This is a genomic window from Clostridium sp. 'White wine YQ' (genome assembly GCF_028728205.1).
Taxonomy (GTDB): Bacteria; Bacillota; Clostridia; order Clostridiales; family Clostridiaceae; genus Clostridium_T.
This window is the reverse complement of sequence record NZ_JAQYUU010000005.1, coordinates 1-115,343: the sequence shown is the minus strand read 5'-3', so window position 1 is coordinate 115,343 and position 115,343 is coordinate 1. Positions and strand designations below refer to the sequence as shown.

Annotated in this window: 106 protein-coding genes, 1 pseudogene and 1 riboswitch (1 of these 108 running past the window's edge); of the genes and pseudogenes, 81 read left to right on the top strand and 26 right to left on the bottom strand. The window is 30.4% G+C overall.

The window, feature by feature from the left end:
* Both PTZ02_RS14740 and PTZ02_RS14735 read left to right on the top strand, forming a co-directional pair.
* Positions 1–387, top strand: partial view of a MerR family transcriptional regulator gene (locus tag PTZ02_RS14740; protein ID WP_274228563.1) — the 3' portion only. Its footprint begins 312 nt before the window's first position; 387 of the gene's 699 nt are visible here — the last part of the coding sequence; its start codon lies beyond the left edge, outside the window; the stop codon is at positions 385–387.
* Positions 388–407: 20 nt separating this feature from the next.
* Entirely contained in the window at positions 408–1,085 is a 678-nt protein-coding gene (locus PTZ02_RS14735; protein ID WP_274228562.1) for a DUF6273 domain-containing protein, read from the top strand.
* Between the two features lie 67 nt (positions 1,086–1,152).
* On the opposite strand, the gene PTZ02_RS14730 is transcribed toward PTZ02_RS14735, so the two are convergent.
* On the bottom strand, positions 1,153–2,004 hold the full coding sequence (locus PTZ02_RS14730; protein ID WP_274228561.1) for a patatin-like phospholipase family protein: 852 nt from the start codon (positions 2,002–2,004) through the stop codon (positions 1,153–1,155).
* 105 nt (positions 2,005–2,109) lie between these two features.
* Here PTZ02_RS14730 and PTZ02_RS14725 point away from each other — a divergent pair, with 105 nt between their 5' ends.
* From PTZ02_RS14725 to PTZ02_RS14715, 3 genes are all read left to right on the top strand, one after another.
* On the top strand, positions 2,110–2,475 hold the full coding sequence (locus tag PTZ02_RS14725) for a MerR family transcriptional regulator (RefSeq protein WP_274228560.1): 366 nt from the start codon (positions 2,110–2,112) through the stop codon (positions 2,473–2,475).
* 117 nt (positions 2,476–2,592) lie between these two features.
* Positions 2,593–3,432 (top strand): hypothetical protein, encoded by an 840-nt coding sequence (locus PTZ02_RS14720; RefSeq protein WP_274228559.1) that lies wholly within the window; start codon positions 2,593–2,595, stop codon positions 3,430–3,432.
* Positions 3,433–3,683: 251 nt separating this feature from the next.
* A riboswitch (purine riboswitch) is annotated at positions 3,684–3,786 on the top strand.
* Between the two features lie 127 nt (positions 3,787–3,913).
* Positions 3,914–5,404, top strand: coding sequence for an NCS2 family permease (locus PTZ02_RS14715; RefSeq protein ID WP_274228558.1), 1,491 nt, complete (start codon positions 3,914–3,916; stop codon positions 5,402–5,404).
* Positions 5,405–5,490: 86 nt separating this feature from the next.
* Here the strand turns inward: PTZ02_RS14715 and PTZ02_RS14710 are convergent, their stop codons facing one another.
* On the bottom strand, positions 5,491–6,900 hold the full coding sequence (locus tag PTZ02_RS14710; protein ID WP_274228557.1) for a PQQ-dependent sugar dehydrogenase: 1,410 nt from the start codon (positions 6,898–6,900) through the stop codon (positions 5,491–5,493).
* Between the two features lie 266 nt (positions 6,901–7,166).
* On the opposite strand from PTZ02_RS14710, the gene PTZ02_RS14705 reads away from it, so the two are divergent.
* The 9 genes from PTZ02_RS14705 to PTZ02_RS14665 all read left to right on the top strand — a co-directional run bounded on the left by PTZ02_RS14705 (position 7,167) and on the right by PTZ02_RS14665 (position 14,175).
* Complete coding sequence (locus tag PTZ02_RS14705; protein ID WP_274228556.1) at positions 7,167–7,361, top strand: hypothetical protein; 195 nt, start codon at positions 7,167–7,169, stop codon at positions 7,359–7,361.
* A gap of 45 nt (positions 7,362–7,406) precedes the next feature.
* Entirely contained in the window at positions 7,407–7,586 is a 180-nt protein-coding gene (locus PTZ02_RS14700) for a hypothetical protein (RefSeq protein ID WP_274228555.1), read from the top strand.
* 454 nt (positions 7,587–8,040) lie between these two features.
* Positions 8,041–9,519 (top strand): Lsa family ABC-F type ribosomal protection protein, encoded by a 1,479-nt coding sequence (locus PTZ02_RS14695; protein WP_274228554.1) that lies wholly within the window; start codon positions 8,041–8,043, stop codon positions 9,517–9,519.
* A gap of 188 nt (positions 9,520–9,707) precedes the next feature.
* The gene (locus PTZ02_RS14690; RefSeq protein ID WP_274228553.1) at positions 9,708–10,571 is read left to right on the top strand and encodes an MSCRAMM family protein; all 864 of its coding nucleotides are present in this window, start codon (positions 9,708–9,710) and stop codon (positions 10,569–10,571) included.
* Position 10,572: 1 nt separating this feature from the next.
* Positions 10,573–11,463: an MSCRAMM family protein gene (locus tag PTZ02_RS14685; protein WP_274228552.1), complete on the top strand. Its 891-nt coding sequence runs from the start codon at positions 10,573–10,575 to the stop codon at positions 11,461–11,463.
* Positions 11,464–11,664: 201 nt separating this feature from the next.
* The gene (locus PTZ02_RS14680; RefSeq protein WP_274228551.1) at positions 11,665–12,588 is read left to right on the top strand and encodes a S66 peptidase family protein; all 924 of its coding nucleotides are present in this window, start codon (positions 11,665–11,667) and stop codon (positions 12,586–12,588) included.
* Positions 12,589–12,698: 110 nt separating this feature from the next.
* On the top strand, positions 12,699–13,184 hold the full coding sequence (locus PTZ02_RS14675) for a GNAT family N-acetyltransferase (RefSeq protein ID WP_274228550.1): 486 nt from the start codon (positions 12,699–12,701) through the stop codon (positions 13,182–13,184).
* A 71-nt stretch (positions 13,185–13,255) separates the two neighbouring features.
* Positions 13,256–13,816 carry a DNA-3-methyladenine glycosylase I gene (locus PTZ02_RS14670; RefSeq protein ID WP_274228549.1) on the top strand — a complete coding sequence of 187 codons (561 nt, stop codon included), beginning with the start codon at positions 13,256–13,258 and terminating at the stop codon, positions 13,814–13,816.
* A 32-nt stretch (positions 13,817–13,848) separates the two neighbouring features.
* A complete protein-coding gene (locus PTZ02_RS14665) occupies positions 13,849–14,175 on the top strand; it encodes a MazG-like protein (protein WP_274228548.1) in 327 nt (108 codons plus the stop codon).
* Positions 14,176–14,244: 69 nt separating this feature from the next.
* On the opposite strand, the gene PTZ02_RS14660 is transcribed toward PTZ02_RS14665, so the two are convergent.
* Positions 14,245–14,703 carry a YdeI/OmpD-associated family protein gene (locus PTZ02_RS14660; RefSeq protein WP_274228547.1) on the bottom strand — a complete coding sequence of 153 codons (459 nt, stop codon included), beginning with the start codon at positions 14,701–14,703 and terminating at the stop codon, positions 14,245–14,247.
* 206 nt (positions 14,704–14,909) lie between these two features.
* Between PTZ02_RS14660 and PTZ02_RS14655 the strand changes: the two genes are divergently transcribed.
* The 5 genes from PTZ02_RS14655 (at position 14,910) to PTZ02_RS14635 (ending at position 18,292) form a co-directional block, all read left to right on the top strand.
* On the top strand, positions 14,910–15,764 hold the full coding sequence (locus PTZ02_RS14655; RefSeq protein ID WP_274228546.1) for an Hsp33 family molecular chaperone HslO: 855 nt from the start codon (positions 14,910–14,912) through the stop codon (positions 15,762–15,764).
* A 28-nt stretch (positions 15,765–15,792) separates the two neighbouring features.
* Positions 15,793–16,521, top strand: a complete 729-nt coding sequence (locus PTZ02_RS14650; RefSeq protein ID WP_274228545.1) for a MerR family transcriptional regulator — start codon at positions 15,793–15,795, stop codon at positions 16,519–16,521.
* 133 nt (positions 16,522–16,654) lie between these two features.
* Positions 16,655–17,308 (top strand): hypothetical protein, encoded by a 654-nt coding sequence (locus PTZ02_RS14645; protein WP_274228544.1) that lies wholly within the window; start codon positions 16,655–16,657, stop codon positions 17,306–17,308.
* A gap of 1 nt (position 17,309) precedes the next feature.
* Positions 17,310–17,612: a winged helix-turn-helix domain-containing protein gene (locus tag PTZ02_RS14640; protein WP_274228543.1), complete on the top strand. Its 303-nt coding sequence runs from the start codon at positions 17,310–17,312 to the stop codon at positions 17,610–17,612.
* A gap of 23 nt (positions 17,613–17,635) precedes the next feature.
* A complete protein-coding gene (locus PTZ02_RS14635; protein ID WP_274228542.1) occupies positions 17,636–18,292 on the top strand; it encodes a hypothetical protein in 657 nt (218 codons plus the stop codon).
* A 62-nt stretch (positions 18,293–18,354) separates the two neighbouring features.
* Here PTZ02_RS14635 and PTZ02_RS14630 read toward each other — a convergent pair.
* A pseudogene (locus PTZ02_RS14630) lies at positions 18,355–19,214 on the bottom strand (sugar ABC transporter substrate-binding protein).
* Between the two features lie 258 nt (positions 19,215–19,472).
* Positions 19,473–20,498 carry a sugar ABC transporter substrate-binding protein gene (locus PTZ02_RS14625; protein ID WP_274228541.1) on the bottom strand — a complete coding sequence of 342 codons (1,026 nt, stop codon included), beginning with the start codon at positions 20,496–20,498 and terminating at the stop codon, positions 19,473–19,475.
* Between the two features lie 250 nt (positions 20,499–20,748).
* Between PTZ02_RS14625 and PTZ02_RS14620 the strand changes: the two genes are divergently transcribed.
* The 7 genes from PTZ02_RS14620 (at position 20,749) to PTZ02_RS14590 (ending at position 33,558) form a co-directional block, all read left to right on the top strand.
* Positions 20,749–23,565: a cation-translocating P-type ATPase gene (locus PTZ02_RS14620; protein ID WP_274228540.1), complete on the top strand. Its 2,817-nt coding sequence runs from the start codon at positions 20,749–20,751 to the stop codon at positions 23,563–23,565.
* A gap of 38 nt (positions 23,566–23,603) precedes the next feature.
* Positions 23,604–24,263 (top strand): potassium channel family protein, encoded by a 660-nt coding sequence (locus tag PTZ02_RS14615; RefSeq protein WP_337992996.1) that lies wholly within the window; start codon positions 23,604–23,606, stop codon positions 24,261–24,263.
* Between the two features lie 15 nt (positions 24,264–24,278).
* A complete protein-coding gene (locus PTZ02_RS14610; RefSeq protein ID WP_274228538.1) occupies positions 24,279–24,938 on the top strand; it encodes a potassium channel family protein in 660 nt (219 codons plus the stop codon).
* 134 nt (positions 24,939–25,072) lie between these two features.
* Positions 25,073–26,347, top strand: a complete 1,275-nt coding sequence (locus PTZ02_RS14605; protein WP_274228537.1) for a cell wall-binding repeat-containing protein — start codon at positions 25,073–25,075, stop codon at positions 26,345–26,347.
* A gap of 51 nt (positions 26,348–26,398) precedes the next feature.
* The gene (locus PTZ02_RS14600) at positions 26,399–26,785 is read left to right on the top strand and encodes an iron chaperone (RefSeq protein ID WP_274228536.1); all 387 of its coding nucleotides are present in this window, start codon (positions 26,399–26,401) and stop codon (positions 26,783–26,785) included.
* Positions 26,786–26,971: 186 nt separating this feature from the next.
* Complete coding sequence (locus tag PTZ02_RS14595; protein ID WP_274228535.1) at positions 26,972–28,738, top strand: PAS domain-containing protein; 1,767 nt, start codon at positions 26,972–26,974, stop codon at positions 28,736–28,738.
* A 173-nt stretch (positions 28,739–28,911) separates the two neighbouring features.
* A complete protein-coding gene (locus tag PTZ02_RS14590) occupies positions 28,912–33,558 on the top strand; it encodes a pullulanase X25 domain-containing protein (RefSeq protein WP_274228534.1) in 4,647 nt (1,548 codons plus the stop codon).
* 70 nt (positions 33,559–33,628) lie between these two features.
* On the opposite strand, the gene PTZ02_RS14585 is transcribed toward PTZ02_RS14590, so the two are convergent.
* Together PTZ02_RS14585 and PTZ02_RS14580 are read right to left on the bottom strand one after the other, a co-directional pair.
* The gene (locus tag PTZ02_RS14585; protein WP_274228533.1) at positions 33,629–34,210 is read right to left on the bottom strand and encodes a TetR-like C-terminal domain-containing protein; all 582 of its coding nucleotides are present in this window, start codon (positions 34,208–34,210) and stop codon (positions 33,629–33,631) included.
* Positions 34,211–34,223: 13 nt separating this feature from the next.
* Entirely contained in the window at positions 34,224–34,931 is a 708-nt protein-coding gene (locus PTZ02_RS14580) for an MBL fold metallo-hydrolase (protein WP_274228532.1), read from the bottom strand.
* A 351-nt stretch (positions 34,932–35,282) separates the two neighbouring features.
* Here PTZ02_RS14580 and PTZ02_RS14575 point away from each other — a divergent pair, with 351 nt between their 5' ends.
* The 9 genes from PTZ02_RS14575 to PTZ02_RS14535 all read left to right on the top strand — a co-directional run bounded on the left by PTZ02_RS14575 (position 35,283) and on the right by PTZ02_RS14535 (position 40,393).
* Positions 35,283–35,621: a methyl-accepting chemotaxis protein gene (locus PTZ02_RS14575; protein WP_274228531.1), complete on the top strand. Its 339-nt coding sequence runs from the start codon at positions 35,283–35,285 to the stop codon at positions 35,619–35,621.
* Between the two features lie 191 nt (positions 35,622–35,812).
* Complete coding sequence (locus PTZ02_RS14570) at positions 35,813–36,724, top strand: chemotaxis protein (RefSeq protein WP_274228530.1); 912 nt, start codon at positions 35,813–35,815, stop codon at positions 36,722–36,724.
* Positions 36,725–37,021: 297 nt separating this feature from the next.
* Positions 37,022–37,201, top strand: coding sequence for a hypothetical protein (locus PTZ02_RS14565; RefSeq protein WP_274228529.1), 180 nt, complete (start codon positions 37,022–37,024; stop codon positions 37,199–37,201).
* Positions 37,202–37,255: 54 nt separating this feature from the next.
* Positions 37,256–37,729, top strand: a complete 474-nt coding sequence (spoVAC, locus tag PTZ02_RS14560) for a stage V sporulation protein AC (protein WP_238882842.1) — start codon at positions 37,256–37,258, stop codon at positions 37,727–37,729.
* A complete protein-coding gene (spoVAD, locus tag PTZ02_RS14555) occupies positions 37,730–38,731 on the top strand; it encodes a stage V sporulation protein AD (protein ID WP_274228528.1) in 1,002 nt (333 codons plus the stop codon).
* A gap of 17 nt (positions 38,732–38,748) precedes the next feature.
* Positions 38,749–39,102 (top strand): stage V sporulation protein AE, encoded by a 354-nt coding sequence (gene spoVAE, locus PTZ02_RS14550; RefSeq protein ID WP_202766082.1) that lies wholly within the window; start codon positions 38,749–38,751, stop codon positions 39,100–39,102.
* Between the two features lie 141 nt (positions 39,103–39,243).
* A complete protein-coding gene (locus PTZ02_RS14545) occupies positions 39,244–39,504 on the top strand; it encodes a spore coat associated protein CotJA (protein WP_274228527.1) in 261 nt (86 codons plus the stop codon).
* Positions 39,494–39,790, top strand: a complete 297-nt coding sequence (locus PTZ02_RS14540) for a spore coat protein CotJB (RefSeq protein WP_274228526.1) — start codon at positions 39,494–39,496, stop codon at positions 39,788–39,790. Before PTZ02_RS14545 ends, PTZ02_RS14540 begins: the two co-directional genes overlap by 11 nt.
* 3 nt (positions 39,791–39,793) lie before the next feature.
* Positions 39,794–40,393, top strand: a complete 600-nt coding sequence (locus tag PTZ02_RS14535) for a manganese catalase family protein (RefSeq protein ID WP_274228525.1) — start codon at positions 39,794–39,796, stop codon at positions 40,391–40,393.
* A 197-nt stretch (positions 40,394–40,590) separates the two neighbouring features.
* Here the strand turns inward: PTZ02_RS14535 and PTZ02_RS14530 are convergent, their stop codons facing one another.
* A complete protein-coding gene (locus tag PTZ02_RS14530) occupies positions 40,591–42,318 on the bottom strand; it encodes a methyl-accepting chemotaxis protein (RefSeq protein WP_274228524.1) in 1,728 nt (575 codons plus the stop codon).
* A 301-nt stretch (positions 42,319–42,619) separates the two neighbouring features.
* Here PTZ02_RS14530 and PTZ02_RS14525 point away from each other — a divergent pair, with 301 nt between their 5' ends.
* The 4 genes from PTZ02_RS14525 (at position 42,620) to PTZ02_RS14510 (ending at position 45,924) form a co-directional block, all read left to right on the top strand.
* Complete coding sequence (locus PTZ02_RS14525; RefSeq protein ID WP_274228523.1) at positions 42,620–43,060, top strand: LytTR family DNA-binding domain-containing protein; 441 nt, start codon at positions 42,620–42,622, stop codon at positions 43,058–43,060.
* Between the two features lie 13 nt (positions 43,061–43,073).
* Positions 43,074–43,511, top strand: coding sequence for a DUF3021 family protein (locus PTZ02_RS14520; protein WP_274228522.1), 438 nt, complete (start codon positions 43,074–43,076; stop codon positions 43,509–43,511).
* Between the two features lie 124 nt (positions 43,512–43,635).
* Entirely contained in the window at positions 43,636–45,687 is a 2,052-nt protein-coding gene (locus PTZ02_RS14515) for a thioredoxin domain-containing protein (protein ID WP_443112626.1), read from the top strand.
* Positions 45,688–45,756: 69 nt separating this feature from the next.
* A complete protein-coding gene (locus PTZ02_RS14510; protein WP_202766087.1) occupies positions 45,757–45,924 on the top strand; it encodes a CDIF630_02480 family spore surface protein in 168 nt (55 codons plus the stop codon).
* Positions 45,925–45,976: 52 nt separating this feature from the next.
* Here the strand turns inward: PTZ02_RS14510 and nifJ are convergent, their stop codons facing one another.
* Complete coding sequence (gene nifJ, locus PTZ02_RS14505) at positions 45,977–49,504, bottom strand: pyruvate:ferredoxin (flavodoxin) oxidoreductase (RefSeq protein ID WP_274228521.1); 3,528 nt, start codon at positions 49,502–49,504, stop codon at positions 45,977–45,979.
* 225 nt (positions 49,505–49,729) lie between these two features.
* On the opposite strand from nifJ, the gene cooS reads away from it, so the two are divergent.
* Positions 49,730–51,643, top strand: a complete 1,914-nt coding sequence (gene cooS, locus PTZ02_RS14500) for an anaerobic carbon-monoxide dehydrogenase catalytic subunit (protein WP_274228520.1) — start codon at positions 49,730–49,732, stop codon at positions 51,641–51,643.
* 62 nt (positions 51,644–51,705) lie between these two features.
* On the opposite strand, the gene PTZ02_RS14495 is transcribed toward cooS, so the two are convergent.
* Together PTZ02_RS14495 and PTZ02_RS14490 are read right to left on the bottom strand one after the other, a co-directional pair.
* Positions 51,706–52,176: a spore coat protein gene (locus PTZ02_RS14495; RefSeq protein ID WP_274228519.1), complete on the bottom strand. Its 471-nt coding sequence runs from the start codon at positions 52,174–52,176 to the stop codon at positions 51,706–51,708.
* A 120-nt stretch (positions 52,177–52,296) separates the two neighbouring features.
* The gene (locus tag PTZ02_RS14490; RefSeq protein WP_274228518.1) at positions 52,297–53,625 is read right to left on the bottom strand and encodes an FAD-dependent oxidoreductase; all 1,329 of its coding nucleotides are present in this window, start codon (positions 53,623–53,625) and stop codon (positions 52,297–52,299) included.
* Positions 53,626–53,967: 342 nt separating this feature from the next.
* On the opposite strand from PTZ02_RS14490, the gene PTZ02_RS14485 reads away from it, so the two are divergent.
* The 5 genes from PTZ02_RS14485 (at position 53,968) to PTZ02_RS14465 (ending at position 57,088) form a co-directional block, all read left to right on the top strand.
* The gene (locus tag PTZ02_RS14485; protein WP_274228517.1) at positions 53,968–54,843 is read left to right on the top strand and encodes a response regulator; all 876 of its coding nucleotides are present in this window, start codon (positions 53,968–53,970) and stop codon (positions 54,841–54,843) included.
* On the top strand, positions 54,825–55,292 hold the full coding sequence (locus tag PTZ02_RS14480) for a chemotaxis protein CheX (RefSeq protein WP_274228516.1): 468 nt from the start codon (positions 54,825–54,827) through the stop codon (positions 55,290–55,292). Before PTZ02_RS14485 ends, PTZ02_RS14480 begins: the two co-directional genes overlap by 19 nt.
* A 182-nt stretch (positions 55,293–55,474) precedes the next feature.
* Positions 55,475–55,915, top strand: coding sequence for a LytTR family DNA-binding domain-containing protein (locus PTZ02_RS14475; protein WP_274228515.1), 441 nt, complete (start codon positions 55,475–55,477; stop codon positions 55,913–55,915).
* 13 nt (positions 55,916–55,928) lie between these two features.
* Positions 55,929–56,357, top strand: a complete 429-nt coding sequence (locus tag PTZ02_RS14470) for a DUF3021 domain-containing protein (RefSeq protein WP_274228514.1) — start codon at positions 55,929–55,931, stop codon at positions 56,355–56,357.
* A gap of 2 nt (positions 56,358–56,359) precedes the next feature.
* On the top strand, positions 56,360–57,088 hold the full coding sequence (locus PTZ02_RS14465) for a 4Fe-4S binding protein (protein ID WP_274228513.1): 729 nt from the start codon (positions 56,360–56,362) through the stop codon (positions 57,086–57,088).
* 53 nt (positions 57,089–57,141) lie between these two features.
* Here the strand turns inward: PTZ02_RS14465 and PTZ02_RS14460 are convergent, their stop codons facing one another.
* Both PTZ02_RS14460 and PTZ02_RS14455 read right to left on the bottom strand, forming a co-directional pair.
* Positions 57,142–59,235 carry a glutamine synthetase III family protein gene (locus PTZ02_RS14460; RefSeq protein ID WP_274228512.1) on the bottom strand — a complete coding sequence of 698 codons (2,094 nt, stop codon included), beginning with the start codon at positions 59,233–59,235 and terminating at the stop codon, positions 57,142–57,144.
* Between the two features lie 487 nt (positions 59,236–59,722).
* Positions 59,723–60,604, bottom strand: a complete 882-nt coding sequence (locus PTZ02_RS14455; RefSeq protein WP_274228511.1) for an AraC family transcriptional regulator — start codon at positions 60,602–60,604, stop codon at positions 59,723–59,725.
* Between the two features lie 229 nt (positions 60,605–60,833).
* On the opposite strand from PTZ02_RS14455, the gene PTZ02_RS14450 reads away from it, so the two are divergent.
* The 10 genes from PTZ02_RS14450 (at position 60,834) to PTZ02_RS14405 (ending at position 74,414) form a co-directional block, all read left to right on the top strand.
* Positions 60,834–62,054 carry an MFS transporter gene (locus PTZ02_RS14450; protein WP_274228510.1) on the top strand — a complete coding sequence of 407 codons (1,221 nt, stop codon included), beginning with the start codon at positions 60,834–60,836 and terminating at the stop codon, positions 62,052–62,054.
* Between the two features lie 178 nt (positions 62,055–62,232).
* The gene (locus PTZ02_RS14445) at positions 62,233–62,916 is read left to right on the top strand and encodes a L,D-transpeptidase family protein (protein ID WP_274228509.1); all 684 of its coding nucleotides are present in this window, start codon (positions 62,233–62,235) and stop codon (positions 62,914–62,916) included.
* A gap of 155 nt (positions 62,917–63,071) precedes the next feature.
* Positions 63,072–64,106, top strand: coding sequence for a Tim44 domain-containing protein (locus tag PTZ02_RS14440; RefSeq protein WP_274228508.1), 1,035 nt, complete (start codon positions 63,072–63,074; stop codon positions 64,104–64,106).
* Positions 64,107–64,141: 35 nt separating this feature from the next.
* Complete coding sequence (locus PTZ02_RS14435; RefSeq protein ID WP_274228507.1) at positions 64,142–65,473, top strand: SPFH domain-containing protein; 1,332 nt, start codon at positions 64,142–64,144, stop codon at positions 65,471–65,473.
* 132 nt (positions 65,474–65,605) lie between these two features.
* Positions 65,606–66,211 (top strand): DUF3793 family protein, encoded by a 606-nt coding sequence (locus PTZ02_RS14430; protein WP_274228506.1) that lies wholly within the window; start codon positions 65,606–65,608, stop codon positions 66,209–66,211.
* 456 nt (positions 66,212–66,667) lie between these two features.
* Positions 66,668–67,705, top strand: a complete 1,038-nt coding sequence (rsgA, locus tag PTZ02_RS14425; protein WP_274228505.1) for a ribosome small subunit-dependent GTPase A — start codon at positions 66,668–66,670, stop codon at positions 67,703–67,705.
* Between the two features lie 129 nt (positions 67,706–67,834).
* Positions 67,835–68,395: a TetR/AcrR family transcriptional regulator gene (locus tag PTZ02_RS14420; RefSeq protein WP_274228504.1), complete on the top strand. Its 561-nt coding sequence runs from the start codon at positions 67,835–67,837 to the stop codon at positions 68,393–68,395.
* Positions 68,396–68,518: 123 nt separating this feature from the next.
* On the top strand, positions 68,519–70,900 hold the full coding sequence (gene lon, locus PTZ02_RS14415) for an endopeptidase La (RefSeq protein WP_274228503.1): 2,382 nt from the start codon (positions 68,519–68,521) through the stop codon (positions 70,898–70,900).
* Positions 70,901–70,931: 31 nt separating this feature from the next.
* Positions 70,932–72,095, top strand: coding sequence for an iron-containing alcohol dehydrogenase (locus PTZ02_RS14410; protein WP_274228502.1), 1,164 nt, complete (start codon positions 70,932–70,934; stop codon positions 72,093–72,095).
* Positions 72,096–72,263: 168 nt separating this feature from the next.
* Complete coding sequence (locus PTZ02_RS14405) at positions 72,264–74,414, top strand: transporter substrate-binding domain-containing diguanylate cyclase (RefSeq protein WP_274228501.1); 2,151 nt, start codon at positions 72,264–72,266, stop codon at positions 74,412–74,414.
* A gap of 69 nt (positions 74,415–74,483) precedes the next feature.
* Here PTZ02_RS14405 and PTZ02_RS14400 read toward each other — a convergent pair whose 3' ends face one another.
* Together PTZ02_RS14400 and PTZ02_RS14395 are read right to left on the bottom strand one after the other, a co-directional pair.
* Positions 74,484–74,861, bottom strand: a complete 378-nt coding sequence (locus PTZ02_RS14400) for a CBS domain-containing protein (protein ID WP_274228500.1) — start codon at positions 74,859–74,861, stop codon at positions 74,484–74,486.
* Positions 74,862–75,045: 184 nt separating this feature from the next.
* Positions 75,046–75,654, bottom strand: a complete 609-nt coding sequence (locus PTZ02_RS14395) for a DedA family protein (protein WP_274228499.1) — start codon at positions 75,652–75,654, stop codon at positions 75,046–75,048.
* A gap of 337 nt (positions 75,655–75,991) precedes the next feature.
* On the opposite strand from PTZ02_RS14395, the gene PTZ02_RS14390 reads away from it, so the two are divergent.
* The 7 genes from PTZ02_RS14390 to PTZ02_RS14360 all read left to right on the top strand — a co-directional run bounded on the left by PTZ02_RS14390 (position 75,992) and on the right by PTZ02_RS14360 (position 85,685).
* Complete coding sequence (locus PTZ02_RS14390; RefSeq protein WP_274228498.1) at positions 75,992–77,056, top strand: HD-GYP domain-containing protein; 1,065 nt, start codon at positions 75,992–75,994, stop codon at positions 77,054–77,056.
* Positions 77,057–77,194: 138 nt separating this feature from the next.
* Positions 77,195–78,073 (top strand): S66 family peptidase, encoded by an 879-nt coding sequence (locus PTZ02_RS14385; RefSeq protein ID WP_274228761.1) that lies wholly within the window; start codon positions 77,195–77,197, stop codon positions 78,071–78,073.
* Positions 78,063–78,860, top strand: a complete 798-nt coding sequence (locus PTZ02_RS14380) for a RelA/SpoT domain-containing protein (RefSeq protein WP_274228497.1) — start codon at positions 78,063–78,065, stop codon at positions 78,858–78,860. The genes PTZ02_RS14385 and PTZ02_RS14380 overlap by 11 nt, the downstream gene beginning before the upstream one ends.
* Positions 78,857–79,312: a hypothetical protein gene (locus PTZ02_RS14375; protein WP_274228496.1), complete on the top strand. Its 456-nt coding sequence runs from the start codon at positions 78,857–78,859 to the stop codon at positions 79,310–79,312. Before PTZ02_RS14380 ends, PTZ02_RS14375 begins: the two co-directional genes overlap by 4 nt.
* Positions 79,313–79,425: 113 nt before the next feature.
* Complete coding sequence (locus tag PTZ02_RS14370) at positions 79,426–82,056, top strand: EAL domain-containing protein (protein ID WP_274228495.1); 2,631 nt, start codon at positions 79,426–79,428, stop codon at positions 82,054–82,056.
* Between the two features lie 103 nt (positions 82,057–82,159).
* Complete coding sequence (locus PTZ02_RS14365; protein WP_274228494.1) at positions 82,160–83,872, top strand: methyl-accepting chemotaxis protein; 1,713 nt, start codon at positions 82,160–82,162, stop codon at positions 83,870–83,872.
* A 499-nt stretch (positions 83,873–84,371) separates the two neighbouring features.
* Positions 84,372–85,685 (top strand): MFS transporter, encoded by a 1,314-nt coding sequence (locus PTZ02_RS14360; protein ID WP_274228493.1) that lies wholly within the window; start codon positions 84,372–84,374, stop codon positions 85,683–85,685.
* Positions 85,686–85,719: 34 nt separating this feature from the next.
* Here the strand turns inward: PTZ02_RS14360 and deoC are convergent, their stop codons facing one another.
* From deoC to gatC, 4 genes are all read right to left on the bottom strand, one after another.
* Positions 85,720–86,373 carry a deoxyribose-phosphate aldolase gene (gene deoC / locus PTZ02_RS14355; protein WP_274228760.1) on the bottom strand — a complete coding sequence of 218 codons (654 nt, stop codon included), beginning with the start codon at positions 86,371–86,373 and terminating at the stop codon, positions 85,720–85,722.
* A gap of 175 nt (positions 86,374–86,548) precedes the next feature.
* The gene (gene gatB, locus PTZ02_RS14350) at positions 86,549–88,003 is read right to left on the bottom strand and encodes an Asp-tRNA(Asn)/Glu-tRNA(Gln) amidotransferase subunit GatB (protein WP_274228492.1); all 1,455 of its coding nucleotides are present in this window, start codon (positions 88,001–88,003) and stop codon (positions 86,549–86,551) included.
* A 25-nt stretch (positions 88,004–88,028) separates the two neighbouring features.
* Positions 88,029–89,489 carry an Asp-tRNA(Asn)/Glu-tRNA(Gln) amidotransferase subunit GatA gene (gatA, locus tag PTZ02_RS14345; protein WP_443112625.1) on the bottom strand — a complete coding sequence of 487 codons (1,461 nt, stop codon included), beginning with the start codon at positions 89,487–89,489 and terminating at the stop codon, positions 88,029–88,031.
* A gap of 12 nt (positions 89,490–89,501) precedes the next feature.
* Entirely contained in the window at positions 89,502–89,789 is a 288-nt protein-coding gene (gene gatC, locus PTZ02_RS14340) for an Asp-tRNA(Asn)/Glu-tRNA(Gln) amidotransferase subunit GatC (RefSeq protein WP_274228491.1), read from the bottom strand.
* Positions 89,790–90,060: 271 nt separating this feature from the next.
* Here gatC and PTZ02_RS14335 point away from each other — a divergent pair, with 271 nt between their 5' ends.
* Complete coding sequence (locus PTZ02_RS14335) at positions 90,061–91,290, top strand: PucR family transcriptional regulator (protein WP_274228490.1); 1,230 nt, start codon at positions 90,061–90,063, stop codon at positions 91,288–91,290.
* An 82-nt stretch (positions 91,291–91,372) separates the two neighbouring features.
* On the opposite strand, the gene PTZ02_RS14330 is transcribed toward PTZ02_RS14335, so the two are convergent.
* Positions 91,373–91,564: a hypothetical protein gene (locus PTZ02_RS14330; protein ID WP_274228489.1), complete on the bottom strand. Its 192-nt coding sequence runs from the start codon at positions 91,562–91,564 to the stop codon at positions 91,373–91,375.
* Positions 91,565–91,952: 388 nt separating this feature from the next.
* Here PTZ02_RS14330 and PTZ02_RS14325 point away from each other — a divergent pair, with 388 nt between their 5' ends.
* The 13 genes from PTZ02_RS14325 to PTZ02_RS14265 all read left to right on the top strand — a co-directional run bounded on the left by PTZ02_RS14325 (position 91,953) and on the right by PTZ02_RS14265 (position 105,572).
* Positions 91,953–93,050, top strand: coding sequence for an MGDG synthase family glycosyltransferase (locus PTZ02_RS14325; RefSeq protein WP_274228488.1), 1,098 nt, complete (start codon positions 91,953–91,955; stop codon positions 93,048–93,050).
* A gap of 145 nt (positions 93,051–93,195) precedes the next feature.
* A complete protein-coding gene (locus PTZ02_RS14320) occupies positions 93,196–93,849 on the top strand; it encodes an HAD family hydrolase (RefSeq protein ID WP_274228487.1) in 654 nt (217 codons plus the stop codon).
* 67 nt (positions 93,850–93,916) lie between these two features.
* Complete coding sequence (locus tag PTZ02_RS14315) at positions 93,917–94,177, top strand: late competence development ComFB family protein (protein WP_274228486.1); 261 nt, start codon at positions 93,917–93,919, stop codon at positions 94,175–94,177.
* Positions 94,178–94,289: 112 nt separating this feature from the next.
* Entirely contained in the window at positions 94,290–95,075 is a 786-nt protein-coding gene (locus PTZ02_RS14310) for a nitroreductase family protein (protein WP_274228485.1), read from the top strand.
* A gap of 377 nt (positions 95,076–95,452) precedes the next feature.
* The gene (gene recQ / locus PTZ02_RS14305) at positions 95,453–97,870 is read left to right on the top strand and encodes a DNA helicase RecQ (protein WP_274228758.1); all 2,418 of its coding nucleotides are present in this window, start codon (positions 95,453–95,455) and stop codon (positions 97,868–97,870) included.
* 60 nt (positions 97,871–97,930) lie between these two features.
* On the top strand, positions 97,931–98,761 hold the full coding sequence (locus PTZ02_RS14300; protein WP_274228484.1) for an aldo/keto reductase: 831 nt from the start codon (positions 97,931–97,933) through the stop codon (positions 98,759–98,761).
* Between the two features lie 26 nt (positions 98,762–98,787).
* Positions 98,788–100,074 carry an ATP-binding protein gene (locus PTZ02_RS14295; protein WP_274228483.1) on the top strand — a complete coding sequence of 429 codons (1,287 nt, stop codon included), beginning with the start codon at positions 98,788–98,790 and terminating at the stop codon, positions 100,072–100,074.
* A 157-nt stretch (positions 100,075–100,231) separates the two neighbouring features.
* A complete protein-coding gene (locus PTZ02_RS14290; RefSeq protein ID WP_274228482.1) occupies positions 100,232–101,182 on the top strand; it encodes a sensor domain-containing diguanylate cyclase in 951 nt (316 codons plus the stop codon).
* A gap of 75 nt (positions 101,183–101,257) precedes the next feature.
* Entirely contained in the window at positions 101,258–101,671 is a 414-nt protein-coding gene (locus PTZ02_RS14285) for a DUF3785 family protein (protein ID WP_274228481.1), read from the top strand.
* 90 nt (positions 101,672–101,761) lie between these two features.
* Complete coding sequence (gene ybaK, locus PTZ02_RS14280; RefSeq protein ID WP_274228480.1) at positions 101,762–102,238, top strand: Cys-tRNA(Pro) deacylase; 477 nt, start codon at positions 101,762–101,764, stop codon at positions 102,236–102,238.
* A 13-nt stretch (positions 102,239–102,251) separates the two neighbouring features.
* Positions 102,252–103,313, top strand: a complete 1,062-nt coding sequence (locus PTZ02_RS14275) for an ADP-ribosylglycohydrolase family protein (RefSeq protein ID WP_274228479.1) — start codon at positions 102,252–102,254, stop codon at positions 103,311–103,313.
* Positions 103,314–103,398: 85 nt separating this feature from the next.
* Positions 103,399–104,664 (top strand): Nramp family divalent metal transporter, encoded by a 1,266-nt coding sequence (locus PTZ02_RS14270; RefSeq protein WP_274228478.1) that lies wholly within the window; start codon positions 103,399–103,401, stop codon positions 104,662–104,664.
* 116 nt (positions 104,665–104,780) lie between these two features.
* Entirely contained in the window at positions 104,781–105,572 is a 792-nt protein-coding gene (locus tag PTZ02_RS14265; RefSeq protein WP_274228477.1) for a Cof-type HAD-IIB family hydrolase, read from the top strand.
* Between the two features lie 42 nt (positions 105,573–105,614).
* On the opposite strand, the gene PTZ02_RS14260 is transcribed toward PTZ02_RS14265, so the two are convergent.
* Entirely contained in the window at positions 105,615–106,601 is a 987-nt protein-coding gene (locus PTZ02_RS14260) for a Gfo/Idh/MocA family protein (protein WP_443112624.1), read from the bottom strand.
* Between the two features lie 152 nt (positions 106,602–106,753).
* On the opposite strand from PTZ02_RS14260, the gene PTZ02_RS14255 reads away from it, so the two are divergent.
* Positions 106,754–107,194: a hypothetical protein gene (locus PTZ02_RS14255; protein ID WP_274228475.1), complete on the top strand. Its 441-nt coding sequence runs from the start codon at positions 106,754–106,756 to the stop codon at positions 107,192–107,194.
* A 22-nt stretch (positions 107,195–107,216) separates the two neighbouring features.
* Here the strand turns inward: PTZ02_RS14255 and PTZ02_RS14250 are convergent, their stop codons facing one another.
* Positions 107,217–107,804, bottom strand: a complete 588-nt coding sequence (locus PTZ02_RS14250; RefSeq protein WP_274228474.1) for a flavin reductase family protein — start codon at positions 107,802–107,804, stop codon at positions 107,217–107,219.
* 270 nt (positions 107,805–108,074) lie between these two features.
* On the opposite strand from PTZ02_RS14250, the gene PTZ02_RS14245 reads away from it, so the two are divergent.
* The gene (locus PTZ02_RS14245) at positions 108,075–108,560 is read left to right on the top strand and encodes a hypothetical protein (protein WP_274228473.1); all 486 of its coding nucleotides are present in this window, start codon (positions 108,075–108,077) and stop codon (positions 108,558–108,560) included.
* Between the two features lie 45 nt (positions 108,561–108,605).
* Here PTZ02_RS14245 and ispF read toward each other — a convergent pair whose 3' ends face one another.
* Positions 108,606–109,073: a 2-C-methyl-D-erythritol 2,4-cyclodiphosphate synthase gene (gene ispF, locus PTZ02_RS14240; protein WP_238886018.1), complete on the bottom strand. Its 468-nt coding sequence runs from the start codon at positions 109,071–109,073 to the stop codon at positions 108,606–108,608.
* A gap of 403 nt (positions 109,074–109,476) precedes the next feature.
* Here ispF and PTZ02_RS14235 point away from each other — a divergent pair, with 403 nt between their 5' ends.
* Genes PTZ02_RS14235 through rluF form a run of 3 tightly spaced genes read left to right on the top strand, consistent with a single transcriptional unit; the run spans position 109,477 to position 111,907 of the window.
* A complete protein-coding gene (locus PTZ02_RS14235) occupies positions 109,477–110,058 on the top strand; it encodes a class D sortase (RefSeq protein ID WP_274228472.1) in 582 nt (193 codons plus the stop codon).
* Positions 110,059–110,094: 36 nt separating this feature from the next.
* Positions 110,095–111,147 (top strand): anti-sigma factor domain-containing protein, encoded by a 1,053-nt coding sequence (locus PTZ02_RS14230; protein ID WP_274228471.1) that lies wholly within the window; start codon positions 110,095–110,097, stop codon positions 111,145–111,147.
* A complete protein-coding gene (gene rluF / locus PTZ02_RS14225; protein WP_274228470.1) occupies positions 111,092–111,907 on the top strand; it encodes a 23S rRNA pseudouridine(2604) synthase RluF in 816 nt (271 codons plus the stop codon). The genes PTZ02_RS14230 and rluF overlap by 56 nt, the downstream gene beginning before the upstream one ends.
* 47 nt (positions 111,908–111,954) lie before the next feature.
* Here rluF and PTZ02_RS14220 read toward each other — a convergent pair whose 3' ends face one another.
* The 3 genes from PTZ02_RS14220 to PTZ02_RS14210 all read right to left on the bottom strand — a co-directional run bounded on the left by PTZ02_RS14220 (position 111,955) and on the right by PTZ02_RS14210 (position 115,006).
* Complete coding sequence (locus PTZ02_RS14220) at positions 111,955–113,232, bottom strand: alkaline phosphatase family protein (RefSeq protein ID WP_274228469.1); 1,278 nt, start codon at positions 113,230–113,232, stop codon at positions 111,955–111,957.
* 143 nt (positions 113,233–113,375) lie between these two features.
* A complete protein-coding gene (locus tag PTZ02_RS14215; protein ID WP_274228468.1) occupies positions 113,376–114,302 on the bottom strand; it encodes a DUF4097 family beta strand repeat-containing protein in 927 nt (308 codons plus the stop codon).
* 11 nt (positions 114,303–114,313) lie between these two features.
* Positions 114,314–115,006: a DUF1700 domain-containing protein gene (locus PTZ02_RS14210; protein ID WP_274228467.1), complete on the bottom strand. Its 693-nt coding sequence runs from the start codon at positions 115,004–115,006 to the stop codon at positions 114,314–114,316.
* Positions 115,007–115,343 lie beyond the last annotated feature (337 nt).

The window sequence follows — 115,343 nt, the reverse complement described above, 5'->3', positions numbered from 1 at the left end:
AAAGTTATGAAAGTAATTCAGGGAATACTGAAAAATGATTCACTGGAAGAAAAAAATATTAAATTAAATAGAAATGGTGCTGCAAAACTTATTGGAGTTTCAATAAATGTCATTATAAACTGGGAGAGAAATGGACTCATTGAAGTACCAAGGAACAAAAATAGATATCGTGTTTATGGAGAAAATGAAATAAAACTACTTAGAATCATCAAAGTCTTAAGGCAGGAGAACTACAGAACCCAGTGCATATGCGACATGCTTAAAAATTTGAAAACTAAAAGTAAGGAAAATGATTTGATAACATCCTTAATGCCTGAGGCTGAAAGTAATGCTAAGGAATTAATTAGTTATATAGAAGAGTTAATAAGTAAAGAGCAGAATATTTAATTAAGGAGGAGGACTGGAACATGAGGATAATGGATAGCATTCGAAATGCAGAACCTGGAGAAATTATTACCTTTGGAACTTATCCCCAAACTGCAGATGGAACTGATCCAACACCTATAAGGTGGATAGTGTTACAAAATTCAGGAAGTGAGTTGTTCCTTTTAAGTGAAGATATTTTGGATTGCAAGAGGTATCATGGCAAGTCCAAGGATATTAAGTGGCGCGATTGTGTTGATATAACTTGGAAAGATTGCGATTTACGTGAATGGTTAAATTATGAATTCTATAACATAGCGTTTAATGAGGAAGAAAAGGAATTTATAAAAAATACTTATTGCACTGATAATGGAGAAGGTACCCCAGATACTGAGGACAAGATTTTTTTACTTAGCGTTAATGAGATGCAGTATTTATCTGAAATACATGGTAAGGATTTAAGACGCGCTGTTGGAACGGACTTTGCTAAAAAAGAAAAAGTTGATGGATGCAATTTATATGTATATGATAAAACAAATAAAAATAACTATATTATAAGAAATGGAGAAGAAGTTGGCTGTTCCTGGTGGTGGCTAAGAACACAAGGTAACAAACCATCTAGAGCATTTTTTATTGGAACAAATTGCAGTATTCGTAGCTATGCAAATAACAGCTCAGCCCGTGATGGTGTACGTCCGGCACTAAAAGTTAATATTTCTTAGTATATTTTATATTCCCTCAAATTTATAGTTTGAGGGAATATTGTAATTGCAATAACTAATGAAAAAATTATAGCCATGTTTTATAAATATCAGCTGCTTCTTTTATTCCTTGGTTAAATCCAGCCTTAGCAGATGAGGCTGCATGATTTGGATCATAAGGATTTTTCCCTATTGCTAAAATACTATCTTCATTAGGTATAATAAGAGAAACCTTTGAGTTCTTTTGCATTTCAGAAGCATCTTCTTTAACGCTTGGAACTAAACCATACTTTTGAGGCATTGGTGATAAGATTACAATTTTATCATAACCATCAGCTAAACGGGCATTGGTACTTGAAACCATTCCTCCATCAATCCAATATTTTTCATTAAAACTTACAAGTGGCCAGATTCCTGGGACAGCACCGCTTGCATTTACTGCATCTAAAAGTGTAGTTCCTGAATATCCATCAAATACATGAAGTTCTCCAGTATCAGCATCAACTGCTGTTACTTTCAATTTTTGAGGCCAACGAGTTGAAGTAAGTCTAGATTCTACAACTCTCTGACGTGTCTCTTTTGAAATATAGGGAGGGTATTTTTTCGCAATGTCCCCAAATAGCTTCCCAATCTTTTTCGTATCATCTTTACCAGAACGAAATGCTTCAGCCCATAATCCCATAATCTCAGGGCTCACTGATGTATTCACCTCTGATATATTTTGGGCAAATTGTGAATCATAAAGTTTTCTCATATCATAACCGCTAGCTAGTGAAGAACCAACAAATGATCCAGCTGAAGTTCCAATAATAACATCAGCCTCTGATAAATCAATATCTTTTTCTAATAAGGCTGTAATTATACCGATCTCCCAAGCCATCCCAGTTACTCCTCCACCTCCTAATACTACTGCTCGAGTTTCTTTCTTAGTATTTTCCATCATAATCCCTCCATTTACTTTATTATGTTGACTAGTTTAAATGATTAGATATAGTATAAACTATGAAGTAAGGTTTATAGTCAAGTGAATTTAAAGAGGTGTTTTATGAAAATAAATGAAGTGTCAAAAAAGACAGGATTAGCTATTTCTACTATTAGATTTTACGAAAAGCAAGGGTTAATTTCTGAAAAATATGTTAGTAGAGAGACAAATAATTATCGTAATTATTCTGAAGATATAATTGAATATTTACTAATGATAAAAACAGTTCATTCCGTTGGTTTCTCTTTAACAGAAATTAAAGATATACAAAAAGACAATGATAATTCAGTTTCTGTTGATACAAAGATTGAACTTTTACAAAAGAAGATATTAGAAGTGGAAAAGCAGAAAGAAAACCTAATTAAAACTGAGGTTATGTTAAAGAAAATGTTGAAAAACAAATTAAATTCAAAGCTTCACGTTGATTGAGATATTTATCAATAAAGGTTAAGTTGTTCATAATTTTATTGAGCATTTAATGTTACCCAAAATATATATTAGTTCAACAAAATGGTATGATATGTACTGAATGGAGGATGAAGGTAAATGGTAAGAAGAATTATAATATTATTGTTTTGTTCACTACTTGCATTAAGTTTAAGTGCATGTAGTGGTAAAGAAGCAAAGGATAATGCAGGGTCTAAGACGGCTACGACAGATGCTTCAGTTCAAAACAATGAAAGTACTAGTAATGGAAATACTGAGCAGAAAACAGAAACTAAAAATAATGTTGATTATAAAGTAAATAAGTTAAGCTCATCGAAAAATGATAATAAAATAAAATACAATATAAAATATCCAGAAGTTTCAGGATTAAATGATATAGATAAGCAGAAAAAGATTAATACAATTTTGAAAGATGAGGCTTTGAAAGTACTAAATTACTATAAAGATGCCTTAGGTTCATTGGAATTAAATATTGATTATAATATTACGTTGAAAAGTCCATATATTTTAAGTGTTCAATATACTGGATCTGGTTTTGTTAGCAATGCAGCACATCCAAATAGTTTGTTTTATACTACAAACATCAATATGAATACTGGAGATAGACTAAGGTTAAAAAATGTGATAAATATTGATAAGAACTTTGCTGATAAGGTTTTGAGAGGAGATATTAAGCCGTTACATGTATATCATAGTGACGTGTTAAATCATTATACTAGTGAAGAAATTCAACAATACTTTATGAACGCAGATTCTTTAGACAATATTGGTACAGAGCAGCAGTCTGATACATTTATGTATTTTACAAATGACTCCTTGGGAATCTCAATAAGCACTGGTCATGCGCTAGGAGATCATGCAGAATTTGAAACTAAGTATCAGAACATAAAAGGCAATATAAAAACAGACAATGAAATATGGAAGTATTTAATAAAGTGATTATTGTAAAAAGCTAGGTAGTAATATACCTAGCTTTTTATATTATGTAATCATTACTTATATAGAATAATTTGGTATGAATTTACTTTGTAGTAACAGGGGAGACTATAATATTATGAATTAAACAAACTTAAATATTTTGGGAACTGACCTATTACTAAGTTTATAAATAATTATAAAAATTACGAATAAAAATTAAAATTCCACTTGTAAAGTTCGACAAATTAAACTATAATTTAAGAGGAAAATTTATTAATTAATTGAATAGGTTCGATATATCGCTAACATATATGGGTTGGCAGTTTCTACCGGGTGACCGTAAATTACCCGACTATCGTGAAATTGATTTAGAGTTTGGATTTATAATTTTTATTTATAGTTTGTAATTCAGTTTTGTCGATAGGTTGGAATAGTGTTTCAGCCTATTTTGTTTTTTAATAACGAAATTTCCCAATAAATTATATTTTTAGGAGTTGTAGAAATGGAAAATTTATTTAAGTTAAAGCATTACGGGACTAACGTGAGAACTGAGATCTTCGCAGGTCTTACAACATTCTTTACTATGGCGTACATCATTTTCGTTAATCCAAGTATATTGCAATTGGCAGGAACTCCTGACAATCCGTTTAATCCACAAGCTATATTCGTTGCAACAATTATATCAGCAGCAGTTGGAACATTTGTTATGGGCTTTTTCGCTAACGTACCTTATGCACTAGCTCCTGGTATGGGATTAAATGCATTTTTCACCTTTACTGTATGTGGTACTATGGGCTTTAGATGGCAAGAAGCTTTGGCAATGGTATTTATCTGTGGTGTTGTAAATATAATTATCACAGTTACAGGACTTCGTAAGATAATTATCCGTTCTCTTCCAGCAGTTTTACAAAAGGCTATAGGTGGAGGAATCGGTCTATTCATAGCATATATTGGTGTTAAAGACAGTGGTCTTTTAAAATTTACTTCTGACCCTGGAACATACCTTTTCTTCGGTAAGACTCCAGCAGATGCAACTGTTGTTGCTAATTCATCAGCAGTTCCAGCACTTGTTAACTTCTCTAATCCAGCAGTACAGTTAGCACTATTCGGAATTGCTTTAATACTTATATTGATGGTATTAAGAGTAAAAGGGGCAATTTTAATTGGTATTGTTTCAGTAACAGCTCTTACATTTATCGAAATTTCTTTTGGTGTAAACCCAGGAACTTTCGGCTTCCATGCTAAAGATTCACATGAATTCTTCTCATCAGCTAATATATCATTAAGTGGTATAGGAAGTTCTATTGCAGCAGTTAAAGATACATCATTTAAAATGGACTTTGCAGGACTATTTGCTAATAGTGGTAAGTTCTTCTTAGCACTTACTGCAATGATCGCATTTATACTTACAGATATTTTTGATGCACTAGGAACATTTATTGGTACTGGCCGTCGTGCAGGTATCTTTGATGCAGAAGATGAAAAACTTATGCTTGAAGGTAAGGGAATTAAGTCACGTTTAGATAAGGCATTATTTGCAGACCTTAGTGCAACAATTGTAGGTTCATTCTTTGGAACATCTAATACAACTACTTATGTTGAAAGCTCAGCAGGTATTGCTGCTGGTGGTAGAACAGGGTTAACATCAGTAGTAACTGCAATTATGTTTGTTGTATGCTTAATATTTGCACCTGTAATTGGAATGATTCCTTCAGTTGCAACAGCACCTGCACTTGTAATTGTTGGTATTCTAATGATGTCATCAATTGGAGAAATTGACTGGAAAGATTTCAGTGTAGCAGCAGTTGCATTCCTAACAATTGCACTTATGCCATTTACTTATAGTATAACAACTGGTATTGCATTTGGATTTATAAGCTTTGTTATCATAAGTATTATTAAGAAAGAAACAAAGAATATACACCCTGTTATTTATATATTTACAGGTTTGTTTATATTAAATTTCGTGTTATTAGCAGTTAGAAATCTATAGATTATAATTAAAGAATTTAAAATAAAGAAGATTTTAGAGTAGTAACTTATATTCTAAAATCTTCTTTTTTGTATTTATCTCAGGAATTAGCGAACAATTTCAAAAACGGTACCTCGATTAAAATCAGCAACTTTCATGGAGCCATAAACCCCTAAATAGAGCTTGGTTTGATTGAGATTTGTACCCAAACTAACATAATAAGCTGATTGAGATCCAAAGTTATAATTGGTCTCAATAATATTAAAATCATTTAGTTTACAATCTGATCTTACCCTGGTACAAGCCAAAACCCCTCTAACTTTAGCTAGAGATTTTTCATTTCGAGCCAGATCAGTAAACACAACGCTTCCAGTTAAATCAGGAATTTCACTTCCCATATATGATTGAACTCCTGTAAGTGCAGTAGCTCCAAACTTATCTGAGCGTGGATCTTCATGAAAATAACTAGTTAGAGGTTGAAGACGGCTAACAGAGGTTTCTAATGCTTCATTATAATAGGCTATTGTCTTCTCATCTAAAGTGGGATCTGTAGAACAACCATTTATTATCGAAGTAGGAAAAGCACCTTCCCATCCCCGCCAACCAAAGTTAATAAATCCTTCTAGGTCAAGTTTAGATTTCATTAAAGAAGCACTAATAAGCTGAGGAACTGGTATTGGTTTATAATAAACGAACGAAAAAATGGACTCTACTAAATCTTGTCCGACATTCCCCACGTATTTTATATACTGATTATAAAACTTTTGGAATGAAATGCCTGGTATATTACGAACACCTTTAGCTATTACAGAAAAAGTTTCCTGAATAGGAATAGGAAGTTCATTAAATCGTGTAACAACGGGAGGATTATCAATAAAAATATTTTTAAATACATCAATTTCAATTATTTTACCAGCGATTTCCATGTCATTTTGGCTTAAATTAAAAGGATCATAGCCTGAACCCCCGTCTCCAGTTGTTAAAATGAGTTTTCCTGTTTCAGGTGAAAAGTTTAAGCTATTTACACCATTATGATTTAAAAAGGGCCTTCTTATATTAAGTAATGTCCGTCGCTTTTGAGGATGACCAGTAGGTTGTAAAGTCCATTCCTCCACTGTGTCAATATGATCATATTGAGTTTCTCTATTTAGCCATTTTAAGTTTAAAGTGTTAGAGTCACATGGATTAGGCTTAAAAGATTCAGAAAGAGCGCCTGGACCTTGTGTTCCAGCAACTGAATAATGAATATAAAACAGACCGTTATAATGAAATTCTGGATGAAATGCAAGTCCAAGTAATCCACGTTCATCATATCCACCACTAGAAGCTCCCAATTTTATGATTCTAGGGCGAATATCTAAAAAAGTACTTATAATTCCGTTTCCTATGTAAAATATTTCTCCTATCTGGGTTGCAATAAATAATCTTTCAGTTGATTCACCCGGAAGTATGGCTGTCTTCAAAACAGTGGGTAAGTTTATATTGCTAACAATGGGCCGTAAGCTAACTTTTATCAACTTATCAAGTCTCCTACTAATTGATTTTTTATAATAATATGATTAGAACTGTCCTATTAGTACAAATCAGTACAGTATAGAATGATTATAGATTATACAATCTTCTGTACCAGTTTTGGATGAATCCAAGGATGGAAATTTGGGCGTACCTAAATCTTCTTTTTTATGTATTCCAAATTAAATTATGTAACTCCTCTATAAATTGGATTACTACCCCATTAATTATAGAATACCTTACGTATTTATAATATTGAGGAAGTGATAACATGAGAATTAATGCAATTGTGGGGGCTGCAAAATATAACGAACAGAGAAAATTTAATGATACTAGCCAATATAATACAAAACAAAATAGCAATAATGGGAAGGTATCATTTTCAGATATGCTTAGTCAGGCAATGGGAAGTTTATATTTGCAAAACAACGTGAGAAAAGTAGGTAAGTCGGCAAAAAAACGATAGACGAGCTGCTTCTCAAAACAATTAACTATACAGGGAGATATTTGAATGAAAACAAAAGATGAAGTTTATGTAAAATTAGAAGAATTAAAGACAAGATTTCAATATGAAATAGAAATAGCAGGTAATTCAATTAATGAAAATGTAATTACCATTGGGAAAAAAATAGATGAAATTATAAATCAATATTATAATATTAGAAAAAATGCAAGTGCTAATAGAGAATAATACTGATATCATTAGTAGTTGTTGATTTCTTTATCATATAATGTTAGAATATAAAAAAATGAAATTTGAGGTGAAAAGATGATTAATTTTTCTTGCTAATTTATTAAAGTACAATATTATTAAAAGATAAACAGAGCTATTCTGTTAATTTTGTTGTACTTATTTATGCAAGAAAAGTGTTATTTTTTCTCTTAATATATACTCTAGTGTTATTTTATAATACTAGCTTAATTAAGTATATTTATGAGCTGTAAGAATAATAGTTTCTTGCAGCTCTTATTTTTTTATGAATTAAAGGAGGGATAATATGATGATTGATAAAGATACTATGTTGGCACATGATAATCTCCATATAAGCCGGATGCTATAGGTGACATTTATATGGAGTAATACTAGTCGCCTATTGTGCCGACTTTGTCATTTGTATAATTAGATTACAAAGGAGGACAAAAAGATGTCTTTAATAAATGTAACAAATCTGACCTTCGCATACGAAGGCAGTTATGATAATATTTTTGAAAATGTAAGTTTTCAAATTGATACAGATTGGAAATTAGGTTTTACAGGTAGAAATGGAAGAGGAAAAACAACTTTCATGAATCTTTTGCTTGGAAATTATGAATACTCTGGAAATATTTCAGCTAGTGTAACATTTGAATATTTTCCTTATGAAGTTAAGGACCAAGAAAATTTCACTATAGATATAATTAGGGAAATTAGCTCTAATTCAATGGATTGGGAAATAATGAAAGAACTATCCTTGCTAGATATAGAGGATGATGTTCTTTACAGACAGTTCTATACTCTATCAAAAGGAGAGCAGACAAAGGTATTACTTGCTGCTATGTTTTTAAAGGAAAACTCATTTCTTCTTATTGATGAGCCTACAAATCATTTAGATACTGAAGCTAGAAAAAAACTTAGTGGCTATTTGAATAAAAAGAAAGGATTTATTTTAGTATCCCATGATAGAGCCTTCTTAGACAATTGTGTTGATCATATTTTGGCTATAAATAAGACAAATATTGAAATACAAAAAGGAAATTTCTCTTCGTGGTGGGAGAACAAAGAGTTACAAGATAATTTTGAACTAGCAGAAAATGAAAAATTAAAAAAGGATATTAATAGACTTTCTGCGGCCGCGAAACGTACATCATCATGGTCAGATAATGTTGAAAGCACCAAATATGGAACTACAAATTCAGGAAGTAAGATAGATAGAGGGTATGTAGGACATAAAGCAGCAAAAATGATGAAGCGTTCTAAAAATATAGAAACCAGGCAACAAAATATGATTGAGGAGAAATCAAAGCTTCTTAAAAATATTGAAAGCAATGAAAGTTTAAAGATATCATCACTTAAATTTCATGATAGTAAGCTAGTGGAACTAAGAGATATCTCTATTTGTTATGGTGATAGAGTTGTATGCGAAGGAATAAGTTTTAGCGTAGAGCAAGGTGAAAGAGTCGCTATTCAAGGAAAGAATGGCAGCGGAAAATCAAGTATATTGAAATTGATTTTAGGTGAAGATATTCCTTGTAATGGAGTGTTAGTTAAAAATAATCAGTTAATTATTTCATATGTTTCTCAGGATACATCTTATTTAAGTGGAAACTTATCTGAGTACGCATATAAATATGGCATTGACGAAAGTCTATTTAAATCTATTCTTATAAAGCTTGATTTTTCAAGAGAACAGTTTGAAAAGGATATTGAAGATTTTAGTGGAGGACAAAAGAAAAAAGTATTGATTGCAAGAAGCCTATGTGAAAGGGCTCATTTGTATATATGGGATGAACCATTAAACTTTATTGATGTCATTTCTCGTATGCAGATTGAAAAATTACTAATTGAATATAGACCTACAATCCTTTTTGTTGAACATGATAGTGCATTTTGCGAAAATGTTGCAACAAAGACTATAAAATTGTAAAGATAGAAATAATATTTTATAATCCCTCAGACAAATAATCTGGGGGATTTACTTTTAAATAAAACTATTTTAAAGGTATTTAGATATTATGTCTCATTTACATGAGTAGAAAGTAACAAATACCTTTAAATTCTTATATTATATAGTATGATTCGACAACAAAATATACAAATAAGGAGAAGAGAAAAATGTCTTCAAAAGATGAATATGTACTTGGTTATAGTCAGCAATTTGATATAACAGGAAGAGAGGAAAAAACAGAAGACTTAAATTTAGTTATAAATCCTCTTGCAAATAGCGGAAATTTAACAGGAGCAGTAACCTCAGGTGGAAACCCAGTAGCAGGAGCTACTGTTAAGGTATATGATACAAGTAATAATCCAATTGAGCATACAACAACTGGAGGAAATGGTCAATTTACAATTACGAATCTTGCTGCTGGGGCCTATCAGGTACTTGCAATTAAAGATGGATATATTTTACCAACATCTACACCTGTTACGATACAAGCCAATAAATCTTCAACAGTAAGTCTAGTTATTCAACCAGATCCAAATGCAAACCTAGGTGCAGTATTTGGAATCATAAGAGATAATAATACGTTATTACCAATAGCAAATGCAATTGTAGATTTATATAGTACCGTTCAAGGGCAGCCACCTACTTTCATTGGTATAGCGCCAACAAATGCTAATGGGCAATATTTATTTACAGAATTAGCATCAGGCAATTATTATGTCTCAGCATCTAAATTAGGTTATCAGCCTAAGGATTCAGCTCCAATAAGTGTTGGAGCCAAAGATTATGTGCTTACTGATGTAAATTTAACAGCTGATCCTCAATCTAATACAGGAACAGTAAGTGGATTTATAAAGAATCAAACCACAGGGCAACCTATTCCCAATGCGGTAGTAGCATTATATTCAATCTCTGGAGGAGTTGAAACAGTTGTAGCCCTTACTAAAACTAGTAGCTCAGGAAGATATTTGTTTGGAAGTTTAAATCAAGGAACCTATAGAGTTAAAGCAACCTTACAGGATCAAGTGGTATAAGATGATAATAAAAGATGTTTATATTCTTACAGACAGTGATTCAGTTGTAATAAATGAAAATGAAGAGGTTACTGTTAACTTAGATTTATTAGAGTTACCTCCCTGCTATGATACTCTCTTAATAGGAAAAGTGGTAGACAGAGGTGCGCCAATAGCTAATGCAACCGTTAAAGTTTTTGATGAAAATTTTAATCCATTATTTCATACTAACACTGATGAAAATGGAATTTTCAAATTTAAGAATTTATTATATCCTGGAGAATATGAAGTTATTGCCTCAGCAAATTACTATATGACATCCATGAGTAGAAAAGTTAGAATAAGAAAAGATGAAGTTACTAAAATAGCCCTTACGCTTAAGAAACATCCATCACTGGCAAACGGAATAGTCTATGGAAAAGTATTAGAAGAGGTAACCCTTAAACCTATATCAAATGCTATGATATCTATGAAACCATTGGAAGAGGGTTGTAGAGTAATTTATAAGACAACTTCTAATAGCAGAGGACAATATTTGATTTATAATGTATCTCCTAATAAATATACCATTGAAGTTGAGAGAAATGGATATAATTCGCAAGAGCCTATAGAGATAAGTGTTGAAAAATATGAATATGCCCTATTGAACCTATATCTATTAAAAAACTACAATGATTATAAAGGTACTATAAGTGGAATAATAACATCAAAAAACTCTGTGGTTTCAGACGCCGAAGTATTTTTATATGAAATAGATAATAATGGTGATGAAAGGATAGTTCAAGTGCAAGTTACTAATGAAGATGGGGTCTATTTATTTTCCAATATAGAAGGGGGAGACTATATAGTGAAGGCTAAACTGCAAAATGGAGAATATTTTGAAAAAAATATTGAAATTCCTGATAGTCTTTAGACAAGAGTGCTAATTTGTGATCTGAAAAGAGCAAATATTTTGTCTAAGAAGATAAAAGTGGATTTTTATAATCCCTCAGAAAAATAATCTGAGGGATTTTTCATATAACCTATAATCATATACAAATCTTCTAAGGCCAATGTCAAATTGGATATAGTTAATATATTATATACTATTAAATTATTTAGAAGGTGAATTATAATGGCAACGAGACCAGAAATTTTACGTCCGGGAGATACAATTGGAATAGTTACTTTAGGAAGTCCTTTGTTTGAAAATGTCATTAATGAGCGCATAAAGACTCTTGAGAATATGGGCTTTAGTGTGGTTTTGGGTAAATATGTATATTCTTATAGTGGGTATCTTGCAGCATCAGAGCAAGAAAGAGCCTCAGACTTAATGGAGATGTTTAGAAATCCCAATGTTAAGGCGATTATGCCTTCAAGAGGTGGAGTAGGGGTGGAAGGTATAGTACCATATCTTGATTATCCCTTTATCGCACAGAATCCTAAAATTGTTACTGGGTATAGTGATATAACAATTTTACTAAATGCCTTATATAGATGGGCTAATTTGATTACATTTCATAGTCTTATGTTAATTGATTTTAGACCTACAACTCCTGCATATAACTTCAACCAATTCTTTACAGCAACATCAACTGTAACCTCACCAAGAAAACTTGAGAATCCTCCAGGAAGACAATTAGTAAGCAGGGTTCCTGGAAATGTAACAGGTCCAATAATAGGAGGTAATCTTGCATCCTTTGTAGGAAATCTTGGAACTCCATTTGAACTTGATACAAGTGGTAAGATACTTTTACTTGAAGAGGTTCATGAACCAATTAATACAGTTTATAGGTATATAAATCATTTAAGACTAGCAGGTAAGTTTAGAGATTGTGCAGGTATAATCATGGGTCAATGTTCATTATGTGAGCCTGCATATGATAAGAATTATGAAGATTTAATTAATGAAGTTATGATACCACTTAATAAGCCTCTTATGACCAATTTAGCAACAGGTCATGGTAGATTTAAGATGGCTATACCTATAGGTGCTCAAGCTAATCTTAATACTTATGATAATACACTTACAATACTTGAACCAACAGTACATGAATAGAAAATAAGTGATTATAGAATGCCGTAAAGTTTAGAATTGAATTTTACGGTTTCTTTGCGCTTAATTTATAAAAAAAGATATATAATTAATAGTATGGAGGAAATATTTATATGGAAATTGTTAAGGTAACTCAAAATAATATTGACATATTTTCTAAAGTTCTAAGTGAATCAGCAAGGTGGTTGGATTTAACAAATAAATCAATGTGGAAGTTGGATGATTTAACTCCTAATGCACTGCTGAAGAAATATGATATTGATGAAATGAAGTTATGTTATGATAATGAAATTTTGATTGGAGTCTATATTTTACAATGGTATGACCCTCTTTTTTGGAGTGAATTAAATAAGATGGAATCAGGAATTCTACATAAGCTATCGGTATGTAGAGAATATAGTAAAATGGGTTATGGTAAAAAAATAATTGAATCTGCTGAGTTATTATGCAAAAAACAAGGTGTAAGTTCTTTAAGACTTAATTGTGGTACTTCAAGACCAAAGCTTCGTAAGTTTTATGAAAGTGTGGGTTTTGAAATGGTTGATAGGGTGTTTATAGATAATAGAGATCAGATTAGATATTTGAAATTAATTAGATAACATGACATGCAGTCGTCAGGTTTAAATAAATATAATAGAAATATATCATAAATAATTAGGAGGAATTAACTTTGGGTGAATGTTCATGGCCAGGAAATAGTGAAATGATGAGAAGATATCATGACAATGAGTGGTGTATACCAAGTCATGATGATTCATACATATTTGAAATGCTTACATTAGAAGGAGCACAGTCAGGCCTTTCTTGGAATATAGTACTTTCTAAAAGAGAGGAGTATAGAAAAGCATTTAAGAATTTTGATATTGAGTATTGTTCAAGGTTAAGCGACGATGATTTAGAAAAAATAAGAGAAGAATATAATGTGGTTAAAAACTTACTAAAGCTTAAATCTGTAAGAAATAATGCACTGGAGATTATTAAGATACAGTCAGAATTCGGCAGCTTTTCTAATTACCTATGGAAGTATGTTGATTTTAAACCTGTAATAAATAACTGGGAATCAGAAGCTAGTGTTCCAGCTCAAGATAGTATTTCTGAACAAATAAGTAAGGACTTAAAGAAGCGTAATTTCAAGTTTGTAGGCCCAGTAACCATGTATTCATTTATGCAAGCAATTGGAATGGTAGATGATCACAAAAGAACATGTCCATTTCATTCTCTGAATAGATAGTATATAAATTTTCATAGAAAGAGAGATATAAAATGAAAGACATAAATTTTAGTGAAGTTGTAGAACGTTCCATGCAAATAAGAAAAATGTATCATAAGTTAGAAAAGAATTATCATGAAAAAGAGTGGACAGTAGAGGAAGATGCTTTGGCTTTTCTTACTGATGCTGGATTAGTAGGTCGCCTTACTATGGCGAATCAAGGACGTTGGCCAATAAATGGAGATAATGTATCGGAACTAGAACACAAGCTAGGAGAGTGCATATGGTGGTTAATAATTTTAGCTGAACGCATGAATATAGATATAAATGAAGCAGTAGAAAAATTTATATTAAAGACAGAGAAACACTTAAATATCTAAATAAGCCATATTAGAGAAACGTCGGTAATTAGAAATAAAATTCCGACGTTTCTCTATACTTAAAAATATTTATCTTAGTTTCTTACCTTCAGATAACAGAGTGATAGCCTTTGCTATACGATCTAATCTAGTTTCTTCACGTTTAGCTGAAGTAATCCAAGTTATGTATTCTTTCTGTGCGGTATATGAAAGTGTTTTAAAGGTTGATACAGCAGCATCATTTTTACTCATTGCTGTATTAAAGTCTTCAGGAATCTCAACTGAACGTTCTTCTTCATCTTTTTCTAAAGTTACAAATATTTCGTCCCCAAATCCTTTTCCGATTTTATTTCTAATCTCTTGAGTAATTCCAAGCATGTAACATCCGCCCATACTTACAACAGATCCTCGATATTCAACCCCATCAAAAGTTGCTTTAACCTTAACACGTTTAGAACCGAATACTTCCTTAACATCAAATGGTGGTTCAATATAGGAGGCATTTTTTTCTCCATGTTGTTTTATAACTGCTTTAAATTCTTTCTTCAATTAATTCACCCCTGCTTTTGTTTTTTAGTTTTACTTAAAATTATTATAACATGTATTTTTAGGACTAAAATCACTAGATAAGAAGTTATCTTTTTATTTTATAATAAAGTTGAAAAATAATTCTTGCACCTCACCTTACGTTAGGTTATATAGTATATTTAGAACCTAACGTAAGGTATTAAATTTTAAAAGGAGCTAGAATTAAAATGAATAATTACATTATAAAAACTTTAGCATATAACAAACAGGTACGTATTTTATGGATAGATAATACTGATATGATAAAAGAAATTTGTGATAATAAAAATATGAATAAGCTTTTAAAAAATATACTTGGAAAGACTGTATCAATTGCTGGTTTAATATCAGGAACCTTAAAGGGAAATCAGAGAGTAAGCATAAAAATAAGTGCAAGTGAGAGAAAATATAAAATTTTTACTGATGTTGACTCTATGGGGAATGTACGTGGATATATTAATGATGAATTGCTAAATGTCCCATTGAATGAAATAAATAAATTGTCTATTGAAGAGATCATAGGGGATAAAGGATGTATTCAAGTGTTAAAGGATTTAGGTATGAACAGTATATTTACAGGTATAACTGGAATGCCCTATGGAAATATTGTGGATGATTTTTCATATTATTTTAATCAAAGTGAACAAATTCCGTCTTTTTTTCATGTAAACATGATATATAATGAAAATAATGAAATTGAACTAAGTAGAGGTATAATGGTGCAATTACTGCCAGGTGCCCCTAGTAACATCATTGATGATATAAAGAAAGTTATAGTTGAAAATCAACACATTATATCAAGAAATGATAAGGAACTAGATGAAATTTCATGCTTATTATTTGAGGACATTGAGATTTTAGAAAAGAGTACAATAAATTTCTTTTGCGGATGCTCAAAGGATGTTTTTTATCCAATGTTACATTCTTTAAATAGAGAAGAACTTGTAGATGCATACGAAAATAATAAGTCTATTGAAATGGTATGTAATATATGCGGAGAAAAATATGTCTTTGAAAAAGATGATATAGGAAAACTTATATAACTTCGCATGAAAGAGGAGAGTGATAGTAGTGCAAAGCAAAACTTGGAAGGTAGGAGATTTATCTAAGCTAACAGGGCTTACAATAAGAACCCTTCACCACTATGATGAAATAGGATTACTACATCCAACATTTCATACTGAGGCTGGGCATCGCTTATATTCTGAAGAGGACATAATAAAACTTCAGCAAATAATGTCCCTTAAACAATTGGATTTTTCGCTAGATGAGATTAAAGAGTTTTTTGGTAATCCTAAATATAATCCTAAAGAAGTTATTGAGATGCAACTTAAACGATTAGATGAAGAAATAAAATTAAAGAATGAGCTTAAAGGTGAATTAAAAGAACTTTTAGATGTTTTTAATTCTTGGAATAAGCCATCTTTTGAACAGCTTATTCATTCAATTCAACTAATTAGAAATCAAAAGAAATATTTCACCAGAGAGCAACGTATGAAGTTAAAAAAGCAATACCATAAACTAGATGATTCAGAAATGAATGTTCAAGCTGTTAAATGGACTAAATTAATTACTTCATTTCAAGATGAGCTAGATAAAGGTACTCCAGTTGATGACCCAAAAGTAATTGAATTAGCAAAGGCATGGCAAGAAGGCATGAATTTCTTTACTGGTGGAGATAAAGGGATTATACATTCTGCTGAACGCTATTACATTGAGAATCCTAGCGCGGCAAAAGGAAGTGGAATGAGTGGAGAACTTTATAAATATATTCAAGAAATATTATTAAATATAAAATAAATATTTAAAAACCTAAAACAAATAGTTTTAGGTTTTTTTCAATAAAATTACATATATGGTATTGACAAAATATTCCTAGAAGAATACACTTTATATTATAAAGTACTTTATTAAAATATAAGGAGTGGTTTTGATGGACGAAAAAGTTTTGCAAGAGGCAGTTGAGAACATATCTCTTATAAAAGGGGTAATTGACAGAACAAGTAAGTCATTAACGGCATTTAGTAGAATATTTATTTATTGGGGAATTCTTTTTCTTGTAAACAGTATAGTGAGTTTTGTGATTTTAGGAAATAGAGAGAATACATTTGATTTTATGATAAAGTTTCCTGTACTTAGTTATATTTTACCTATAGGTATAATTGTAATATTGGCAGCATTAGTTTATAGGCACATATCTAAAAAAATCCCACTTGTAGGTCTAGAAAAACATTTAATGAAGGTGTGGATGCTAATAGTAATTATGAATGTTATACCAAATAAAGTTAGAATAAGCTCTACTAGTTCTTCATCTGTTGATATGACAAAACTAGTAATTGAAACAAATCATTTTTCAGTGATGATTTTTAGTTTGGCGATTGCATTAATTGTAACAGCACTATTTACTGGTTATAATCATCTAATGAAATTGGGAATAGTCTATATAGGCATCAGCTTAGTATATGCTTATGTAAGACTTCCAATGGTTGATGAAGGATTGCTCCAAGGTGTATTTTCTTTAATGCTTCCATTTACATTCTTATATACAGGTTTTTTCTTAAAGACTAAGCAATCAGGGGGGAATTAATTTGGATATTAATTCTATACCTGACATATTTCAATCAAAGCTTAGGATATCAATAATAGCATGTCTAATGACTGGAGAAAAAACATTCAAAGAGGTAAAGGAAATTACAAAAGCTACAGATGGAAACTTAAGTGTGCAGATGTCAAAGATGGAAGATGGGGGATATATAGAAGTTTATAAAGACTTCCATGATAATAAACCAAGAACAAGATACAATTTGACAGAAGAAGGAAGATCAGAGTTCATTGATTATGTAAATACCTTAGAAAGTGTGATAAAGCAATATAGTAATAAAGATAAATAAATTGAAGCTTTATGGAGGGGGAAATGAGGATTTTAATAGGTCAACCTTTGCATGAAGAAGGCATTATTCAACTTCAAAATGAAATAAATAAGAATGAAGAAATCGATGCTGTACTTTATCCTGAAGGTTATATCTCAAATGAAGTAGCATTAATAGACGCATGTACTTTAGCAAAAAAGAAGGATGTTTTAATAATTACATCTTATAGAAAAGAGAATAAAGATAGAGCTGTAATTATAAGTAATAGTGGCGAAATAATTTTGGAAAGAGCAAAAACTCCACCAGATGAAAATATAGAGTTATATACTCCATTGATGACTAGCTATAATGAAACCACTATTGGATATTTGTTATGTATGGAGATATTAAAGGGAATTAGAGATTTCAAAAATATAGGAGAAAAGATAAGTTTTATTGCACACCCAATTGGGGTAGGAATGTTTAGCAATGAACAATTTGAAGAATGGATAAATGAAGCTAAGAAAATAGCAAAAATGTACAATACAATTATAGTTGGAACAAGTCACGCAGATGGTTCATATAGAAATTGTGGAGTATCTATTCCTATATCATATTTTATAGATAGTGATGGAAATCCTATATATGTATCAAAATCAGATACAAGAACGAGAATAATAGATTTAAGAACTAAAGAAGTTTTAACAATAAATAATGTATAGTAAAAAGGCTTACCTTATAAGGGTAAGCTTTTTACTTTCTATTGCCTTTATAATTTTTTATGTTATCCGTAAATTTCCTCACTCTTTAGAAAGCCACTATTTATAATTGCCGTACTAATATTATTCCTAGTAACGAGTTCAGGTGAAATAATAATAGAAGGAACATCAAATTTACCATTATACACTGAGGTATTAGATTCTATAGGTATTTCATTAGCTAATTTAATAGCTGAATCTATAGCTATTCTTCCTAGTTTTCTAGTGTCTTTAAGTACAGTCATAGATTGCGTTCCATCTATTATTCTTTTAATAGCATCCACTGTTCCGTCTTGTCCGGTTACTACAACTTTACCACCCAAACTTGTTCTTCTAAGGCTTTAATTGCACCTTCAGCTATATCATCTGTTGGAGATAATATAGCATCTACTTTATTATTATTTTGAATTAATGAATCTTTCACGATTTTATAAGCATTGTCTGAATACCAATTAATTACTGGTTTATCAGTAATGATATTTATTTCACCTCTATTAACTAAAGGCTGGATATACTCCATTGCGCCATCTTTATAGAGCTTAGAAGTGGAGTCATTAGGATCTCCTGACAAGATAATATAATTACCGCGGGGAACTAATTGAGTGAGATATTTGCCTTGAAGTTCACCAACTTTTGTACCATCAAAAGATATAAATAAATCTAAATCTGCCTCTTTTATAAGTCCGTCATAAGATATTACCTTAATCCCTTCATCTTTGGCTTTTCTAACATATTCGGCAGCAGCTACTGAATCCAAGGGGGCTATTATTAATACATCTATATTCTGAGATATTAATTCTTCTACCTGCTTTTTTTGTAAATCTACATCATAATTAGCATTTGCTATTTTAGTAATTGCTCTCTTCTGCTCAGCATATTGTTCCATAAATTCTTTATCTCTAATCCATCTGGGAATTCTTTGATTGGGTAAAGATATGCCTATAACTACTGGTTTTCGTTCTGAAGATGTATTTATCTCTATAATTTCACTATTAACATAAATAATTGGAACTGCAAAAGAGTGTGGTATTAATTGATACATAGTTACTTCCCATTTATTAATCTCATATTAAAATATTCAAGGTGTATACTTTATGCGCTTATTAATTTAGAAATAATTAAAGTTAAACCTTATTTTATCTTTTTAAAATTTATAAATTTCTTCACTTTTCCAATATCCACTATTTATTATAGTTTGTGTTATATTATTTCGAGTTACTAATGTAGGGGGAATAATTATGGTTGGAACATTCTCTTTACCATTGTTTAAAAGTATATTATGTTCTACAAATTGGTTATTTGCTAGTTTAATTGCAGAATCTATAGCAACCTTGGCAAGTTCTCTTGAATCATTAAAAACAGTCATTGATTGAGTTCCACTTATAATTCTTTTTATAGCATCTATTGTTGCATCTTGTCCTGTAACTGCCACTTTACCAGCTAATCCTTGTTCTTCTAAAGCACGTATTGCGCCACCAGCTGTATCATCATTAGGAGCTAATATAGCATTGATTTTGTTGTTATTTGTAAGCAGCGAATCTTTTACTATTTTATAAGCATTTTCTGGATACCAATTGATTACTTCTTTATCTGTAACTATATTTATTGAGCCTATATTGACTAGAGGTTTAATATATTCCATTGCACCATCTTTATAGAGTTTAGAATTTGGATCATTATGATCTCCAGACATAATAATATAATTGCCTCTAGGAACAACTTGTGTAAGATATTTTCCTTGTAACTCGCCAACTTGAGTACTATCAAAAGTTACAAATAAATCTAAATCAGCATTTGCTACGAGTCCATCATAAGAGATTACTTTAACCCCCTCATCCTTCGCTGCCTTAACAGAATCAGCACAAGCTATTGAATCTAAAGGAGCTATAATTAATACATCTATATTCTCTGATATTAATTCCTCTACCTGCTTTCCTTGTAAATCAATATTATAATTAGCATTTTCAATTTTCATGATGACATTTCTTTGATAGCCGTATTTTTCCATAAATTCTTTATCTTTTACCCATCTAGGTATTCCTTGATTGGGAAAAGAAACACCTATTACTATTTGTTTTCTATTGTATATTGTACAAATTTTCATCTCCAAAATTTCACAATTTACATAAGTAATTGGAACTGCAAAAGAATTTGGCATTGATTGATACATATTTATTTCCTATTAATTATTAGTCACATAATTAAAATATTCAAAATATAGACTTTGTGCTCTAATAAGTTTTAAAATAGAAAAAAGGACATATTTATTTGTAAACTTTTATTTTGGAAAGATACTATTTTAAACATCCTATACATATATTGATAGAAAAATTAATTGCAAATAATAATAATGCAGATTTTAAGAGAGCATTTATGCTTGTATTTTTGCATATTATTTACCAGAAGGAGAGGCGAAAGAAATGAACACTGATGAAGCAAAAGTAGATGTTAAGAAAAGTATTTACAAACTTCCAGCTGATAAGGTATATGAAGTGTTTGGATCAAGCTACATGGGATTAACTATGGAGCAAGCAGTAGAATATCAGAAAGAACAAGGGAAAAATGTCATCGATGAGAAAAAGAAAAAGTCAGTACTGCTTATCTTCCTTGGAAATTTTACTCACTTAATGGCTGTTCTATTGTGGGTTGGAGGTATAGTTGCCTTTTTTGCAGGGATGCCAGAACTAGCAGTTGCTATTTGGTTGGTTAATGTTATAAATGGAATTTTTAGTTTTTGGCAGGAACATCGTGCAAGCAAAGCAACAGATGCGTTAAGAAATATGCTACCTTCTTATGCACGTGTTATTCGTAATGGAGAGGAGCAAAAAATATTATCTGAGGATTTAGTAATTGGAGATATCGTTTTATTAGAAGAAGGCGATAAAATATCAGCAGATGCACGATTAATTGAGTGCAGTGATTTACAGGTCAATCAATCAACTCTTACGGGGGAGTCTAATCCAGTTCGTAAGGTAAAGGATGCAGTATTAAAAGATGACCTTACATTAGCTGAAATACCTAATTTGATTTTTGCAGGGACAAGCGTTTCAGAGGGAAATGGAAAGGCTATTGTAATTGAAATAGGAATGAAAACTGAATTTGGCAAAATTGCAGGGCTTACCCAGAACATGGAGAAAGAGGATAGCCCTTTACAAAAAGAAATGAATAGATTAACAAAGCAAATATCAATAATAGCTATAGCATTTGGTGTTTTCTTTTTTATTGCAGCATTATTCTTAGTAAATGAGCCTATTGCATCATCATTTATTTTTTCATTAGGAATGATTGTTGCATTTATTCCTGAGGGGTTACTCCCAACAGTTACTTTGTCACTTGCCATGGCAGTACAAAGAATGTCAAAAAGAAATGCTTTAGTAAAGACACTATCTTCAGTTGAAACCTTAGGAAGTACTACAGTTATCTGTACAGATAAAACAGGTACACTAACTCAAAATGAAATGACAGTAAGTAATCTATGGTTAATTAATAAAGAGTTTAAAGTTACTGGTGTGGGGTATGGGCCAGAGGGAGATATTTTTGAAGGAAATAAAAAAGTTAAGGCAGAGGATGATAAAGATCTAAAATTATTGCTAACAGGAGCAGCACTATGTAGTAATGCAAGGCTATTACCTCCAAGCGAAGAATCAAGTAGATATACTGTTTTAGGAGATCCAACAGAAGCTTGTTTGGGAGTTGTTGCTGAAAAAGCAGGTATTAATATGCACGAACAAGCAGAATTGACACCTAGATTAAGAGAGTTGCCATTCGAGTCACGTAGAAAAAGGATGACAACTATTCATGAATTGCAAGAAGAGATAGAGGGTACTAAGCGCATAGCTTATATAAAGGGTGCTCCAAAAGAGATAATGAAGTTAAGTGAAACTATTCGAATAAATGGCGAAGTAAAGGCAATTACAGATAAGATGCGAGATGAAATAATGAAAGCTAATGATGGATATGCTCGAGAAGGGTTGCGTGTTTTAGCTGTGGCATATCGGTTGCTTCATAAGGATGATAATATACCGGTTGCTATGAGTGCCTACACACCAGAAAATATTGAAAAAGACTTAGTATTTGTAGGGTTGATTGTTATGGCAGATCCACCTAGGCCAGAGGTATCGGATGCAGTTGAAGAATGTCGTAGAGCGGGTATCAGAATTGTAATGATTACTGGAGATTATGGATTAACAGCAGAAAGCATTGCAAAACGTATTGGTATTGTAAAAGGAAATAATCCAAGAGTAGTATCAGGTCTAGAATTAGAAGAACTTTCTGATGAAAAGTTAAAAGAATACTTAAAGGATGAAATTATCTTTGCAAGGGTAGCACCAGAACAAAAACTAAGGGTAGTAACAAATTTGCAGCAAATGGGAGAAATAGTAGCAGTTACAGGAGATGGGGTAAATGATGCACCAGCACTTAAGAAAGCTGATATAGGTGTTGCAATGGGGATTGCAGGTACTGATGTAGCTAAGGAAGCTGCTGATATGATTCTTACTGATGATAACTTTGCATCGATCGTTCATGCAATAGAGGAAGGCCGTGCTGTTTATAGTAATATCCGAAAGTTTATGCTTTATATTTTGAATTCAAATGTACCTGAGGCAGTCCCTTCAGCTATGTTCCTATTTTCACGCGGGGCTATTCCATTACCACTTACAGTTATGCAAATCCTAACAATTGATTTAGGTACAGATATGTTACCTGCATTAGGACTTGGAACTGAAAAACCAGAAAAAGGAGTTATGAATGAGCCTCCACGTAATCAAAAAGAGCCTTTATTAAATAAAAAGTTAGTCATTAAGGCCTTTTTGTGGTATGGAATGTTAGGTTCAATAACTTCAGCTATTTCGTATTTCTTTATTAATTTTCAAAATGGATGGCCAAAGGTTCCACTTGCAGGAGGGGATAATCCAATATATATAAAGGCAACTGCAATGACCCTTGCAGCAATTGTATTTAGCCAAGTTGGAGCAGTATTTAATTGCCGTACAGAAAAACAATCTGTATTTAAAGTTGGGATATTTAGTAATAAGCAAGTAAACTTTGGAGTCATTTTTGAGATTTTCCTAATCTCAGCATTGGTATATTTACCATTATTCCAATCAATTTTCCATACAGCAGCATTAGATTTATCTGACTGCTTGCTATTATTTATTTGGCCACCACTAATATTACTAGTGGAAGAAGTAAGAAAAGCTATATTTCGTAGAAAAAAGTTTAAAAAAAATAGTTAGTCTAATACACTTATAAAATTATAAAAATAAATAAAGAGGTGATAGACATGAAGGTTATTGTAGTAGGTTTAGGAAGAATGGGAACAGGTTTATCGCTTAATCTTGTAAAAAAAGGGCACCAGGTAACAGTTATAGATTCTAATCCAGAAGCATTTAATGGCTTAGGTAAAGACTTTAAAGGAACAAAAATTGTTGGTTTTGGGTTTGACAGAGATGTACTAAGTAAGGCTCAAATTGACAAAGTCGATGCTGTGGTATCTTGCACTACAAGTGATGAAATTAATGCAGTTATAGCTAGGATAGCAAGAAATATTTATAGAGTACCACGCGTAGTTGCAAGGCTTTATGATTCTAGAAGTGCAGATATTTATCACAGATTAGGAATACAAGCTGTTTCAACAACAACTTGGGGTATTGAAAGAGCAACTGAAATGCTAACTTACAATCAATTAGATAGCGTTTATGAAATGGGAAATGGACATGTTAATTTAGTACGTATAGAGATACCTTCTTTATTGGTTGGACATACCGTAAATGAATTAATTGTTATTGGAGAAATACAAATTGTTTCTATTAGCCGTAATAATAAAACCTTTATACCAACTAGAGGAACTGTATTTGAAGCAGAAGATGTTATATATATATCAGTAATTGCTTCTGCAATAAATAAGTTAAAGTCAATGTTGGGTATAGGGTAAAAAGGGGGAAAAAATATGAGAGTTATCATTATAGGTGGCGGACAAGTCGGAGCCTATCTTGCATCCTTATTATTAGCAAGTGGTAATGAAATACGGTTAATTGAACAATGCGAAAAAACATATAATAAGATACAAAAAGAGTTACCACAAGAAGTGTTGATTTTAGGTAGTGGGTCAAGTCCTCAAGTACTTGAAAAAGCAGGAATAGCTTCAGCTGATGTAGTGGCAGCAGTTACAGGTGCAGATGAAACCAATTTAGTAGTATCAACACTTGCTAAAATGGAATTTGGAGTTCCAAGAGTAGTGGCTAGGGTCAATAATCCAAAAAATGCATGGCTATTTAATATTGGAATGGGTGTAGATATTAGAGTTAATCAAGCAGATTTGATGGCGCATTTCGTTGCTGAAGAAATGGACTTAAAAGATATGTTTACTATTTTAAAGCTCAATAGAGGAAAATTCTCCATTGTTCAACTCAAAGTAAAACAAAATGCTAAAGCTTCAAATCGATTATTAAGGGATCTATCTATACCTCAGGATTCAGTACTTATTGCTATTACAAGAGAAAAATCTCTATTGATACCAAAGGGAGATACAAAAATTTTAGTAAATGATGATATATTGGCGTTAACTGGTGAAACTAGTAGAAAAGAATTAAAAGAAATATTTGGATAATAGGTTAAAAAAACATCCCAGATTTATATAGTTTGAGATGTTTTTTTTATTTAGTTCCCTTGATAAGGGTTACAATTGTTTATTAAGTAAAATATTGGTACAATATAATTACTATGAAATAAGGGGGAAATAATATGAAAAAGAAAAAATCGTTTATATTAATGCTTGTCTTCTTGCTAATTACATCCGCTAGCTTGTCATTTGGAACCTATAAAGTTAAGGCTGTAACGCAATTTAATGTTACTAATAGTTATCCAGTTAATAATGGTAGTAAAGCGCCTATTATTGGATTTATTGCGTTTCAGTTTAATAGCGCTGTAAATATAGATTCTACAAAAGATATTTTAGGAGATTGTACAATCAAAAATTATATTGTAAAACAAGAAACTACGGATAATGTATTAATGCTTTATTATAATAATCTTAATTATAATACCAATTATACTGTTAAATTAAATGCAGCTGCACTAAAGGATAGTAATGGAGTACAGTTATCAGGAGATTATAACTTAACTTTTACAACTGGAGCAGAATATGAGAGGTTATCAGGTCCTTCTAGATATGAAACCAGTGTAGAGATTGCAAAATTTGGAGGGAATCATGCAGACTATGTTGTGCTTGCTACTGGTGAAGATTTTCCAGATGCATTGTGTGCAGTACCTCTAGCTACAAAATATGGAGCTCCAATTTTATTGACTAATAAAAATGAGCTTCCTTCAGCAGTTCAAAGTGAAATTACTAGTCTTAATCCAAAAGAGATATTTATAGTAGGAGGAATTGGAGTAATATCTGACAATGTAAAGAATGTACTTCAAAGCCAAGGAATTAAAGTTACAAGAATTTCAGGAAATGATCGTTATGAAACATCTCTTGCAATAGCTCAAAATGTTAATGGCCCTACTAATTCAGAAGCGTTTATAGTAACTGGCAATGATTATCCAGATGCCCTATCAATTGCTTCATATGCAGGTAATAAACATATACCAATATTACTTACGGATAAGAATCAACTTCCTACTAGTGTGAAGAATTATATAAGTAGTGAAGGGATAACAAAAACTTATGTTATTGGAGGGCCAGGCGTTGTAAGTGATAATGTACTTAGTACATTACCTAATGCTGATAGAGTTGCAGGTAATAATAGATATGAAACTAATATGGAGGTACTTTCAAATTTTCCATTCTTCTATGGGGAAACTTATTTTGCAACTGGACAATCATTTGCTGATGCATTGTCTGGAGCTGCCTTAGCTGGAACATTAAATAATCCTATAATCCTAGTTGATAGCTCAATGCCAGATGATGTAGCTAGTGCAATAAGAAATAATAAAGATATTATGAAGATGAAAAGAATTCTTGGTGGAACAGGTGCAGTACCAGATTCAATAATTAATAGAATCCTCAAATAAGAATATATTATTACTAGAACAAATGAATAAATTTGATTGAGAGGAGAAATTATGGCTGAGAAAGGTATTAGCATTGATCCTATAAGTGAATATATTCTAAAGTTTCCAGCAGAGGTTCAAGATATACTAAATACATTAAGAAAGGTTATTAGAGAAGCAGCACCAGAGGCAAAGGAAAAGATAAGTTATCAAATGCCTACTTTCGTTTTAAATGGGAATTTAGTACATTTTGCTGCCTATAAAAATCATATTGGATTTTATCCAACGCCTAGTGGCATAAGTGCTTTTAAAGAGGAATTAGCTGAATATAAAGGAGCAAAAGGGTCAGTACAATTTCCTATAGAAAAGCCACTTCCCTACGAACTAATAAGTAGAATTGTTAAGTTTAGGGTAGATGAAAATATAAAAAAGTCAGAAAATAAATCAACAAAGAAATGATAATTAAGAGTGTGTCATATTGCATTGTGCTTTATGGCACACTTTTCTATTTTCTATATTTAATAAAAGTATAAATGTGTGATTTAAGTTACAGTTTTTATAACTGATAAGTATTATCATATAAATATCAATATACATAATTTAATTAAGTAATAAATGTAAATTTTGCAAAGGTGAGGTAAGTAAATGAAAAAAGATATTAGTTATATAACGATAGATGGTCGAGGAGAACATGAATCTTTTAGAGATTGTATTACTCAGACAGTGAAAGACTTAAATCCTAATACTGGAATACATATAATTAAGGATTTTGAACCATTTCCAGTATATAAAATGATGGAAGAAAAGGGTTTTGAAAAATATGTGGAAAAAATAAGCGATGAGGAATTTCACGTTTATTTTTCACTAAAAACGAAACTTGAAAATATTAAGATGAGTGAATATTTAGAAGTTAATGAAGATAAAATTCAAAAGATAATGGATATAAAATTAGGCTATCTTAATGGAAATATAACTTTAGAACAAGCGAAAGCTAGGATGAAGGAAGCAGTTAGTAGTGTTACACCTCAAGAATTTGCAGTATGTGAACAATATTTACAGAGATATGGTATATCCGATGATATGTTAGCTCAGAGGATGAATGAAATATTAGAAATATTTGAGGGCCTACTTACAAGTGATAAATTGGATTTACCATCAGGGCACCCTATCAGAACATATATAAACGAAATTCATGCAATCAGAGAAGTTCTTAATAAAATGAGAGTTATGCTTGAGAAAAAATTTATCAAAAATCAATGGGCTGAGCTTTATGATAGGTTGAGCGAGATAAACATTCATTTTTCTAGAAAACAAAATCAACTTTTTGCAGCCTTAGAGAATAAAGGGTTTGATAAACCTTCAAAAGTCATGTGGACATTAGATAACAAAATAAAGGAAATTATCAAAACTGCAAAATTGTATTTGGATAATAATCAAGATGAAGAGTTTTTAAAACTTCAAACGGAAGTGATTGAAATGGTAGAAGATATGATGGTGAAGGAAGAAGAAATACTTTGTCCTACAGCAGTGGATATTCTTTCTCAGGAAGATTTTATACAGATGAGAAAAGGCGATGATGAGATTGGTTACTGTTTAATTGAACCACCAGTACCTTATGGAAATGAAGGAGGAGAAATTATGAACGATACCTCAAATAGTGAATTAATAAAGGACTTGGCTAGTGTGCTTCAGAAACATGGAATGCTCACATCTTCATCAAGCAATGAGGCTTTAGATGTAAGTCAAGGAAAGCTAACACTTGAACAAATAAACTTGATATTTAAGCATCTTCAAGTAGATTTGTCTTATGTAGATGAAAATGAAATAGTAAAGTTTTATAGTGATACAAAACACAGAGTATTTCCTAGAAGTGCTGGAGTTATAGGAAGGCAGGTTCAAAATTGTCATCCAAGAGAAAGTGTAGCAACTGTTGAAGAAATAATTAGAGCTTTTAGATCTGGAGAGCAAGATCAGGCAGAATTCTGGTTAGAAATCGGAGGAAAGTTTATATATATTATTTATAATGCAGTAAGAGATGATAAAGGGAATTTTAGAGGGGTCTTGGAGATGATGCAAGATGTTACTAGAATCAGAGGATTATCAGGAAGCCAGAGGTTATTATCATGGAGTAATACCAAGAAAGATACAGAAGAGATAGAGAAAAAAGAGAATATAAATGAAAATGAATATGGAATTACAAATGAAACTATTATTGGAGATTTAGTTAAGGAGTATCCTTTTATAAAAGATTTTCTAATAAATCTTTCACCTAAGTTCAATAAATTAAAGAACCCTTTGTTGTTTAAGACGATGTCATCCATGGCAACAGTAGAGATGATAAGTAATAGAGGCGGATTTGAGGTAGGTGATTTAATAGATAAATTAATAAATGAAATCCAAAAATCTAAATAAGATAATTGTGTGTATACGAAAGTACTAGAGAAAACCTCTAGTACTTTTTTTATGCATGTGAAATTACACAAAAAGCAGTAAACAAATTCATGAAAACCCACAAGAGGAAGAAAATGTAAAACATAGAATACTACAAATGTATAAACATTTAAGTTTAATAAAGGAGGAATGAAATGAAAAAAAGAAAAACTTTTAACAAACTACTTTCTTGGTTAGTGACTTGTATTTTTACTTTCACGCTTATTAATTTTCCTTCAATCAAGACTAAGGCAGAAGAATCTACAACTATAGCAGCTGATTCAATGGCAATACTTACTGGAGATTTTCTCAATATCCAGGGACTTGGAAGCGATTGGGCACCAGATAAACACGAAATTGTAATGAGGGAATTTAGCAATGGAGTTTATTATGTAGATATTGATTTTAAAACAACAGGAAGCTTTAATTACAAGATTGCTATGAATAGCTCTTGGGACGAGAGCTATGGAAAAGATGGAGTAAGAAATGGCGAAAATATTCCAATAAAGGTTGATAAGGCAGAAAAAATAAGTTTCCTATTCGACTACAAGAATAAAAAGATATATGATTCCGTAAATAACTCAGATTATTTTAAAAAATCCTCAACGCTTGTTGGAAGCTTTGCTCAGAATGGAGGAAGTGATTGGAATCCTGCTGATTCCAACTATGACTTAGAATATGTAGGAGATGGATTCTATAAAAAAGAATTTGATTTAAAAGCAGGAAGTTATGAGTATAAAGTAGCTTATAACCATGCTTGGAGTAATGGAGAAATAGGTTCTAATATTGCATTTAAATTAGATAAAGACTCAAAAGTTACAGTACTTGCAAATCCGTATTTGAATTTATGTCTTGATTCAATAAATAATCCGGAAATATTAAATATATACTCAATACTAGGGGATGTAAGAGATAAAGATAGTTGGGATGCCGCAGCTAAAGGTTATGAATTCCAAAATATTGGAGGAAGTAAGCTAGTATATTCAAAATTTTTAGTAGCTAAAGAATATAACTATAAAGCTTGCATGAATTATAGCTTAGATAATTGGGCTTTGCCTCAAGGTAGTAATACTTCATTAAAACTAGATACGGATAAGTATGTAGTTTTTGTAATTGATTTATCACAAAATAAAATATTTGATTCAGTAAATAATCCTGATGAAGTAGCGGAAGCATTGGGGTTAAAGAAAGTACCTATAATTACTAGTAGTCCAGTAATTAATGCTAATGGTACGGTAACCTTTAATTATAAAGATACTTTAGCTGAAAATGTTTACCTAGCAGGCTCAATGACTGATTGGGGAAATGGAAAGAAATTAATGACAAAAGACAGTCAGGGAGTTTGGTCAATCACCCTAAGATTGGGAGATGAAGAAAAAGATTATGAATATAAATTCATAGTAGGAGATAAGTGGGTTACAGATCCGTTGAACAACAATGTGTCAAATGGAAACTCAATTTTTCATTTTAATCAATATAGTGGACGAAAAGTGGTTGTTGCAGGAAGTATTCAGTCAGTAGTTGGTGAAACGAATTGGACACCAAGTTCTGAGAAAACAAGAATGAATTATAAAGGAAATGGACTTTATGAATTAATAATAAAAAATGTTCCTGCTGGTAAATATGAATATAAGATTGCTATGGGAGCTTGGGATCCAGAAAACTATGGTTTAAACGGAAAGTCTTATGGAGAGAACATTCCATTAGTAGTTGATAAAGCACAAGATGTAACAATTCTTTATAACGATGATAGTCATATTGCAGTGGATTCAATAAGTTATAAGTCTATTGATGCTACATTAAAGGGAACAGGCATAGAAGAAACTAAGCTAACAGATAGTGGACTTACAGGAATTTATTCTGCAAAGATTAGCTTTAAAAAAGGCATTTATGGAGATTTGGTATTAGAAATAAGAGACGAAAATGGAGCCTTAACAAAGACTGTTAAAGTTCCTATGCTAGAGATTAAGGATGATATTAAAGTTGTAACAATGAGTTATGACCCAGTGTCAGAAATGGTATTTAATGATGCATCTTCTGAAAAGATAAATACCAATGGGATATATTTTAATTCTAAGGAATTAGAATATAAAAAGCCATTTGGAGCTATAAAGGCAGGAGAAGAGGTCACTTTTAACTTGAAATCCACCAAAGATGAAATAAAGCAAGCAAAGATGGTAATAAGTTCTTCTAGTGCTACTAAGGTTTATGATATGAATAAAACTGAAGGCTTTGATGATAAGAGTGATAAATGGACATTAAAACAGACGTTTAATGAAATAGGGACTTACAAATATTATTTTATAGTTAGCAATGGATCAGATATAAAGGCTTATGGAGATGATGATGGATTTTTTGGAGCAGGTAAAGGTGATGAATTAGGCAAGGTAAAGTCATATGAATTTAATATATATAAGCCTGATTTTAAAACTCCTGATTGGATGAAGAATGCGGTAGTATATCAAATATTCCCTGATAGATTCTTTAATGGAGATAAGAATAATGATTATTTACAAAAGTATGCTAGAGGAACAGCTCCCTATGAGTTCTATAATAATTGGTATTCAATACCCGAAAATCCTAACTTAGAATATGAAAAAGATGATAATGGAAACTTTGTATTAGACAAGGATGGAAAACCAATAATTAAAGCTGGGTATACAGGAACCGTAGGTGATGCATATAAGGATATATGGTGCAATGAAATGTATGGAGGAGATCTTTCAGGTATAAAACAGAAATTAAATTACATTCAGTCATTGGGGGTAACTGTACTATATATTAATCCCGTATCTAAATCCATATCTAACCACAGATATGATACAACTGATTATAGTGAAGTAGATCCTTTGTTAGGATATATGGATGACTTTGTTAGCCTTTCAAAAGAAGCAAAAAGCAGAGGTATGCATATTATTTTAGATGGTGTTTATAATCATGTTTCAGATGATTCCGTATATTTTGATAGATATGGCAAATATATGGCTAAAAACAAACCGTTAGGTGCTTATCAGTATTGGTCAAAAGTGTATGATCTTATGAATATTAAAGGCTTAAGCCAACAAGAAGCAGAAAAAGAAGTAACAGCTGACTTAGCAGCTCAAGGAATAACAGATCTACATTATAAAGACTGGTTTAAAATTGATAATGTAAAAGTCAATCAAGGAAAAAGTTCAGAACATTATCAGTATGAAGGCTGGTGGGGATATGATTCAATGCCAGTTATACAAGCCTTAAATGGATCTGAATATAATGTGAAATCTTGGGCAAATGAAATAATTGATGGCAAAGATTCCAATACCCGATATTGGCTAAGAGAAGGCTCTAGTGGATGGAGATTAGATGTTGCTAATGAGGTTTCAGATGAGACCTGGAGAAATTTTAGAACAGCAGTTAAACAAGAAGGGGATAATGCAATAATCGGAGAAATATGGACAGATGCATCTAAGTATTTGCTTGGTGATATGTATGATTCAGTAATGAATTATAGATTTAGAGAGGCTGTTTTAGGTTATTTAAGAGACAATAAACCAGCATCAGAAGTAATGAATCAGCTTGAATTAATAAGAGAACAGTATCCAGAAGAAGCTTTTTATGCAATGTTAAATCTTGTAGATTCCCATGACACTGAAAGAATATTGACTTCTTTAGATGGGATTGTAAAGGATAAAAATGATGCCATTATAGCAGGAGATCCTACAGAAAAAGCAAGAAAGCTTCAACAATTGGTAGCACTTATTCAGATGACTTATGCAGGTGCACCATGCATTTATTATGGAGATGAAGCTGGTATGGTTGGAGCTAAGGATCCAGATAATAGAAGAGCTATGATTTGGGGTAAAGGTGACAAACAGACAGTTCAAAATTATGCAAAGCTAACTAGTGTAAGAAATAATTATCCAGTGTTAAGAACTGGCGAAGTATCTCCTGCAAAGGTAGTTGGAAGTGAAGATGTATTGTCATATGAAAGATATTTAAATAGTTCTAAGGCTTTGGTAGCTATAAATAGAAGTGAAAAAGCTACTACTACAGATATATACGTTAGTAATATTAAAAATGGAACAGTATTAAAAGATGCCTTAACTGGAAAGTGCTATACTGTAGAACAAGGAAAAATATCATTAAAATTAGAGGCTACAAGTGGAGTTGTGCTAGTAAATAATTATAAGAAGCTTAATGTAAATCTTAATGGAGTTAAGGATGCGTATGATCCTAACTATATAGTTAAGAATACTACTGCACCAAAAACTGATGAGCAAGTAGTTAATGAAATTAAAGAAGCTGCTAAAAAAGGTCAAAAAGAAGTAGTGGTATCAGATATTCTTGAAGAAATAAGTACAGTAGTAATAAATGCCTGCAAGGAAAATAATATTAAGCCAGTGATAAATAGAGGAGATACTACACTTATCATGCAAGATTCAGGAAAATTACTTCAGGCAGTTAAAGATTCAGGAACCACTGGACTAACTCTAGATGTAAATGATGATATTTTAAATAGTAACGCTGCTAAAAAGCTAAAGTATAAATATTGGCCTAAATTATTTAAAGGCCTAACTATAAATAGTAATATTATTAATGGTAATTTTAACTCACAAGTTAAGGTTAATGTTAAGATTGATTCAAGATATGATAATGAAAAGCTCTATATTTACAATATAGATAATAAGGAAAAAGTAAGTCTTGTACAAGCAAGTTTATGCAATAATGGAAGTATAAGATTTGTGATTAACCACGATGGCAATTATATAATAACTAACAAAGACCTTACCAAAAAACATTGGTGGGACTGGTTTCATTGGTAGGTCATAATATATATTAATTAAGATAAAAATCACCTTCAAAAAATATTTTGAAGGTGATTTTTTTATTTAATTATTTGTTAGTATTATCTTTTATAACATAAAATCCAGCTATTAATGCATCAATTGTTAAATGCAAACTTTCATTTACACTTTGAGAAAGCCCAAACCCGTTGTTTTGTTCCAAGGAAGTAAATCCATGTAGAATACTTCTTAATCCTCTTGTAGCGTGGATTGCACCCTCTCCTTTTAAACCATAAGCAGCTAATACTTTTAATACCACTTCGATAAGTGCAGTTTCTTCATCTATAAGATCATTATCATTAAAGTCTGACACATTATTGATAGAGGAATATAACCCAGGATGTTTTTTTGAAAAGTTTGTATATGCATCAGCTAATGCGTGAACAGCATCATCACCAGATTTTCCTATAGCAGCACTTGCCATATCTTCACGAAGTTTTCGTATGCTGTAAATACTTAGTTTCTTTCTTAAATCTTGAATTCCATTAATATGATTATATAGAGAAGGTGTTTTAATATTCAAAAATTTAGATAAGGAAGCCAGAGTAACTTCTTCTAAACCATTAGCATCAGCTAATTCTGATGTAGCTAGTAAAATTGTATTCATATCTAATCCAATTCTAGGTGACATATTTTTTTCTCCTTTAGTTTATTTTAATTTCAGTATCTTTAATTATTTTGTCCATAGCGGCTTGAGGGTTAATAAGCATATTTCCATGTCCTGTAGCTAAGATATTTGGATTTAGTCTTCTTAGTTTTTTAGCACTTTCTAAAGAAACTTTATTATTCCAGGTGGCTAAGGCCGGGAAAGGAAATAAAAACTTCTTTTGTCCAGCAATAGCAAATCCACCTCTCACTTGAAAAGCATCTCCAGCAATCAGAATATTATTTCTAGTGTCTAAATATGCCATAGATCCAGGGGTGTGACCAGGAGCAGATACAGCTAGTAATGAGCCAACCATATCTCCATCACTCAAGAGAATATCAGCTCTAGTTTTAAGATTCTTTGGTACAGATCCCTTTATAGGTAGATTTTCTTCATCAACATCTAAAGAAATATCTCCAGACATTAAACGTGAGTCCCTTTTAGACACATATACTGGAACATCTTTCAAGGTGTTTTTTAAAGCATCTAATGCACCTACGTGATCTCCGTGAACATGTGTTAATAGAATTTTAGTTATAGGTTTACCTATTTTTTCAGAAGCTCTAATTATATCTTTATATCCAAAAGCAAGTGCTGCATCTATTAATGTTAGGCCAGTTTCTTCTTCAACAAAATAACAATTTACAGGGAAGAGAATGGGCATAAAAGTCAATTGATATACTGTCTTTTCATGAATAAGTCTCATAATAACAACTCCTTTCACAGTAAAACTAATATAGTTAGTTTTACTTATATTATATTCTTAATTATAACTAATGACATTAGTTTTTGCAATAACTTAATTAGTTTAATGTAATAAGATATAAAAAAATTATAAAAGTTATAAAATAAAAATGAAAAATTACTTAAAATGTACGATAAATATAAGGATAGGGTTTTAAACTATTAAAGTAAAATATAATGCAAAAATCATATTACATCTCACGGTCTAACTCTAAGTTGAAGCGTATAAGAGCTAGACAGCGACATGTAAATTCTTTAATGCATTATATATATAAGGATATTGAAAATAAAATTTAAAAGTGGGGGTTAAATAATGGAATTTAACAATGAACAAATTAGTGAAATGGATGATATGAGTAGTTTTATATCAACTTTTGAAGAATTGGTGAAACATATAAAATTCATTGAAGAGATATCTGGTGATATTAATGATGTTGCATCTAAAACAAATTTACTAGCACTTAATGCTTCAATAGAAGCAGCAAGAGCAGGAGAAGCAGGAAGAGGATTTTCAGTTGTTGCAGAAGAGGTTAAAAAACTTTCTGTTAGTACAAAAGAATTAGTTTTAAGTATGAATGACGCAGTAAAAAAGATATATTCTCTTACTGAAGAAGCAAATGATAAAATTGATAAATTTAAAAGTAAGAAGTAGTATATAGTAGTTCAGCAGATTTTTATCTTTCAATTGATAAAAATCTGTTGCTTTTTTTTTGCAATATTACTATAGTTAAGTAGAATAAATTAACAATTAAAGTTTATAAAACAGTAGAATCTTCAACATAAAGTAAACTATATTATACTCGATAAAATAAGTATAAAATGATTATGAGAAGGGGTTTTAATATGGAATCAAAAATACTACTTGAATCTGGAACTGGAGAGTTAGAAATACTTGAGTTTTCCATAAGTAATAGACATTATGCTATTAATATTATAAAAATTAAAGAAATATTAGAAGTAAAATCAGAAAACTTAACTAAATTACCTGAATCACACCCTGCTATTGCTGGATTAATTCTTAACAGAACTGAAATATTAACAGTAATTGATTTGAAGTATGTTATTGAAGGTACAAAGTGTCGTGATTTTAATAAATTGATTATATGTGAATTCAATAAACTAAAAGTAGCATTTATAATTGATGATGTTATTAAGGTTCAAAGAATTAAATGGCAAGAGATATTAAAACCTGATGATGTATCTACAAACTCACTAGTTGTAGGTAATATAATTATGAATGATACAATTGTATTAATGCTGGATTTTGAAAAAATAGTTACAGATATTAATCCAAGTACAGGAATAAGTGAAGATAGAATACTTGAAGTTGACTATAAAGATAGATCAAATATTAAACTTATGATTGCAGATGATTCAGCAATGATAAGAAAATTACTTGAGAATACTCTTACTAAAGCAGGCTTTAAGAATATAAAATCATTTAACGATGGAAAGCAAGCATTAGATTATTTGCTAAAGCTAGCAGATGAAAAAGGTGGGAACTTCACAGACGATGTTCAACTTTTAATAACAGATATCGAAATGCCTCAAATGGATGGACATGCACTTACAAGAAATATAAAAGAAAATCCAATTTTAAGAAAATTACCTGTTGTAATATTTTCATCACTTATTACAAGTGACTTGAAGCATAAAGGTGTATCTGTTGGTGCAGATGGACAGTTAAGCAAACCAGAGGTTGGTGAACTAGTTGAAATGGTAGATAGTCTAATATCGAAAAAACTAGGTAAATAGTTCACATAAAAAATACACAATCATCACATTGAAAGAACATAATAGAGGAGTAGTATTATATACAAGATAAGTTTTCTTTTTATAAATTTCTCCCCTTCAAAGCAGTTGGCAATTAATTTATTGTCAGCTGTTTTTTTATTTAAATGAATATTAGTAATATCAATATCGCTACCTTCTTTAAGTATAAATAAATTTTTATATTTAATACTAATAGAGTGACAGAAATTTATAAATCAAAGTTATAATTTTACAAGGCTTTGATAATAATAACTGTAATTAAATTTGGAGGTGAAAATATTGATAATAGAGTCCAAGGGTAAGCAAGTATTAGCTGGAATTAAAGGAATTGAAAGTGCTTTAAGAAACAACTCAAATCAATATAAAAGTGATAATGAGAGAATTGCATATAAGGAAGAATTAGATAAGGTGAGGGCAGTTATTAAAGGGATAGAAGACAATTGGGGAATAAAATCATAAAAAATATATAAGCTAATTAGGAATACACATATTCTAAGAGGAGGAGTTAAGAAGATGGCAGGTAAGAAGGAGTTGACTCCAGTTCAACAACAATATCAAGACTTTGCTAAAGATAGAGAGCCTAAACGTCCAGTTGTTAAGAACTGTATAAAGGCTTTTTTTGTAGGGGGAGCAATTTGTACCTTTGGTCAATTTTTGCAGTGGATATTTATTACATACTTTAATTTTAAGGAAGAAACAGCTGGTGGTCCTACATCTGCAGTTTTAATCATTATATCTATTTTACTCACAGGATTTGGCGTATATGACCACATTGCCCAATGGGCAGGGGCAGGAACAGCAGTACCTGTAACTGGTTTTGCAAATACAATGGCTTCTGCAGCTATAGAACATAGAACGGAAGGATATGTATTAGGAGTAGGTGGAAATATGTTTAAACTCTCAGGATCTGTAATTGTCTTTGGAGTTTTTTCAGCTTTTGTAGTATCTATAATAAAATTGATATTAAAGTGGATAGGTGTGATGTAAATGTTAAAAGGAAATCAAACATGGCTATTTGAAACAAAACCAGTGATAATATCCTCAGCTGCAGTAGGTGGACCTTTTGAAGCTAAAGGGGCATTATCTGAAGATTTTGATTTGCTTCACGATGATGTATGGTTAGGTGAAGATAGTGTAGAAAAAGCAGAGAAGAAACTACTTGAGGAAGCATGTGAAACAGCTATAAATAAAGCAAATATGAAAAAAACAGATATTCAATTTCTTTTATGCGGAGATCTAATGAACCAGATTATCTCTAGTAGTTTTGCAGCTCGCTCATTAGGAATCCCTTTTTTAGGTATATATGGGGCATGTTCAAGTGCAATGGAAGGCTTGGCGTTAGCATCTCTGCTAATTGATAGTAAGTCAGCGAAATATGTAGTTGCAGGCGCATCTAGTCATAACATAGCTGCAGAGAAGCAATATAGGTACCCAACTGAATATGGAGCTCAGAAACCACCAACAGCACAATGGACTGTTACAGGGGCAGGGGCAGGACTTATTGCAGAAAAAGGGGATGGACCAAGAGTAACTTCAGCAACAATTGGAAAAGTGGTTGATATGGGAATTTCAGATCCATATAATATGGGTTCAGCTATGGCACCAGCAGCAGTGGATACCATAGAAGCTCATTTTAGAGATTTGAATATAGATCCATCACACTATGATTTAATTGCAACTGGAGATTTAGGAAAGATTGGACATAAAATAGCTACAGATTTATTAAAAAAAGATAATTTTAATATGGCAGATACAAATTTCACTGATTGTGGAATGTTAATTTATAAGGAAGATCAGCCAGTAATGGCAGGAGCAAGCGGATGTGGTTGTTCTGCTACAGTTACATATGGTCACTTATTAAATAGAATGAAAAAGGGTGAATTGAAAAAAATACTAGTTATTGCAACTGGAGCATTGTTATCGCCTTTATCATACCAGCAAAAGGAAAGTATTCCCTGTATTGCTCATGCAGTATCTATAGAGATGTAAAGAGAGGTGTTGATTAAGTGGGAATTTTTATATGGGCATTTATAATTGGAGGAGTAATATGCGTTATTGGACAAATAATGATGGATGTATTTAAACTTACACCTGCGCATACAATGAGCACTTTAGTTGTTGCTGGAGCAATATTAGGAGGCTTAGGATTATACGATTCATTAGTAAAGTTTGCAGGTGCAGGTGCATCAGTTCCAATAAGTAGCTTTGGCAATTCCTTAGTGAAGGGAGCCTTAATGGAAGCCGAGCAAACAGGAATTATAGGAGTATTAACAGGAATATTTGAGATTACCAGTTCAGGAATATCAGCTGCAATAATTTTTGCATTCATTGCGTCGCTTATTTTTAAACCAAAGGGTTAATTAAATAAGTAAGTATCCTATTAGTAAGGGAAGAAAATTTCTTCTCTTATATTTTTTTGAAAAAATGATTGTTAAATTTTGTCAATTTATCCTTTGATTGAATACTATATCATGTACTTAATATTCTATGGAGGATTAAAATTGAAAAAGGTAGAAACAACTAAGAAGATGGGGCAATTTCCTAAAATGAGTAATTGTGTACCACAAGAAACAGTCATAAAAGATGTAAGATTAGCTGCCGCATATGTTCCTTATGAAAATCTATGTGCTCTTTTTACACCTGTAGAAGCATTAAAGAGAGGGACAGCTTTTCCTGAACTTTATAGTCCCTATGAAGGTAAAGAAAAGGAAGCATATTTAATGAAATTGGATGGAAAGGAGAGAGAAACCTATGAAGAATGAAATGCATGATATGAATGAAAAAGAATTATTAAATAAACTTCGAGCAGCTCACTTTATGAAGGTAGATTTAGGTTTATTTCTCAACACTCATCCAATGGATGGAGATGCATTAAAGGAATTTAATTTTTATGTAATGGAATGTAGAAGATTAAAAGAAGCTTATGAGATGCATTGTGGTATGCTAACTGATCATGACTCATTAAGTCCATATCCATGGCAATGGATATGTGAACCTTGGCCATGGGAAGAAGAAGCTAATTTTAAGCTTGAAAGGGAGGAGAAATAATTTATGTGGACATATGATAAGTTCTTAGAATATCCGGTTAAAATTAAAAATCCTAATCCAAAGATGGCAAAAATAATTATTACTCAGTATGGGGGACCAGATGGAGAACTAGCTGCATCACTAAGATATCTAAGCCAAAGATTTGGTATGATCACTCCTCAAGCTATAGCAACTTGTAATGATATTGGAACTGAAGAATTAGCTCATCTAGAAATGGTAGGATCAATTGTTCGTCAATTAACTAAAGGAGCTACTCCAGAAGAAATTCAAAAAGCAGGAATGAGTGGATATTATGCAGATCATGGTAAAGGGATATATCCTGTAAATGGAGATGGAGTACCATTCACAGCAGCTTATATTCAATCTAAAGGAGATCCTATAGTAGATTTAACAGAAGATTTGGCAGCAGAACAAAAAGCAAGGGCTACCTATGAATACCTAATTAATATGGCTGATGATCCAGATGTAATAGAACCATTAAAATTCTTAAGAGAAAGAGAAGTTGTTCACTATCAAAGATTTGGTGAAGCTCTTAGAATAGTTCAAGATTACCTTCAAGAACCACATTTATTTGTGATGCCAAAACCAGAATCAATGAAATAAACTATTTAATTAAAAGCAGTATAATTATTTCACATTAGGAATGTGGAAATAGAGGAAAGTGTACCACTTTAGTAAGGGTACACTTTCCTATTTTAATATATTTTCATAAAAGGTCATTTATGAATTAATTAAGTTCTTTTACATTAGTAATTTTGAAAATTACAAAGCTTGATTATATTGTTTAGTAAAACTTAAATTTAGTCTAGTTTAAACTTATTAACGACATTCCCCAAGGAAGACATCATTTGTCTAATATTATCTAGATTCTTATTTAATTGGTTCACAATTGCTGATTGTTCTTCAGTTGATGCAGCAGCTTGTTGGCTACCTGCGCTTAATTTATTTGAAATATCTGCTAATTCATACACGTCTTCTACAGCACTTCTACAATTACTTTCAATTAGGTTAATAGAAGCTATAATATCTTTTGCTTTTTTATTAGCATCATTACTTGAATTCATTAATTCTAATAAATATGTATCTACTGCAGTTACAGAATTGACTCCATCATTTGCTTGTATAACTCCATCTTGAATAGTTTTAATAGCGATATCAATTTCAGACTGCATAGTGCTTGCTATTTCACTTATTTGAGAGCTAGCTTTATTGGATTGTTCAGCTAGCATTTTAATTTCATTTGCTACCACAGCAAAGCCTTTTCCTTGCTCACCAGCTCGTGCTGCTTCTATACTTGCGTTTAAGGAGAGAAGATTTGTCTGTTTAGTTATCTGTGAAATTGTTTCACTAAATGAGTTTATTTCCTTTGATTTATATCCTAGTTCTTCTATAATATTAGCTGTATTTTCAATAGTTCTATTTACAGTTATAACTTTTTCGATAGAAGTTTTAAATATATCTAAAGCTTTCGTTGTATGAAGCATTGCTTCATTTGATGAATCGGAAACTAAGTTAGCATAATCAACAGATTTTTGAACTTGTTTAAAGACATCATTCATAGACTGCGAAACTTTATCTACATTATTAGTTTGCTCAAACGTACCTGTTGCAATTCTACTAATTACGTCAGTTATTTCTTCAGTAGCCTTACTTGTTTCAGTAAAACTTTTATACATAGTATCAATCTCATAAGTTACATTTTTAGTATTGATTTTGATCTCGTTAGTTATATTTAATAAGTTACTTACCATGTTGCTAAATGATTGAGTTAATTCACCAACTTCATCTGTACTAAATTTATCAAATTTAACTGATAAATCGCCTTCTTTTACTAAATCAGCATTGTTTTTTAACTTGTTCAACGATCTTACTAGAAGAGATGAAATAGCTTGACCAGCTAGTATCCCAATAACTATAACTATAAAAATTATTATTATCATATTTCTACTTAACTTATCAAGTTGATTAACAATGCCGTCAGCAGTAAAATCAGCACCTAACATACCTATTACATTTCCAGACTTATCTTTTATGGGAATGAATGCAGACATTAAGTGACCCCACTCATTAGTGTTTAATTCATAGCCTGGAGTTCCATCAAAGCTTTTAGCCATAGATTTGGACATATCCTCTTCTACATCTCCCAATGAAGAAAAGTTTTTGTCATCAATTGGAAGTCCATCAACTACATAAATGTATTTACCATCGGAAGTTTTACGCATTGTGTAAAGAAACTTTAAACCAGTTGTGGATCTTATATCACTTAAGTGAGTCTGGAGCTCCTTATAGTATTCAGAATTCATATCATCCTTAGAAGTGAGATTGTTAAACTTTTCTGTATCAATTGTATTTACAATAGAATTAACAACTGATAACTCTGTATTACCTACAGCACTTTCTATGTTTGCTTTAGCTTTATAATAGGTATAGAAACCTATAAGAAGTGAAGAAAATAGTACAAGTATTATAAAGCTGCCAACGATTTTGTGTTTTAATGAAAAACCTCTTCTAATAGTGTTTTTTCTCAATTTTTATCCCCCTTTATTATGTAAAAATTCTAATTTCAGCAATGGTGTGTATAGTATATCATAAAATAATGAACTTTTTGAGAAGTCTAACAATTTTTTACTAATTTTTAAAATATAATTGTTAAAATTAATTAATCAAGTATTTCTGTTACGTTAAATTGAGATAGTTTTTAATTGTTAGGATGCAACATATTTCGCTTACAATGCAACTTATATACTCAATAATGCATCATACACCCTAGCTGGTTGAAGGAGATAAATTACTAACATATAATTAAATCATAGTAAGAGGGAGGGGTTTATGATGAAAATAACAATTGAAAATATCCCTGAAGGAAGTGAACCAGAGATAATAGTAAGATGCAATGAATTAGATGAATCTTTGTTGCAGCTTATTTATTCAATTAAATCATCGTCAAAGAAACTGATTGGTCTCACAGGCTTACAAATGAATATTATCAATCCGAAGGATGTTTTTTATTTTGAAGCAGTAGATAACAAAGTATTTATCTATTGTAAAGAAAAGGTCTACGAGTCAAGACTAAGGTTATATGAACTTGAAACGGAATATGAGAAATTAGGATTCTTTAGAGCTTCAAAATCAACTATTCTTAATATTTCAAAAATAAAATCTTTAAATCCAATTTTTTATGGAAAGTTTGAGGCATTGCTACTAAATGGCGAAAAAGTGTATATATCTAGACAATATGTTCCTATCTTAAAAAAGAAATTAAATTTATAAAGGAGAGGTTATTATGGAAATTAGAGAATATTTAGGATCTATGGTTAAGGATTTTATTACCGCTTGTGGATTCTTAATGGTATTGATGGCAGCATATTTAGGGCTATATTCTATAACAGAAATTAACGTTTCATTTTTATTTCAAATTATAATAATAGCTTTATCATTTACATTTTATAAGTTTGCTTTTATCAATAAGTTTGAATTAAAAGAAAAGGCTAATATCATTAATTTCTCCATTTGCACTACCTTGGCAGATATAATAACAATAGTGTGGCTTTGGTTATTTAGCCCAAGAAATATTATAGATAATGAAAATATAGTGGTTTATATCATAATAATTTTTGTTGTAAAAGCAGTAGTCTTTGCAATGATGTATATTAATGGACGTGAGGAAGCAAAAGAACTAAATGAAAAGCTAAATGAATATAAGAAGAGTACGTCTAAATAAAATTGAAAAGAGCAATTTTTAAAATTCAAAAGCAGAATTTATAATACCCCAAGCAGTTGTAGGTTATAGGCTATAGTTGTTTGGGGTATAGTAATATAAACAAAATATGAAAGGAGTCTAAAAAATGCCCAAAACAATGGAAAGAACAGCAAATAGATTAATTAATGAAAAGTCACCATATCTCTTACAACATGCTCATAATCCTGTAGATTGGTATAGCTGGTCTGATGAAGCATTTGAAAAGGCGAAGAAAGAAGATAAGCCTGTATTCTTATCAATAGGCTATAGTACCTGCCACTGGTGTCATGTAATGGAACGTGAATCATTTGAAGATAAGGAAGTAGCAGAGGTTTTAAATAAAAGTTTTATTTCAATTAAGGTTGATAGAGAAGAAAGGGCAGATATAGATAGCATATATATGACATTCTGTCAGCTTTATACAGGTAGTGGAGGTTGGCCATTAACAGTTATACTTACTCCGGATAAAAAACCATTTTTCGCAGGAACATATTTCCCAAAGAAGAGTAGACATGGTTCAATAGGCCTTATAGAATTACTAAACAAAATAAACGATATTTGGGAAAATGATAGAGAAAAATTTGACACAACTTGCGAAGAGATGCTTAAAGAAATACAAGATTTTGATAGAAATAGCAATGTTGAAGAACTGGATGAAAAGATAATAAATAATACTGCGTTGCAGTTAAAACAATATTTTCAAAGAGATTATGGTGGATTTAGCCGAGCACCTAAGTTTCCAGTACCACATAATTTATATTTCTTATTAAGATATTATTATCAAAATAAAGATCATGAAGTTTTAAAAATCATAGAGAAGAATCTCCAGTGTATGTATAAAGGAGGTATTTTTGATCACATAGGATTTGGGTTTTCAAGATATTCTACAGATAGTAAATGGTTAGTTCCACATTTTGAAAAAATGCTATATGATAATGCATTATTATCATTGGTATATGCAGAAACCTATAGCTTAACAGGTAATAAGCTATATGAGGAAGTAGCTGAAAAGGTTTATACTTATTTACTTAGAGATATGATTTCACCTGAAGGCGCATTTTATTCCGCGGAGGATGCAGATTCAGAAGGGATAGAAGGAAAATTTTATGTATGGACATTAGATGAATTAATGAGAGTGTTAGGTGATGAGGAAGGAAAAACTTATGCTGACACTTATGATATAACTATTAAAGGAAACTTTGAAGGGAAAAGCATACCTAATTTAATAGATGTGGATTTAGGCAAAATAGAAGAAGATGAAAAATTACAAAGAAGTTTAGAAAATAGTAGGAAAAAGTTATTTGAATATAGAGAGAAAAGAGTTCATCCATTTAAAGATGATAAGATTTTGACTTCTTGGAATGGTTTAGCAATCGCATCATTTAGTAATGGAGGGAAGATATTTAAAAAGCCTGAGTATATTAAAGTGGCAAAGAAATCAGCAGATTTTATATTAAGTAAATTAGTAAATAAAGAAGGACGGCTTCTTGCAAGGTATAGAGATGGAGAAGCAGCAAGACTAGCAGTTTTAGAAGATTATGCATTTCTAGTATGGGGGATTATAGAACTTTATGAAGCATGTTTTGATATTAAATATTTAGAAAAGTCCATTGAGTTAAATGATCAGATGATAGAACTTTTCTGGGATAAAGAAGAAGGGGGATTTTATCTCTATGGCAAGGATAGTGAGGAATTAATATTACGACCTAAGGAAATATATGATGGAGCACTTCCTTCAGGAAATTCAGTTGCTTTATTAAATCAAATAAAACTTAATAGTTTAACAGGAAGTTTAAAATATGAAGAATTTATTGAAAAACAAATAAACTTTTTCAGTGGAACTGTAAAGGAAAACCCTATAGGATACGTGAATTTTATTACAGCCTACATGTATAATATAAGTTCTATGAGAGAGATAGTTATAGCAGGAGACTTAGAGGAAGCGTTTGTAGAGAAATCTTTATCAATAATAAATGATAAATATAATCCATTCCAATCAATAATATTAAATAATGGCGATTCGAGACTTTATGAAATTAATAGCATAGTAGAAATTCAAGGGAAAGCAGAAGGGAAAAATAAGATGTTTATATGTGAAAACTTTACCTGCGGAAATACAATGGATAGCGTAGCGCAGGTAGAGAAGTTTTTCAATTAATCTTATTATAATTTATATAATACATTTCACCAAATTGCAGATACTATTTAAAAGAGAGGAGGAATTATTATGGCAGATGAAAAAGTAAAAGATAGATTTATGGAAGTACCAATAGAACAACATGTAACTGCTGCTTGGGCCAATGAAGATAAAACAAAGCCAGTTTCTAAAGTAGTTATTCCTAGTGAAATGGATGTAAGGAATGCTAAAGAATATGTAGACTCAAATGAAAAATAATTGAAGTTAATTAAAAGAGCTATCTTTTATAAGATAGCTCTTTTAATATTTATTAGTATTCCATTTCAGCTAGTCTTCTATAGAAATCATATCTATCACGAGCATGTTCTTCAGAAAGTTTAAACATTTCTTCAACCCTATCAGGGAATACATTCTTTAATGAAGAGTAGCGAATTTCTCCATTAATAAAATCTTGGTAAGAAGCTTTTGGTTCCTTAGAATCAAGTATAAATGGATTCTTACCTTGAATCTTTAATAGAGGGTTATATCTATATAGTTGCCAATAACCTGATTCAACAGCTTTCTTTTCTTCAGCCATACTAGTTCCCATACCAGTTTTAATACCGTGGCTAATACAAGGTGCATAAGCTATAATTAATGAAGTCCCATGATAAGCTTCTGCTTCACTAATAGCCCTTACGGTTTGATTCATGTTTGCACCCATAGCTATTTGTGTTACATAAACATGACCATAGCTCATAGCCATTAAACCAAGATCTTTCTTTCTCATATTTTTACCGCCAGCTGCAAATTTTGCAATTGCACCTGTAGGTGTTGATTTAGATGACTGACCTCCTGTATTTGAATATATCTCAGTATCCATAACAAATATATTTACATCGTCACCTAAGGATAATACATGGTCAAGTCCTCCATAACCAATATCATATGCCCAGCCATCTCCACCAAGTAACCAATGAGATTTTTTGATTAGGTAATCTTTTCTGTCCATTATATCTTTTAGTATTTTATTTTCATTAAGATTTTCTTTGCCTAATAAGTCTAATATTTTTGATGTAGCAGATTTTGAGGTATCAGGATCATCAATGCCACTTAACCATTCATTAAAGGCATCCTTGAGTCCAGAATTTATATTCATATTTACAGCTTCCCTCATTAAGTCAGCTAATTTTTCTCTCATTTGCTTAACTGCTAAGAACATTCCATATCCATATTCAGCATTATCCTCAAAAAGTGAATTACCCCAAGAAGGACCTTTACCAAAATCATTAGTAGAATAAGCTATAGCTGGTGCACTACCACCCCAAATTGAAGAACATCCAGTAGCATTTGCAATCATCATTCTATCGCCATAAAGTTGAGTCAACAGTTTAATATATGGTGTTTCTCCGCAACCAGGGCAAGCTCCATTGAATTCTAATAGTGGTCTTGCAAATTGACTGCCCTTTAAGGAATGAAGATCCATTAATCCTTCTTTAGGAACTACTTTAATAGCATATTCAAAGTTTTCAGCTTGTTCTTTAATTTGCTCTTCAGCAGATCTCATTATTAAAGCTTTGCCAGGAGCTGGACAGATATCTGCACAGTTTCCACAACCAGTACAATCTAGTGGACTTATTTGAATACGATAGTGTAATTTTTCTAATTCGCCCTTGCCCATTGGAGTTTTTGTATAGAATGTCTCCGGTGCTTTTTCTTTCTCTTCATCAGTTAATAAGCAAGCTCTAATAACTGCGTGAGGACAAACTAATGAGCATTGATTACATTGAATACACTTATCAATTTGCCACTCTGGGATTCTTACAGCAATACCTCTTTTTTCGTATGCAGTTATACCTAGAGGGAAAGTACCATCTTCCATTCCGTTAAAAGCACTTACAGGGAGTTCATCTCCTTCATGTCTTGCCATAGGTCTTTCAATTCTTGTAATAAAGTCAGGTACCTGTTTCTTTTCAGGAAGATTATCTTCAGCATTTGCCCATCCAGATGGAATGGTAACCTTATGTGCTGCAGTTGCACCTCTATCTATAGCAGCTTTATTAGCTTCAACAATATTTTGACCTTTCTTACCATAAGTTTTCTCAACAGAATTTTTTAAATATTCCATTGCTTGCTCTATAGGAATGATATTAGCTAATTTAAAGAATGCAGATTGCATTACCATGTTAATTCTAGTACCCAATCCCACTTCTTGAGAAATTGATATAGCATCTACTGTGTAGAATTGAATATCATTCTGAGCGATATATCTCTTTACTGATGCAGGAAGTTTATCCTCAAGTTCTTCATCTGACCAAGGACAATTCAAAACAAATGTTCCACTTTTCTTTAAACCTCTTAATACATCTAGATTATATAAGAATGATTTATTATGACAAGCTATATAATCTGCTTCAAAAACTAGATAAGGAGATTTTATTGGATTCTTACCGAATCTTAAATGTGATACAGTACTTCCACCAGATTTTTTACTATCGTAGGAGAAGTAAGCCTGTGAATAAAGATCAGTATTATCACCTATAATTTTTATTGCAGTTTTATTAGCACCAACTGTTCCATCAGAACCTAAACCATAGAATTTACATCTTATAGTTCCTTCTGGAGTAGTTTCAATTGGTTCAGCTTCAGGAAGAGATGTATGTGTAACATCATCTACAATACCTATTGTGAACTTATCTTTTGGCTGAGACTCTTTTAAATTATTAAATACAGCTAAAATTTGAGATGGTCTTGTGTCTTTAGAAGCTAATCCATATCTTCCTCCAACTACTAGTGGTTTATTTGGTTCATTATAAAGTACTTTTAAAATATCAAGATATAAAGGTTCACCTACTGAACCTGGTTCTTTAGTTCTATCAAGTACAGCTATCTTTTTTACTGATTTAGGAAGAACGTTAAAGAAATAATTGCATGCAAAAGGTCTATATAGATGTACTTTAAGCACACCAACTTTTTCGCCTTTTTTCATCAAGTAATCAACAGTCTCTTCGATAGTATCACATACTGATCCCATAGCTATAATTATGTTTTCTGCATTTGGATCCCCGTAATAATCGAAAGGATGGTATGATCTTCCAGTTATTTTTTCAATTTCTCTCATATAATTTTCCACGATATCTGGTGTTGCATCATAGAATTTATTTGAAGCTTCTCTTTGTTGAAAATAGATATCTGGATTTTGAGCAGTTCCTTTGAGGGTAGGATGCTCAGGGTTTAGAGCTCTATTCCTAAATTCTTGTAATGCATTATAATCTATTAATTTTGCAACATCATCATAATCTATAACTTCTATTTTTTGAATTTCATGAGAAGTTCTAAATCCATCAAAGAAATGTACAAAAGGTACTCTTGATTTAATGGAAGATAGGTGAGCAACATTAGCTAAATCCATAACTTCTTGAACATTCGAAGAAGCTAGTAAAGCGACTCCAGTTTGTCTTACTGCCATAACATCTTGATGATCTCCAAAAATAGATAGAGCATGAGTAGCAATAGCACGCGCACTAACATGAAGAACTCCAGGTAATAGTTCTCCGGCAAGTCTATATAGATTAGGAATCATTAATAATAATCCTTGTGAAGCTGTATATGTAGTTGTTAGTGCACCTGCAACTAAAGAGCCATGAACAGCACCAGCAGCCCCTGCTTCAGATTGCATTTCTACGATTTTCACTGGCTGTCCAAATATATTTTTTTTACCATGGGCAGACCATTCATCAACACCTTCTGCCATAGGAGTTGATGGGGTTATTGGATAGATAGCTGCTACTTCAGTAAAAGCATACGAAGCCTCAGCAGCTGCTTGGTTTCCATCCATGGTTTTCATTTTCTTGGGCATATCAATTCCTCCTTAATAAATAATGTATAATCTATTAAAGTTAATTCATTAATTTATACTAAATGAACTAGTTTATTAGATTACATAAGTTAAATAATTCATATTCCCCACTAGTATTTGCTAATCTTAGATAATGAATTCATAAAGAAGATAATTTTATTGAATATTTTTATTTTATTTAGAGAAAACTTATGCTGAAAATGTAAATGTTGGAGGAATGAATAAATGAGTGAAACTATTTTAGAGAAAACGGAAGGTCGCATAAGTTATCATGATTCCGTAGAAGAGATGGTAAAAAGAATCAGAGAAGACGGCATGTCAAATGTATTTGATAGATGGGCGCTACAAGAAAAAATAAGATGTAAATTTTGTCTTCAAGGATTAAGTTGCCAATTATGTTCACAAGGACCTTGTAGAATTAGTGAAAAAGGAGGCCAAGATAAAGGGGTATGCGGAATAGGTCCAGATGCAATGGCTATGAGAAACCTACTTTTACGTAATATTATGGGAGCAGGTACATATAGTCATCATGCATATGAGGCATTTAGAACATTGAAGGCTACTGGTGAGGGAAAAACTCCATTTAAGATTAAAGATGAAAATAAATTGAGATGGATGTGTGAGCAGTTAAATATCAATACAAATCAGGACATAAATAAAATGGCCATTCAGTTAGCTGATTTACTAGAAGAGCAAATGAAAATAGATTCAGAAGATAAGAATCTAATGGTTGAAGTCTTTGCTCCAAGGAAAAGAAAACAAGTATGGAGAGATTTAAATATATATCCAGCAGGAGTACAACACGAGGAACAAAATTGTGTAGCAAGTTGTTTAACAAATGTGGATGGAAATTATGTTTCTCTTGCTTCAAAAGCACTAAAACTAGGCTTGGCAACTATATATAATGCACAAATAGGTTTAGAAATGACACAGGATATTTTATTTGGAACTCCAATGCCTCATGAGGTAAATGTTGATTTAGGAATTATGGATCCAGATTATGTAAATATAGTATTTAATGGGCATCAACCCTGGGCAGGAGCACGAACAATTGAAAAAGCTAGAATGGCAGAAATACAAGAAAAAGCAAAGGCAGTAGGAGCAAAAGGTCTTCATGTAGTAGGTTCAATAGAAACTGGTCAAGAATTGCTTCAAAGATTTGATGTTGATGATGTTTTCGTAGGATTAATGGGAAATTGGCTAGCAATTGAACCATTACTTGCGACAGGAACTGTTGATGTGTTAGCAATGGAAGAAAATTGTTCTCCACCAGCTATTGATCATTATGCAGAAAAGTACCAAGCAACCTTAGTAGCAATAAGTACCATTATAGACATACCAGGACTTCAACATAAAATACCATATCATCCAGATAAGGTAGAAGAGATGACAGATGCATTGATTGATCTTGCTATTGAAAACTTTAAAAAACGTAAGGATAATGTTAAACCAATGGTTCCAAAGATAATACAAAAGGCAATAGCAGGTTTTTCAACAGAAGCTGTGCTTGGAGCTCTTGGAAATAAATTAGATCCATTAGTAGATGTGATTTCAGCAGGAAAAATTAAAGGAGTAGTAGCTCTTGCTAATTGTTCTACATTAAGAAATGGTCCTCAAGACTGGAATACAGTAAACCTAACAAAAGAATTAATTAAGAAAAATATTCTTGTGGTAAGTGGAGGATGTGGAAATCATGCTCTTGAGGTTGCAGGATTATGTAGCTTAGAAGCAGCAAATATGGCTGGTGAAGGATTAAAAGAAATATGTAATATGTTAAAGATTCCACCAGTATTAAGCTTTGGAACTTGCACTGATACAGGAAGAATATCAATGCTTGTTACAGCTCTTGCAAATCATTTAGATGTAGACATTCCACAATTACCTATAGCTGTAACTGCACCAGAGTGGATGGAACAAAAAGCAACCATAGATGGAGTGTTTGCAGTAGCATATGGTGCATATACACATTTATCACCAACACCTTTTGTAACTGGGGCCCCAGATTTAGTTAAATTGCTTACTCAAGATGTTGAAGGACTTACTGGAGGAAAAATTGCCTTAGGTGATGATCCTGTAGAAGTTGCAAATAATATAGAAGCTCATATAAATGAAAAGAGAAAAGGTTTAGGATTAAGTTAAAAAATAGCCGGTTGAAGTAAAAATTAATTTTATCTTCACCGGCATCATTGTTATATAAACAACTATTGAGTTGTATAATAACCTTTTTCACTCATGTAATTGAAAATTTGTTCACCATGTTCTTGTTCTTCCTTTTGTATATGATTTAAAGTTTGCCTAATATTGTGATCTTTAAATTCAAAAATTGATGTATTGTAGGTTGAAGAAACATACTTTTCTGTTGTCAATGCATCTTGACAAAGATCACAGTCTTTTTGGCTAAATCCTGTTGTTGATTTGACATTCTGTTGCTGATTTTGCTGACTTTGTTGGCCTTGCTGTCCTTGTTGATTAACATTTGGAACTTGACCATTAAGTATACTATTTATAGTATTTAAATGTTGATTTTCATGCTGAAGAATAGAAGAGAATAGTTGTTTTAATTTTGGATCTTCTGCCTCATTAGAATACTTAGTATATTTCTTTATACATAAGTCTTCATGAGATTTCTCATCCTTAAGAAGCATAGTCTCTTTTTGTGTTAATGTTGCCATAAATTCCACCTCTTTAATTTTGATATATTAAAAAAATATAAGTAATATTCAGAACTATTGTTTGAAAAATAAATAAAAAATATACACATTCTAGTTATTAAATAGAAGTATTAGTTTTATCTATTTTGCATTTAAAGCAGCTAAGTTTAGTAAATTCCATGGCTTATTGAAGTGTGGTTGGAAAAAGAAATCTACAAAAGCAAGTTCGTCAATAGTCATTTCATTTTGTATTACTACAGACATGGTATTTATGAGTTGAGTTAAATCAGTTTTTGAAATAATCTGAGCACCAAGGATGATTTCTGTGCTAGTTTCATAAATGATTTTTATCGTAGCAGCGTCAAATGATGGCATGAATTCTGGCCTATAGTTATCAGTTACTGATGTTATTTTAATATCATAACCAGCCTTTTTCGCAGCTTCTTCAGTTAGTCCTGTTGAAGCAATATTATACTCATAAATCTTTATTCCTGAAGTTCCTTGAGTGCCGAGATATTTAGTAGTTGGAATAACTAAGTTTCTTCCTATTAGAGTACCCATCCTAACAGCATTGGTAGCAAGGGGGATATATTCTCTTTCACCTGTCGGATTATAAGTCACAGCACAACAATCTCCAGCAGCAAAAATACCTTCCTTATTTGTTCGCATGTATTCATCAACAATAATCGCACCGTTTGGAAGCATATCTAACTTTCCCTTGAATAAATCTGTACTTGGTCTAAAACCGATACATAGAATCACAAGATCAGCTTCATAATCTCCTTTATTTGTTATGACCTTGTTAACCTTACCATCAATGCCTTCAAATTTTGTTACAGTTTCTCCTAAAGCAAGCGTAACTCCACGATTCCTAAAGGCCATTTCTGCCAAGCTAGTAAATTCTTTATCAAGATATTTATTTAAAATTCTATCAAAGCTATCTATTAAAGTGACCTTCTTGCCATTAAGTTCAAAGGCTTCTGCAAGTTCAACACCTATGTATCCAGCACCAATAACTATTATTTTGTTGGAATTTTTAACTTTTTCTATAATAGTATTAGAGTGATTGTAATTTTTAGAAAGTAATATATTATCTAAATCAATTCCTTCTATGGAGGGAATTATTGGCCAAGAACCTGTAGTTATAATTAGTTTATCAAATGTATCCTCAAATTCTTCATTGGATTTTAAGTTTTTTACTTTAAGTATCCTACTATCAGTATCAATATCTAATACATCATGAGACATTTTTGTTTTTACCCCAAGCTCAGCTAAGGCCTCTGGAGAACTATAAAATAAACCTTTAGGATCTGAAACAATTCCACCCACATATAATGCAATTCCACAAGACAAGAAGGAGATATTATCATTTCTTTCATAGACTGTTATGCTAGCATCTGGATACCTTTTTGCAACATTTATTATTGCAGCTGTGCCAGCATGAGTACATCCGATAACTGCTATCCTCATTTTACTGCTCCTTTCAATTAAAAAACATAATATTATTTTCTCAATAGAAGATAATTATATTCTATGTTTTATTTAGAAAGTTGAATTAAGATGAGTAAAGGAGAATTGTGTAATAAGTTGTGGTGATTGGAAACCCTAAATAGCTCTGGAAATCGAAAAGGGTAGATGTATAGCTGAATAAATATTTAATATAAGATTAACGATAATTATATGTGTTTTAACTTCAAATTTGGGAAAATGCTATTGAGTATTATCAAAATTTACAATATAATTGTATCATGATAATTATTATGTAGTTTTCTAGGGAAAATAGATTGGGTTAATGAAAGGGTAGGTGGAAGTATGAGTAGTGTAAACGTTGTAATAGTTGATGATTCTCCTTTCCAAATTTCAATCCTTACGGATTTGTTGACAGAAAGTGGATTCAATGTTATCGGAAGTGCTAGTTCGTTAGAAGAGGTAATTGAGGTTACTAAGACTTTGAAGCCAAACTTAGTAACAATGGATATGACTATTCCAGGAACTGATGGACTTGAATGTACAAGAGCAATACATAAAATTGATCCTAACGTAAAAGTAATAGTTGTTAGTTCAATGATGGACGAAGAAATTGTAAGAAAAGCTAGAAAGAATCGTGTTTCTGGATATGTTCAGAAGCCAGTTGATAGTGAGGAAATAACATTATTAATAAATAGAGTTATGGCAAATGAGGAATTGTTCTTAGAATTAGAAGGGTTATATTCTAAAGTATTTAAGGAAGCTTTATTAGATTTATTTAATAAACTTACAAAGACAGTACCTGAAGTAACTGAGGAAAATAATATAGATGTAGAGAAAAGCAGTAGAGGAATTTCTGTAGTACTAGGTATTATAGGAAAATGTTCTGGAAGAATGATTTTTGATATGTCATTTGAAACAGCTGAAAATATCTCTAAAATATTATTAAAGAGAGATCCTAAGAATAGTGAAGAAATTTTAAATGTAATGGGCGAGATATCTAATATGGCAGCAGGAAATGCATGTTCAATGATGAATAAAAAGAATAAGATATTTGGACTTAGAGTTGCACCGCCAACTATATTTCATGGAGAATCAATTAATATATCAAAAGCAGAATTAGAAACTACATATACAGCAGAAGTTAAAACAGCATTTGGAGACATGTCCATAAATGTAGGTTTTGGAAGAGGTGATGATGAATGGATGTCAAGCATATAAATCCTTTTTTAGATTCATTTTTAAATGTTATGCCTCAAGTAGGTTTGACAGATGTTCAAAAGAAAGGAATCAGCTTAAAGGGTAGATTTATAGAAAGTCCTGGGGTAATGATTATTCTAGGAATAATGGGAGATATTAAGGGCAATGTTATTTACGGAACTAGTATGGAAAGCGCTAAAAAAATAGCATCTTCTATGATGATGGGAATGCCAGTAAATGAACTTGATGAATTAGCTCAGAGCGCTATCTCAGAATTAACAAATATGTTAACAGCAAATGCAGCAATTAATTTTTCTAAAGAAAACATTGAAATTAACATTTCAACGCCTACATTAGTACATGGAGAATTTACAGCAAATTCTAGTTCAGATAAAGTTGTTTGTGTTGAAATGCAAGTAAATGACATGATATTTGAAGTTAATATAGCACTTGAAAAAAATACTATTTAATAATGAACTGACATCGTACATCGGTGTCAGTTTTTTTTACTCTTTAGGAATTTATAATATTTTATGGTTGAGACCATTTATATAGAGAAAACTACCATTTATATAAGAACTGTAGTTAAGCTGCAAAATATATTTTATACTTTAAGTAACAAAGAGAGATGTTAAGAATAGAGGTGAATTGTTTGAAGGTAGAAGTAAAGATAGAGGAAAATATAAAGGAATGTAAAGTAGTTATCTTCACAAATGAAATTACAGAGCAAGTTCAAGAAGTGATTAATAAACTTAAGAATAATCAAAATAAAGTTTTTAATGGAACCATGAATCAGAAAATATATTTATTAAATCCAAAGGATATATATTATTTTTATGCTGAAAACCAAAAGGTACTAGCTAAAACAGAAAAAGATATATTGCAAATAAAACTGAAGCTATATGAGATTGAAGAACAGGTTAGTGGAACAAATTTTATAAGAATTTCAAATTCAGTAATAGCAAATGTGGATAAAATAAAAAATTTAGAGATGTCCCTAAATGGAACAATGTGTATTAAGTTTATTAATGGTGATATTGAATATTCGTCACGAAGATATGTAAGTAAGATAAAAAGTTATCTAGGATTATAGAGGAGGTACTGTTATGAATTTAAAAGATGTTATAAGAAGAGGTCTCAAAGGAATAGTGATTGGAGTATTTTTGATTCAAACTATTGGAGTATTAATGATGTTATTCTCAAAGGAATCTGCAACATTTAGTAAAGAATTTTTAATTAATCAATATGTTGCTGCTGCAATTATTGGATTTGCATTTGGTGCTTTAAATATATTATTTCAATCTGAGAAATTAGGCTTAATAGGAGCAACCATAGTACATTTTATCGGTGTTTCACTAGTTTACATCCCTTGTGCAAAAATGGCAGGATGGCTTATTAATGATTCAGAAGTAATAATTTCAACAATAACAATATTTGTTGCAACTTATTTTATAGTTTGGTTAATATGTTACTTGCAATGGAAAAAGTATGTTAAGGAAATAAATATGGAATTGAATATTAGGAGGAAGGAATAATTATGAAAAGACAAAGAATAAGAAGTACATTACTAATAATATCATTTTTATTGTTCCCATTAGTCCTATATTATCTTTCCCCGTATCTTATAGTTATGGGAGCCTCTGAAGGGGTAGTTACTGGAAGCTTTATAGTTTTTGGGATAATGTTTTTAGCTTCATTATTTCTTGGAAGAGGGTTTTGTGGATGGATATGTCCTGCAGGTGGACTTCAAGAATGTTGCTCTATGGCGGTAGATAAAAAGGTTAAAGGTGGTAAACTTAATTGGATAAAGTATCTAATTTGGGCCCCATGGGTTATCCTAATTATCATAATGTTTATCTCTGCAGGGGGAATTAATAAAGTTGACTTTTTCTATCAAACTTATCATGGTATATCTGTAATTAGCGTACAAGCTTATATAATTTATTATTTTGTTGTTGGAGGAATTGCATTATTAAATTTATTAGTAGGGAAAAGAGCATTTTGTCATTATGGCTGTTGGATGGCACCTTTTATGATAATAGGCAGCAAGATTAAAGATAAGTTTAATTATCCTTCACTACATTTAAAATCAGATAAGGAGAAGTGTATTGATTGTAAGCTATGCAATAAAAAATGTCCTATGAGCTTAGAAGTTAGTTCTATGGTTCAAAAAGGAAATATGAAAAATTCTGAATGTATCTTATGTGGACAATGTATTGATACATGTCCTAAGAAAGTAATTAGGTATAGCCTTATGAAAAAATAGCAAATAAAGAAAAACAGAAACCTTAAAAGGCTTCTGTTTTTAGTACTTATAAGTTAAATGTTAAATAACATATCTCCATAAGTTGGTAGTGGCCAGAATTCACTGTCAACTATTGTTTCAAGCTTATCAGCATCTTCTCTTAATTCATTCATTTTTTCGAATACTTCGAATCTATAAATCATACCTAATTCGTATGCATCGCCTTCAAAATTATCTGCTTTAGCTACAGCTTCTTCTAAAACAGCTACCTTTTTCTTTAATGAAGAAGTTAAAGTAGATACTTCAGTTAATAATTCAGTTTGAGCAGATAAATCTACACTGATACCAGTAGCATTAATAGTATTTATTGAACCAGCAAGACTAGTTGCAAACTTAATAACTGAAGGTAAGATTTGACGTTTTGCAATTTCAAGTGTAGTTAAAGCTTCAATATTAATAGTCTTGTTATAATTTTCAAGCATTATTTCATAACGAGATTCCATTTCAACTCTGCTTAAAACCCCATGCTTTTCTAATACAGCTAAGTTCTTCTCAGCAATTAATGATTTAGTAGCTTCTACAGTTGATTTTATATTTGGTAGACCTCTCTTTTCAGCTTCAGCTACCCATTCATCTGAATATCCATTACCGTTGAATATAATTCTCTTATGAGATTTAACAATTTCAGTAAGAATAGTTTGCACTTCAGCATCTATATCAGAAACTTTTTCAAGTCTATCAGCAATTTCTGATAAAATCTCAGCAACTATTGTATTTAAAGTAAAGTTACAAGCTGCAATTGAAGCAGAAGATGGAACCATTCTGAATTCAAATTTATTTCCAGTGAAAGCAAATGGAGAAGTTCTGTTTCTATCAGTTGCATCCTTTGGAAGTGCAGGAAGTGTATTTACCCCTATTGTTAATTTGCTTGAAGATTTTGAACTTGTAGCAGGTCCATTTTCAATTTGTTCTAATATATCAGTTAATTGATCTCCTAAGAATATTGATATTATAGCTGGAGGAGCTTCATTAGCACCTAGACGATGGTCATTTCCAGCATTAGCAGCAGACATTCTTAATAAATCAGCATATTCATCAACAGCTTTTATAACTGCACAAAGGAATAATAAGAATTGTTGATTTTCGTGTGGAGATTTACCTGGTTCAAGCAAGTTTACTCCATCATCAGTTCCCATTGACCAGTTGTTATGCTTACCGGATCCATTTACACCTGCAAATGGTTTTTCATGCAATAAGCAATAAAGATCATGTCTTAATGCAACTTTTTTCATAACTTCCATTGTAAGTTGATTGTGATCAGTTGCGATGTTTGTTGTAGTGAATATTGGAGCTAATTCATGTTGAGCAGGTGCAACTTCGTTATGCTTAGTTTTAGCTGAAATTCCAAGCTTCCAAAGTTCTTCATCAACTTCTTTCATGAATTCAGAAACTCTTTCTTTTATTGTTCCAAAGTAATGATCTTCAAGTTCTTGACCTTTTGAAGGTTTTGCACCGAATAGTGTTCTTCCAGTAAGAATAAGGTCTTTACGAGCATCATACATTTTTTTGTCGATTAAGAAGTATTCTTGTTCAGGTCCTACAGTTGTGATAACTCTTTGTGTAGTAGTGTTTCCAAGAACTCTTAGTACACGTAAAGCTTGTTTTGATAGAGCTTCCATAGAACGTAGTAATGGAGTTTTCTTATCTAAAGCTTCTCCATTATAAGAACAGAATGCAGTTGGTATGCATAGAGAACCATCTTTTAAAAATGCTGGTGAAGTGCAATCCCAAGCAGTATATCCTCTAGCTTCAAAAGTAGCTCTTAATCCACCTGATGGGAAAGAAGAAGCATCTGGTTCCCCCTTGATTAATTCTTTTCCTGAGAATTCTAATATTACCTTTCCATCAGAGGTTGGACTAATAAAAGAATCGTGTTTTTCAGCAGTAATACCAGTTAGTGGTTGGAACCAGTGAGTAAAATGAGTTGCACCATTCTCAACTGCCCAATCTTTCATAGCAGAAGCAACTACATCAGCTACTTCAGGTGAAAGAGAAGTTCCTTCTTGAATTGTCTTTTTTAAAGCTTTATAAGTAGCCTTTGGAAGACGATCTTTCATTACGGAATCATTAAATACATATGATCCAAAAATTTCAGTGACTTTACTCATTAATAAATTCTCCTTTCAATATAGACAAGATTATATAAAATGTTATTAATTAACTTGTGAAAATAATAATTATAAAAAAATTCTAGAATATAACTGATAAATTGTCAACGAAAAATATATTAATTCTGACAAATTGTTTTTAAGTTAGTTATATTTTTAAAATTATAATAATAATATTGCGGACATCTATATATATGAATAAATGGGATAATATTACATTAAAAAAAGATAGAGCTAGAGAAAGTTCTCTAGCTCCGTTGCTAAAAATTTACATATTAATTTTAATACAATAAAAAACTCATTAACTACATATTATATAAACTGCCTTAGCTTGTATAATATTATAAATTAATTATACTCGTCCAATAACATTAATTCAATATGAAAAATGAAATTTTAATATTAAATTAGCCATAAAATCAAAAATTAACTATGAACTTCTCATGAAGTATAGGGTGCTTTTCAATAGTTTTTTATAAAGGAGTAGTTATTTGTTTCTAATCTTATTCGGTGAAATATTTTTGTATCTCTTAAATATTCTACTAAAATAATTGCTATCGTTAAACCCAACACTTAGTGCTACTTCATTTATATTTAAGTCCTTATCTTTTAAGAGTGAAACGGCTTTATTTATACGTAAAAGGTTGATATAATCTGTAAAAGTTTTACCAGTAAATCTTTTAAATAGTCTGCAAAAATGGTGTTTACTTAGATTAGACATAGTGGCTAGTTTTGTAAGAGTTATCTTTTCATTATAATGGGAATCAATATATTCTAATACTTCTTTCAAGCTATTCATACTATATAAGTTTTTTCTATTATTTGTTGATATAGATATAGACTCTAAATTATTTCTAAGTAACATAACTATTATTCGAAAAATTGAAGATTTAACAATCAATTCATATCCTAAGTTCTTATTTTGAGATTCATTTACTAATATGTTTATTTCGCTTAATAGTTCTTTATTCTTCGAGATCTCATTAGAAAATCTAACGTTATTTTTTATTAAGGCTTCAATATAATCAGTTTTATCTAAATCTTTTTGGTTTCCTAATAGGAAGGCAAAATCAATTTTTATTATATAGTAGACGAGATTAGTACATAAACATTCTATATAATGGGCATCGTTATTGTTTATTACTATTAAGTCATCTTTATTTGCAGCAATATGTTTAGTATTACAGTGGACTATGCATTCACCATTTACTATGTAACATAACATAAAGTGGTCATGAAAGTGACTTTCTACAATTGGGCCAGGCTCAGTATGTTCATGACATCTAATTTTTATAGGAAATTCAATGTTAATATCGTAATCAATTTTCATTTTAGGATAATCAAAATTTGGTGAAGATAAAGAATTCATAACGATTCCTTTCTTAAAGTAAAAATCAATATAATGCTATTTTGTAGCAAATTTATTAATGAAATTACTTAGATTAGTGTTTATAATGATAAATAAAAATACTAAATTTAAAGCTTTTATGTTGAAATAATTAGGAATATAGAAATTAGATGTTTTTAAAAACTAATTCTATAATATCAATTTTATACTAATAATTAGCTAATAAACAAGTAGAAAGGTTTTGAGTTTTATGACGTCAGTAAATACATCACAATTACTAGAAAATAGATCTTTAGCTTTTTTGTTATTTGCACGTATAATAGGAGCATTTTCAGTTCAAATGGTTACTATTGCAGTTGGTTGGCAGATATATTCAATTACTGATAGTGCTTTTTATCTAGGTTTAGTTGGATTAGTGGAGTTTGTTCCCATGTTTCTTCTTACCATTGTTGTTGGATATGTGGCAGATAGATTTAATAGAAAGATTATAATTTGCTTGTGCAAATCATTAGAAGGTATCGCAGTTCTCTTCTTAGCTTTTGCTAGTTATAAAGGGATAATTACTAAAGAAATAATTCTTGTAACAGTCTCTATATTAGGAATAGTAAATGCATTTCAGGGTCCTCCAATGCAATCCATGTTACCTAATATCGTTAGTAAAGAGAGCTTTCCTAGAGCAGCTGCATTACTGGCATCAGCTTTCCAATTTGCAACAATAATGGGACCAGCTGTTGGGGGAGTACTATATTCATTTGGGGCAAATGTTGTATATACTATTGCAGGAGTATTATCTCTTTGTACAAGCTTTCTTATTTCACTAATAACATTAAGAAAGCAACAAGAGAAAGCAAATGCAGCAACCATTAAAACATTATTTGCTGGAATTACATTCATAAAGAGTAAACCTATAATTCTTGGTGCAATATCCTTAGATCTTTTTGCGGTGCTATTTGGGGGAGCTACAGCAGTATTACCGGTATTTGCAAGTAAGATTTTGATGGTAGGGCCAATAGGATTAGGTGTTATGCGTTCAGCACCTGCAGTAGGTGCGTTACTTATGTCAATTGTATTGGCAAGAAGACCATTGAAAAGAAGAGTAGGACATATTATGTTTACTGCAGTAATATTTTTTGGAATAGCTACAATACTATTCTCGCTATCAAAATCCTTTGTTTTATCTTTAGCATTTCTTTTTGTTCTAGGAGCATCAGATGTAATTAGCGTAGTTATAAGATCTACATTGGTACAGTTAGAAACTCCGGATAATATGAGAGGAAGAGTGAGTTCTGTTAATCAAATGTTTATAGGAACATCAAATCAGCTAGGAGAATTTGAATCGGGGCTAACAACGGCATGGTTTGGACCTGTAAATGCAGTTTTAATTGGGGGAATAGGTACAATAATAGTGGTATTTTTGTGGATAAAACTATTTCCTAAGCTTTGGAGTGTTGATAAATTAGAAAATAGCTAATAAATTAGTACATATAAGGGGTAAAATTCAATGATACAAATGGTGTGGAGTCCTAAGGACTTCACATCTTTTTTTTATAAAATAATATAAAAATCAAAAGTAAGAAAAAAATACCTCTAATTATGTTAACTACTTAGGACAAAATAAAATTATTATTGACGAATTTGAGGTGTTGTACTTGAAAAAAACATTTTTTAGTAAAGCCATATGTTTTTTATGTGTTTTTATTATTATTTCAAATATAACTGTTATTAGAAGTAGTGCTAGTGATAAAAAGAATAATAGTGCAATTTTAATAGATTTAAGTGAAGAAAGACTTTATCTGATAAACAAGGATAGAAATACAATCATTAAAAGTTATATTGTAGCAAGTGGAAAGCCAAATACTCCTTCACCTATAGGAACTTGGAAAGTTATTAGAATGGGAGCTTGGAGTGGGGGATTTGGAACAAGGTGGATAGGACTAAATGTTCCTTGGGGGAAATACGGAATTCATGGAACAAATAATCCAAGTTCAATTGGGTCAGAAGCATCTCATGGATGTATAAGAATGTTTAATAAAGATATAGAAGAATTATATGAAAAAGTTACAGTAGGAATGATTGTAACAATATATGCTGGTCCTTATGGACCATTTGGAAAAGGACTGAAGACATTGAAACCGGGTGATAGAGGGGCAGATGTTCTTGAGATACAAAGAATATTGAAAGAAAAAGGATATTACTTTGGAAAAGTTGATGGAGTTTATGGGGAAAGCATGAAGAAAAGTATAATGGAATATAGAGTAGAAAATAATTTATCTATTAATCATTTTATAGATAAAGAACTATATAAAAGTCTAGGAATAAGACTAATTGATTAGGTAGCTTCAGATGAGTGAAGCTACCTTGTTAATTATAGTTATAGGGACTAACTGAATAGAGAGATATATATAATAATTAACATATATAAAAATTGTTATATTTATATAAGTTATAAACTATATATTAATATATTGGTAGTAGTGGGGGAGTAAAAATGAAAAAATACATTAGAATTTTATTGATTATTGTAGTGGTCTTCATTACCTTCGGACAAGCTAATAACATTGAAAAATCAACTGGAAGGTTTTTGAATCAGGTAGGTATTCAATATACAGTTTATGATTATGACAATGTAAAGGCGGATGTTGGTAACAATAATAATCAAAAGAAGACGCCTAGTAGTAAGGCTAAGTCAAGTAGTTCCAAAAGTACAACTAGTAGTAAGTCAAAAAAATCATTCATCGGAGGAGGGCTATCAATAGGAGCAATAGTTCTAATTGGTATAGTACTACTGATAGTTTTTGTACTAAAAAGAAAGGGAGCAATTAAGCAAGAAGACATAGATAATTTTAAAGATTTTCTTAATGATGAGAATAGAGAGAGAGAGATTTCACCAAGTGTTAGACAGGAAGTAGTAGATAATACAGTAGCAATTAGAAATGAGATTATAAAGATGGATCCATTATTCTCGCCTGATAAGTTTATAGGCTGGAGTCAGGAGGTATTTGTATCATTACAAGAAGCTTGGACCTCAAGAGATTGGGCTAAGATAAGACCATTTGAAAAAGAAGAATTATTTAGAATGCATGAATTACAATTACAAGAATATAAGAGGATGCATAGAATTAATGTTGTTGAACGTATTTCAGTAAATCAATCATATCTATTTAAGTATGTAAGGGATGTAGAATATGAATATTTAACTGTATACTTACATGCATCAATGAATGATTATATCATAGATGAAGATACGCGAAAGATAGTTAAAGGGGACGATGAAACAAGATTCACTAATAAATATCTTTTGACTTTTATGAGAAATGTTGGAGTAAAAACTGACCCAGCTACAAGTAATATGAGTACAAAACAATGTCCACATTGTGGAGCACCAATACAGGTTACAAGTGCTGGTAAATGTGAGTACTGTGATTTTATTGTAACAACAGGAGAGCATGATTGGGTATTAAGCGATTTAGACTGTATAAATGAAGATACCCAGGTAGGAAATGGCGGAGTATTTATAAATTAATTATCAAATATAAATAAAATGGAGGATTTAAAAAAATGGGGATAATAGCTGCAGCGGCAAATGCACTTAAGGGTACTTTAAGGGATCAATATAAAGAGTTTATGTACTGTGATTCAATGCCTATGGATGTACTTGTGAGAAAAGGACAAAATAAAAGATTAGATGGAAGTACAAATAGGGGAAATGACAATATCATAACAGATGGTTCTAGATTAGTAGTTTCAGATTCACAGTGTATGATAATAGTAGAAGATGGAAAGATAATTGATTTCTGCGCTGAACCAGGCGAATATATTTACAATACAGGAACATCACCATCAATGTTAACAGGCGGAATGAAGGAATTAAAGGATGGCTTCATGAAAAGCATAGGAACTGCTATGGATAGGTTCAAAGCAGGTGGGCAGCAAGACCATGATCAAAGGGTTTACTACGTAAATATGAAGGAACTAATGGGGAATAAAATAGGAGCAGGAGATATTCCGTTTAGGGATAGTGAGTTTAATTTTACTATTAAACTAAGATGCTTTGGAGAATATTCCTATAAGATTACAAATCCAATAATGTTTTATACTAATGTTTGTGGAAATATAGGCTACGAATTTACCAGGGATCAGATAGATTCTCAATTTAAGTCAGAGATACAAAATAATTTACAATACGCTTTAGGAAAAATAGGATTAAAAGGAATCCCATATGATCAACTTACATTATTTACAAAAGAACTAGCTCAAGCTTTAAATGCTGAAATGACTTCTGAATGGGTAGAGAAAAGAGGTATATCAGTAGTATCTTTTGCACTAGCATCAGTAACACCTGATGCAGATAGTGCAAAGAAGATAGAAGAATTCCAAAGCACAAGAGTTTATACAGATCCAAGAATGCTTGCAGCAAGCTATATACAATCAAAGGGTGCTGCACTTGAAAAAGCAGCTTCAAATAAAGCAGGGGCTATGACCGGTTTTATGGGAATGGGATTTGCTCAACAAGCAGGCGGTAATGGAGGCTTTGATGAGGCACAGCTATTTAATTCATTAACCCAAAATCCACAGCAAGAACAAAAGGTAAAAGAAGAAAGTGCCCAAGTTCAAAGTAAACCTCAAACATCTCAACCTTCTCAAACTTGGACATGCGAATGTGGAACAGAAAACACAGGAAAATTCTGTATGGAATGTGGGAAAACTGCCCCTGTACCAGTAAAGGCATCGAGTACATGGATATGTCAATGTGGAGCTGAGAATACGGGGAAGTTCTGCGGAGAGTGTGGAAATAAAAAGCCACTTGATGGTAAATGTGAAACCTGCGGTTATGAAGCAGATAAACCATTTAAATTCTGTCCAGAATGCGGAGCAGAAAATAAAATATGATTTATAAACAAGAAGATAGAGCTGGAGCTTTATCTTTTTTTATTTATAAAAATGATGTGAAATTCGAGTGAATAAGAATAGGCTGAAAAATTAAAAATAAGGAGTAAGAATATAAAGCAAAGGAAGAAAAATATGAGCACAGATGAATTGAGTAATTACTTAAAAATTATAAATACATATAATAATATTGAATATCTATTTTCAACAATAATGTATAGTGCTGGTCCAACATTAACTAAAGAAAAAGCGGCATCCCTGCTTATATTTAGTAATGATAGACGTAATCTACAAAAAGATTGGGAGAGGTTTAAAGATGAAGTTAAAGATAAGTTAAGAGTCAAATTTTTAGAACTTAAAAAAGATCAAAAGAGCACAGTTGTGCTGTTCTATAATGAAGAGATTCTAAAAAAAGTTTTAAGAGAAGAAGGAAATGTTGAATTTCTTGAGAACTTTGGATATAAGAAGGGAATGACATTAAAAGAAAGTCTATCATTATTAAAAGACCGATATAAAGAATCTTGCCCCCATGAAATAGGGATTTTTTTAGGATATCCTTTAGATGATGTTGCTCATTTTATGGAGGATACAAAAGAGAATTGTAAGTTAGTTGGATACTGGAAGGTATATAGTAATATAGAAGAAGCAAAAAATATCTTTGAAAAATATGATAGTATTAGAAATGATTTTGTTAGGATTATGGTATCAGGAGTTAAACCAACAGAAATATTTAGGAGATGAATATATACAGTGGTTGACAGTTTAGACTATAAATAGTATTATTTGTGGTAGTAAGATATATTTTGTTAATAGATATATCTTTATGAAAGGAGATGGTATTAATGAGTAACAGATTAAAGGTGGTTATGATTTAAAACTGAATATGGGCGAAAATGTAGTTATTAAAATGTGATTTTATGAACATACATTTCCGCAGAGTATAGTAACCTTTCATAAAAACTTATTTGGATAAGTAACGCCGTGAAAAGGGCGTATTTTTTTTACCTTTTTAGGGTTCTACAATATTTTAAATCAATATATTTATCCGCAGAAAGTAATAATAATTTTTTTATGGTTACTTCTGCGGAATTTTTATGCCCATTTTTAGAAGATTGTTTATTTTTTGAAAGGAGTGATGTTATATGAAAAATTTATTTTATATTATGAAAAAAATAAATAAGCATTTGGAGGAATTAGATGAATAATAGTATTATTGAAAAGTATGGTTATACAGATTTTTATGAAAAGCAATTATTAGAGTTAGATAGTTTAGATAATGAATTGATTCCAGGAAGAATTGTAGAGGTGCATAAGGAGCAGTATAAAATTATTACGGAGTATGGCGAGGTTCCAGGAAAACTAAAAGGATCTATTTTTTATAGCGATAAAGTAGAAAATATATACCCTACAGTTGGTGATTTTGTGCTTTTAAAGTACAATCCTTATGGAGAGAGTACTATTTATAAGGTACTTGAGAGAAGAACTAAATTCTCAAGGTTAGATTCATGGAATAGAATAGAGCAAGTTGTTGCAGTGAATTTTGATTATGTATTTATTATGGTATCACTTAATCAAGATTTTAATATTAAGAGAATAGAAAGATATTTAAGTACAGCTTGGCAGAGTGGAGGAATTCCTGTAATTATACTAACTAAAGCTGATCTATGTGATGACTATCAAACTGAAAAGAACGAAATTGAAAATATAGCGGTTGGAGTAGACGTGATTCCAGTAAGTTCGTATACAGGTAAAGGCATTGATTTATTAGATAAATATATTAAGCCCAAAAAAACAATTGTATTTTTAGGATCTTCCGGAGTTGGAAAGTCATCGCTTGTGAACAGAGTTTCAGGTAAAGAGGTTATGAAGGTAAATTCAATTAGAGAAGATGATAGTAAAGGAAAGCATACAACAACTCATAGACAATTAATCATGCTAGACAATGGAACTATGGTAATTGATACCCCTGGAATGAGAGAGTTGGAAATGTGGAATGTAACAGATGGGTTAGATATTACGTTCTCCGAAATTGAGGAACTAGCTGTTAAATGTAAATTTAGAGATTGTAGTCATCAAAGTGAACCTGGATGTGCAGTTAAAGATGCATTAGAAACTGGGGAATTATCAAAAGATCGTTGGAATAATTACTTGAAGTTAAAAAAAGAAGCGGAATTTGCTAAGAGAAAGGAAGAATCTAATCTTAGACAACAGCAAAAGAAATTAAGAAAGAAGTAGAATAATTAAAAGCTGCCTTATAGTGAAGAGGCAGCTTTAATAATATAAAAAAGTATAATTTTTAATTGATAATTACTATTGACAATAAATGAATGAACATTTATTATAGAATAAAATAGAGGTGAGTTAATGAGAAAGAAAGATGATGAAAAACAAAAGAAAATAAAGGAAGCAGTTATTAAGTTAACCCTTCATGAAGGTTTTCATGGTGCATCAATTTCTAAAATTGCAAAAGAAGCTGGAGTTTCACCTGCAACAGTGTATATCTATTATGATAATAAAGAAGTAATGCTTAGGGATATTTATAGAGAATATTCAGAAGAAGTATTTGAATATTTATTAAGTAAACTTAAAAATGAAATGGATGGAAAGAAAATAATAGAACAGCTTATTAGAAATTATTATTCATATATAAATGAAAATGAAGAAGTTTTTCATTTCGTTGATCAATTCTCAAGTTGTCCAGCACTGTCTAATAATTGTAAAGGGAAATCTGGAATATGTATTCTTTATAAGTTGTTAGATGAAATGAAGGATAAGAAAATCATTAAAAATTATAAAAATGAAAATATAGTTGCAATATTATTTTCACCACTAAAAGCAATTACTATTAACAAAAATGATAATGATAAGGAAAAAGAGTTAATTGAAGAAATGATACAAATAATTCAATATGCTCTATTAGTATAAGTAAATGATTCATTTATTTTGCGAGGCTATTTTTATAATATTATAATAAATAATCTCGTTAAAAAAATAGAATATAATAAATGAACATTCACTTAAGAATATTTATTAAAAGGAGTGAGTAATATGGAAAAATATAATTTAAAGAATAATGAAGCAATAGTAATACCTGTAGCAAACTTAGTTTTATTAACAGGTATGACCTATACATTAAAGATAAACAGATTAACAAAAGAGGAATTAGAGATTTTATCTACTGAAGATAATAATGCTATTGCTCTACCCTTAAGGCAAAACTTTAATAGAGATGACATGAAAGAAGAAGACTTACATAATGTAGGTGTATTATTTAAGATAATTGATATAGTTAACAAGGATGATTCACATCAAGCAAAAATTAAGGTTATTGATAGGGTTGAAATAAAAACATCAAGTTTTAAAGAAAATGCTATAATAGCTGAATATGAATTAGCATCGGATATAAATGATATTGATGGAAAAAATAAAGAAGATATGCTTAAGTATATTAAGAAAACAACTGAAGAAATTGGTGAAAACTTTAAAGGGGCAGAAGCTTTCGTTAAGATTATCGAGGGTATGAATGATTTAAATGCTCTAATCGGATACTTAACTCAATACATGCAAATATCTAGTGAAGAAAAATATGACTTGATGAAGACTCAAAGCGTAAAAGAGAGAAGCTTAAAGTTTATAGATTATCTTTTAAAACAAAGAGAAAGTATTCAATTGCAATTCGAAATGGCTGAAAGATTTAATAAAAAAGCCAATAAGAGTTATAGAGAAGCTGTTTTAAGGGAGCAACTTAAAGCAATACAAGAGGAATTAAGTATAGGAAAAGATGGAAGTAAAAAGAAGGACGCCGATTATAGAGAAAGAATAAAAGAAGCAAGAATGCCATCAGAAGTGGAAGAAGTTGCATTAGAGGAAGCAACTAAACTTGAAAGTCAAAACCCTAGTAGTTCAGAATATAATGTTATACGTAACTATTTAGAACTTTTATTAAAACTTCCTTGGAACGTTGATGAGCAAAAAGATATAAATGTTGTTAGAGCAAGAAAAATTCTTAATGATGATCATTATGGATTAGAAAAAGTTAAGGAAAGAATATTGCAATATCTAGCAGTAATGAAGCTTAAGAAGAATAAGAAAGGTTCAATTTTATTATTAGTAGGGCCTCCGGGAACAGGTAAAACAAGCTTAGGTAAGAGTATTTCAGAAGCTCTTAATAGAGAATATATACGTTTAAGTTTAGGTGGAGTTAGAGATGAAGCCGAAATACGAGGACATAGAAGGACATATGTAGGAGCAATGCCTGGAAGAATAATTCAAGGAATTAAAAATGCAGGAGTTAAAAATCCAGTAATGATACTTGATGAAATTGATAAGTTAATGACTGGTTACAACGGAGATCCTGCAAGCGCATTATTAGAAGTTCTTGATCCAGAACAAAATAGTACATTTACTGATCATTATTTAGATGTACCTTATGATTTATCACAAGTATTCTTTATAGCAACAGCAAATTCTACTCAAGGAATACCTGCACCATTATTAGATAGAATGGAAGTCATTCAAATATCAAGCTATACAATTAATGAGAAGTTCCATATAGCTAAAAATCATCTAATTCCTTCAGTAATTGAGGAACATGGATTAACATCCAAGAAATTAATTATAGAGGATGATGCACTGCAAGCAATTATCAGTGATTATACTATGGAAGCAGGGGTTAGAGGACTTAAAAAGCAATTAGCAACTATAGCTAGAGTAGCTACTGAAAAAATGGTGTCAAGTAAGAAAAAGACTCCGTTTGTAGTAAATGAAGACCAATTAGAGGAACTACTAGGTAGAAAGGTATCAAGACATGATAAAGCTCAAGATAGTAATCCAGCTGGAGTAGTAACAGGCCTTGCTTGGACACCTGTAGGAGGAGAGATTCTCTTTATAGAAGCTACAGATATGCCTGGTAATGGACAAGTTATTTTAACTGGTAAACTTGGAGATGTAATGAAAGAATCAGCAAGAATATCATTAAGTCTATTAAAATCAAGATTTGCAGTGAATACATTTAAAGAAAAAGATTTACACATACATGTACCTTCAGGAGCAGTTCCAAAGGATGGTCCATCAGCAGGAATAACCCTATTTACAGCACTAGCATCTTTAGTTACTGGAGTGAGAGTAAATCCAAAGTTAGCAATGACAGGTGAGATTACCTTAAGAGGTGCTGTATTACCAATTGGTGGATTAAAAGAAAAACTTATAGGGGCTCAAAGAGCTGGGATAAAAAAAGTATTAATTCCAAAAGATAATGTTGTTGACTTAAAGGATGTTCCAGAAGAAATAAAGGAAGAATTAGAGATAATAGCTGTCGAGACAATAGAAGAAGTAATAAAAGAAGCTTTAGGAATATCATTACCATCAGTACAACGTGTATTAAACCCAGAATTATCACTTGAAGGACATTTTGGCATTTCAGAAGTGTAAGTAAATCAAAAATTTAAGGAGAATAAATCAAATGCTTAATTTTAATTATTCAATACCTACTAATATATTTTTTGGTAAGGAGCAAGTTAATGTTTTACCAAATGAAATAAAAAAATATGCATCTAAGGTTTTAGTTGTTTACGGGGGAGGTAGCATTAAGAGAAGTGGACTATACGACAAGGTTATTGAACTTTTAAAGGGCAATAATATTGAATATTGGGAACTATCTGGTGTTGAACCTAACCCTAGAATAACTAGTGTACGTGAGGGTGTTAAGATATGTAAGGATAATAATATAGAATTAGTTCTTGCAGTCGGTGGGGGAAGTTCAATAGACTGTGCTAAAGTAATTGCAGCTGGCTACTACTATGAAGGAGATTCATGGGATATAGTAAAGGATCCAAGAAAAATAACAAATGTACTTCCTTTAGCTAGCATACTAACATTGTCTGCTACAGGGTCAGAAATGGATGCGGGAGCTGTTATCAGTAATTTAGATACAAATGAAAAACTTGGAACAGGACATCCATTAATGGCACCAAAGTTTTCAATATTAGATCCAACATATACATTTACAGTACCTGCTTCTCAAACTGCAGCAGGTACTGCAGATATAATGAGTCATATATTTGAAGTATATTTTAGCAGGACAAAAGAGGCATATTTACAGAATAGAATGGCAGAAGCATTGCTTAAGACTTGCATAAAATATGGACCAATTGCAATGGAAGAACCAGAAAATTATGAAGCCAGAGCTAACTTAATGTGGGCATCAAGCTTAGCGATAAATGGATTATTAAGCTATGGTAAGCGAACTGAGTGGAGTGTTCACGCTATGGAGCATGAATTGAGTGCTTTTTATGATATTACACATGGTGTTGGTCTTGCAATCTTAACTCCTCATTGGATGAAATATATATTAAATGAAGATACTTTAGATAACTTTGTTCAATATGGAGTAAATGTTTGGGGAATAGATGAGAAGGAAGATAAAGTTTCTATAGCAAATAAAGCAATAGAAAAAACTAGAGAATATTTCAATGAACTAGGAATTCCATCAAGATTATCTCAAGTGGGCATTGATTCTGAAAAGTTAGAAATAATGGCAAATCAAGCTACAAGAAGAGGGGATTTAGGAAATCTAAGACCTCTTAATTCACAAGATGTATTAAATATATATAAATTAGCACTATAGTAAATAGAAAATGATATTTATCTCTAATGTCATCCTGTAATAATGGATTAGGCATTAGAGATATTTTTTATAGAAAAAATATTGGTAAAAAAGCTTAAAGAATTAGCTTGGATATACTATAATGATTCTAAGTTATAAAGATAATAGTTTGATTGGATGTGCATTATAATGAAGCAAACCAAAAAAATAATAATTTTTGCCATTGTTTTGTTTATGGGAACCATTATTCTTAATAATAAAGGAATAGTTAAGGCAAAGATGAATAATAAACTAAGTCTTACTGAAGATGAGAAGAATTGGCTTGAAGAAAATAAGGATAAAACTCTTACTTTAGGAGTAGACCCTAACTTAGGTTCAGAGTATTTCAAATATAATAATGAAATACAAGGCTATCTTACCCCACTTATGAAGAATATAAGTGATGATCTAGGAATAAAAGTTAAGATAAAAACTGATAACTGGGGAAAAATTTTTTCTGACTTAGAAAATAATAAGATAGACTTACTTTATGGCGCAAATGAAACTCAAGAGAGAGACAAGTTTATGGTATTTACAGATCCAATTATTAAAATACCTTATGTGATAATTTCAAGAAAGAATAATTCAATCAAAACAATTGGAGATATAGATAAAAAAACAGTTGGGTTTATGGAAAAAGACTATATAATTGATAACTTGCCTAACGTGTATAAAAATATTAGTTATAATAAAAAAACATATGTAAATCAGCAACAAGAAATTAATGCACTATTACATAATGAAGTGGATGCAGTTATTATGTCTGGAGGTTCAGTAATTTACGATTACTTATATAAATATCCTGATATAGATTATGTATCTAAAATAAGTAATATCAATTCTGATATGACTTTTTCAGCGAAAAAAGAAAATAATATATTAATAGAAATATTAAATAAAGAAATAGAATATTTAAAAAACAATAATTTATCAGAAATTATAAATAGCGCACAAATAAAATACAACCTGAAAGTAATGAACTTGACTGAGGAAGAAGAAAAGTGGCTTTTAGAAGATGGAAAAGCTAATGTAGGTGTAACAGAAGATTACCTTCCTTTCGACTATTATGATGAAGGTGAATTTAAAGGAATCGATGGAGAACTAATAAAAGAAATATCAAGAATGACTGGTATAAAATTCAGCTATACGTTTAGTGATTTTGATAGCTTGTCAGATAGTCTTAGGGCTGGCAAAATAGATGTATTAAATATTGCAAAAACGGATGAAAGAATGAATTATGTATTATATCCTCAATCTTTTAGTAAGGAAAGAGATATTATAGTTGGAAGAAAAGATGAAAAAGAAGCCAGAGATATATATGGTTTAGAAGGAAAAACTGTTGCAGTCATAAATGGTTTTTGGCAGGATGAAGTTTTAGTTAAAAGTCTTTCAAATGTAAATATAATAAGAACTAACGATATTCAAGAATCCATGCAACTTGTCCATGAGGGAAAAGCAGATTATCTTATCGAAAATCCAACTGTTGTTAGATACTATACTGAGGAGCTTCAGTACTATGATTTAGTTCAAAGAGGAAATACTAGCAATGATTCATTCTTGTATTTAGGAGTTTCAAAGAGTAAGCCTGAGCTAGCAGGGATAATAAATAAAGTATTACCTATGATAGATATGGATGAAATATATCAGAAGGGTTATGAGGAAGTACCTCATATGAATTACAATAAAAGCAATGAAAAACTTTTTATACTAGTAATAGTTTTATTAATGATTATTATAATAATAATACTATTTATTGTTAAGTTGATAGGAGCATTAATACGTGCAAAAACGGAAAAAGAGCTATTGCAGCAGAGAGAATATTATCTTTCAATAGATCCTCTGACGGAATTTTACAATAGGAGTTACTTCAATACTAAGTTTTTAAACAATATTGATGAATCAAGTTATCCTCAAGTACTAATTGTAGCAGATATAAATAATTTAAAGGTTGTGAATGACACATATGGACATTATTATGGAGATACATATATAAAATTATTTTCAGATGCCTTAAGAGAATCGTGCCCCAACGATAGTGTTATATTTAGGATTGGTGGGGATGAATTTTTTATAGTAATCAATAATTCAAATGAGGAAACTGCAGTTGAGGTAATAAATAGAATACATGAAAGGTCTAAGGAAAAGAAAATATCATTTGATGGAAAGGATATATTTGTTCCGACTGGAGCTATAGGATATTCTATTAGATATTCATCAGAAATATTATTTGAAGACTTATATAAAGCAGCAGATGAGAATATGTATATGAATAAACGAATGTTTAAAAAGAATATTGAATAGAAATAAAAAAGGAGTTAAGCATGGGTGCGTCTTTGAACGCTAATGCCACAACCCCTTTTTATTTTGAAGTTAATCTTTATTAATGAAATAGTCTAGTAAATCCTCTATGCTAACAATACCAACCACCTTATCATTTTCAACTACAGGCATAGCAATAATATTGTTATCACGTAGTCGTTTTGCTACAACAAGTATATCTTCATCTGATTTAGCAGTTATTACTGATTTTGACATAACCCAGTCTACAGGACAACTATCATAATGACCAGGATGAATCATGAATCTATATATATCAGCTTTTACAACCATACCTACCAAGGTATTGGTATCATCTACTACAGGCATACCGTTTAGGTTAAGATTTTGTAAGGTGTCTAAGGCCTTATCTACGGTGTCATTTACATTAATGGTATGTAAATCATTTTTAATAAATTCAGTTATTTTCATAATATCATCCCCTTTAAAAATATAATATTAGCCAAATTAGCAAGATGTAAACGTTTGATGATTATATTAGTATTTTACTATAAAAAGTAACAATTTAAAATATAAAATTAAACTAATCTTATTAAGGATTAATTTAATTTTAAAAAAAGGAGCATTAATTTCAATGCTCCTTTTTATGAATATATTATTTTTTTCTTTTTTTAACAAATACATAAACAATAAATGCTAATACAGCAGCTATTACTATATAGTCAGCTATATGAAGCCAAGAACGAATTACTTCCCAATTTTCCCCCATTATATATCCAGCATAACCAAGTATTATGCTCCAAATTAATGAGCCTAAGAATGTATATATAACAAATTTGTTGAAATTCATTTTGCTAATTCCAGCAGGAAGCGAGATAAATGTTCTAATAATAGGTAGTAACCTAGAAAAAAAGGCTATTTTCTCTCCATATTTATTAAAATAATTGTCACTCATTTCTAGGTGTGATTTCGATAACCTCAATTTAGTTGCATACTTTTCAACTAAAGGTCTACCACCTTTGGCACCAAGGTAATAGGCGAATATAGAACCAGCAGTTCCACCCAATGTACCAATGATAATAACAAGTGGAAGACTAAGACGTGTGCCCTCATATGCTGAAGAAGCTAAATATCCTCCAAAAGGTAAAATTGCTTCACTTGGAATAGGAATACACGCACTTTCTAATCCCATTAATAAAAACACACCAAAGTATCCTAATTTCCCCAAGACAAAGATTGCCCAATTAACAATAAATTCAATCATTTAAAATCTCCTTAATTAAAAGTTAATATATTATGTAGACATAATTATAACATATGAATGTTTAATAAACAAAAAATATGTGAATAAGATGGCATAACTAAATGGTATATATTTAAAATGCCTAATGCTAAATTTGCATAAAAAACCTCTGAAACAATTCATAAATTTATGAAATTATTTTTTTAAATGATTAATTTAGATAAAATTGAAAAATTTTGTCTTACATATAAACTAATGTAAGCAATTATCCGAAATATTGTATATCAAGAATATATTTATTAAGTGTGTAAGTATATGTTAAAATTAAGTTATATTATCAAAAGTGGAGGTACATCATATGGAGGCTGCAAAAAAATCATTTTTAGTTGAAGATTTAAAACCGGGCATGATTGCTGCAAAGGAAATAAGAGCTGAGGGTAAGGTGCTTATTGCAAAAGGATTTCCAATTACCGAGTCAGTATTACATAGGTTAAAAGAAAAATATATTTTAACAAAAATTGAAGTATATTCTGAAGATGATGCAGTTTTGATGAATACCACCCTTGAAAAACAGAAAACGGTAAAACAGATTGATGAAGAATTTAATAGATTTTCAGAGAATATAAAATACATTTTTAAAAATGTATTTAATGTTAAAATATCTGGAATAGATGAAGTAAGAAAGTTTGCTAAAGAGATTCAAGATGAACTTGACTCAACTAGTGCAATTATTAAAAACATTGTACTATATGGTAGTGGAGATGATGCTATATATAGACATTGTGTTAATGTAGCAGCATTAAGTTGTATCCTAGGAAAGTGGTTAGAGCTTGGTGAAAAGGATAACAACTTACTTACATATTCAGCCATACTGCATGACTTTGGGAAAACTAAATTAAAAGAAGATATTTTATATAAGGTGGACCCATTAACAACTAAGGAATTTAGTGAAATTAAGAACCATACTGTACTAGCATACAATTCTGTAAGAGGTGTTCCATACTTAGATAGTTCAGTTAGTCTAGGTATATTAATGCATCATGAAAGAATGGATGGTTCAGGATATCCATTTGGGATAAGAGATGAGCAAATACATGATTTTGCAAAGATAATAGCCATTGCAGATGTTTTTGACGCAATTAATTCAGACAGAGTTCATAAAAAGAAGAGAAGACCTTTTGAAGCCTTAGAAATAATAAAAGAAGAAAGTAAAGGGAAATTACATTATGAATTCTGTAATGTGTTCCTAAGCAATATAGTAAATTATTATACTGGGGAAAAAGTACTTTTAAGTAATGGAGAAGAATGCAAAATAATTCAGATTGATATTAATGATATAGCTAGACCATTATTATTTAGCAAAGATGGATTCTTAGATTTAAAGAAAGAAAAAGATATATACATAGAGCAATTGCTTGTTTAAAATAAAAAATAAATTTAATGACTAAAAGGATATTATTAAGTAAACTAATAATATCCTTTTACGTTTGTGTATATATTAGTTTTAGCTAATTATGGATATAATTAAGGAAGATATTTATTGGATGGTGGAATTTATATGATGAGGAGTTTAAAAGCTGGAGATTTCATTGGAATAGTAGCATGCTCTAATAAATTGCAATTAATGAATAGAGAAAAGATTCATGAACTAGAAAAATTCATTAGTTGTTTAGGCTTAAAGGTTAAATATGGTAACAACATATATGAAGAAGAGTGTTGTTATGAAGATCCAAGAGAGAAAGCGCAAGGGCTTATGAATCTATTTATGGATAAAGAAGTTAAAGTAATATTTGATATTTCAGGTGGAGATTTAGCTAATGGAGTATTAGATTTCTTAGATTTCAATTTGATAAAAGATAATCCAAAAGTATTCTGTGGGTATAGTGATTTAACTGTTATTATAAATCCACTAAACACCATGGCTAATATAGAAACATATTACTATCAAATTAGAAACTTAGTGGGAGAATATAAAGAACAACAACAGAAGGAATTTATTAAAACATTTTTCCAAGGATATAATGATTTAATAAATTTTAAATATAATTGGATTCAAGGGGATAAAATTCAAGGTGAAGTAGTTGGTGGAAATTTAAGGTGTTTTTTAAAGTTATCAGGAACAAAATATATGCCAAGCTTTGATAATAAAGTTCTTTTTTTAGAAAGCTTAGGCGGAGATGATAAGAAGATAGCTACATATTTAACACAATACAAGCAAATAGGAGCTTTTGAGAAGATAAGTGGTATTATTTTAGGTTCTTTTTCGGAGATGGAGGATAGAAATTATTATCCAAAGGTTGAAGAAATACTTTTAAATATAATAGAAGATAAAAAGATCCCTGTTATTAAGACTGCTTATTTAGGGCATAGACAAAATAGTAAGGCTATTTCCATAGGCAATAATATTAATTTATTTAAGGAGACATTTTATGAAAAATAAATTTAACGTAGAGAAATTTATAAAAAAGTATCCTTATGTAGAGGATGAAATTGAGAATAATTATGTTGATTTAGTAGAATTGAATAATATATATGATGATTACATGAATTTTAAAGACAACTATGAATCTCAAGCAGATTTTATTTCAAATATATTAAGAACTCATAATCAAATTCATTCAGTTAAATCAAGAGTTAAGGACCCAGAAAGATTGATAGAAAAAATCATTAGAAAGACCTCGAGCAGGAAGGAAAAGTATGGGGAAGGTTTTAAGTTTACAACAGAAAATTATAAAAATGAAATAAATGATTTAATTGGAATAAGAGCAATACATATATTTAAGCAGGATTGGGAAAGTATACATGAATTTATACAAGCTACATGGAAGGTAATAGAAATTACTGCTAATGTAAGAGCAGGAGATGACACAAAGAGATTTGAAGAATTAGGGATTGAAATTAAGTCTAGGCAATCTGGATATAGATCAGTCCACTATCTCATAGAATTTTATCCTACTAATCAAAAGGTTATAGCAGAAATCCAAGTTAGAACTATATTTGAAGAAGGGTATGGAGAGATAGATCATCAACTTAGGTATTCTCATAAAGAAATACCAAGTATACTTGAATCAAATTTATTACTATTCAATAGAATTGCAGGAAGTGCTGATGAGATGGCATCACTAATTAACTTATTAAGTAAGGACCTGAGTGAAATAGAGCAAAAGTATGCTCAAACAATAATTGAAAAAGATGAAGAAATAAAGAGATTAAAGGAGAAGAAATGAGAGTAGATTTAGAAGAAATTATATATGCAATGGATTTTATGGATGAGGGAGCAGGGGCATATTATCACAAGAAAAGTGAAATGGTTTTATCTATATCACAAAGAGAATATTTAGCAGCTAAAACAGGAGTTGAGATAGATAATTATCCTGAGTGGCAGCAAGAAGCTGTAAAATGGGCTTATGATATAGTTGAAAATAAAGAAGATTATATAAAATTACCTGATAAATTACAATTTGATGATAATACAATATTAAAATTTTTCATAAAAGAGATTGATGAAAATGTAAGGGGAAAAATTGAAACTGATTTGTCTAGAGGGAAAGATATTAGATATATAAGAGAAAATTATAGTGAAATTTTTGATGGCGAAGCATGGTATGAATATAAGGATAATTTTTTCATAAATTTAGCAAAAGACTGGTGTAAGGCTAATAATATTACATTTAATTAAATTAAGAAAAAGTTAAAATATACGATAAAGTTGTTATGTAGTAAAAGTGTTTAATTTGAGGATAAAAGAGAAGTTTTATATCAAAACTTTATTCTAGAAAGTAGGTATATTTGATGGTATATTCAGTGCAATTCATTAGAGCTGTAATTGAAAATATGATAAATGCTTTTTCGTATAATAAAATAATAACAGATGAACTAGGTAATGTTATAGATTATGAAATTATTGAAGTTAATAAGGCATTTGAAAGTGCTTCAGAGATGAGACGTGAAAATATATTAGGAAAGCGTATAAAAGAAGAGCAGAAAAATAGCAATAAGGAAAAGGCTCACTGGTTTGAATTTTATAATGATGTTTCTATTTGTGGGAAATGTAACATTATAGAACGATATAGTCAAGTTACTAATAAGTGGTATCTAATAAATACATATTCAATAGAGAAAGGGTATTTTGTTTTAATATTTATTGATGTAACGGCAATAAAGGAAAGACAATTAGAATTAGAAGAAAAGAATTCAATATTAAATAAGCAAGTTGAAGAACTCGAACGTAAAATTTCTGTGGCCTTAGAGAAAGAAAAAAGACAAAAAAGAGCACAAGAAATAGGAAATCTAGGTAGTTGGGAACTGGATTTAACAACAGGAAATTTTAATGCATCGGAAGAAGCTTTTAAATTATATGGACTAAAAGAAAACCGGGATATAATAAAATTTGAAGATTTAAATTCCAATGTTCACGTGGATGATAAAGAGAGAAAAGATAAGGCCTTTGAAGATTTGATTTGTGGAAAAGGGAAATATGATATTGAATATAGAATAATAAGGGAAGATACTAATGAAATTAGATATATTCATTCAATAGCAGATGTTGAAAAAGACGTTAATGGAAATTCAATACGGGTAATTGGTGTAGTTAATGATATTACTGATAAGATAAATTATGAGATTGGGTTAAGCAATAAAAATCAAGAACTAGAAGCACTTTACGAACAAATTGCAGCATCAGAAGAAGAATTAACTAGACAGTTACAAGAAATTCAGGAAAGTAATAAATTGTTAGAATTAAGTGAAGAAAGATATAAAACTTTAGTCAATTCATCTCAAGATATGATATATAGTTGTGATGTAAATGGAGTTTTCACCACTGTAAATCAGAGATTTTGTGAGATGATGAAACTTAAATTAAAAGATATAATCGGAAAGACAATGGGTGAAATAGTAAATAAACAAGAAAACTCAAAGAAATGGGATAGAGTTATTCAAAAAGTAATAAGTTCAGGGGAAACTATAATTACGGAAAATAAATACGTAGCTCAGAATGGTAGAACACGATATTTTAATGTCACTTTATGCCCAATATTTGATGGGAAAGATAATGTTATAGGTGTTACAGGAACCAATCATGATATAACAACACTAAAAGAACATGAACTAACCATTACCCATATGGCATATCATGACAACTTAACAAGTTTGCCTAATAGAAATCTCTTTTTAGACAAGTTAAAAGAGGCAATTGCGAATTCAAATGTCAATAATACTAAAGTTGCAGTATTATTCTTAGATGTTGATAATTTTAAAAAAGTTAATGATACGCTAGGACATTCAGTTGGAGATGAATTACTATTACTTACAACTCAAAGATTAAGTGAATGTGTAAATGAGAAGAATTTAATTGCTAGACTTGGAGGAGATGAATTTTCAATTCTTTTTGAAAATATTAATAAGGTTACGGATATTATTGATGTAGTGGAAGATATAAATAAATTATTTACTGATGATTTTAATATTAATGAGAATTTCATAAACTTAAGTGCAAGCATCGGAATCTCAGTTTATCCAGATGATGGACAAACAGCGGAAGACTTAATGAAAAATTCTGAAACTGCTATGTATAGGGCTAAAGAATTAGGCAAGAATACTTACCAGATTTTCAATGTAAATATGAAAGAGGAATTAATTAAGAAAATAAGTATTGAAGGTATGATAAGAACTGGATTAAAGAAAAAAGAATTTCTTTTATACTATCAACCACAATATCAAGCAAAGACAAGAAAATTAAGAGGATTTGAAGCCCTAATAAGATGGAACAATCCTGTGGTAGGCTTTTTAAGCCCATTAGAATTTATACCAATTGCTGAGGAAACTGGATTAATTGTTCAACTTGGTGAATGGGTACTGAATACAGCTGCAGAAATGTATAAAAATATAAAAGACAAGTATGGAATAGAAGTAATAATGAGTGTAAATATTTCTCCTATTCAGCTAAGACAAAAGAATTTTGTTAATTTAGTTTTAGGTGTAATTGATAGACTTAAAATAAAACCAGAGAATTTAGAATTAGAAATTACAGAAAGCGTATTTATTGATAATTTTGATAATAGCATTGAAACCTTAAAGAGACTAAGGAATTATGGAATAAGAATAGCACTTGATGATTTTGGAACAGGATATTCTTCACTAAGCTACTTAAAAAAGTTGCCTATTAGTATTTTAAAAATAGACAAATCTTTTGTAGACGAGATTGATGAAAATAATAAAGAAGCAATACTAACTGATTCAATAATTTCTCTAGTTCACAAGCTTAATATAGAAACCATTGCAGAGGGTGTAGAGGATGAATATCAGCTTGAATATTTAGAAAAGGCAGAATGTGATAATTTTCAAGGATACTATTTAGGTAAGCCTATGCCTGCTGAAATGATAGAAAAAGTGATAAAATTTAAAGAAATTGATAAAAAATAGACATATATGCTATAATTAGATTTATTGAATTATACTATAGATTTAAAAAGAGAAAAGCTTAAGTTTAAGATTTCTTAATTGGGGTACTTAGGAGGTAAGAGAAGTGAAGGTTATCAAGAATTTGTCAATTAGGTTAAAACTAATAATTACATTTGTTGTTATAGTTTTAATGATGTTAGCAGTAGGAATTATAGGAAATTATGGGGTTAGTACTATATCTAATAATGCAGATAATATGTACAATAAGAATTTAAGAAGTGTAGATACAATTCATTCGATCAAAGAAGATGTAACAGGTATTAATGTATATCTTCAAAATATAATTGTTTATAAAGATGCAGCACAGACTGAAGAAGCAGCAAAAGCAATTGGCGACTTAGATACAAATCTTAGAAAATCTATGGATCTTTACGGTAAAGAATTGTTAGTAAATGAAGATAAAGAATTATGGAAATCAATAAATCAAGATTACTTAAAATATGCTAATGCTAGGGAACAAGTATTAAATTTAACAAAAGATGGAGATTATGATACTGCAACTAGCAGATTAAAAGATGTAAGTGATATAAGGAAGCAGCTTTCAGATAACTTAGGAAAAATAATCGCAAAAAATCAAAACGCTGCAAAGGTACAAGCTTCTGAAAATTCAACAACTAAGAGTGGCGTAATTGTAAAAATGTACGTCATAATAGGAGCTGGATTTATAATATCTTTAGTACTTGCAACAGTATTATCTATATACATTCTAAAAGTAATAAGACAGGGTGTGAATTTTGCTAAAGCACTATCAGAAGGAGATTTAACATATTCATTAGAAATAGATTCAAATGATGAATTTGGCAAATTAATCGGAGCCTTAAACGAGGCAAAAGAAAGAATTAAGTTTATAATAAAAAAGATATCAGAACAAACTCAGGAGGTTTCAGCTTCTAGTGAAGAATTATCAGCAACCCTTGAGGAGATGTCAAGTACATTTGTAAATATCGAAGAGAATACAGGTAACATTGTTCAAAATATTCAAGATATAAATGCAGTAACAGAGGAATTATCGGCGACAGTGGAAGAAGTAAACAAAGGTATAACACAATTAGCGAATAATTCAACAGAAGCCAGTGAACAATCAGTTGAAATAAAAGATAGATCAGAAAACATTAAGGAAAGAGGAGTAACTTCCGTTAATGTAGCAGATAATCTATATGAAGAAAAAGAAAAAAACATCATAAAATCTATAGAGGATGGAAAAGTTGTTAGTGAGATATCAGTAATTGCTAATTCAATAGCATCAATAGCGGAACAAACTAATCTATTAGCTTTAAATGCAGCAATTGAAGCTGCTAGAGCTGGAGAACAAGGAAAAGGATTTGCTGTTGTTGCAGAAGAAGTTAGAAAGCTAGCAGAAGAATCAGCAGGTTACGTAGAAAATATTCAAAAGGTAATTAAGAATGTTCAAGGATCCTTTGATAATTTATCTGCAAACTCAAGAGATATTCTTGGATTTATAGATAATAAAGTTAAAGAAGACTACAATCTTCTTGTTGAAACTGGAGAATTATATGGTAAAGATGCTACATATGTAAGTAATCTTTCACAAAATATTGCATCAATGTCTCAACAACTAAATGCATCAACTGATGAAATAGCAAGGGTTGTACAGAACATGGCAGAAAATATGCAAAATACAACAAATAGATCAGAAGATATTTTAACAGGTATTGATGAAACTTCAAAAGCTATAGAACAAGTTTCTATTGCAGCTCAACATCAAGCTGAAATTGCAGAAGTTCTAAATGCATTAGTTAGTGATTTTAAATTTTAAGATGTAACAAAGGACTATATCAAATTTTGATATAGTCCTTTTTAACTAAAAAGAACAGATTAGATAACTAACACTATTATAAATAACTTATTATCTATATTTAATCTATAGACTAAATATAAACAAATCACTACTTGTAATAATGCTTCGTTCCACCATATAAGATATTTACATAACTTTAGAAAACCTTATGGCTTAGTAAAATCACTACAACACCAAATATGATGTGAGCTAGACTCTATAGAATAAGTTGGAATATCATAGTGATAGAAAGACTTCAACCACTATAACACTTTTCCTAACTCTATAAAATCCATAACTTCTTACAAATCATAATAAGAAATGTAAGGTGGCTTATCTAATCTGTTCTCTGATATTATGTTACCCAAAATAAGCTGAAGTATACTAAGGCAAATATTTCAATAAAATAAAATTATAACTGTACAACAGATGAAACATAAAGCATAATTATTACAGAACATTTTTTAGGGGGACTAAAATGAAAAGATCATATGATTTTTATAAGTGGAGAATATGGATAATTCTTTCGCTAACTTTTGTTATGTCATTGTTTCATAGAAGCGCATTAGGAGTAGTGTCAGATGATATAGCAAGGACATTAAATTTATCAGCTATTCAGTTAGGAAACTTAGCTTCAATAACTTTTTATAGCTACGCTATTATGCAAATACCTGCAGGAATATTACTAGATGTTTATGGATATAAAAAAGTAAGTATGTTTGGTGTAGTTTTTACTGGAATGGGTTCAATTTTACTTGGGCTTTCGGATAAAATATGGATGGCTTATGGAGGAAGACTTTTAGTTGGGATAGGAACTTCAGTAATATTTATTTCAGTGTTAAAAGCTCAATCTATTTGGTTTAGTAAGGAACAGTTTTCTAAAGCTTCATCAAAGTTATCTTTTATAGGGAATTTAGGAGGAGTAGTAGCAACATTTCCACTAGCTGCAATGGCAATAATGCTAGGTTGGAGGAATTCTTTTTATATAATGGGATTAGCTTGTTTCTTTGTCGGATTTATGGTTTACAAATATGTATATTCATCTCCAAAAGATGTTGGATACAATGCTCTGGGAGATGAAAATCAAATTAAAAAAATTAAATTAGGATATGCCTTAAAAAGGGTTATTAGAAATAGGGCAACTTGGAGAAACTTTTTTATATTATTTTCATTAGTAGGATGCACAACAGCATTGACTGGATTGTGGGGAGTTTCATATTTTACTTCAATCTATGGGGTGAATAAGACTACTTCAGCCTTTTACATATCATTTATAATTTATGGATTAGTTGGAGGGTCAATTTTAGTAGGAAATGTTGAAAAATTTCTATCTGATCCTATAAAAACTTTTCCAAGAATAAGTTTAATTATAAATACAAGTATATGGATATATATTTTAATAATCGAAGGTGGAAAGCCACCAATAAAAATAGTTCCATATTTGTTCTTCATAATGGGAGTGTTTGCTATGTCTCTTATTCTGTGTTTTACTGATATTAAAGAAAAGGTTGATAGTTTATATATAGGAATAGCTACAAGTATTGTTAATTCTGGAGAATTTGTTGGTAGTTCCATAATAAGTATTTTAATTGGTTATTTTTTAGACTTTAATTGGAGTGGTGAAGTAAGTAATGGTATAAAGGTTTATGGGTTAGTAGAATATAAGATAGCATTTTTAATTTTTTTAGTTATTTCAATACTAGGCATAATTATGACTTTTATTAAAGATAAAGAAGTAGGAATAGAGGAAAATATAGAAAACTGTAAAACTGCTTCATATGATTCTATATAATTAAGGCAAGAGAATATATCTCTTGCCTTAAATTTTAATGATTAAATTTAGTCTTAAATTCCTCTATAATTTCGATTCCAGCACTAGTTCCTAATCTTTCAGCTCCAGCTTCTATAAACTGTAATGCTGTTTCTAGATTTCTTATACCTCCAGCAGCTTTTACTTTAACATTATCCTTAACTATAGATTTCATAAGCTTAACATCTTCTAATGTAGCTCCAGATGTACCAAAGCCTGTAGAAGTCTTAATAAAATCAGGTTTTACTTTTAGAGCTATTTCACAAAGTTTTATTATTTCGTCTTTTGAAAGATAACAATTTTCAAAAATAACTTTTGATATTACATTACTTTCTCTACAAATTGAAACGATATTTTTCATTTCAGTAGTTATATAGTCGTAGTTTCCATTTTTCAGTTCAACAATATTTATTACATAATCTATCTCATCGGCGCCTTTTTTAATAGCATCCTCTGTTTCAAAGATTTTGCATTCAAGGGTAGTTTGTCCAAGTGGAAATCCAATAGCAGCACCTACATGTACAGGTGAGTTTTCTAAGTACTTGCAACATAATTCTGTAGCAGAAGAATTTATGGCTACCATTTTAAAGTTGTATTTTTTACTATCCTCACAAAGTTTTTTAAAATCATTATTAGTTACATAAGGTTTTAAAAGAGTTTGATCAATCATATTAGCTAAATCGTTTACTGATAAATTTACATTCAATTCAAGTACCTCCCATAATTGCTAAAGTATTATATATATTGTATCACATTTTATATATAATAATTTTAAATTAGTGTATAACTTTTATTAAATAAAAAGCAGAAGACATAATATATAATAGTCTTCTGCAAATATGATGCTATTTATATCTTTCTTCTAATTTTATATAAAGCATTTCTTTAGCTAGTTTTGGATTTGCTTTTCCTTTAGAAAGTTTCATTACTTGCCCCATTAAAAAAACAGCAGACTGAGTTTTACCAGAAGTAAAGTCAGATATTGATTGAGGATTAGTATCTAGAACTTGAGCAATTATCTGTTCTAATTCATTAGTATTACTAATTTGAGCCAAGTCTTTAGCATTAACTATTTCATTTGCTGACATACCTGTTTTAAATATTTCACCTAATACCTCTTTTCCAGTAGTAGAACTTATCTTTCCAGATTCTATAAGCATTATTAATTCATATAAAGCTTTAGGAGTAACTTTTATTGAAGCAAATAAATTAGCTTCGCCATTTACTTCTTTTAATAATCTTAATATATCACCAAGAATCCAATTAGCAGCAGTCTTTGAATTAGTGCCAAGAGCAACAGTTTCCTCATAAAAAGAAGCTAACTCTTTATTGTCCAGAATTATATCAATTTCTCTTTCTGTTAAGCCATATGTATTAATAAATCTTACCTTTTTTTCTCTAGGCATTTCAGGTATAGAGCATTTAATTGAATTAATTTGTTCTTGAGTAACTATTATAGGGAGTAAATCTGGTTCAGGGAAAAATCTATAATCATGAGCATCTTCCTTACTTCTCATAAGTATAGTTTCGCCTTTAGTATTATCCCACCTTCTAGTTTCTTGTTTTATTTTAAGCTGCTCACCTAAAGAATATAAATCCTTCTGACGTTTTTCTTCTTTTTCAAGAGCTTTTTGAAGTTCCTTAAAAGAGTTGATATTTTTAATTTCCACTTTTGTATTTAACGTAGTTTCTCCAAGTTTTCTTATGGAAATGTTAGCATCACATCTTATAGATCCTTGTTCCATTCTGCAGTCAGATATTTCACCATATTGAAGTATACTTCTAAGAGACCTTAAGAATGTGACAGCTTCTTCTGGAGAACGAAGATCAGGTTCAGTTACTATTTCAATTAAAGGAACACCTGCACGATTGTAATCTATTAATGATATTCCATCAGATTCCAAATGAACTAGTTTTCCAGCATCTTCTTCAATATGAATTCTATTTAATCGTATTTTTTTAGTTTTTCCACTTATCCCTATCTCGACATATCCACCAGAGCAAATAGGTATATCAAATTGTGATATTTGATAAGCTTTAGGTAAATCAGGGTAGAAGTAATTCTTTCTATCCATTTTGCTTAATTTATTAATTTCACAGTTTAATGAGGTTCCAGCCTTAATTGCTAAATTTACAACTTCTTCATTAAGAACAGGAAGAGTGCCTGGAATACCAAGACATATCGGGCAGGTATTATGGTTGGGTTCTGCACCAAACTTAGTAGAGCAAGAGCAGAAGATTTTAGATTTGGTTTTTAATTCAGCATGTATTTCAAGGCCGATGATTGTTTCTAAACTCATAAATGATTCTTCCTTTCTTCATAACCTAAATTGGTGCAAGGGTAGAAATTTTTAATTCTTGCTCTAAAGCATAAGCTATCTTAAACATTTTTTCCTCACTATAATGAGGACCAATTATTTGCATACCAATTGGTAACCCATCATTACTTATTCCAGAAGGGATTGAAATTGCAGGTAAGCCAGCAATATTAATGTTAACATTATATATATCACTTAAATACATTGATAATGGATCTTGAATCTTATCACCGAGCTTAAATGCCAAAGTTGGAGATACAGGACTTATAATTACATCATATTTTTCAAAAACCTTCTTAAATTCTTCTTGAATTTTCTTTTTAAGTTTTTGAGCTCTTTTGTAATAAGTATCATAGTAACCAGAAGAAAGTGCATATGTTCCAAGCATTATTCTTCTTTTTACTTCAGAACCAAAAGCTTCAGTTCTGCTTCTTTCAATTAAATCGTGAGAGTTAGTAAATTCTTTTGGTCTATAGCCATATCTAATACCATCAAATCTAGCAAGGTTTGAACTTGCTTCAGCTGAAGAAATAATATAATATGCTGATAAACCTTCTTCGGTAATAGGGAGCGAAATCTCTTCAACTACTGCTCCTAAATTTTTTAATTTCTCAATTGCATTAAAAATTGAATCCTTTATTTCTTTATTAAGTCCATTTCTGAAAAATTCCTTCGGAATTCCTACTTTCATTTTTTTAATACCAGATTCAATTGAAGACAAATAGTCTTTTTGAATTTCTCCATTACAAGTAGTGGAGTCTAATGGATCATTTCCTTGAATTACTTCTAAAGTTAATGCGGCATCTTTAACTGATTTTGCTAACGGCCCTATTTGATCAAGGGAAGAGCTAAAAGCAATAAGTCCATATCTAGAAACTAATCCGTAAGTAGGTTTAAATCCAACTACACCGCAAAATGAAGCAGGCTGCCTAATAGAACCACCAGTATCTGAACCAATTGAGAGAGTAGCTAAACCAGCAGCAACAGCTGCAGCTGAACCACCAGAAGAACCGCCAGGGACTCTCAAAAGATTCCAAGGATTTTTAGTTACTTTAAAAGCAGAATTTTCAGTGGAAGAACCCATAGCAAATTCGTCCATATTTGTTTTACCAATTAGTATTGCATCTTCACTCAATAGTCTTTTGACTATGGTAGCGTCATAAGGCGGGATAAAATCTTCTAGCATTCTTGAGGCACAAGTGGTAGTTATTCCATCTGTACAGATATTATCTTTTATTGCAATCGGGATACCTGCAAGTTTCCCAGTAGGTATGCCAGTTCTAATCTTTTCATCAATAGTTCTTGCTTGAACAATTGCACTCTCTTCACATAGTTTTAGATATGCTTGCACTTTCGGTTCAAAAGTTTTAATTCTTTCAAAAAGGGAAGTAATAACTTCTTCACAAGAAAAAAGTTTTTCTTTAATCCCTTTAATTATTTCAGTTGCTTCCATTGTTTCAATATTCATACTTTCAACCACCTATTCAATAATCTTAGGAACAATAATTGTAGAGTTTCTAAGAGATTTCACATTAGCAAAAAGTTTTTCTTTTTCTTCAAAATAGCTATCTTCATCTTTTCTGAGCACTGGTTTTAAGTTTTTAGAAAAAACATTTAATTCTATATCACATAAATCTAATTTATCAATAGTTTCAAAATGAGTTAATATGCTTTCAAGCTCTTTGGCCATTTTTATTTCCTCTTCTTTGGAAAATCTAAGCTTTGCTAATTTTGAAATATAATTAACCGTCTGTGCAGTAATTTTCATTATTAAATCCTCCTATGTAAGTCTTTAGTACACTAAAAATGTTGATATTAATATATTAGCACATTACTGGAAAATCAATACTAATTAAAAAAGTTTTTGTAAGGCCATTATTAACTTTACATTGAACTGAAATAAGTTTAAAATTAAAATAATTAAATACAAATTTGCTTAGGATAATGGCGTCCAATTTTTTTTGGACGCCATTTTTTTATTTACAAAAATAATATTATAAATTAATCAATAAATAAGAAATTTTTGGGGGGAAGCCAGAATGTATATTACCTATGATGATTTATTAAGTTTGCCACAAATGAAAAAGGCTAAAGTTGTTTCAGGAGAAAAAGGGCTAGATAAATTTATTGAATGGAGCCATGTAGTTGAACTGCCAGATGCATTTAGCTGGATTAATTCTGGAGAGCTAATATTTACTACAGGAATAGGACTTGAAAACCATGAAAAAGATTTACTTCGAATAGTAGAAGAATTGTATAAAAAAAGTGCTGCTGGATTAGTTCTAGTGATGGGCCCGTATATAAAGGAAATTCCAAGTTCAGTTAAAGCATTATCAAATAAATGCTTGATTCCGATTTTAGAAATCCCATATGAAATTAGAGCAATTGATATAACATACAGCATGAGCAGAATATTGTTTGATAATTATATTAAAGATAAATCAATGAATGACTTGATGCGTGAACTTATTTACCAAGAATTTAATGAAGAATTTTATGAGAGAGCTGTATACTATGGATATAATCCACAAAATAAGTATGTTGCTTCAACAATTCAAGTGGACAACTTACTTGATGATCTGCTAAGTAATAAATCAATAGTAGATAGTAAAAATTTAGATATTGGGGCAGCTATATTAAATATAGTTAGATGTATCGCTAATAAGTATAAGAAGAGTATATTTTATATTTTGCAAGGAACTAATTTGATATACTTTTTGCCAATAAGTAATGAAGATCAATGGGATATTGAGATAAATAAAATTAATAATGAGATAAGAGATACTGTTTCTAAAAAACTGAAAGGGTTAACAGTAAGTATAGGTATAGGGGAACCCTGTAATGACTTAAAGTATTTCAAAAGAAGTGTAGGGGAAGCACAAAAGGCACTTAAAATATTAAAAGCTTGTGAAAGAAGTAATGATTTAAGAAGCTATAAGGAACTGGGGATATATAGAATATTTTTTAGGGCGAGAGATAATGAGGAGTTAATGAGTATATATAATGGAGTTCTCAAAAATTTAATTGAATATGACAAAAAAAATAATAGTGATTTAGTACACACATTAGATATATTCTTAGCAGAAGATTGTAATATAGGTAAAACAGCAGAGGAATTGTTTATACACAGAAACACATTAAAATATAGAATTACAAGGATACAGGAAGTTTTATCATGTGATTTTGAGAATGTTAACGAATGTTTTACTTTAAGACTAGCTTATAAAATAAAGAAATTTATTGGATATGTGGAACCTAGTTTATTATAAAAAATTCTATAAAATATAAGAACAGGTATGTTAAATAAACATACCTGTTCTCTATTACAAAAATGTTATATCGCTATACTGGTTAAATCATTCCATAAGACTTTAATTTTTTTACAAAAGCCAGTTTGTCTGGAATTTCATAAACAGTTTTTGTCTTTTTTCCTGTTGAGCTAAATGAAGCTTTGCAGTTTGTACAACTATAGGTCTTTTCACCTGTGCTCATGTTGAATCTCTCGATTACTCTATCAGAATTACAATGGGTACAGTATTTCATAAAGGCCCTCCTTAAATAGTATTAAATATCTTGTTACAAGTTAATTATAACACCTAATGAGGTGATAAACAACCCTGTAAAGGTATAAATATGATTTTCTTATTCCCTACATGACCATTTTATGGAGAATATCTAAAAAGGTTCATTGATAAAATATATACAAGGAGTACAGATATGATTTAGATGAGTAAAAGTGGTAAATAATGTATAATAGAATTAATTTATAAATTGTTCAGAATTTGTTTAGATTTTTTTAAGTTTTTATTAAGTAGCTAGGTTTATACTTTTATTTAGGTAATATATAGATAAGAAGAATTTATATAAGTAATTTGAATATAGACTCAATGAAAGTTGGATACTCAAGAAATAATAAGGAGTAGTGGGAGTAATGAATAAAAGAATTCTAATTTTGACAGCAGCCACAGGTCAAGGACATAATTCCGTTGCATATTCGTTAAAAAGGGAATTAGAGTTACAAGGAAATGATGTTAACTGTATTGAATCATTTAGAATAACTGGAGATAAATTAGACAAGTTTATGACTGGAGGATATGAGATTTTAGCTACAAGAACTCCAAGTTTATTTGGATTATTATATAAAGTTTCAAATCATAAACTAACTAGTCAAGGTTTAAATAAATTGATTGAAAAATGTACTAAGGAAGATATATTAAAGACAATTGAAGAATATCAGCCTAATCTAATAATTTCAACTCACCCATTATTAGTTAGTGTAGTGGCATCATTAAAAAATGATGGATCTATAAAAGTACCATTTATATCAGTTGTTACAGATTATAAGGCCCATAGAGCATATGTGGAAGAAAATGTTGATGCATATGTAGTTGGCAGCGAATACACTAAAGAAAGCTTAGTTTATAATGGAGTAGAAGAGAAAAAGGTACATACCTTTGGAATTCCAGTAAAAAGGGACTTTTTAAAAGCAACTACAAATCATAAAAATGATGATTTATTTACAATACTTCTAATGGGGGGAAGCATGGGATTAAAATCCATGAAGAAAGCATTGAAAAGGTTGATGTTGGCATCAGTACCTCTAAGAGTAATAGCTGTATGCGGAAATAATGAAGTTTTAAAAAATCAGTTAGAAAATATATATTCTAGTGTACCATTAGATAAAGAATTAGTTGTATTAGGATATACAAATAATATTCCAGATTTAATGGATATTTCAGATGTCATAATCACTAAGCCAGGAGGAATAACAGTTACAGAAGCTTTAACTAAAAAATTACCAATTATAATACCTTACTATATACCAGGGCAGGAAGAGGAAAATGCAAGATATTTATTAAGTGAAAATATAGCCATTTGTCCGGATATTGATGAAATAGATGAGATAATTGCGAGCTTGGTAAGAGATAAGGAAAAGCTTGATGGAATGAGAATGAATATAGAAAAGTTGAGCAAAAATTTATCTTTAGAAAATACACTGGATTTGGTTGAAACTTTATCTGTAGGATAGAAATAAATAAATTATAATTAGTGAATCAATTTCTTTGATTCACTAATTTTTTTAAGATTACTTTTCAAAAAAAGAAAAAATTAAATAACAAACAATGATATAATGTAGTAGCGCAAGAGATTACAGAAAAAGTGAGAGTGATAGAATGAATAATACCGAATTGGTAATATTTGATATGGATGGTTTAATGTTTGATACAGAGGTAATATCAGCGAGAGCTTGGTATGAAGCTGGACAATCATTTGGATATGAATTGGACAAAGACTTCTTATTTGGATTTATTGGAATGAATGTAAATTCTATTGGAAATGCGTTTAGAAAGGCTTATGGCGACGAGTTCCCATTTGTGGAAGTTAATAAATTTCAAAAAGAAAAATTGGAAGATATATTAGATACTGAGGGATTTGAAATTAAAAAAGGGCTTTTAGAAATATTAGACTATTTAGATGAGAAAAACATTAAAAAGGCTGTAGCTACTTCAAGCGGTAGAGTGAAAGCGACAAAATTAATATCAAAAGCTGGAGTTTTAGATAGATTTGATACTATTGTTTGTGGAGATGAAGTTACAAAAGGAAAACCAGATCCTGAAATATTTTTAAAGGCTTGTAGCAAGCTTAATGTTGCACCTGAAAATGCACTAGTATTAGAGGATTCTGAAAGAGGACTTTTAGCTGCTAATGCTGGAAATATTAAGTGTTTAGTAATTCCTGATTTAATAGAGATTTCAAATGAAAATAAACATCTTGCTTCTTCAATTATAGAGAGTTTAGTAGATATTATAGAATTGGAATTGATATAAAAAACAATAAGTAATAAAAATGTGATATAATGACATTATTTAAATTGCTTCAAGAGAGGGATAAGTAATGATTAAAAATTGCATGGAAGACATAGTTAATAATGTAATAACAACAGTTTTAGATGATTATAAAGATATATGTAAATGTGGAAAGTGTGTTGATGATATTAAGGCAATTGCACTTAATAACCTAAAGCCATTGTACGCAGTTACCAGTGAAGGAATGGTATATTCTAAAATGAAAGAATTAGAAAATCAGTTTAGGATAGATGTTATAAATCAATTGATTAATGCGACTGAAATGGTACTTAAAAATCCAAAGCATTAAATACCATAGATATTAATACTTTGATAATTTTTTTATAATACATACATTAGTATAGATTATTCAAGATAATAGGTATAGAATATAACTGATACTTATATTTTGGAGTGATATTATGAATATTATTGAAGCTATTTATAAAAGAAAATCAATAAGAAAATACGTACCTTATAACATTTCTCAAAGTGACTTTGGAGAAGTAGAAAATTTAGTAAAGAATCTTCAAAGCTTATATTCAGAAATACAGATGAAAATCACACTAATTAAAGAAGGTATAAAGATACAAGAAATAAGTAAGGGTATAATTGGGAGCTATGGAAAGATTGAAGCCCCACATTATATGGTAATTACTTCAGAAGAGAAAGAGGGCTATCTTGAGAATATAGGATATACACTAGAACAATTAGTTTTAGAATTGGCAGATAGAGGTATAGGGACATGCTATATAGGAGGATCCATTAAAAAAGAGTTGTTAAAAGATATAATGGAAATTCCAAGTAACCAAAAACCAATTATAGTAGTGGCTTTTGGATATCCAGCAAATGAGCCTGAGTTAGAAGTAAAAGAAATTGAAAATTATAAGAGAAAAGCTTTAGAGGATATAATTATTGGAAACTATGAAGAGAAATTTAGAGAAATATTTAATTTAGTTAGAGTAGCTCCTTCAGCTATAAATTTGCAGCCTTGGAGGCTATATGTAAATGAAAATAGTATAGATTTATATGCTAACAAAGGAAATATATTAACTAAAGGATTGAGTCATTTTAGTGAGTTAGATTCAGGAATTGCATTAAAGCATTTAGAACTAGGATGCAAAGAGAAAAATATAACTTTTGAGATTAAAAATCAAAAACTTGAAGACAAAAAGAATTTGAAATACATAACTTCGGTTATGTTATAAGAATAAGTATAGAAAATCATATGATTTTGTCATATGATTTTTTACTTTTTAGGAATTTATAATATTTTAGGCTCAGGATAACATTATAAGTTTGAATTATAATCTAAGGAATTACTATAGGGTTTAAAGTTCAACTAATAACTTATGAAACTAGAATAAATTAAGCTTCCTATAAAAACCCTATAGACTCCCCTAAAAAGTAAAAAAAAGAATTAGTCGCCTGCCAAATTTTCCTCACATGCGTTTGGAAAGGCAGATGCGAGAAAAAAATCGACGGCTCATAATCGCCTTGACGATTTTTTTACTTTTCAGGATAATTATTTTATCAATCTAGTCTATAATTATTTAATAGAGTAATTAAGTTTGAGGTGAAGCGTATTTTGGTAAAAGCATTAGATGTATTAGAAAAGTATTTTGGTTATAAAAGTTTTAGAAAAGGACAGCTTGAAATAGTAAACACAATAGTAGAAGGAAATGATGTAGTTTCTATAATGCCTACAGGTGGAGGAAAATCAATATGCTATCAAGTTCCGGCGCTTTTGCTTGAGGGAATTACAATTGTTATATCCCCATTAATTTCACTAATGAAGGATCAGGTAGATGCATTAAAGGAAAATGGAATTAACGCCTTATATATAAATAGTTCCTTAGGTGCAAAAGAGTTTAATAAAGCAATTGAAGAAGTGAAAAATGATGAATACAAAATAATTTATGTGGCGCCAGAAAGACTTGAATCATATGAGTTTATTTCAGTAATTTCACAAAAAAACATTTCTCAAATTGCAATTGATGAGGCTCACTGTGTATCCCAATGGGGACATGACTTTAGAAGCAGCTATAGAAAAATATCTTCATTTATAGAGATGTTACAAAGAAGACCTATAGTAACTGCATTTACAGCCACTGCCACTGAAGAAGTAAGAGGAGATATAATAAAATTATTAAAGCTAGAAAATCCTGAAATATTTATCTCTGGGTTTGATAGAGAAAACCTAAAGATAGATATAGTAAAAGCTGCTCCAAAAAACAAATATTTGCTTGAATACTTAAAAGCTAACCAGGAGGTCTCCGGTATTATATATGCTGCAACAAGAAAAGAAGTGGATTCAATATTTGAATTATTATTAGTGAATGGCTTTAATGCAGGTAGATATCATGCTGGTATGAGTGATATAGAGAGAGCAGAAAATCAAGAAAAATTTATTTATGACAGGATAGATATAATGGTGGCAACTAATGCTTTTGGGATGGGAATAGATAAGCCTAATATTAGATATGTAATTCACTATAATATGCCTAAAAATATAGAAGGATATTATCAAGAAATCGGAAGAGCAGGAAGAGATGGACTTGAAAGTGAATGTATAATGCTATTTACTCCAGGAGATGTACATACACAAAAGTATTTAATAGAGATGAGTACCGAAAACCCAGAAAGAAAGTTATTACAATATAAAATGCTTCAAAACATTGTTGATTTAGTGCATAGCAATGGTTGTTATAGGAAATATATTTTAAATTACTTTGGTGAGGACTATTTAAGTGACTGTGGTAAGTGTAGTAATTGCAATAACTTAGGAGAGTTAATAGATAAAACACTTGATGCGCAGAAAGTATTATCTTGTATATATAGAATGAGAAGAAGTTTTGGAGCAACTGTAATAATTGATGTACTAAGAGGCTCTAATAATAAAAAGATTTTAGATTTAGAATTTAATAACCTATCTACATATGGAATTATGAAAAACTATTCTAAAGATGAATTGAAGAACTTTATTAACACACTTATCTCCCATGGATTTATTGATTCTGTTGAGGGCACATACCCAGTTATAAAGTTAAATGATAAATCATTTAGAGTGCTAAAGGGAACTGAAAAAGTAACATTTAAAGAAGCAAAAGTTAAAGCCAAAACTATGGTTAATGATAATTTACTTGATAAGCTAAAATTATTAAGACGATTAATAGCACAAGAAAATAAAATACCCCCATATTTAGTTTTTGGTGATGAAACTTTAAAAGAAATGACAGCCAAAATTCCAAAGACAAAAGAGGAAATGCTTAATATTTCAGGAGTGGGAGAAGTTAAATATGATAGATATGGAGATAAGTTTATAAATGAAATTTCGAATCATATAAAAGAAACGGCTAAGAAGACAGAAAGCAATGATAAAGAAAACAAATTTTTAAAAGTGTCAACTGACGAAGAGTTATATTTGGAATTAGCGAAGCTTAGAAGTAGTTTATCAGAAAAGGAAGGGCAATTACCTCAATATATCTTATCAAAAAATACTCTTAAAGAAATAAGCGGTAGATATCCTAATACATTAGAAAAATTAAAAGATATAGGTGGAATTGGAAGTAAAAAGTTAGAATTATATGGTGAGAAAATAATTGATTTGATTAACAATTATGTTGAAGAGAAGAAATTGCAAGTGAAATGGTATGATAAAGGTAATAAAAAGATAATAATAGATGGAGAAGAAAGAAAAATAGATGAAATAGCCTTAGATCTTCTTAAGGAAGGAAGAGAAGTAGAGGATATTTCTAAGGAATTAGAAGTCTCAATTTCAACATTACTTGGATACGTTACTGATTTTATTTTGGCAGGTAATAAATTTGAGGGGGATTTAAAGTTAGATAGGTTCATAAGGGAAGAAGAAGAAAAGTTAATTATAGATGCCTGCGATAAGCTAGGATATGAGTCTATAATTCTATTAAAAAAGCAATTGCCTAATGAAATAAAATATGAAGCAATAAGAGCTGTAATACTAAAAAAGTATATAGTGGTATAATTATATAAAGATTGCATTTAATAGTTATTTTTAGTTGTGAGAATTATGGAGGTGTTAGATATGTCATTAGAAGATAATAGAGTAAAACTAAACAATGGCGTAATTATTCCACAGATAGGATTCGGAACATTTAAAATTCCAGATGGGACTCAAACATTGGAGGCAGTAAGAGAGGCATTGGAGTTTGGGTATAGGCATATAGATACAGCAGCTATTTATGAAAATGAAGCAAGTGTTGGTGCTGCTGTTAAAGAAAGTGGCTTAAAAAGGGAAGATATATTTATAACTAGTAAACTATGGGTTTCTGACTTTGGGTATGATGAAGCACTAAAAGCATTTGAAAAAACCATGAATAAATTAAAGGTAGATTATTTAGATTTATATTTATTGCATTGGCCTAGAGATTATGAGGTAAATAAAAACACTTGGAAAGCGCTTGAAAGGTTATATGAAGAAAAAGTTATTAAATCAATAGGAGTAAGTAATTTTAAAGTTCATCATCTAGAGGAATTACTTAAGAGTGCTAATGTTGTACCAGCTATTAATCAAGTGGAGTTACATCCAACTTTCCAACCTATAGATATAATTGCATTCGGGAAAAAGTATGATATAAAAATAGAGGCGTACTATCCATTTGCACATGGAGAAACAATTAAAGATGAAAGACTTAAAGCTTTAGCAAGCAAGTATAATAAATCAGTTGCACAGCTAGTACTAAGATGGCACTTGGAAAAAGGGTATATACCATTACCAAAGTCAACAAATAGGGAGCATATAAAGGGTAATCTTAATATCTTTGATTTTACTATTTCGGCAGAGGATATGGAACATATAGACAAATTAAATACTGGAATAAGAAGAGGAATAGATCCTGATAAAACTCCGTTCTAAAACAAATTAAAATTGGGGGGGCTATTATGAAAAATAATTATAGAATGCTATTTGAATCTTTAAGCATTTACAGGGGATTACTTGAAGATTCAGTAGTGAAAAAACTTTATAAATTGGTATGTAATTATAAGAGAGAAGATACGGATTTTATTGATTGTATATCAATGTACAATGAATTCTATCACGAATTAATGGAGAAAAATCATGGGAATTCTTTAAAGGAATATATAATAAAAAGCATATTATTTAGTGAGAGCACATTTGGTAGAATGGCTCAGGAGACAGATTTTAAAGATATTCATAAACAAATTTTGGAGGCTGCTACTAAAGATTTAAATAACTTAGAGAAAATAGCTGAGTTTTCGCATTTGGATATAAAAGAAAAATTTAATGAGGAAGAATATGAATATTCAAGTTGGGATAATAATTCTTATGACAAAAATGAGATAATCCATAAAGAGTTAGTTAAAAGGTTTCTTGACTGTAATAATTGGGGAAGCTTAATTAAAGAAGTTGCAGATTTCCATAGAGAAAATGGAGTGGGTGTTTTCAGTAGGTTTAAGGGTTTTATTTGGGAGGAAAATGAGCTTCAAGGTGTAGTTTCATTGGATCCAATAAGAATAGATAATTTAATTAAATATGATAGAGAAAGAAAGATTGTTATTGATAACACAATAGCATTTATAAAAGGGTTACCAGCAAACAATATTCTTCTTTATGGAAGTAGAGGCACAGGAAAATCGTCAACAGTAAAAGCATTACTAAATGAATACTATAGTTTAGGTTTGAGAATTATAGAAATTCCTAAGCCATATTTGCATACATTTCCGAAGCTAATTAAAAAATTAAAAAAGTTACCACAAAAATTTATATTATTTATTGATGATCTAGCTTTTGAAGATAGTGAGGAAACATATACTGCTTTAAAAGCAGTGCTTGAAGGTGGATTAGAGAGCAAGCCTGAGAATGTTATAATTTATGCAACGTCTAATAGAAGACATCTAATTAAAGAAAAGTTTAGTGATAGAGTCGGTATGTCTCATGGAGGGGATGATGAGGTTCATGCAGTGGATTCAATGGAAGAAAAACTTTCTTTGGCTGATAGATTTGGTATAACAGTAACATTTATATCTCCAAATCAGAAAGAATACTTAGAGATTGTTGAAGAGATGGTTAAAGAAAGAAAAATATTAATTCCAGAAGACGAGCTTCGTATAAAGGCAATACAATGGGAAATGAGTTATAATGGAAGATCACCAAGGACAGCAAAGCAATTTGTAGATTGGCTGGAAGGGAAAAATGTGGATAAGTAGTATATTCAAGTTATTGATAAAATATAAAATTAATAGGGCTTAAATTGAAACATTGCTAAAATTTTTACAAAAGAAGGAATTTATGTGTAAACGTTGAATAATGATAAAGATATACTGATTTATTTATATTTAAATCAAGTTTCTATGGGGTGAGGGAATGATTGAGTTTTTTTTGTATGGTTGCGTTACAGGGGCTTCGCTTATAATTTTATATTATATGGTAGTGAATTCTAAACGTAATAAAAAACTTAAGAGAATTATTAATCAACAAAAGAGAATTTTAAAATTAGTACAAATGTCAAAAGACATTATATATTGTTATCAAATAAAACCTGAAGGTAAGTTTACATATTTAAGCCCATCAATTGAAAAGATTCTAGGGAAAAATTTGGTTAAGAGCTGCTATTCAGATTCTAGTATTCCATTACAATTAATACACCCTGATGATATAGAAACTATACATAAAAAAATTAGCGGTGAAATTAACTTTGATAAGCCTATAGTTCAAAGATGGAGAAATGATAAAGGAAAATATATATGGTTCGAAGAATATGCAACTCCAATATATAGAAAAGGGCAATTAGTTGCAATACAAGGTATAATAAGAAACATTGACGATAAAATTAAATTTCAAGAAAGCTTGGAATATAAAATATGTCATGATTCTTTTACAGGATTGTACAATAAGGAATTTTTCTTAAGAGCTTGCGAAAAATATAATAGAGATATAAATACAAGAGCTGCCATTATTGTGTGTGATTTAGATAACTTGAAGATTACAAATGATACTCACGGACATATGGAAGGAGATAATTTAATTAAAGAAACTGCTAATATATTAAATAAATTCTCATCAAAGAATATAATTGTATCTCGTATTGGTGGAGATGAATTTGCGTTACTTATTGTAAGGAGATCTCAAAACTTCATAAAAGAAGTTATAGAGAAAATAAATAACGAATTAAATTATCATCATGAGCAAGAAGTTAATATGAATATGTCAATAGGCTATGCATATACTGAAAGTTCTTTAGGAGATATGGATACTCTATTTAGAAAAGCAGACAAGAATATGTATGTTATTAAGAATAATAAGAAAGCTATATAATATAGTTTTTAGGTTAAAATATTTATTGATAATTGAAGTTTGTTAATTGTATAATAATCTTGAGGTGAGAGCAATATGTATAAATTCGCATACGAAGGCAAGAATTATGAGATTAAAGAAGATAATTGTGAATATTTTTTTATAGATGAAGAAAAAACGATCAAAAATTTTAATTTGCAGGATATTTTTAAATTAATAAACGAAGCAGAGGAAGTAAATTTTGATAAGGGGTATTATCTTGAATCATGCTCAAAATGCCAAGGAAATAAAGATGATCAAGAGAAATATTATGAATACCTAGAATATCATTTTTATATATTTACTAAAAATGGAGAATATGTAAGTAGTAGCATATCAAAAGATTATGAGCCTAATTCATTTGGAAGACTATTTAGATTGGGAAAATTTGATGATAGCTTTATGGCTAGTGTAATAATATGCAAGAATTGCGGAGACTGTACAATAGAAGTAGAACAATGCGATATGTAAATTAATAAATAAAAACTGCCTTTGGGTGGTTTTTTCTTTTACCCAATAATAGGCTATAATATAAATATATTAAATTATCGGGGGACAGTTATGAATAAAACAAATGCAATGAGAATATTAGATTCACATAAAATAAAATATGGTGTATTTAGCTATGAATATAAAGATAATAAGATAGATGGTGTTGAAGTAGCAAAAAAGATAGGAAAAGATCCTATTCAAGTATATAAAACGTTAGTAACTCAGGGAATTTCAAAAGAAATATATGTATTTGTTATCCCAGTTGAGAAGGAATTAGATTTAAAAAAAGCTGCAATTATTGCTGGAGAGAAAAAAATTGATATGATTGCAGTAAAAGATATAAATAAATACACGGGATATATACGTGGAGGGTGTTCCCCTATAGGCCAAAAAAAGAAATACAAAACTTTTATAGATGAATCAGCAAGTGAAATTGACTATATAATAGTTAGTGGAGGGAAAATAGGGCTTCAAATAGAAATACTAGTTAGTGATTTATTACTAATAGTCGAAGGTAGTTTAGAAGATTTGACTAAAAATGTGTAAGGGGTGGTATTAGTTGAGTAAGAGAAAATTAGAGAATTTTAAAGGTTGCTTACTTGGGGGTGCCATCGGAGATGCATTAGGATGGCCAATAGAGTTTTTAGGTATAGATGAAATTAGAGATAAGTTTGGAGAAAGTGGTATAGAAGATTTAGTTTTAGGAGCATTTGGGAAGGCAGAAATAACAGATGATACACAAATGACATTATTTACTGCTGAGGGACTTTTAAGAAACAAAGTAAGAGAAAATTTAGAAGAAGATTCAGAAGCTGATACTGAATTCACAACAATTATGCATAATGCATATTTAAGATGGTTATCAACACAGGAAAGATTACCTAAGATAAAAGATAAAATTCTACACAATAGTTGGCTTGTTCAAGTGTGGTCTTTAAGCAAATTAAGGGCTCCTGGCAGTACTTGTTTAAGTGCATTAAGAGAAGAAGAAATAGGGACAATTGATAATCCAATAAATAGTAGCAAAGGGTGCGGGGGAGTTATGAGGGTAGCACCAGTAGGATTACTATATGGTATGGAAGAAGCTTTCGATATAGGGTGTAAATGTGCAGCATTAACGCATGGGCATCCTTCAGGATATCTTTCAGCTGGTTTTTTTTCAGCACTGATATCTCAAATCATATCAGGGGAAGACTTGAAAAAATCAGTTCTTGAATCTTTAGATTTGTTGAAGAAATATTCAGATAGTCAGGAATGCGTAGATAAGATTCAATTAGCATTAGAACTAGTGGATTCAAATGAGATTTATAATGAGGCTATAAGAAAAATTGGTGAAGGATGGCTTGCAGAGGAAGCCATATCAATAGCAGTATATTGTGCGCTTAAATATCAAAATGATTATAAGAAGGCTATAATAGCAGCAGTGAATCATAATGGAGATAGTGATAGTACAGGAGCTATAACAGGTAATATTTTAGGTGCTTATTTAGGAACTTACGGTATACCCAATGATTACATAGAAAATATTGAATTATTCGAACAGATTTCTGAAATGGCTGAAGATTTATATATAGGCTACGAAGAAAGTGACAAGTGGAGAAATAAATATCCAGGAAAATAATGTTTATATGTATGTACTTAATTGGGAAATTATTATAAAATAGTATAATATAAATGATAATTGGTATCAATTAAGGGGGCGAATTATGAATAGATTTTTTAAGAAGTTTAGTTTATCAAAAGAAGGACATAAACCTCAATTGATGGCAAGAGACTTTGTGAAATATATTGGACCTGGTTTGTTAGTTACTGTTGGATTTATTGATCCAGGTAATTGGGCATCTAATCTAGCAGCAGGTTCAACTTATGGATATAAATTATTATGGATGGTAACATTATCTACAATAATGTTAATATCATTACAGCATAATGCAGCGCATCTAGGCATTGTAACTGGGAAATGCCTTTCTGAGGCAGTGACATCATATATGAATTCAAAGCTATCCAAGGTCATATTAGGAACAGCAGTTTTTGCATCAGTGGCTACAGCAATGGCGGAAATTTTAGGGGCAGCAATAGCACTTAATATGCTGTTTGGTATTCCAATTAAGATTGGTGCAGTTTTAGCACTTATAGTAGTTTGCTGGATGCTTTTCTCTAGTTCATATAAAAAACTAGAGAAGATAATAATTGGATTTGTTTCACTTATTGGATTAGCCTTTATAGTTGAGGTATTAATGGTTAATGTGAACTGGGGTGAAGCAGTCCATGGTTGGTTTGTTCCGAGTTTTCCACAGAATGCTATGCCTATAATAATGAGTGTGCTTGGAGCAGTTGTAATGCCACATAATTTATATCTGCATTCTGAAATTATACAGAGTAAACAATGGAACCTTCAAGATAAAGAGGTTATGGAAAAACAACTAAAGTATGAATTTATGGATACTCTAGTATCAATGACCATAGGATGGGCAATTAATAGTGCAATGATATTAGTAGCAGTAACCTTTTTTGCAAACAATGTTCAAGTTACTGAATTAAGTGAAGCACATGTTATGCTACAACCTCTTTTAGGTAATTCAGCAGCACTAATTTTTGCTATAGCACTATTATTTGCAGGAATATCTTCAAGTGTAACAGCAGGTATGGCTGGGGGAAGCATATTCTCAGGGATATTTAATGAACCTTACGATATTAAGGATAGGCATACTAAAATAGGGGTAGGAATAACACTTGTTCTAGCTACAATTATTATATTCTTTGTTACTGACCCATTTAAAGGATTAGTATATTCTCAAATGCTATTAAGCATACAGTTACCAATTACAATATTTACTCAAATATATCTTACTTCATCTCAAAAGGTAATGGGGGAATATAAGAATCAAGGAATGGAAAAGTTTTTGTTAGTTGCAATAGGAATAGTGGTGGCAATTTTAAATATTATGCTCCTATATAGTGCCATAAGCTAAGAAAAATAAAAGTAGTAGTAATTTAATTTACTACTACTTTTATTTTTAGAGATTGTGAAACTATGAACTTTGATTTAAAATTTATATGTGAAGATGTAGTACTAAGGAGGATATTAATGAAAATATTAGCAAGCGATTTAGATGGAACATTGGTAAATAATCAAGTAATTAGTGATGAAGATATTATTGCTATAAAGAGATTAAAGGAAAAGGGCCATAAATTTGTTGTTTCGACAGGTAGAACTTATCATGGATTTAGGCTTATCTTCGACAAATATGATGTTGAGTGTGATTATCTTGTCTTATGTAATGGATCAATAGTTATGGATGGTGACCATAATATTTTATACAGAAACTATATTAAAAGTGAAGTAGCTCTGGAAATGATAACTGAATTCTTAGATAATGATGATTTGTGTTTATACTTTGATGATGGACAGGATACATATTTAGTAGAAGGACATTATATAGAAGAGAAAGAATTTAATATTGGAGAATATGCATCAAAAATAATTACCAGAGAAGAAGTAGATGATGAAGATAGAAAATATCAAATAATTAGCGTTTTCCCCAAAAACAAATCAGCAGAAGATGCAGAGCGAATTCGTGAGAAGCTTCAAAAAAAATATGGGGAACATTTAGAGGTGTTTAGAAATCAATTTTTCTTAGATATTGCGCCTAAAGGATGCTCCAAAGGTATGGGACTTAGACAAATAATTGATAATGTAGATGAAGATTTTGGAGATCTATATGCAATTGGAGATTCTCTAAATGACTTATCAATGTTTGAAGTAACTAATAATAGTTATACATTCCATCATGCAGAAGAAATAGTAAAAGGTAGTGCGAATAATCATGTTAATCATGTACATGAATGTATTGGAGATATATTGAATATAAATAGATAGTTTAAAGAAGTCCAAGTAGTTACTTGGGCTTCTTTATATATATTATAAGTTATCAGCAGGAAAAACTAATCCAATTTGCTTTCTTACGTTATCAGTAACTCGAATAACCTCTAATGAACGGCTATGTGAATTTATAGAGGATTCAAGCTTATTTTCTTTAATTAAATTAATAAACTCATTAGCTTCATAATACATATCATCTTCAACTTGAGGGACTGAAATGTCTTCTGTTTCACCATTGTTATAAACAATTTTAATTGATTTTTGAGTTGTAATAGTATTAATCAGTATACTTCCTTTTTCACCTTGAATTTCTGAAGGGATATAAGAATTGCTTATTTTTGAATATGTTAATATACCATCCATACCATCATACTCTGCGATTAAGCTTCCCTCACCATCAATACCATTGTGGAGAATTAATCCATTTGCCTTAATGCTTTTTGGTGTTCCAAATAGATGAATCATTGGGTGAATACAGTAAACACCTATATCCATCAAAGAACCATTTGAAAATCTCGGATCAAATGCATTTAATATCTCACCTTGTTTATACTTATCATATCTTGATGAATATTGACAATAGGAAAAAGTAAATCTTCTTATTGTACCAATCTTTGAAAGACTTGCTTTTATTGCTTCAAAGCCAGGTAAAAGAGTGATTTTCATTGCCTCCATAATAAGAACATTATTTTCTTTTGCAGCATTTATCATTGCTAATGCTTCTTTTTCATTTGAAGCAAATGCCTTCTCAGAAATAACATGTTTCTTATTATTTAAAAATATTATTGCTTGAGGAGCATGAAGAGAATTGGGACTAGCTATGTAAACAGCATCAATCACATTGCTTGCAGCCATTTCATTAATATCAGTAAATATATTATCAACTGAATATTTATCAGCAAATTCTTTTCCTTTTTCATAATTTCTTGAATATACAGCAGTAAGCTTAAAATCTTTATTTAATGAAGCACCTTTAATAAAAGCTTCTGTAATCCAATTGGTTCCCACTATACCAAACCTAACCATATACATACCTCCTTTTTTGTACTATTTTATCATAACATCATAACAATATAAAATGAAAATATTGAATAAAAGTTTTTACTTATATTTGCCATCATGATACTATAAATATATAGAGACTAATTTTAAATTTAGATGATAATGGAGGGGTTTATATGTTTTTAAATGAACTAAATATAATAGAGTCAAAGGCTTTTGTTAATTTGGTGAGAGAGCTAGCTGATTTAGATGAAATTTTTGCTAAGGAAGAAGCAAAACTTATAGAAGAATACATAGATGAGCTTTCATTAAGGGAGCAGGATATAGAAAAACAAAGTTTAGAAGAAATTAAAGACGTATTTAACTCATCAACAGATAGAATAAAGAAAATTGTTTTTTTTGAATTGATTGGCTTAGCTTTGGTGGATGGAGAATTTGAGCATAAGGAAGAAGTGTATTTAAAGGAACTTGCTCACGATTTTAATATATCATTTTCTAGAATGCTTGCATTTGTTGATTTCTTTAGAAATATTAAAAGCGTGTACGATTTTACAGTAGTAGATTATGAAAGTAAGATTAAGTTAATAAAAGAATATGCCGAGAGGTTGGTTTCTTAGAAATAGTTAAAGAGCAAAATTTTTATTTTGCTCTTTTTTTCTTTTTCTTTTTCATAACTGAAAATCCAAAAGTACCTAAGGATTTCTTTGGAAGAGGGTAATATTCTCCATGACAATATGATATTAAGTTTCCTTCTTCAAAGTGAATCTTCCCACTATCATCAATTAAGGATTCATCTACATGAGAGCCCAAGACATCTGCAATAAACATATGATGAGTTCCTAATTCTATTATATCTTTAACCTTGCATTCTATGTTAATTGGACATTCATCAATATATGGAACATTGATATTATCCCCATCTTTTAATTTAAATCCAAGTTCTTTTATTTTATCGACTGTTTTCCCTGACTTTACTCCACAATAATCAACTGCTTTTACCATTGATGTATTAGGTATGTTAACAGTAAATTCCATAGTCTCTTTGATATACTCGTAAGAAAGTCTTTCAGGTCTAACAGAAATGGAGAGCATAGGTGGTTTTGTGCATATTGTACCAGTCCAACCCACAGTAAAAACATTAACTTTTCCATCTTTACTTTTTGAAGTAATTAAAACTACAGGAACTGGATTTAGAAAAACACTTCCCTTAAAATCTTTTTTTTGCATGAAGTTCTCTCCTTTATAGTGAATATTATTATATTAAAACGCTATAATTATATCATTTTAGTAAAGATAAAGAAAGAAGTTTGGAGTGTTGTAACACTTAAATGATAATGAAAGGTTATTTTGAGAATAATAATAGGGAGAATAAGAGAAAGATATTGATATAGTTATAGGTTTTTTTATTGAAAAGTACAATATATTAAGAATTTTTTAAGAGTAAATATATGGAAAAGTGATATATAATAATATTGTATTTTTAAAGGAGGATAAAAGATGAAGATTTATAGAAAAATATTACTCATAATTACCTGTACATGTATGCTACTAATTAATTTAAGCGGTTGTGGAAAAATAAATGAGGAAGCAAATAAAGTATATGACAATAATGACAAAATAGTAAGTGATGAAGATACCTATTATATGAGTAATTCAATTAAGAAAAGCAGAAATAATAACTATTCCTTTAAGGCATCTAATTTCTCCGGAAGTAATACAATTGCAAGAATTACATTTAGTTCTCCTAGGGAATATGTAATTAATTATTCAGTTAAGATTCAAGAGGGGAAGCTAAAGTTAATAGTTATAGATAAAGATAAAAATATTATATTTACAAGCGAGAATCCATCTGGAAATGTTAGTTGTAAGATAGATGGCGTCAATGGTCCATATAGAGTAAAGCTTGTAGGGGAAAATGCAAAATTTCAAATAACTTCAAGCTTGAAGGATATAGAAAATGTTAAACTGGATATAATCGAGTAAAATAAAGGGTTAAAAACAACTGTTTTTAACCCTTTAAAAATATCATTATATTATAGAACAAATACTTTGTGAGGATATACCTTCACCAGAACCAGTAAAACCTAATCCTTCTTCTGTGGTTGCTTTAATATTAATATCCTCTAATGTAATATTTAATGCTGAAGCTATATTTTCTCTCATCTCATTAATAAATGGAGATAATTTTGGTCTTTGAGCTATTATTGTAGCATCTATATTATTAATTGAATAACCCTTTTCCTTTAATAAATTACCAACATGATTAAGCAATTTAATAGAGGAAGCATCTTTGAATCGAGGGTCGCTATCCGGAAAGTGTTTTCCTATATCGCCTAAAGCAGCAGCACCAAGCAATGAATCCATTATTGCGTGTAAAAGAACATCTGCATCTGAATGACCTAATAACCCTTTTTCATAAGGTATATTTACTCCACCTAATATTAAACTTCTGTTTTCTACTAAAGTATGGACATCATATCCAATACCAACTCTCATATAATCACCTCAAGTATTTTTTATAATTTTAGCATATATTATAAAAAATATTAAGGCTGTGTATTTAAATTATAAAATTCTTTTAAATGAACGAGTTGTATTAATTGATGATTCAGCCGATTTTCTTAGCGTGAATTTGCTCCTTATAAAGTATAATAGTCGTTTAAATAAACTTAGTTTTCGAGAGGTATATTTTTGATGTTTCTGTGTAAAATCTACGTAGATAACTTTACCTTTCATAATAATCACCTCTTGGATACGTTTTCTTATACTCTTATTATAACATAAAACAGATAAAATATTATAGATTTATAAAACTTTGTTAAAAATTTTACCCATATAAATAAAGAGAGACTATGATATAATATATTATATGATTTTTGATAAAAAGTGGGATGATGCTATGAAAAATAATATTAGAAAATTTGTTGGGATTCTACTAATAATCATAGGAATAGGTATATTTACTTGGGTAGCTTACACTAAGTATACAATATACAAAGAACAACAAAAGTTAAAAGATACATTTAATCAAGTATTGAATCAAGATAATAAGAAAACACCTGATTCAGATAGTGATGTAAATAATAAATCAGATATTGTTCCAATAGCAATATTAAAAATTCCAAAAATAAATCTTGATGTGGCAGTAGGAGAAGGGGTAGATACCAAAGTGCTTGATTATGCAATTGGTCACTTCCCTAATACAGCAATGGCTGGTGAAAAAGGTAACTTTGCATTGGCAGGACATAGAAATTTTACCTATGCTGAATATTTTAAGGATTTAGACAAGCTTAAAGTTGGCGATGATATAATTGTAAAGACAAAAGAAAAAGAGATTAATTACAAGGTAACGGATAGCTTTGTAGTTGATCCTACTGATGTAAAAGTATTGGATGCTACAAAGGATGCAACAATTACACTAGTAACCTGTACAGAGGGTGCGAAAAAAAGATTAATTATCAAAGGTACGCTTAGTGAATAATTTTCATAAATGTTTTAATCAGAGGTGAATGGTAATATGAATGAAGTTTATATAGAGAAGTATAAATTCTCAAAAGAACCAAAGCTGAGAGTTATAAATATTGAAGATGATAAGGTTAGGGGAAAACAAGTTTTCTTGCTGGTAAAGGAATTATCTTTATATAATGTTAAACTCACAACCTTAGCAAATATGAATTTAAAGAATAATATAAGAAATACAGCCTTAAATATTGCATATGATGTTGCGGGTGATCCAGAATTATACGATGCATTTGCAAAGAAAAGAGAACTGCCATACTCTAGAATATGTAGAAAGCTAGGAGTTTCAAGGACATTTTTAGAAATATGGAATGAACTTTTAACTGCATATATAATTATAATATCAAATCCAAACTATAAATTAATTCAAGACTATTTTAATGTCATTATTAAAGAACAGGTAGAAGAGGTAGCGAAGGCTATTAGTTTAAATGTTTTTACTGGTATAGTACTAAAAAAATACAAAAAAAGCGCAATAGTTTTATCCTATGATGGTATATTTAAAAAAATTAGTTTGCAGGAAGAATGTAGGTTAGGAGACGAAATAAAAGGAAAAGAAAGAAAAAGCATAAGAAGTTATTGGAGACAATTGAGTGTTGCAGCAATCTTGCTAGTTATAGGAGTTTCTGTATTTATGTATAAATATAATAAAGTAACATCTATTGTTGTAATAAATACTACATCTCAAATAAAGTTGGAGATTAATTCTTTAGGGAGAGTTGTATATTGTTATTCGCCGACTGAAAAAGGTGCTGACTTATTAGATACTGGAGATATACAGAATGAAAATATAGATAATGCAATTATTGATATTTTTAAATTAGCAAAGGAAAAGAAAATGGTTCCAGATGATACGATTACTATATTCGTCAATGGAGAACCTATCGAGTATGAAAAATTAAGTAAAAGTCAAAAATATTTCAAAGATAATAAATTAGATGTTGCAATAAATAATGCTGGATATGAACTTAAAAATAGAAGGGAATCAGTGGTAAATGAAGAATCGCAAGATGACGGCGGACAAAATAAAGGCCAAGAAGCAACAAAATAGCAGCCAAAATTCATCAAACATAATTAAGCACCTAGATTCTAAATCGGAGATTAGATTAAATAAGTACATAAGTGATTCAGGTTTCTGTTCAAGAAGAGAAGCAGATAAGTTAATAACTCTCGGGAAAGTATATGTAGATGGTGTTAAAGCAGTAATGGGCACAAAAGTCAGTTCAGGCCAAGAAGTAAAAATAGATAATAAGATAATAAGTAAAGGTAGAAAACTCATTTACTTAGCTTTGAATAAACCAGTTGGAATAACCTGTACTACAGAACATAAAATAAAAGGAAATATTGTGGATTTTATAGGACATAAGGAAAGAATATTCCCGATTGGAAGGTTAGATAAAGATTCACAAGGATTAATCTTATTAACCAATGATGGAGACATAGTAAATAAAATACTTAGAGCAGGAAATAATCATGAGAAAGAATATTTGGTAACTGTTGATAGGAATATAACTCAAAGTTTTATAGAAAAAATGTCCTCTGGAGTTAAAATTCTAGGTACTGTAACAAAAAAATGTTTTGTTAAAAAGGAAAGTAATTATGTTTTTAGAATTATTCTTACACAAGGATTAAATAGGCAGATAAGAAGAATGTGCGAAGCTTTAGGTTATGAAGTGAAAAAGCTTGAGAGAACAAGAATTATGAATGTTCACTTAGGAAGTTTAAATATAGGTGAGTGGAGATACCTAGAAGATGATGAACTTAATGAGATTAATGAGTTGATTTCTTATTCCAAAAAAGCTATTGAATAATAATGAAATGAAAAGTTGGAGATTAAATAATTCTCCAACTTTTTATATTAATTTTTAAATATATCATTTAATATAGTGCCATCTGGATTATCTAAACTTCCTCCAAGAATTTTTGCTAAGGTAGGCCCTTCTGAAAGTAAACTCATAAAACCTATAGGATAATCTTCTCTAATATCTGGGCCTTTGACTATGAAAATAGTTTGATAGCCCTGAATTTTAGGAGAATAACCATGAGTTGCAACATGATACTTGCCTTTGGCATCTTCAATTACGTTACCTTCAATGTCATTAATGAAGTAATAGCCTTGTTTAGCCTCTAACATAAAGTCGCAATTGGGGTCAGCACCTAAATCAGAAGCTTCTTCGCCTGAAAATATTTTTTCAATACAGTTATTATTCTCCTTAGAAAATTTAGTTAATAGTTTATATATTTCTTTTTGCTTAGACTTATCATTAAGATATATATAAGCTGAGCCATCGCAATAGTTACAATATGCAACGGTATGCTTTATTTTATTCTTAGAACTTAATTCTAAAAAATTGTGTTTTAAAAACAGATTATTAATTTTAACCACATACTTTGCATCAAGAAAACTATGGTCACCCAAAGCTACTAAAGTAGTTTCTTCAAAAATATTAAGTTTTTTTAATGTATCAATAATTTTTCCTAATCTATCATCATGTCTTTTTAGTGCATCATAAGCCTCTTTAGAAGAATACCCGTAATCATGTCTTTGAGAATCTACATCAGTAAAATGTACTGCTACAACTTCAGGAGCTTTTGTTTCTAATAAATATATTAATGATGATAATGTGAAATTATCGAGATTTGGCTGGATAATCCCATTTCTAAGGTGGCCAAACTTTTTATTCATATTATATAGAAAGAACTTACTTCCATTTAGCAAAGAGACAAGTATCTGATTTTTCCAAGGTCTATTTGGGAATATTTCCGGAATGTTGTAATCTATAGTGGCTTTGCCTGTTATTGGCCAAAGTAATGCAGCTGTTTTTAATCCTTTACTTTTTGCAATATCAAAAAGGGTAGCGCATTTAATATGTTTTCTTTCCCAAAACCAATCAGAAGAAAGAAATCTATTTGGTTGAATTAATATATTATTTATAATACCGTGATTTTTAGGCAGTTTACCAGTAATAATTGATGTGTGTGCAGGGTATGTCAAAGAAGGATAAATTGTTTCAACACTATTAGAATATGAGCTAGATTTGATCAAACTTGAGAAATTAGGTAATGTTTTAAGAATTTCAAAATCTTTTTTGTCTACGGCATCAAAAGAAAGTATTAGTAAATATTTTGATTTCATAGTTATACACCTCTATAAATATCTCTTAGAAATATATTATATCAAATTTAATATATAAAATATGTATGCGTAATATTTAGAATTGTTAACTTTATGAAAAAAAGAAATGGAGGTTATCCATTTCTTTTCATTAACTATAGTTTTTACTTTTGTCTTATATTTAGATTTCCAGAGGTAGAACTGAATTTTATTTTATTAGTTGCGTTATCAGTAGAAGCAAAATTACTACGAACATCTCCACTGATGGATGACTGTTCTAAACTGAATGTTTCTGTAGAAGGAATTGCTAATGTAGTATCTCCTGAAGTTGTGCTAATCTTATTATTTGGATTTAGCTTACTATAATCTATATTTATATCACCAGAAACAGTTTTACAATCTATATCGCCAGAAAAGTTAATTGCACTAACGCCTCCTGAAACATCCTTAAGGGTACTAGATTGTGAAGTAATGTTATTTAAAAACATATCTCCAGATGTTGAAATTATAGAAAGTGAATTGATTTTAGAGTTTGTTATATTTATATCTCCTGAGGTAACTTTAATATCAAGAGAGGAAAAATCATTATTTTCTATAGTTATATTAGATGAAGTAGAAGCAATATTTAAACTTTTGTTATAACCTTTAGGGAGCTTTATAGTTACAGATAAATCCTTTGAAAATATATAATCTAAAAAAGAATTGTTTGAGTTAAATAGTGAAAATGAAATACTTTTGCCTGATATTTCTTTCTTTATTTTAATATCATCAATTGATGAACTAGATCTTACATCTCCATTTGCAGTAACTGATATCTCATTTTTATCCCAATATTCAAGATTTATTGTTCCGCTTAAGAATTTTAAGTTTACTGTATCTATATCATTAAGAGGAGCTGATTCAGAAGAATTTATATTGTATTTATATTTGTAATTACCATCAAAGAAAATTTCAATATTTGAGCCAATCTTAGAAAGATCTCTTAAATTAATATTGGATGCCAATAAGCTTACAAACATTCCAGTATAGCTTATAACACATATTACAACTAGAATTATAGATAAAATAAATAGATTAATTTTTTTTCTCATACGGGCACCTCCTACAGATGGGTTTTTAGCCATTTAAAGAACCTCTTAATAAGTTTCCAAGAGAATTTAAATAACTGACTTACAATTATAATAGATAGAATAGTTAAAGAAATATTACCTATTAAGAAAAGTATTGTTGAAATAAATGGTATTTGGTCTAGTGCTGGCCCCATAATATCCCGTAAATGCCCGTTGTTGAAGAGCTTTCCGAAAAGTAAAAAGATGCTGCCAAAAGTTAGTGCTAAAGATCCAATTATTCCTGCGAACAATGTTGCAATGATTGCTATAATACCACCAAATAATCCAGGGGACACAATTAATAAACCAATTAGTAAAATTATTATTAAGAAAATGGATTTTTCTTTTTTATTTGTATTAATTGGGCCAGCATTGTAATTATTATATTCAGAATTGAAATTGGTTCTTTCATTATTAGGTTGACTATTTTCAACAATTACGTAATTATAATCTTTCGTTTCATATGATTGATTTGTTTTTGTATATGTGTCAGATGTATTTCCTAAATATCTATCAATAATTGAATAGGGATTTCCTAGTTCATTAATAATAGCTTGTTCTGTTTTACCATTTGCTAGTTCTATATCAAAATGCTCTTGATATTCTGAAATTATTTCGTCTCTTTTCTCTTTAGGTAAATCAATAAGACCATTTATAAGAATGTTAATAAATTCTTTTCGAAACATGTAACGATACCTCCTTTTTGTTTATACTTGCATTGTATGATGTAGTTTAAGTCTTTTCAATAAGCTAGAAAGTATATTAAGGAAAACTTAAGAAGCTACTAAGATTTCTTAAGTTAAGATTATAAAAAATTAAGTACTAGTTGAAGTTTACCTAGGCTTTATTGTGTACTATTCAATTTAAGTTTGTTTAGAAATACACATAACTAACTGGAGAAATTTATATTATATAAAGTGTTGACAAAGGATTAAAATGATGTTAAGATAAATAAGTCGCCAAGAGGTGATATTATGTTCTTTGAAAATTAAACAGAGGAAATGAAGTAAGATTTAGAAATAA

What these genes read in the sequence shown, in the direction of transcription:
- PTZ02_RS14380 (WP_274228497.1), top strand. Translation starts at nt 78,063, where the DNA reads ATGAAAAATAAATTTAACGTAGAGAAATTTATAAAAAAGTATCCTTAT.
- PTZ02_RS14525 (WP_274228523.1), top strand. Translation starts at nt 42,620, where the DNA reads ATGATGAAAATAACAATTGAAAATATCCCTGAAGGAAGTGAACCAGAG.
- PTZ02_RS14620 (WP_274228540.1), top strand. Translation starts at nt 20,749, where the DNA reads ATGAACACTGATGAAGCAAAAGTAGATGTTAAGAAAAGTATTTACAAA.
- PTZ02_RS14230 (WP_274228471.1), top strand. Translation starts at nt 110,095, where the DNA reads ATGAATGAAGTTTATATAGAGAAGTATAAATTCTCAAAAGAACCAAAG.
- PTZ02_RS14245 (WP_274228473.1), top strand. Translation starts at nt 108,075, where the DNA reads ATGAAGATTTATAGAAAAATATTACTCATAATTACCTGTACATGTATG.
- lon (WP_274228503.1), top strand. Translation starts at nt 68,519, where the DNA reads ATGGAAAAATATAATTTAAAGAATAATGAAGCAATAGTAATACCTGTA.
- PTZ02_RS14675 (WP_274228550.1), top strand. Translation starts at nt 12,699, where the DNA reads ATGGAAATTGTTAAGGTAACTCAAAATAATATTGACATATTTTCTAAA.
- nifJ (WP_274228521.1), bottom strand. Translation starts at nt 49,504, where the DNA reads ATGCCCAAGAAAATGAAAACCATGGATGGAAACCAAGCAGCTGCTGAG.
- PTZ02_RS14285 (WP_274228481.1), top strand. Translation starts at nt 101,258, where the DNA reads ATGTATAAATTCGCATACGAAGGCAAGAATTATGAGATTAAAGAAGAT.
- rsgA (WP_274228505.1), top strand. Translation starts at nt 66,668, where the DNA reads ATGAATAATAGTATTATTGAAAAGTATGGTTATACAGATTTTTATGAA.
- PTZ02_RS14375 (WP_274228496.1), top strand. Translation starts at nt 78,857, where the DNA reads ATGAGAGTAGATTTAGAAGAAATTATATATGCAATGGATTTTATGGAT.
- PTZ02_RS14440 (WP_274228508.1), top strand. Translation starts at nt 63,072, where the DNA reads ATGAAAAAATACATTAGAATTTTATTGATTATTGTAGTGGTCTTCATT.
- PTZ02_RS14590 (WP_274228534.1), top strand. Translation starts at nt 28,912, where the DNA reads ATGAAAAAAAGAAAAACTTTTAACAAACTACTTTCTTGGTTAGTGACT.
- deoC (WP_274228760.1), bottom strand. Translation starts at nt 86,373, where the DNA reads ATGATTGATCAAACTCTTTTAAAACCTTATGTAACTAATAATGATTTT.
- gatB (WP_274228492.1), bottom strand. Translation starts at nt 88,003, where the DNA reads ATGAGTTTAGAAACAATCATCGGCCTTGAAATACATGCTGAATTAAAA.
- PTZ02_RS14535 (WP_274228525.1), top strand. Translation starts at nt 39,794, where the DNA reads ATGTGGACATATGATAAGTTCTTAGAATATCCGGTTAAAATTAAAAAT.
- PTZ02_RS14410 (WP_274228502.1), top strand. Translation starts at nt 70,932, where the DNA reads ATGCTTAATTTTAATTATTCAATACCTACTAATATATTTTTTGGTAAG.
- PTZ02_RS14430 (WP_274228506.1), top strand. Translation starts at nt 65,606, where the DNA reads ATGAGCACAGATGAATTGAGTAATTACTTAAAAATTATAAATACATAT.
- PTZ02_RS14580 (WP_274228532.1), bottom strand. Translation starts at nt 34,931, where the DNA reads ATGAGACTTATTCATGAAAAGACAGTATATCAATTGACTTTTATGCCC.
- PTZ02_RS14320 (WP_274228487.1), top strand. Translation starts at nt 93,196, where the DNA reads ATGAATAATACCGAATTGGTAATATTTGATATGGATGGTTTAATGTTT.
- cooS (WP_274228520.1), top strand. Translation starts at nt 49,730, where the DNA reads ATGAGTGAAACTATTTTAGAGAAAACGGAAGGTCGCATAAGTTATCAT.
- PTZ02_RS14720 (WP_274228559.1), top strand. Translation starts at nt 2,593, where the DNA reads ATGGTAAGAAGAATTATAATATTATTGTTTTGTTCACTACTTGCATTA.
- PTZ02_RS14400 (WP_274228500.1), bottom strand. Translation starts at nt 74,861, where the DNA reads ATGAAAATAACTGAATTTATTAAAAATGATTTACATACCATTAATGTA.
- ybaK (WP_274228480.1), top strand. Translation starts at nt 101,762, where the DNA reads ATGAATAAAACAAATGCAATGAGAATATTAGATTCACATAAAATAAAA.
- PTZ02_RS14215 (WP_274228468.1), bottom strand. Translation starts at nt 114,302, where the DNA reads ATGAGAAAAAAAATTAATCTATTTATTTTATCTATAATTCTAGTTGTA.
- PTZ02_RS14395 (WP_274228499.1), bottom strand. Translation starts at nt 75,654, where the DNA reads ATGATTGAATTTATTGTTAATTGGGCAATCTTTGTCTTGGGGAAATTA.
- PTZ02_RS14405 (WP_274228501.1), top strand. Translation starts at nt 72,264, where the DNA reads ATGAAGCAAACCAAAAAAATAATAATTTTTGCCATTGTTTTGTTTATG.
- PTZ02_RS14420 (WP_274228504.1), top strand. Translation starts at nt 67,835, where the DNA reads ATGAGAAAGAAAGATGATGAAAAACAAAAGAAAATAAAGGAAGCAGTT.
- PTZ02_RS14210 (WP_274228467.1), bottom strand. Translation starts at nt 115,006, where the DNA reads ATGTTTCGAAAAGAATTTATTAACATTCTTATAAATGGTCTTATTGAT.
- PTZ02_RS14715 (WP_274228558.1), top strand. Translation starts at nt 3,914, where the DNA reads ATGGAAAATTTATTTAAGTTAAAGCATTACGGGACTAACGTGAGAACT.
- PTZ02_RS14645 (WP_274228544.1), top strand. Translation starts at nt 16,655, where the DNA reads ATGGACGAAAAAGTTTTGCAAGAGGCAGTTGAGAACATATCTCTTATA.
- PTZ02_RS14390 (WP_274228498.1), top strand. Translation starts at nt 75,992, where the DNA reads ATGGAGGCTGCAAAAAAATCATTTTTAGTTGAAGATTTAAAACCGGGC.
- PTZ02_RS14325 (WP_274228488.1), top strand. Translation starts at nt 91,953, where the DNA reads ATGAATAAAAGAATTCTAATTTTGACAGCAGCCACAGGTCAAGGACAT.
- PTZ02_RS14685 (WP_274228552.1), top strand. Translation starts at nt 10,573, where the DNA reads ATGATAATAAAAGATGTTTATATTCTTACAGACAGTGATTCAGTTGTA.
- PTZ02_RS14435 (WP_274228507.1), top strand. Translation starts at nt 64,142, where the DNA reads ATGGGGATAATAGCTGCAGCGGCAAATGCACTTAAGGGTACTTTAAGG.
- PTZ02_RS14570 (WP_274228530.1), top strand. Translation starts at nt 35,813, where the DNA reads ATGGAATCAAAAATACTACTTGAATCTGGAACTGGAGAGTTAGAAATA.
- PTZ02_RS14575 (WP_274228531.1), top strand. Translation starts at nt 35,283, where the DNA reads ATGGAATTTAACAATGAACAAATTAGTGAAATGGATGATATGAGTAGT.
- PTZ02_RS14600 (WP_274228536.1), top strand. Translation starts at nt 26,399, where the DNA reads ATGGCTGAGAAAGGTATTAGCATTGATCCTATAAGTGAATATATTCTA.
- PTZ02_RS14330 (WP_274228489.1), bottom strand. Translation starts at nt 91,564, where the DNA reads ATGAAATACTGTACCCATTGTAATTCTGATAGAGTAATCGAGAGATTC.
- PTZ02_RS14625 (WP_274228541.1), bottom strand. Translation starts at nt 20,498, where the DNA reads ATGTATCAATCAATGCCAAATTCTTTTGCAGTTCCAATTACTTATGTA.
- PTZ02_RS14270 (WP_274228478.1), top strand. Translation starts at nt 103,399, where the DNA reads ATGAATAGATTTTTTAAGAAGTTTAGTTTATCAAAAGAAGGACATAAA.
- PTZ02_RS14540 (WP_274228526.1), top strand. Translation starts at nt 39,494, where the DNA reads ATGAAGAATGAAATGCATGATATGAATGAAAAAGAATTATTAAATAAA.
- PTZ02_RS14260 (WP_443112624.1), bottom strand. Translation starts at nt 106,601, where the DNA reads ATGGTTAGGTTTGGTATAGTGGGAACCAATTGGATTACAGAAGCTTTT.
- PTZ02_RS14300 (WP_274228484.1), top strand. Translation starts at nt 97,931, where the DNA reads ATGTCATTAGAAGATAATAGAGTAAAACTAAACAATGGCGTAATTATT.
- ispF (WP_238886018.1), bottom strand. Translation starts at nt 109,073, where the DNA reads ATGAGAGTTGGTATTGGATATGATGTCCATACTTTAGTAGAAAACAGA.
- spoVAD (WP_274228528.1), top strand. Translation starts at nt 37,730, where the DNA reads ATGTTAAAAGGAAATCAAACATGGCTATTTGAAACAAAACCAGTGATA.
- PTZ02_RS14690 (WP_274228553.1), top strand. Translation starts at nt 9,708, where the DNA reads ATGTCTTCAAAAGATGAATATGTACTTGGTTATAGTCAGCAATTTGAT.
- PTZ02_RS14290 (WP_274228482.1), top strand. Translation starts at nt 100,232, where the DNA reads ATGATTGAGTTTTTTTTGTATGGTTGCGTTACAGGGGCTTCGCTTATA.
- PTZ02_RS14455 (WP_274228511.1), bottom strand. Translation starts at nt 60,604, where the DNA reads ATGAATTCTTTATCTTCACCAAATTTTGATTATCCTAAAATGAAAATT.
- PTZ02_RS14490 (WP_274228518.1), bottom strand. Translation starts at nt 53,625, where the DNA reads ATGAGGATAGCAGTTATCGGATGTACTCATGCTGGCACAGCTGCAATA.
- PTZ02_RS14510 (WP_202766087.1), top strand. Translation starts at nt 45,757, where the DNA reads ATGGCAGATGAAAAAGTAAAAGATAGATTTATGGAAGTACCAATAGAA.
- spoVAC (WP_238882842.1), top strand. Translation starts at nt 37,256, where the DNA reads ATGGCAGGTAAGAAGGAGTTGACTCCAGTTCAACAACAATATCAAGAC.
- PTZ02_RS14295 (WP_274228483.1), top strand. Translation starts at nt 98,788, where the DNA reads ATGAAAAATAATTATAGAATGCTATTTGAATCTTTAAGCATTTACAGG.
- PTZ02_RS14385 (WP_274228761.1), top strand. Translation starts at nt 77,195, where the DNA reads ATGAGGAGTTTAAAAGCTGGAGATTTCATTGGAATAGTAGCATGCTCT.
- PTZ02_RS14665 (WP_274228548.1), top strand. Translation starts at nt 13,849, where the DNA reads ATGAAAGACATAAATTTTAGTGAAGTTGTAGAACGTTCCATGCAAATA.
- PTZ02_RS14595 (WP_274228535.1), top strand. Translation starts at nt 26,972, where the DNA reads ATGAAAAAAGATATTAGTTATATAACGATAGATGGTCGAGGAGAACAT.
- PTZ02_RS14495 (WP_274228519.1), bottom strand. Translation starts at nt 52,176, where the DNA reads ATGGCAACATTAACACAAAAAGAGACTATGCTTCTTAAGGATGAGAAA.
- PTZ02_RS14725 (WP_274228560.1), top strand. Translation starts at nt 2,110, where the DNA reads ATGAAAATAAATGAAGTGTCAAAAAAGACAGGATTAGCTATTTCTACT.
- PTZ02_RS14695 (WP_274228554.1), top strand. Translation starts at nt 8,041, where the DNA reads ATGTCTTTAATAAATGTAACAAATCTGACCTTCGCATACGAAGGCAGT.
- PTZ02_RS14470 (WP_274228514.1), top strand. Translation starts at nt 55,929, where the DNA reads ATGAATTTAAAAGATGTTATAAGAAGAGGTCTCAAAGGAATAGTGATT.
- PTZ02_RS14520 (WP_274228522.1), top strand. Translation starts at nt 43,074, where the DNA reads ATGGAAATTAGAGAATATTTAGGATCTATGGTTAAGGATTTTATTACC.
- PTZ02_RS14465 (WP_274228513.1), top strand. Translation starts at nt 56,360, where the DNA reads ATGAAAAGACAAAGAATAAGAAGTACATTACTAATAATATCATTTTTA.
- PTZ02_RS14265 (WP_274228477.1), top strand. Translation starts at nt 104,781, where the DNA reads ATGAAAATATTAGCAAGCGATTTAGATGGAACATTGGTAAATAATCAA.
- PTZ02_RS14705 (WP_274228556.1), top strand. Translation starts at nt 7,167, where the DNA reads ATGAGAATTAATGCAATTGTGGGGGCTGCAAAATATAACGAACAGAGA.
- PTZ02_RS14250 (WP_274228474.1), bottom strand. Translation starts at nt 107,804, where the DNA reads ATGCAAAAAAAAGATTTTAAGGGAAGTGTTTTTCTAAATCCAGTTCCT.
- gatA (WP_443112625.1), bottom strand. Translation starts at nt 89,489, where the DNA reads ATGAATATTGAAACAATGGAAGCAACTGAAATAATTAAAGGGATTAAA.
- rluF (WP_274228470.1), top strand. Translation starts at nt 111,092, where the DNA reads ATGAAGAATCGCAAGATGACGGCGGACAAAATAAAGGCCAAGAAGCAA.
- PTZ02_RS14220 (WP_274228469.1), bottom strand. Translation starts at nt 113,232, where the DNA reads ATGAAATCAAAATATTTACTAATACTTTCTTTTGATGCCGTAGACAAA.
- PTZ02_RS14315 (WP_274228486.1), top strand. Translation starts at nt 93,917, where the DNA reads ATGATTAAAAATTGCATGGAAGACATAGTTAATAATGTAATAACAACA.
- PTZ02_RS14480 (WP_274228516.1), top strand. Translation starts at nt 54,825, where the DNA reads ATGGATGTCAAGCATATAAATCCTTTTTTAGATTCATTTTTAAATGTT.
- PTZ02_RS14605 (WP_274228537.1), top strand. Translation starts at nt 25,073, where the DNA reads ATGAAAAAGAAAAAATCGTTTATATTAATGCTTGTCTTCTTGCTAATT.
- PTZ02_RS14370 (WP_274228495.1), top strand. Translation starts at nt 79,426, where the DNA reads ATGGTATATTCAGTGCAATTCATTAGAGCTGTAATTGAAAATATGATA.
- PTZ02_RS14335 (WP_274228490.1), top strand. Translation starts at nt 90,061, where the DNA reads ATGTATATTACCTATGATGATTTATTAAGTTTGCCACAAATGAAAAAG.
- PTZ02_RS14310 (WP_274228485.1), top strand. Translation starts at nt 94,290, where the DNA reads ATGAATATTATTGAAGCTATTTATAAAAGAAAATCAATAAGAAAATAC.
- PTZ02_RS14515 (WP_443112626.1), top strand. Translation starts at nt 43,636, where the DNA reads ATGCCCAAAACAATGGAAAGAACAGCAAATAGATTAATTAATGAAAAG.
- gatC (WP_274228491.1), bottom strand. Translation starts at nt 89,789, where the DNA reads ATGAAAATTACTGCACAGACGGTTAATTATATTTCAAAATTAGCAAAG.
- PTZ02_RS14460 (WP_274228512.1), bottom strand. Translation starts at nt 59,235, where the DNA reads ATGAGTAAAGTCACTGAAATTTTTGGATCATATGTATTTAATGATTCC.
- PTZ02_RS14485 (WP_274228517.1), top strand. Translation starts at nt 53,968, where the DNA reads ATGAGTAGTGTAAACGTTGTAATAGTTGATGATTCTCCTTTCCAAATT.
- PTZ02_RS14255 (WP_274228475.1), top strand. Translation starts at nt 106,754, where the DNA reads ATGTTTTTAAATGAACTAAATATAATAGAGTCAAAGGCTTTTGTTAAT.
- PTZ02_RS14450 (WP_274228510.1), top strand. Translation starts at nt 60,834, where the DNA reads ATGACGTCAGTAAATACATCACAATTACTAGAAAATAGATCTTTAGCT.
- PTZ02_RS14730 (WP_274228561.1), bottom strand. Translation starts at nt 2,004, where the DNA reads ATGGAAAATACTAAGAAAGAAACTCGAGCAGTAGTATTAGGAGGTGGA.
- PTZ02_RS14635 (WP_274228542.1), top strand. Translation starts at nt 17,636, where the DNA reads ATGAGGATTTTAATAGGTCAACCTTTGCATGAAGAAGGCATTATTCAA.
- PTZ02_RS14235 (WP_274228472.1), top strand. Translation starts at nt 109,477, where the DNA reads ATGAAAAATAATATTAGAAAATTTGTTGGGATTCTACTAATAATCATA.
- PTZ02_RS14655 (WP_274228546.1), top strand. Translation starts at nt 14,910, where the DNA reads ATGAATAATTACATTATAAAAACTTTAGCATATAACAAACAGGTACGT.
- PTZ02_RS14360 (WP_274228493.1), top strand. Translation starts at nt 84,372, where the DNA reads ATGAAAAGATCATATGATTTTTATAAGTGGAGAATATGGATAATTCTT.
- PTZ02_RS14680 (WP_274228551.1), top strand. Translation starts at nt 11,665, where the DNA reads ATGGCAACGAGACCAGAAATTTTACGTCCGGGAGATACAATTGGAATA.
- PTZ02_RS14585 (WP_274228533.1), bottom strand. Translation starts at nt 34,210, where the DNA reads ATGTCACCTAGAATTGGATTAGATATGAATACAATTTTACTAGCTACA.
- PTZ02_RS14735 (WP_274228562.1), top strand. Translation starts at nt 408, where the DNA reads ATGAGGATAATGGATAGCATTCGAAATGCAGAACCTGGAGAAATTATT.
- PTZ02_RS14700 (WP_274228555.1), top strand. Translation starts at nt 7,407, where the DNA reads ATGAAAACAAAAGATGAAGTTTATGTAAAATTAGAAGAATTAAAGACA.
- PTZ02_RS14610 (WP_274228538.1), top strand. Translation starts at nt 24,279, where the DNA reads ATGAGAGTTATCATTATAGGTGGCGGACAAGTCGGAGCCTATCTTGCA.